This window comes from Enterobacter sp. JUb54, from assembly GCF_014298075.1.
GTDB classification, from domain to species: domain Bacteria; phylum Pseudomonadota; class Gammaproteobacteria; order Enterobacterales; family Enterobacteriaceae; genus Klebsiella; species Klebsiella lignicola.
Genome location: NZ_CP060418.1, coordinates 3391629 through 3506971, shown reverse-complemented (window position 1 = coordinate 3506971; position 115343 = coordinate 3391629). Strand labels below are relative to the sequence as shown.

The 115343-nt window shown below is 55.6% G+C and carries 97 protein-coding genes, 1 tRNA gene and 1 pseudogene (2 of these 99 cut by a window edge); 52 read left to right on the top strand and 47 right to left on the bottom strand.

All coding sequences use genetic code 11. The annotated features are described in order from the left end of the window. A protein-coding gene (locus HF679_RS16135; protein ID WP_123757869.1) for a bifunctional 2',3'-cyclic-nucleotide 2'-phosphodiesterase/3'-nucleotidase crosses the window boundary here: on the bottom strand, positions 1-210 show its start. It extends 1743 nt beyond the left edge of the window; the window shows 210 of its 1953 coding nt (coding positions 1-210); the start codon lies at positions 208-210; its stop codon lies off the left edge, out of view. 189 nt (positions 211-399) lie between these two features. On the opposite strand from HF679_RS16135, the gene cysQ reads away from it, so the two are divergent. Then, entirely contained in the window at positions 400-1143 is a 744-nt protein-coding gene (gene cysQ, locus HF679_RS16130; protein WP_123757870.1) for a 3'(2'),5'-bisphosphate nucleotidase CysQ, read from the top strand. Here cysQ and HF679_RS16125 read toward each other — a convergent pair. Further along, on the bottom strand, positions 1133-1690 hold the full coding sequence (locus HF679_RS16125; RefSeq protein ID WP_187042222.1) for a YtfJ family protein: 558 nt from the start codon (positions 1688-1690) through the stop codon (positions 1133-1135). The genes cysQ and HF679_RS16125 overlap by 11 nt on opposite strands. Before the next feature lie 318 nt (positions 1691-2008). Here HF679_RS16125 and HF679_RS16120 point away from each other — a divergent pair, with 318 nt between their 5' ends. Beyond that, positions 2009-2215 carry a DUF1107 domain-containing protein gene (locus HF679_RS16120; protein ID WP_004857160.1) on the top strand — a complete coding sequence of 69 codons (207 nt, stop codon included), beginning with the start codon at positions 2009-2011 and terminating at the stop codon, positions 2213-2215. Positions 2216-2278: 63 nt separating this feature from the next. Here the strand turns inward: HF679_RS16120 and araC are convergent, their stop codons facing one another. The 5 genes from araC to msrA all read right to left on the bottom strand — a co-directional run bounded on the left by araC (position 2279) and on the right by msrA (position 8793). Then, on the bottom strand, positions 2279-3151 hold the full coding sequence (gene araC / locus HF679_RS16115) for an arabinose operon transcriptional regulator AraC (protein WP_187042221.1): 873 nt from the start codon (positions 3149-3151) through the stop codon (positions 2279-2281). A 29-nt stretch (positions 3152-3180) separates the two neighbouring features. Further along, positions 3181-5190 (bottom strand): beta-galactosidase, encoded by a 2010-nt coding sequence (locus tag HF679_RS16110; protein ID WP_154145057.1) that lies wholly within the window; start codon positions 5188-5190, stop codon positions 3181-3183. Positions 5191-5208: 18 nt separating this feature from the next. Further along, positions 5209-6441, bottom strand: coding sequence for an oligosaccharide MFS transporter (locus tag HF679_RS16105; RefSeq protein ID WP_187042220.1), 1233 nt, complete (start codon positions 6439-6441; stop codon positions 5209-5211). A gap of 197 nt (positions 6442-6638) precedes the next feature. Then, entirely contained in the window at positions 6639-7982 is a 1344-nt protein-coding gene (locus HF679_RS16100) for a hemolysin family protein (RefSeq protein WP_123757875.1), read from the bottom strand. 172 nt (positions 7983-8154) lie between these two features. Further along, entirely contained in the window at positions 8155-8793 is a 639-nt protein-coding gene (gene msrA / locus HF679_RS16095) for a peptide-methionine (S)-S-oxide reductase MsrA (protein WP_123757876.1), read from the bottom strand. A 210-nt stretch (positions 8794-9003) separates the two neighbouring features. On the opposite strand from msrA, the gene tamA reads away from it, so the two are divergent. Genes tamA through HF679_RS16080 form a run of 3 tightly spaced genes read left to right on the top strand, consistent with a single transcriptional unit; the run spans position 9004 to position 14857 of the window. Next, on the top strand, positions 9004-10737 hold the full coding sequence (tamA, locus tag HF679_RS16090) for an autotransporter assembly complex protein TamA (protein WP_123757877.1): 1734 nt from the start codon (positions 9004-9006) through the stop codon (positions 10735-10737). After that, a complete protein-coding gene (gene tamB, locus HF679_RS16085) occupies positions 10734-14510 on the top strand; it encodes an autotransporter assembly complex protein TamB (protein WP_187042219.1) in 3777 nt (1258 codons plus the stop codon). Before tamA ends, tamB begins: the two co-directional genes overlap by 4 nt. A gap of 2 nt (positions 14511-14512) precedes the next feature. Further along, on the top strand, positions 14513-14857 hold the full coding sequence (locus tag HF679_RS16080) for a gamma-glutamylcyclotransferase (RefSeq protein ID WP_123757879.1): 345 nt from the start codon (positions 14513-14515) through the stop codon (positions 14855-14857). A gap of 128 nt (positions 14858-14985) precedes the next feature. Here the strand turns inward: HF679_RS16080 and ppa are convergent, their stop codons facing one another. After that, positions 14986-15513, bottom strand: a complete 528-nt coding sequence (ppa, locus tag HF679_RS16075; protein WP_123757880.1) for an inorganic diphosphatase — start codon at positions 15511-15513, stop codon at positions 14986-14988. A gap of 403 nt (positions 15514-15916) precedes the next feature. Between ppa and ytfQ the strand changes: the two genes are divergently transcribed. From ytfQ to yjfF, 4 genes are all read left to right on the top strand, one after another. After that, the gene (gene ytfQ / locus HF679_RS16070; RefSeq protein ID WP_123757881.1) at positions 15917-16873 is read left to right on the top strand and encodes a galactofuranose ABC transporter, galactofuranose-binding protein YtfQ; all 957 of its coding nucleotides are present in this window, start codon (positions 15917-15919) and stop codon (positions 16871-16873) included. A 182-nt stretch (positions 16874-17055) separates the two neighbouring features. Then, entirely contained in the window at positions 17056-18558 is a 1503-nt protein-coding gene (gene ytfR, locus HF679_RS16065; protein ID WP_123757882.1) for a galactofuranose ABC transporter, ATP-binding protein YtfR, read from the top strand. 10 nt (positions 18559-18568) lie between these two features. Then, positions 18569-19594 (top strand): galactofuranose ABC transporter, ATP-binding protein YtfT, encoded by a 1026-nt coding sequence (ytfT, locus tag HF679_RS16060; RefSeq protein ID WP_123757883.1) that lies wholly within the window; start codon positions 18569-18571, stop codon positions 19592-19594. Next, positions 19581-20579 carry a galactofuranose ABC transporter, permease protein YjfF gene (gene yjfF / locus HF679_RS16055; RefSeq protein WP_123757884.1) on the top strand — a complete coding sequence of 333 codons (999 nt, stop codon included), beginning with the start codon at positions 19581-19583 and terminating at the stop codon, positions 20577-20579. Before ytfT ends, yjfF begins: the two co-directional genes overlap by 14 nt. A gap of 39 nt (positions 20580-20618) precedes the next feature. Here yjfF and fbp read toward each other — a convergent pair whose 3' ends face one another. Continuing rightward, a complete protein-coding gene (fbp, locus tag HF679_RS16050; protein ID WP_123757885.1) occupies positions 20619-21617 on the bottom strand; it encodes a class 1 fructose-bisphosphatase in 999 nt (332 codons plus the stop codon). A 175-nt stretch (positions 21618-21792) separates the two neighbouring features. On the opposite strand from fbp, the gene mpl reads away from it, so the two are divergent. Both mpl and HF679_RS16040 read left to right on the top strand, forming a co-directional pair. Further along, positions 21793-23166: a UDP-N-acetylmuramate:L-alanyl-gamma-D-glutamyl-meso-diaminopimelate ligase gene (gene mpl / locus HF679_RS16045; RefSeq protein ID WP_123757886.1), complete on the top strand. Its 1374-nt coding sequence runs from the start codon at positions 21793-21795 to the stop codon at positions 23164-23166. A 73-nt stretch (positions 23167-23239) separates the two neighbouring features. Beyond that, complete coding sequence (locus HF679_RS16040; RefSeq protein ID WP_123757887.1) at positions 23240-23782, top strand: GNAT family N-acetyltransferase; 543 nt, start codon at positions 23240-23242, stop codon at positions 23780-23782. A gap of 295 nt (positions 23783-24077) precedes the next feature. Here the strand turns inward: HF679_RS16040 and yjgA are convergent, their stop codons facing one another. After that, entirely contained in the window at positions 24078-24629 is a 552-nt protein-coding gene (yjgA, locus tag HF679_RS16035) for a ribosome biogenesis factor YjgA (RefSeq protein WP_123757888.1), read from the bottom strand. Between the two features lie 95 nt (positions 24630-24724). Here yjgA and pmbA point away from each other — a divergent pair, with 95 nt between their 5' ends. From pmbA to HF679_RS15975, 12 genes are all read left to right on the top strand, one after another. Next, on the top strand, positions 24725-26077 hold the full coding sequence (gene pmbA / locus HF679_RS16030) for a metalloprotease PmbA (protein ID WP_123757889.1): 1353 nt from the start codon (positions 24725-24727) through the stop codon (positions 26075-26077). Between the two features lie 111 nt (positions 26078-26188). After that, on the top strand, positions 26189-26578 hold the full coding sequence (cybC, locus tag HF679_RS16025; RefSeq protein WP_123757890.1) for a cytochrome b562: 390 nt from the start codon (positions 26189-26191) through the stop codon (positions 26576-26578). Between the two features lie 300 nt (positions 26579-26878). Beyond that, positions 26879-27217: a glycine dehydrogenase gene (locus HF679_RS16020; RefSeq protein ID WP_123757891.1), complete on the top strand. Its 339-nt coding sequence runs from the start codon at positions 26879-26881 to the stop codon at positions 27215-27217. A 10-nt stretch (positions 27218-27227) separates the two neighbouring features. Then, a complete protein-coding gene (locus HF679_RS16015) occupies positions 27228-27590 on the top strand; it encodes an SFCGS family glycine-rich protein (protein WP_123757892.1) in 363 nt (120 codons plus the stop codon). A 2-nt stretch (positions 27591-27592) separates the two neighbouring features. Continuing rightward, complete coding sequence (locus tag HF679_RS16010) at positions 27593-27892, top strand: DUF4312 family protein (protein WP_123757893.1); 300 nt, start codon at positions 27593-27595, stop codon at positions 27890-27892. A 21-nt stretch (positions 27893-27913) separates the two neighbouring features. Beyond that, positions 27914-28690 carry a DUF4311 domain-containing protein gene (locus HF679_RS16005; RefSeq protein WP_123757894.1) on the top strand — a complete coding sequence of 259 codons (777 nt, stop codon included), beginning with the start codon at positions 27914-27916 and terminating at the stop codon, positions 28688-28690. A gap of 11 nt (positions 28691-28701) precedes the next feature. Further along, positions 28702-29343 (top strand): DUF4310 family protein, encoded by a 642-nt coding sequence (locus HF679_RS16000; RefSeq protein WP_123757895.1) that lies wholly within the window; start codon positions 28702-28704, stop codon positions 29341-29343. A 42-nt stretch (positions 29344-29385) separates the two neighbouring features. Beyond that, complete coding sequence (locus tag HF679_RS15995; protein WP_123757896.1) at positions 29386-30519, top strand: amidohydrolase/deacetylase family metallohydrolase; 1134 nt, start codon at positions 29386-29388, stop codon at positions 30517-30519. Further along, positions 30503-31621, top strand: a complete 1119-nt coding sequence (locus HF679_RS15990; RefSeq protein WP_154145051.1) for a DgaE family pyridoxal phosphate-dependent ammonia lyase — start codon at positions 30503-30505, stop codon at positions 31619-31621. Before HF679_RS15995 ends, HF679_RS15990 begins: the two co-directional genes overlap by 17 nt. Next, positions 31618-32358: a 2-dehydro-3-deoxy-phosphogluconate aldolase gene (dagF, locus tag HF679_RS15985; protein WP_123757898.1), complete on the top strand. Its 741-nt coding sequence runs from the start codon at positions 31618-31620 to the stop codon at positions 32356-32358. The genes HF679_RS15990 and dagF overlap by 4 nt, the downstream gene beginning before the upstream one ends. A gap of 81 nt (positions 32359-32439) precedes the next feature. After that, positions 32440-33591 carry a lactonase family protein gene (locus tag HF679_RS15980; protein ID WP_123757899.1) on the top strand — a complete coding sequence of 384 codons (1152 nt, stop codon included), beginning with the start codon at positions 32440-32442 and terminating at the stop codon, positions 33589-33591. 22 nt (positions 33592-33613) lie between these two features. Next, positions 33614-35524, top strand: a complete 1911-nt coding sequence (locus HF679_RS15975) for a BglG family transcription antiterminator (protein WP_154145050.1) — start codon at positions 33614-33616, stop codon at positions 35522-35524. A gap of 1 nt (position 35525) precedes the next feature. Here the strand turns inward: HF679_RS15975 and nrdG are convergent, their stop codons facing one another. The 5 genes from nrdG to treR all read right to left on the bottom strand — a co-directional run bounded on the left by nrdG (position 35526) and on the right by treR (position 43100). Beyond that, positions 35526-35990 carry an anaerobic ribonucleoside-triphosphate reductase-activating protein gene (gene nrdG / locus HF679_RS15970; RefSeq protein ID WP_123757901.1) on the bottom strand — a complete coding sequence of 155 codons (465 nt, stop codon included), beginning with the start codon at positions 35988-35990 and terminating at the stop codon, positions 35526-35528. Positions 35991-36317: 327 nt separating this feature from the next. After that, positions 36318-38456 carry an anaerobic ribonucleoside-triphosphate reductase gene (nrdD, locus tag HF679_RS15965; RefSeq protein ID WP_123757902.1) on the bottom strand — a complete coding sequence of 713 codons (2139 nt, stop codon included), beginning with the start codon at positions 38454-38456 and terminating at the stop codon, positions 36318-36320. Positions 38457-38897: 441 nt separating this feature from the next. Further along, on the bottom strand, positions 38898-40553 hold the full coding sequence (gene treC, locus HF679_RS15960; RefSeq protein ID WP_187042218.1) for an alpha,alpha-phosphotrehalase: 1656 nt from the start codon (positions 40551-40553) through the stop codon (positions 38898-38900). A 51-nt stretch (positions 40554-40604) separates the two neighbouring features. Further along, positions 40605-42023: a PTS trehalose transporter subunit IIBC gene (gene treB / locus HF679_RS15955; RefSeq protein ID WP_123757904.1), complete on the bottom strand. Its 1419-nt coding sequence runs from the start codon at positions 42021-42023 to the stop codon at positions 40605-40607. A 129-nt stretch (positions 42024-42152) separates the two neighbouring features. Further along, on the bottom strand, positions 42153-43100 hold the full coding sequence (gene treR, locus HF679_RS15950; protein ID WP_123757905.1) for a trehalose operon repressor TreR: 948 nt from the start codon (positions 43098-43100) through the stop codon (positions 42153-42155). 36 nt (positions 43101-43136) lie between these two features. On the opposite strand from treR, the gene mgtL reads away from it, so the two are divergent. From mgtL to HF679_RS15930, 5 genes are all read left to right on the top strand, one after another. Next, positions 43137-43334 carry a mgtA regulatory leader peptide MgtL gene (mgtL, locus tag HF679_RS25030; protein ID WP_410003347.1) on the top strand — a complete coding sequence of 66 codons (198 nt, stop codon included), beginning with the start codon at positions 43137-43139 and terminating at the stop codon, positions 43332-43334. A gap of 145 nt (positions 43335-43479) precedes the next feature. After that, positions 43480-46188, top strand: coding sequence for a magnesium-translocating P-type ATPase (mgtA, locus tag HF679_RS15945; RefSeq protein ID WP_154145048.1), 2709 nt, complete (start codon positions 43480-43482; stop codon positions 46186-46188). A 360-nt stretch (positions 46189-46548) separates the two neighbouring features. Further along, positions 46549-47526, top strand: a complete 978-nt coding sequence (locus HF679_RS15940) for a TRAP transporter substrate-binding protein (RefSeq protein ID WP_123757907.1) — start codon at positions 46549-46551, stop codon at positions 47524-47526. 62 nt (positions 47527-47588) lie between these two features. After that, positions 47589-48098 (top strand): TRAP transporter small permease, encoded by a 510-nt coding sequence (locus tag HF679_RS15935; protein ID WP_123757908.1) that lies wholly within the window; start codon positions 47589-47591, stop codon positions 48096-48098. A gap of 30 nt (positions 48099-48128) precedes the next feature. Continuing rightward, positions 48129-49415 (top strand): TRAP transporter large permease, encoded by a 1287-nt coding sequence (locus HF679_RS15930; RefSeq protein ID WP_123757909.1) that lies wholly within the window; start codon positions 48129-48131, stop codon positions 49413-49415. Positions 49416-49500: 85 nt separating this feature from the next. Here HF679_RS15930 and ridA read toward each other — a convergent pair whose 3' ends face one another. From ridA to HF679_RS15910, 5 genes are all read right to left on the bottom strand, one after another. After that, positions 49501-49887 carry a 2-iminobutanoate/2-iminopropanoate deaminase gene (ridA, locus tag HF679_RS15925; RefSeq protein ID WP_154145047.1) on the bottom strand — a complete coding sequence of 129 codons (387 nt, stop codon included), beginning with the start codon at positions 49885-49887 and terminating at the stop codon, positions 49501-49503. Between the two features lie 161 nt (positions 49888-50048). Continuing rightward, the gene (gene pyrI, locus HF679_RS15920; protein WP_123757911.1) at positions 50049-50510 is read right to left on the bottom strand and encodes an aspartate carbamoyltransferase regulatory subunit; all 462 of its coding nucleotides are present in this window, start codon (positions 50508-50510) and stop codon (positions 50049-50051) included. 12 nt (positions 50511-50522) lie between these two features. After that, positions 50523-51458, bottom strand: coding sequence for an aspartate carbamoyltransferase (pyrB, locus tag HF679_RS15915; RefSeq protein WP_187042217.1), 936 nt, complete (start codon positions 51456-51458; stop codon positions 50523-50525). A gap of 2 nt (positions 51459-51460) precedes the next feature. Continuing rightward, positions 51461-51520, bottom strand: coding sequence for a pyrBI operon leader peptide (locus HF679_RS24895; RefSeq protein WP_112150686.1), 60 nt, complete (start codon positions 51518-51520; stop codon positions 51461-51463). Further along, positions 51495-51599 (bottom strand): pyrBI operon leader peptide, encoded by a 105-nt coding sequence (locus HF679_RS15910; RefSeq protein ID WP_123757913.1) that lies wholly within the window; start codon positions 51597-51599, stop codon positions 51495-51497. Before HF679_RS15910 ends, HF679_RS24895 begins: the two co-directional genes overlap by 26 nt. Before the next feature lie 194 nt (positions 51600-51793). On the opposite strand from HF679_RS15910, the gene HF679_RS15905 reads away from it, so the two are divergent. Continuing rightward, positions 51794-52246: a YhcH/YjgK/YiaL family protein gene (locus HF679_RS15905; RefSeq protein ID WP_123757982.1), complete on the top strand. Its 453-nt coding sequence runs from the start codon at positions 51794-51796 to the stop codon at positions 52244-52246. A gap of 59 nt (positions 52247-52305) precedes the next feature. Here HF679_RS15905 and argF read toward each other — a convergent pair whose 3' ends face one another. After that, complete coding sequence (argF, locus tag HF679_RS15900) at positions 52306-53310, bottom strand: ornithine carbamoyltransferase (protein WP_123757914.1); 1005 nt, start codon at positions 53308-53310, stop codon at positions 52306-52308. A gap of 162 nt (positions 53311-53472) precedes the next feature. Between argF and rraB the strand changes: the two genes are divergently transcribed. Together rraB and miaE are read left to right on the top strand one after the other, a co-directional pair. After that, positions 53473-53898 carry a ribonuclease E inhibitor RraB gene (gene rraB / locus HF679_RS15895; protein WP_123757915.1) on the top strand — a complete coding sequence of 142 codons (426 nt, stop codon included), beginning with the start codon at positions 53473-53475 and terminating at the stop codon, positions 53896-53898. Between the two features lie 170 nt (positions 53899-54068). After that, a complete protein-coding gene (gene miaE, locus HF679_RS15890) occupies positions 54069-54833 on the top strand; it encodes a tRNA isopentenyl-2-thiomethyl-A-37 hydroxylase MiaE (RefSeq protein ID WP_187042216.1) in 765 nt (254 codons plus the stop codon). Between the two features lie 276 nt (positions 54834-55109). Here miaE and HF679_RS15885 read toward each other — a convergent pair whose 3' ends face one another. From HF679_RS15885 to pepA, 4 genes are all read right to left on the bottom strand, one after another. Then, positions 55110-55613, bottom strand: a complete 504-nt coding sequence (locus HF679_RS15885) for a GNAT family N-acetyltransferase (RefSeq protein WP_123757983.1) — start codon at positions 55611-55613, stop codon at positions 55110-55112. Between the two features lie 123 nt (positions 55614-55736). Next, positions 55737-58592, bottom strand: a complete 2856-nt coding sequence (locus HF679_RS15880) for a valine--tRNA ligase (RefSeq protein WP_123757917.1) — start codon at positions 58590-58592, stop codon at positions 55737-55739. Further along, a complete protein-coding gene (holC, locus tag HF679_RS15875; protein ID WP_123757918.1) occupies positions 58592-59035 on the bottom strand; it encodes a DNA polymerase III subunit chi in 444 nt (147 codons plus the stop codon). The genes HF679_RS15880 and holC overlap by 1 nt, the downstream gene beginning before the upstream one ends. Before the next feature lie 186 nt (positions 59036-59221). After that, on the bottom strand, positions 59222-60733 hold the full coding sequence (gene pepA, locus HF679_RS15870; protein ID WP_123757919.1) for a leucyl aminopeptidase: 1512 nt from the start codon (positions 60731-60733) through the stop codon (positions 59222-59224). 268 nt (positions 60734-61001) lie between these two features. Here pepA and lptF point away from each other — a divergent pair, with 268 nt between their 5' ends. Then, the gene (gene lptF / locus HF679_RS15865; RefSeq protein ID WP_187042215.1) at positions 61002-62099 is read left to right on the top strand and encodes an LPS export ABC transporter permease LptF; all 1098 of its coding nucleotides are present in this window, start codon (positions 61002-61004) and stop codon (positions 62097-62099) included. Further along, a complete protein-coding gene (gene lptG / locus HF679_RS15860) occupies positions 62099-63181 on the top strand; it encodes an LPS export ABC transporter permease LptG (protein ID WP_123757921.1) in 1083 nt (360 codons plus the stop codon). The genes lptF and lptG overlap by 1 nt, the downstream gene beginning before the upstream one ends. A gap of 39 nt (positions 63182-63220) precedes the next feature. Here the strand turns inward: lptG and HF679_RS15855 are convergent, their stop codons facing one another. Beyond that, positions 63221-64723 carry a helicase HerA-like C-terminal domain-containing protein gene (locus HF679_RS15855; RefSeq protein ID WP_123757922.1) on the bottom strand — a complete coding sequence of 501 codons (1503 nt, stop codon included), beginning with the start codon at positions 64721-64723 and terminating at the stop codon, positions 63221-63223. Positions 64724-64820: 97 nt separating this feature from the next. Beyond that, complete coding sequence (locus HF679_RS15850) at positions 64821-65642, bottom strand: TIM barrel protein (protein WP_154145046.1); 822 nt, start codon at positions 65640-65642, stop codon at positions 64821-64823. Positions 65643-65993: 351 nt separating this feature from the next. On the opposite strand from HF679_RS15850, the gene HF679_RS15845 reads away from it, so the two are divergent. Both HF679_RS15845 and iolB read left to right on the top strand, forming a co-directional pair. Then, positions 65994-67499, top strand: a complete 1506-nt coding sequence (locus HF679_RS15845; protein WP_123757924.1) for a CoA-acylating methylmalonate-semialdehyde dehydrogenase — start codon at positions 65994-65996, stop codon at positions 67497-67499. A gap of 18 nt (positions 67500-67517) precedes the next feature. Beyond that, positions 67518-68327, top strand: a complete 810-nt coding sequence (gene iolB, locus HF679_RS15840; protein WP_187042214.1) for a 5-deoxy-glucuronate isomerase — start codon at positions 67518-67520, stop codon at positions 68325-68327. A gap of 127 nt (positions 68328-68454) precedes the next feature. Here iolB and HF679_RS15835 read toward each other — a convergent pair whose 3' ends face one another. Further along, positions 68455-69315: a MurR/RpiR family transcriptional regulator gene (locus tag HF679_RS15835; RefSeq protein ID WP_123757926.1), complete on the bottom strand. Its 861-nt coding sequence runs from the start codon at positions 69313-69315 to the stop codon at positions 68455-68457. Between the two features lie 148 nt (positions 69316-69463). After that, positions 69464-71377 carry a bifunctional 5-dehydro-2-deoxygluconokinase/5-dehydro-2-deoxyphosphogluconate aldolase gene (iolC, locus tag HF679_RS15830; RefSeq protein WP_174509849.1) on the bottom strand — a complete coding sequence of 638 codons (1914 nt, stop codon included), beginning with the start codon at positions 71375-71377 and terminating at the stop codon, positions 69464-69466. Positions 71378-71904: 527 nt separating this feature from the next. On the opposite strand from iolC, the gene iolD reads away from it, so the two are divergent. The 8 genes from iolD (at position 71905) to HF679_RS15790 (ending at position 83727) form a co-directional block, all read left to right on the top strand. Then, positions 71905-73845: a 3D-(3,5/4)-trihydroxycyclohexane-1,2-dione acylhydrolase (decyclizing) gene (gene iolD, locus HF679_RS15825; RefSeq protein WP_123757928.1), complete on the top strand. Its 1941-nt coding sequence runs from the start codon at positions 71905-71907 to the stop codon at positions 73843-73845. A 47-nt stretch (positions 73846-73892) separates the two neighbouring features. Further along, positions 73893-74906, top strand: coding sequence for a Gfo/Idh/MocA family protein (locus HF679_RS15820; RefSeq protein WP_187042213.1), 1014 nt, complete (start codon positions 73893-73895; stop codon positions 74904-74906). A 42-nt stretch (positions 74907-74948) separates the two neighbouring features. Beyond that, a complete protein-coding gene (locus HF679_RS15815; RefSeq protein ID WP_123757930.1) occupies positions 74949-75833 on the top strand; it encodes a sugar phosphate isomerase/epimerase family protein in 885 nt (294 codons plus the stop codon). 23 nt (positions 75834-75856) lie between these two features. Then, positions 75857-76756, top strand: a complete 900-nt coding sequence (gene iolE / locus HF679_RS15810; protein WP_123757931.1) for a myo-inosose-2 dehydratase — start codon at positions 75857-75859, stop codon at positions 76754-76756. A gap of 708 nt (positions 76757-77464) precedes the next feature. After that, positions 77465-78373 carry a dihydrodipicolinate synthase family protein gene (locus HF679_RS15805; protein WP_187042212.1) on the top strand — a complete coding sequence of 303 codons (909 nt, stop codon included), beginning with the start codon at positions 77465-77467 and terminating at the stop codon, positions 78371-78373. A 14-nt stretch (positions 78374-78387) separates the two neighbouring features. Further along, positions 78388-80355 (top strand): YjhG/YagF family D-xylonate dehydratase, encoded by a 1968-nt coding sequence (locus tag HF679_RS15800; protein ID WP_187042211.1) that lies wholly within the window; start codon positions 78388-78390, stop codon positions 80353-80355. Between the two features lie 357 nt (positions 80356-80712). Then, entirely contained in the window at positions 80713-82095 is a 1383-nt protein-coding gene (locus HF679_RS15795) for a glycoside-pentoside-hexuronide (GPH):cation symporter (protein ID WP_123757934.1), read from the top strand. Positions 82096-82107: 12 nt separating this feature from the next. Beyond that, positions 82108-83727, top strand: a complete 1620-nt coding sequence (locus HF679_RS15790; protein WP_187042210.1) for a glycoside hydrolase family 43 protein — start codon at positions 82108-82110, stop codon at positions 83725-83727. A 4-nt stretch (positions 83728-83731) separates the two neighbouring features. On the opposite strand, the gene HF679_RS15785 is transcribed toward HF679_RS15790, so the two are convergent. The 7 genes from HF679_RS15785 to HF679_RS15755 all read right to left on the bottom strand — a co-directional run bounded on the left by HF679_RS15785 (position 83732) and on the right by HF679_RS15755 (position 91411). After that, a complete protein-coding gene (locus HF679_RS15785) occupies positions 83732-84490 on the bottom strand; it encodes an IclR family transcriptional regulator (protein WP_187042209.1) in 759 nt (252 codons plus the stop codon). A gap of 773 nt (positions 84491-85263) precedes the next feature. Next, positions 85264-86568, bottom strand: coding sequence for an ABC transporter substrate-binding protein (locus HF679_RS15780; protein WP_187042208.1), 1305 nt, complete (start codon positions 86566-86568; stop codon positions 85264-85266). Positions 86569-86596: 28 nt separating this feature from the next. Next, positions 86597-87658: an ABC transporter ATP-binding protein gene (locus tag HF679_RS15775; RefSeq protein WP_187042207.1), complete on the bottom strand. Its 1062-nt coding sequence runs from the start codon at positions 87656-87658 to the stop codon at positions 86597-86599. A gap of 5 nt (positions 87659-87663) precedes the next feature. Further along, entirely contained in the window at positions 87664-88488 is an 825-nt protein-coding gene (locus HF679_RS15770; RefSeq protein WP_187042206.1) for a phosphodiesterase, read from the bottom strand. A gap of 10 nt (positions 88489-88498) precedes the next feature. Next, a complete protein-coding gene (locus HF679_RS15765; protein WP_123757940.1) occupies positions 88499-89386 on the bottom strand; it encodes a carbohydrate ABC transporter permease in 888 nt (295 codons plus the stop codon). Further along, positions 89376-90248: a carbohydrate ABC transporter permease gene (locus HF679_RS15760; RefSeq protein WP_123757941.1), complete on the bottom strand. Its 873-nt coding sequence runs from the start codon at positions 90246-90248 to the stop codon at positions 89376-89378. Before HF679_RS15760 ends, HF679_RS15765 begins: the two co-directional genes overlap by 11 nt. Positions 90249-90391: 143 nt before the next feature. Continuing rightward, entirely contained in the window at positions 90392-91411 is a 1020-nt protein-coding gene (locus tag HF679_RS15755) for an NAD(P)-dependent alcohol dehydrogenase (protein ID WP_154145359.1), read from the bottom strand. 260 nt (positions 91412-91671) lie between these two features. Here HF679_RS15755 and HF679_RS15750 point away from each other — a divergent pair. The 7 genes from HF679_RS15750 (at position 91672) to HF679_RS15720 (ending at position 103192) form a co-directional block, all read left to right on the top strand. After that, positions 91672-91756 (top strand) — tRNA-Leu (locus HF679_RS15750). A 199-nt stretch (positions 91757-91955) separates the two neighbouring features. After that, positions 91956-93221, top strand: coding sequence for a tyrosine-type recombinase/integrase (locus HF679_RS15745; protein WP_187042205.1), 1266 nt, complete (start codon positions 91956-91958; stop codon positions 93219-93221). A 217-nt stretch (positions 93222-93438) separates the two neighbouring features. After that, positions 93439-95088, top strand: coding sequence for a DNA phosphorothioation-dependent restriction protein DptF (gene dptF / locus HF679_RS15740; RefSeq protein WP_187042204.1), 1650 nt, complete (start codon positions 93439-93441; stop codon positions 95086-95088). A 4-nt stretch (positions 95089-95092) separates the two neighbouring features. Continuing rightward, positions 95093-96418, top strand: coding sequence for a DNA phosphorothioation-dependent restriction protein DptG (gene dptG, locus HF679_RS15735; protein WP_187042203.1), 1326 nt, complete (start codon positions 95093-95095; stop codon positions 96416-96418). Further along, positions 96399-101480, top strand: coding sequence for a DNA phosphorothioation-dependent restriction protein DptH (dptH, locus tag HF679_RS15730; RefSeq protein WP_187042202.1), 5082 nt, complete (start codon positions 96399-96401; stop codon positions 101478-101480). The genes dptG and dptH overlap by 20 nt, the downstream gene beginning before the upstream one ends. A gap of 31 nt (positions 101481-101511) precedes the next feature. Continuing rightward, positions 101512-102036 carry a hypothetical protein gene (locus HF679_RS15725; protein ID WP_187042201.1) on the top strand — a complete coding sequence of 175 codons (525 nt, stop codon included), beginning with the start codon at positions 101512-101514 and terminating at the stop codon, positions 102034-102036. Position 102037: 1 nt separating this feature from the next. Beyond that, positions 102038-103192, top strand: a complete 1155-nt coding sequence (locus HF679_RS15720) for a DNA phosphorothioation-associated DGQHR protein 1 (protein WP_187042200.1) — start codon at positions 102038-102040, stop codon at positions 103190-103192. A 48-nt stretch (positions 103193-103240) separates the two neighbouring features. Here the strand turns inward: HF679_RS15720 and dndE are convergent, their stop codons facing one another. From dndE to HF679_RS15680, 7 genes and pseudogenes are all read right to left on the bottom strand, one after another. Next, positions 103241-103594 carry a DNA sulfur modification protein DndE gene (gene dndE, locus HF679_RS15715; RefSeq protein WP_187042199.1) on the bottom strand — a complete coding sequence of 118 codons (354 nt, stop codon included), beginning with the start codon at positions 103592-103594 and terminating at the stop codon, positions 103241-103243. After that, a complete protein-coding gene (gene dndD, locus HF679_RS15710; protein WP_187043063.1) occupies positions 103594-105603 on the bottom strand; it encodes a DNA sulfur modification protein DndD in 2010 nt (669 codons plus the stop codon). The genes dndE and dndD overlap by 1 nt, the downstream gene beginning before the upstream one ends. Then, on the bottom strand, positions 105593-107227 hold the full coding sequence (gene dndC / locus HF679_RS15705) for a DNA phosphorothioation system sulfurtransferase DndC (protein ID WP_187042198.1): 1635 nt from the start codon (positions 107225-107227) through the stop codon (positions 105593-105595). Before dndC ends, dndD begins: the two co-directional genes overlap by 11 nt. After that, the gene (dndB, locus tag HF679_RS15700; RefSeq protein ID WP_187042197.1) at positions 107224-108309 is read right to left on the bottom strand and encodes a DNA sulfur modification protein DndB; all 1086 of its coding nucleotides are present in this window, start codon (positions 108307-108309) and stop codon (positions 107224-107226) included. The genes dndC and dndB overlap by 4 nt, the downstream gene beginning before the upstream one ends. 550 nt (positions 108310-108859) lie before the next feature. Further along, positions 108860-109435 carry a hypothetical protein gene (locus HF679_RS15695; protein WP_187042196.1) on the bottom strand — a complete coding sequence of 192 codons (576 nt, stop codon included), beginning with the start codon at positions 109433-109435 and terminating at the stop codon, positions 108860-108862. A gap of 102 nt (positions 109436-109537) precedes the next feature. Then, the gene (locus HF679_RS15690) at positions 109538-109744 is read right to left on the bottom strand and encodes a helix-turn-helix transcriptional regulator (protein WP_039055622.1); all 207 of its coding nucleotides are present in this window, start codon (positions 109742-109744) and stop codon (positions 109538-109540) included. Between the two features lie 742 nt (positions 109745-110486). Further along, a pseudogene (locus tag HF679_RS15680) lies at positions 110487-111077 on the bottom strand (phosphorothioated DNA-binding restriction endonuclease); the annotation flags it as partial. 179 nt (positions 111078-111256) lie between these two features. On the opposite strand from HF679_RS15680, the gene HF679_RS15675 reads away from it, so the two are divergent. Further along, positions 111257-111907 carry an HNH endonuclease gene (locus HF679_RS15675; RefSeq protein ID WP_187042195.1) on the top strand — a complete coding sequence of 217 codons (651 nt, stop codon included), beginning with the start codon at positions 111257-111259 and terminating at the stop codon, positions 111905-111907. 20 nt (positions 111908-111927) lie between these two features. Here the strand turns inward: HF679_RS15675 and symE are convergent, their stop codons facing one another. Continuing rightward, complete coding sequence (gene symE / locus HF679_RS15670; protein WP_123757953.1) at positions 111928-112260, bottom strand: endoribonuclease SymE; 333 nt, start codon at positions 112258-112260, stop codon at positions 111928-111930. 287 nt (positions 112261-112547) lie between these two features. Beyond that, complete coding sequence (locus tag HF679_RS15665) at positions 112548-112706, bottom strand: YqaE/Pmp3 family membrane protein (RefSeq protein ID WP_015585265.1); 159 nt, start codon at positions 112704-112706, stop codon at positions 112548-112550. Positions 112707-113017: 311 nt separating this feature from the next. Between HF679_RS15665 and pspE the strand changes: the two genes are divergently transcribed. Beyond that, positions 113018-113323, top strand: a complete 306-nt coding sequence (gene pspE / locus HF679_RS15660; protein ID WP_410003359.1) for a thiosulfate sulfurtransferase PspE — start codon at positions 113018-113020, stop codon at positions 113321-113323. A 116-nt stretch (positions 113324-113439) separates the two neighbouring features. Here pspE and HF679_RS15655 read toward each other — a convergent pair whose 3' ends face one another. Beyond that, positions 113440-114984 (bottom strand): MFS transporter, encoded by a 1545-nt coding sequence (locus HF679_RS15655; protein ID WP_123757955.1) that lies wholly within the window; start codon positions 114982-114984, stop codon positions 113440-113442. A gap of 22 nt (positions 114985-115006) precedes the next feature. Continuing rightward, positions 115007-115343: the 3' portion of a glucuronate isomerase gene (uxaC, locus tag HF679_RS15650; RefSeq protein ID WP_187042193.1), read on the bottom strand. Its footprint extends 1070 nt past the window's final position; only the last 337 of its 1407 coding nucleotides appear in the window; its start codon lies beyond the right edge, outside the window — the gene reads right to left on this strand; the stop codon is at positions 115007-115009.

The following is a 115343-nucleotide window of genomic DNA, read 5'->3' as shown; positions in this document are numbered from 1 at the left end:
CACGCTGTTTTTGACCTCCTGGCGGGCTTTTTCGATAAGCGTGGCGGTGCGAACCAGACCAAACTTTTCGGTGGCGGCGTCTTTGTAATAATCGAAATCCATCATATTGCTGTGCAGATCGGTGGTTTCCATGATCCGCAGATCGACGGTGGCGGCGTTCACGCTGGCCGCGACCAGCGTGGCCAGTAACGTTACGCTAAACTTCATCATCAGAGGCATCCTTTTCATGAGCAATGGCACAGTAGAAAATGTATGTACATTCTGTTGCTTACAGAAGTGTGAATCATGCCGAAATTTGCACGATGAAACCGCCATTACTATCACAGATAGCGGAACTCGCACCGATGCGATATAACTAAAACAACGAGTTAACGCCACTGTAACCAGACGAGGTGGAGAATGTTAGAACAAGTATGTGAGCTTGCACGGCGTGCAGGTGATGCCATCATGGATGTCTATGATGGGAAGCAACCGATGGACGTAGCCAGCAAGAAAGATGATTCTCCGGTTACCGCGGCGGATCTCGCGGCTCACAGCGTGATTATGAGCGGCCTGCTGGCGTTGACGCCGGACATCCCGGTGCTGTCTGAGGAAGACCCGCCCGGCTGGGACATCCGCCAACACTGGCAGCGTTACTGGCTGGTGGATCCGCTGGATGGCACCAAAGAATTTATCAAACGTAACGGTGAGTTCACCGTCAATATTGCGCTGATTGAGAACGGTAAACCGGTGCTTGGCGTGGTCTATGCCCCGGTGATGAAGGTGCTGTACTGCGCGGAAAACGGCAAGGCCTGGAAAGATGAGTGCGGCCGGCGCAAGCAAATTCAGGTGCGTGATGGCCGACCGCCGCTGGTGGTCATCAGCCGCTCTCACGGCAACGACCCGGAACTGCAGGAGTATCTGGAGCAGCTCGGCGAACATCAAACCACGTCCATCGGCTCATCCCTGAAGTTTTGCCTGGTGGCGGAGGGTCAGGCCCAGCTTTATCCGCGCTTCGGGCCGACCAGCACCTGGGATACCGCGGCTGGTCATGCGGTTGCGGTTGCTGCCGGGGCGCACGTTCACGACTGGCAGGGGCGTACTCTGGACTACACGCCGCGTGAGTCGTTCCTCAACCCCGGCTTCCGGGTCTCTATTTACTAAGCAGTTTGTGCAGCAGCGCGACCACCTGCTGCACTTCCTCCTGGGTGAGTGCGCCATCTTTGGCCCACTGCACGCGGCCCTCGCTATCCAGCACGACAATGGCTGAACTATCTTCCTGCAGCTGCCAGGCTTTGCGGGCCAGGCCGTTGCTGTCGACAATAAACTGCGACCAGGGGTAGAGCTGTTTGTTGCTCTCAATGCTGCTGCGCACGAACATACCGGAGCCTGGGATGGCATCATCGGTATTGACGATGGTGGTGGTCTGGTAGCGATCGTGCGGGAATTTCGCCGCCTTGATCGCCTCGATCAATGTGGCGTTTTTCTCTTTTGCCGAGGTGCGCCCGGCGATGTGTTGCACCACGCGAACTTTTCCTGCCAGCTGCGAGCTATTCCAGTTTTTGTAGCTAAACTTATCATTATCCAGCATTAATTCTCCCCGGTCGGCTATGCCAACCGGCGCGACGCGCTGGCCATCAACAAAGTTATGCGCTGACGCTATCAGCGGGAACAGGAGGCAGGAAGCCGCCAGAAATGTACGTAGGGTCATGATGGGTCCTTATTATATGCAGGTGATCCGACCACTTGGTCTGGCTTTAAGCATAAGTGCGATTTACCGGTGTGACACGCAATCAGAAGGCCAGTTTGCGTGTTAACGCACATATTCGAAGAAAATCGGCCACTTATACTCATTTCTACGTATGTTTGAAACGATAGTTCTTAATTATTGTCATCAAAAGGTAAATAAACTTATGCATGCTGGGTATTACAAAGGTTCTGAACTATAGTTTTAGGGCATTAAATTTGCGCTCCAGAATCGTGGGCTAAGTGTGGCACCACAAGAGCGTAACCCTGGCAGGAGACAACAATGAAAATTTTCCAACGCTACAATCCGCTGCAAGTGGCGAAGTACGTGAAGATCCTGTTCCGCGGACGGTTATACATCAAGGATGTTGGCGCTTTTGAGTTTGATAAGGGAAAAATCCTTATCCCGAAGGTCAAGGACAAGCAGCATTTGTCTGTGATGTCTGAGGTTAATCGTCAGGTCCTGCGTTTGCAGACCGAGATGGCGTAACCTGAAGAACGATGTAGCTATGCGGTAAAAAAAGACGGCTCCCCACGGGAGCCGTTGATGTTTCTAGTCCTTCATCATCGCATAACGTTTACGGTATTCGCCCGGCGGAATGCCGTTATGTTTGCGGAAAATCCGGGTGAAATAGACCGGGTCAGCGTAGCCGACCGACAGCGCAATTTTGTTTAACGGCAGCGAAGTACTCTGAATCAGCCATTTTGACCGGTTGATGCGCTGCGCCTCGCGCCAGGCGTACACCGTCTGCCCGAGTTCATTTTTGAACAAGTGGGCCAGCCTTGACGGCGAGATGAAGACCATCGCTGCCAGGGTCTCAATTTTTACTTCCTGAGCAATGTGCTCGTTGAGATATGCACAGACGGCGTTAATCCTCGGGTCGTGAGCGTGGCGATTGCTGATGGGCTGAAGCTGAAAACAGTTGAGGATCAGGCGTTCCAGCGCATTCATGGCCAACGCTTCCGACAGCGGGGCGCTAGCAGAATGGTGGCGAATGACCTCATAGAACAGATCGTGCAGATTTTGCTGTTGTTCGGGGTCGGTAATCGTGGTTTTGCCAATATTATGGGTCGTCTGATCCCATTTCAGCCAGTCTATCCAGTAGGGGCGAGGGATAAAGTAGATCCACAGATGGTCCCAGTGATCGCTGTGTTCATCCCGCCCGTAATGATGCGGAACGCCGGGCGGAAAGAGCAGCATATCGTTCTCGCGACACAGCAGGGAGCCGTCACCGGCTTTGGCGCGGGCCTGGCCACGCAGGGTGAAATTAATAATGTAGCCTTTCATCCCCTGCGGGCGGTTAATGTAGTAATCCAGCGTTGAACCGCGAGTGATGGGCGTAAAGCCCGCGACAACCCAGGCGTTGAAGGTAAAGGTCTTCATCAACGGCGAGAAATTCAATAGCTCATTGATATCCAGTTCCATTGTTTCCTCGTCTGAGCGCCGCGATGCGTTTAACTTTCGATGATACTAAATTCCCAGGCCTTGAGACGCAACGGCTGGCCGACGTGAACGCTCTCGCCGCTCAGGACATTTTCCCCGGCGGTCTCGCTGATGACATCCAGCGGGTCGGCAGAGTAGTTGAACAGAAAATTCACGATGTTGCCGTCGCGATTGCGCATCTTTCTGACCACCAGCGGATAGCGGTATGCCGACGTACGCGAACGCAGCGTCTGGTCGGCGGTGAGTAAATCAAACAGCTGGCTGATGAGCCTCTTGTGCGGCAGGAAGCCCACGTAGATGGCGCGGCCCTGACCATAGTCCGCATCAGTGGCGGCGGCATACTCGCCCCACGCGGGGTGCTGATAGCGCAGCAGAGTGCGGGTGTTGGCCTCCGGGGTCAGCAGCTCCATCCACAGTTCTGCCTGATTATTCTCGCTGCAATCAAGCTGCGCGCAGCACGACGCCACGGTGGTCTCTTCCGAGAGGGTGAACTGGCTGTAGCTGACGCCGCAGGCCTGGTGCAAAATCCCCGGCTGCGTGCTGTGACGCACCTTGACGTTTTCATCGCTAAAGCCTGATTTAAAGCCAATCAACGCTCTACCGCCCTGGGCAATATAGCGATTGATACGGTTTAACAGGCCATCATCGGCAGCGTAAAGACCAGGAATAATCAACGTGCGGTAGCGCGAGGTCTCCTCGTTGACATCGTGGATGATGTCGAGACTAACGTTATGGTCGTACAGCGCATCATGGAAGCGGCGGAAAATATCGTTATAGACATTGCCCTGGGCATCACCGGGCCGGAACTGATTCAGCGCGTCCATCGCGTCGTTGCTGACCAGCAGGGCGACGTCGTTTTCTGCCCGCAGGTCGGCCAACTGCGGGGCCAGACGGGCAAAGTCAGCGCCGATAGTAGTGGCTTCCTGCCAGGTAGGGTTACGTGAAAAATCGTGGCTTAACAAGCCCTTCCAGTAGGTCTCAAACGAATTGTGGATCGAATGCCAGTGCCAGTAGGAGACCATGGTTGCGCCGGAGGCAATATGGCTGAAGGCCTGCAGCCGGAGCTGGCCCGGGAACGGCGTCCACTGGGCAAATCCCTGTGCCTGCGTCTCCAGTACGAAGTAATTCTGCCCTTGCTTCAGCGAACGGGTGATGGCGCCGCCAAAGGCGATTTCCCGCCCGGTGAGGTGTTGCTGGCTGGGGTGATAGATATCGACCCCGGCAATATCCAGCGCCTGCGCGGCGGCGAAGTGATCGACCCGCGGCTGAACGCCATAAGAGTAGCCCCGCCATTCAAAATCGAAGTTATGGGTGACAAACTGCTGCGGCTGCGCATACTCGCGCACGATCTCCGCCTGCCAGGCCAGGTACTCCGTCACCTGCTGACGCTGATAACGCGAGAATGCGCAGGCGAGGCTGGCGTTAATGGTGTTCTCAACCGGCGGGAAATCCTGCCAGCTGTCGATACGGTTGCTCCAGTAGTTCAGGCCAAAATCGTGATTCAACTGGTCGAGGTCCGGGTACTGTTCCTGCAGGCTGCGTACGAACCCTTCCTGCATATGGCGGCCGATATTATCGTAATGCTTGGTTTCGTTATCCAGCTGCCAGCCGATAATCGCCGGGTGATGCTGAACATGCGCCATCAGGGTACGGATAATGTTTTCGGCATAGCGTCGGAAGGTTGGGTTGACGATATCCATAATTTGCCGCGGGCCATATTTCTGCTGCCCCTCGACGGTGGTAACCATAATGTCCGGATGTTTAGCCGCCAGCCACGCCGGGACCGCATAGGTGGGCGTGCCGATAATCACCGCAATGCCGGCCTGGTGCATCGCGTCCAGCACCCGGTCGATATGGTAGAAGTTGTAAACACCTTCCTGAGGCTCCAGGGTGCTCCAGGTGGACTCGGCAATGCGCACGACGTTAATCCCCGTTTCACGCATTAAGGCGATATCTTTCGCCAGACGATCCTCCGGCATATATTCGTCGTAATAGGCCACGCCATAAAATAATGTCGACATGCAGGTTACCTCCTTGAATTAATGAGCGGGCGCCGGTTGCGGAGCAAAAATGCGCGCGTTGTTCAGCGTAATGGCCGAGATAAGGGTGAAGCACAGGGCAATGCTGCCCAGTACGATATAGCTGCTGGTAAACCCCATGCTCTGGTACATATGGCCGATACCGGTGGAAAGAAAAATAGAACTAAAGCTTTTCGAAAACTGGAATCCGATTAAATAAACCGAGGCGGAAAGCAGTGGGTTGAAGTTGGCGGTGATATATTTTAATGCGGCAACCAGTAATACCGAACTTTCAAAGCCGTGGAGCAGTTTAATCAGACTGATGGAGACCGGGCCAACGGCCCAGGCCGAACCAATGATGCGCAGGCTCATGATCATCCCGCAATACAGCAGGGCGTTTTTCGGGCCAATTTTATTGACAAACCACGGTGCAAAAAACATCACCACCGCATCAAGGAAAATCTGCCCGGTGGTTAAATAGCCAAAGACTTCCGCACCGCGTGCTTTACTCTCAAAGAAGTGGCTGTAATAGATAGCGAACTGCTGGTCGTAGGTTTCATACACCGCACCGACCCCAATCATGTAGATGGCGAAGAACCAGAACTTCTTCATCTTCAGCAACGAGGTGGCGTCCTGCAGGGTAACCGGCGTGGCTTTTCCTGATGACATTGCGCCTTGTGCACGGGGGCTGATCTGCATTTTCCAGACAATCACCAGCAGGCACACCCCGGCGCCGCTCGCCAGCCAGAAAATCATATTCTGATCGATACCGTAGAGCTTACCGGCGGCAAAGGTGCCGATAGCGGCGCCAATGCCACCAAACATCCTGGCACGGCCAAATTCAAAGCCTGAGGCGCGACTGACCTTATCAATATAGGCTTCGCAAATGCCGCAGCCGGCACCGTAGGCCATACCGATATAGATACCGCCAGCCAGTGCTCCGAGAAAGACGTTAACTTTTAATAATGGCGCGAAGACGTAAATCCAGTAAGGGGCGAACAAGGTAATAATAATAGCCAGCATCCACATCAGGTTCTTCCGATAGACTAATTTATCGGAAACAAACCCAAATAACGGCTGGACGCAAACGGCAATAATAGCGGTAAAGGAATATACGAGACCGACGTCGGTGTAATTGATGCCGATGGTTTCTGTCAGCCATAATGATAAATAGGGATAACAGCATCCCCAGCCAATAAAGAAAAAGAGAAAGAACAGACAGCTGATATAGTAATTTTTATTTGCTTCTATCATGGTAACCCTCGTTTCCTGAGAACCGGAATATGATTGTAGAGACGCGAGCAAAGTTACCTTTTTGCGTAAAGGGGAGTCATGAACGTTTCGCTATGGAGTAGTAAAAATCTGCTATCGGTTGAGTGGCGTGAGCCGCTTCACATTCGGCAAATAAAAAAGGCAGAGAGAGTCTCTGCCTTTGGTGTTGGGGATGGGGGTTATGCGGGTTCTTTTTCGCTATCCGTGGATTCGGTCTGCTTCGGGACCAGCACCGTCGGTTTGTTGTCGATCCGCGTCACCAGCAGCTGGTCGATTCGGTAGTTGTCGATATCCACCACCTCGAACTTATAGCCGGAGAACTTCACCGCATCGGTGCGTTTTGGGATCTTGCGCAGCATATACATCATAAAGCCGCCGATGGTTTCATAATTACCGGACTGCGGGAACTCGTCGATATCCAGTACGCGCATCACGTCGTCGATCGGCGTGCCGCCGTCAATCAGCCATGAGTTCTCGTCGCGCGCGACAATCTGCTCTTCCAGCCCCTGGCCGACCAGATCGCCCATCAGGGTGGTCATGACGTCATTCAGGGTGATAATCCCCACCACTAACGCGTACTCGTTCATGATCACCGCGAAGTCTTCACCCGCCGTTTTAAAGCTTTCCAGCGCCTCTGACAGCGTCAGGGTATCCGGAACAATCAGCGTATTGCGGATCTGCACGCCGCCGGTCAGCACCAGGCTCTGGTTTGCCAGCACGCGGTTGAGCAGGTCTTTTGAGTCAACGTAGCCGATGATATGGTCGATATCTTCGTTACAGACCAGAAACTTGGAGTGCGGATGTTCCGCCACCTTGCTCTTCAGGCTCTGCTCATCTTCGTGCAGATCGAACCAGATAATATTTTCGCGCGAGGTCATGGAGGACGGAACGGTACGGGATTCCAGCTCGAACACGTTCTCAATCAGTTCATGCTCCTGCTTACGCAGCACGCCGGCCAGCGCGCCGGCTTCGACCACCGCGTAAATATCGTCGGAAGTAATATCGTCCTTGCGCACCATCGGTATTTTAAACAGGCGGAAGATATTGTTGGCCATGCCGTTGAACATCCACACTAGCGGACGGAACACCATCAGGCAGAAGCGCATCGGGTTGATGATGCGCAAAGCTACCGCTTCTGGCGCAATCATACCGATGCGTTTCGGAGTCAGGTCAGCAAACAGGATGAACAGGCTGGTGACCAGAGTAAAGGAGATAATAAAGCTGAGCTGATCGGACAGTTCCGGCGACATGTAGCGGCTTAACAGGCTGTTGAAAGCCGGTGAAAATGCTGCATCGCCGACGATACCGCCGAGAATGGCCACCGCGTTCAGGCCAATTTGCACGACGGTGAAAAACATCCCAGGGTTTTCCTGCATTTTGAGAACGCGCTGCGCGTTCACATTGCCATCATCGGCCAGCAGTTTGAGTTTGATTTTACGTGAGGCGGCCAGCGAGATTTCCGATATCGAAAAAAATGCACTGACGGCAATCAGACAAAGTATTACTAAAATACTGTTTAACATAGTTTATCTAGCCGTTGGGGCCAGATCCTCGGAAGGGAAGTTGATAACGCTAATGTGGCATACATAAAAAACCGGTCCGAAGGCGCTGGACCGGCTATAACACAGGGTAGTATAGCGTAAGCTACTGTAAAGCCGCCAGAGCGTTAATTACTCACCTTAGCGATTCACCGTTTCAGGCCTGCGGAGGCAGACAAACGCCAATCCCGCCAAGGCCGCAGTAGCCGTACGGATTTTTGTGCAGGTACTGCTGGTGGTCATCCTCGGCATAGTAAAACGGCTTCGCTGAGGCAATTTCGGTGGTGATGGTACGAGTATCGTTGGCGTCGCGCATCGCCGCCTGGAAGCTGGCCAGACTGGCCCTGGCCGCCTGATCCTGCTCCGGAGTCAGCGTATAGATCGCCGAGCGGTACTGGGTGCCATGGTCGTTACCCTGCTGCATCCCTTGCGCCGGGTCGTGATTTTCCCAGAACACCTGCAACAGCTGCGCGTAGCTGATGACCTGCGGATCGTAAACGATACGTACCGCTTCGGCATGGCCGGTGTCACCCGAACAGACTTCACGATAGGTTGGATTCGGCGTGTAGCCGCCGGTATAGCCTGCGGCGGTGCTGTAAACGCCTGGCTGCTGCCAGAACAAGCGTTCAACGCCCCAGAAACAGCCCATCGCGAACAGCGCAACGTCCATCCCGTCAGGGACATTGGTCATCGAGTGGCCATTAACGGCGTGGAGTGTTGCCACCGGCATGGGCGTGTTGCGTCCTGGCAGCGCATCCGCCTGGGCGACAAGATGCGTTTTATCAAATAGACTCACGGTTGGCCTCTCAAAAACATAAGTTGTGGTTAAGGTTGTAACGAAGCGTGTCTTTTTACACAATAAACGCGCTCGATACGTCTAGATTTATATATAAGAATTATTTGGGTTCGCGTCACTTTTTCAACCCTAAGTTGTTGGGGTTTTGTTAAGCCGTGGAACGGCGCTTTCGTTTCCTGCGGGGGGAAACAAGGAAATTCAGGAGAAAACGTGCTACAAATCCGCCAGTTATGTGTCACCAGCCTTTTGCTGGTCAGCGGGGTCGCTAGCGCCGCGAGCGTGCGTTTGCAGGTTGAGGGGTTGTCCGGAGAGCTGGAAAAAAACGTCCGAGCTCAACTTTCTACGATCCAGAGCGATGAAGTTACGCCGGATCGTCGATTCCGCGCGCGCGTGGATGATGCCATTCGCGAAGGGTTGAAAGCCCTGGGCTACTACGAACCAACCATCGACTTCGATCTCCGTCCGCCACCGAAAAGTGGCCGGCAGGTGCTGATTGCGAAGGTCACACCCGGTGAACCCGTGCGCATTGGCGGCACGGAGGTGATTCTGCGCGGCGGAGCGCGTACTGACCGTGACTATCTGGATTTGCTAAAAACGCGTCCGGCGATTGGCACCGTGCTTAACCAGGGCGATTATGACGGTTTCAAAAGCTCCCTGACCCGCGTTGCGCTGCGTAAAGGCTACTTCGACAGCGAATTCAATAAAAGCCAGCTTGGCATCGCGCTCGGTCGTCACCAGGCGTTCTGGGATATCGACTACAACAGCGGCGAGCGCTATCGTTTTGGCGACGTGACGTTCAGCGGGTCGCAAATTCGCGATGAATATCTGCAAAACCTGGTGCCCTTCAAGGAAGGGGATTACTACACCTCTGAAGATCTGGCGGAGCTAAACCGCCGTCTGGCGGCTACCGGCTGGTTCAGCTCGGTGGTGGTGGCGCCGGAGTTTGATAAATCACGTAAGACCAAAGTGCTGCCGTTGCACGGCGTGGTCTCGCCGCGCAAAGAGAACACCGTTGAAACCGGGGTCGGTTATTCGACGGACGTCGGGCCGCGGATCAAAGCGACCTGGAAAAAGCCATGGATGAACTCCTACGGCCATAGCCTGACCTCCAGCCTCAGCCTCTCCGCACCGGAACAGCAGCTCGATTTTAGCTACAAAGTCCCTCTGTTAAAAAACCCGCTTGAACAGTATTACCTGATGCAGGGCGGCTTTAAGCGCACGGACCTCAACGACACCAAAGCTGACTCCTCAACGCTGGCGGTATCGCGTTACTGGGAGCTCTCCAGCGGCTGGCAGCGCGCCATCAACCTGCGCTGGAGCCTCGACCACTTTACCCAGGCCAACGTCACCAACACCACGATGCTGATCTATCCTGGGGTGTCGGTAAACCGTACCCGCTCGCGCGGCGGCCTGATGCCGACCTGGGGCGACTCTCAGCGCTATTCGGTGGATTACTCCAACACCATGTGGGGCTCGGATATTAACTTCATCGTCGCGCAGGCGCAGGATGTGTGGATCCGTACGCTCTACGACCGCCACCGTTTTGTGGTGCGTGGCAACCTCGGCTGGATTGAAGCCGATGATTTCAACAAAGTCCCGCCGGACCTGCGCTTCTTCGCCGGGGGCGATCGCAGCATCCGCGGCTACAAATACAAATCGATCTCGCCAAAAGATGACGATGGCAAGTTAATCGGTGCTTCCAAGCTGGCCACCGGCTCGCTGGAGTATCAATACAACGTCAGCGGAAAATGGTGGGGCGCCGTGTTCGTCGACAGCGGCGAAGCGGTGAGCGATATCCGTAAGAGTGATTTTAAAACCGGCGCCGGCGTCGGCGTGCGCTGGCAGTCGCCGGTTGGCCCGATCAAGCTGGATATTGCCGCGCCGGTCGGCGACAAAGAAGAGCACGGTTTACAGTTTTACATCGGTCTGGGGCCTGAATTATGAGTTTATGGAAGAAGATAAGCCTCGGAGTACTGATCTTTGTGGTCCTGCTGCTGGGGACGGTGGCGTTCCTGGTGGGGACGACCAGCGGGTTGCATCTGGTGCTGAAGGCGGCGGACCGCTGGGTTCCTGGCCTGGAGATCGGCAAGGTCACCGGCGGCTGGCGTGATTTGACGCTGCAAAACGTACGCTTTGAACAACCGGGCGTGGCGGTCACCGCCGGGCAGTTCCATCTGGCGGTCAAGGTCCGGTGCCTGTGGGATAGCAGCCTGTGTGTGAATGACCTGTCGCTGCGCGATATCTATGTGGCGATCGATACCAGCAAAATGCCACCTGCTGCGCCGGTGGAAGAAGAAGACACGGGGCCGCTGAATCTCTCGACGCCGTATCCCATCACCCTGAGCCGCATTGCGCTGCAAAACGTTAACGTCAAAATTGATAACACTGCCGTGTCGGTGCGGGACTTCTCCACCGGCCTGAACTGGCAGGAGAAGAACCTGACCCTGACCCCGACCTCGTTACAGGGACTGCTGATTGCGCTGCCGAAGGTGGCGAAAGTGGCGCAGGAGCAGGTGGTTGAACCGAAGATTGAAAACCCTAAACCGGAAGAAAAACCGCTCGGCGAGACGATGAAAGATCTCTTCTCGAAGCCGGTGCTGCCGGAAATGACCGACGTACATCTGCCGCTGAACCTTAATATTCAGGAGTTCCGCGGCGAGCAGCTGCGGGTCACCGGCGATACCGACATGACCGTCTACAGCCTGCTGCTGAAAGTCAGCAGCATCGACGGGCACATGAAGCTGGACGCGCTGGATATCGACTCCGATCAGGGCAAAGTCAACGCCTCGGGCAGCGCGCAGCTGCAGGATAACTGGCCGGTCGATATCACCCTCGACAGCACGCTGAACATCGACCCGCTGAAAGGCGAGAAGGTGAAGCTGAAAGTCGGCGGCGAGGTGCGTAAAAAGCTGGACGTAGCCGTGGATTTAGCCGGCTCTGTCGCCATGACGCTGCGTGCCGACGCACAGCTGGCGGAAGCCGGGCTGCCGCTGAATATGGAGCTGAAGAGCAAGCAGCTGTACTGGCCGTTTAGCGGCGAGAAGCAGTTCCAGGCCGACGACGTCCTGCTGAAATTTAACGGCAAGATGACCGACTACACCATGGCGTTCAGCACCGCGGTGAAGGGGCAATCGCTGCCGCCGGCGAAGATCACCCTCAACGCCAAAGGGAACGAACAGCAGCTGAACCTCGATAAGCTGACGGTGGCGGCGCTGGAAGGGAAAACCGAGCTGAAAGCGCTGCTGGACTGGCAGCAGGCGATCAGCTGGCGCGGCGAGCTGAAGCTTGACGGCATTAACACCGCCAAAGAGGTGCCGGACTGGCCGTCAAAACTGAACGGGATGATCAAAACCCAGGGCAGCCTGTACGGCGGTAGCTGGCAGATGTCGGTTCCGGAGCTGAAAATCACCGGTAACGTGAAGCAGAATAAGGTCGATGTCAGCGGTTCCCTGCAGGGCAACAGCTACATGCAGTGGAAAATCCCCGGTCTGCATCTGGCGCTCGGTAAGAACAGCGCCGACGTGAAGGGCGAGCTGGGGGTCAAAGATCTGGACCTCGACGCCACCATTGATGCACCGAATCTGGATAATGCGCTGCCGGGCCTTGGCGGCACGGCGAAAGGGCTGCTGAAAGTTCGCGGTACCGTCGACGCGCCGCAGCTGCTGGCGGATATCACCGCCCGTGCGCTGCGCTGGCAGGAGCTGACGATAGCGCAGGTCAATGTGAAAGGCGATGTGAAGTCCAGCGACCAGATTGGCGGCAATCTGGATGTGCGGGTGGACCGTATCAGCCAGCCAGGAGTCAATATCAGCCTGGTGCAGCTGAACGCCAAAGGTAACGAGAAGCAACATGACCTGCAGCTGAAAGTCCAGGGTGAGCCGGTTTCCGGGCAGCTGTCGCTGGCGGGAAGTTTCGACCGCAAAGCGGAGCGCTGGAAGGGGACGCTGAGTAATACCCGCTTCCAGACCCCGGTCGGGCCGGTTTCGCTGACGCGTAACATCGCGCTGGATTATCGCAACCTTGAGCAAAAAATCAGAATCGGGCCGCACTGCTGGAGCAACCCGAATGCCGAGCTGTGCGTACCGCAAACCATCGACGCGGGAGCCAGCGGGCGGGCGGTTGTTAATCTGAACCGCTTTGACCTGGCGATGCTGAAGCCGTTTATGCCGGAGGCGACCCAGGCCAGCGGCGTGTTTAGCGGCAATGCCGATGTCAGCTGGGACACCACCAAAGAGGGGCTGCCGCAGGGCAAGATAACGCTCAACGGCCGCAACGTAAAAGTGACGCAGGTGGTCAACGACGCGCCGCTGCCGGTGGCCTTTGATACCCTGAACCTCACCGCCGACCTGCATAACAACCGCGCCGAGCTCGGCTGGCTGATTCGCCTGACCAACAACGGTCAGCTGGATGGCCAGGTCCAGATCAGCGATCCGCAGGGGCGGCGTAACCTCGGCGGGAATGTGAACATCAACAACTTCTCGCTGGCGATGATTAACCCGATCTTCTCCCGGGGAGAGAAAGCGGAAGGTAAGCTTAACGCGCACCTGCGCCTTGGTGGTAACCTGCAAAGCCCGCAGCTGTTCGGTCAGATGCAGCTGGGCGGTATCGATGTCGACGGTAACTTTATGCCGTTTGATATGCAGCCGAGCCAGCTGGCGATGAACTTCAACGGCACCAGCTCCACGCTGCAGGGCACCGTGAATACCAGACAGGGCCAGATTAGCCTGAGCGGGAATGCTGACTGGACCCAGATTGACAACTGGCGAGCGCAGATTGCGGCGAAGGGCAGCCGGGTCCGCATTACCGTGCCGCCGATGGTGCGCCTTGACGTGTCGCCTGACGTGGTCTTTACCGCCACGCCAAGCTTGTTTAGTCTGGATGGCAGCGTGGATGTACCGTGGGCGCGTATCGTCGTCAACGAGGTGCCGGAAAGCGCTGTTGGGGTCTCTTCGGACGAAGTGATGCTGAATAACGATCTGCAGCCGATTAAGCCGCAGAGCGCCGGGATCCCGATCAACAGCAATCTGACGATTCATGTTGGCAACAACGTACGCCTGGATGCCTTTGGCTTGAAAGCGCGCTTGACCGGCGATCTGAAAGTCGCTCAGGATAAACAAGGTCTGGGCCTGAACGGGCAGATCAATATTCCGGAAGGGCGCTTCCACGCCTACGGCCAGGACTTGATCGTGCGTAAAGGCGAGCTGCTGTTCTCCGGGCCGCCGGATCAGCCGTTGCTGAACATCGAAGCGATTCGTAACCCGGATGCGACGGAAGATGATGTCATAGCCGGGGTGCGGGTAACCGGTTCTGCCGATCAGCCGAAGGCAGAAATCTTCTCTGACCCGGCCATGTCGCAGCAAGAAGCGCTGTCTTACCTGCTGCGTGGCCAGGGATTGAGCAGCGATCAGGGTGACGGAGCAGCGATGACATCAATGCTTGTTGGCCTGGGGGTTGCACAAAGTGGTCAGGTTGTGGGTAAAATCGGCGAGACGTTTGGCGTAAGCAATTTGGCGTTGGATACCCAGGGGGTAGGTGACTCCTCCCAGGTCGTAGTCAGCGGCTATGTACTGCCAGGTCTGCAGGTAAAATATGGAGTCGGTATCTTTGACTCCCTGGCGACGTTGACTCTACGTTACCGTCTGATGCCTAAGCTATATATGGAAGCGGTGTCTGGCGTAGACCAGGCTCTCGATTTGCTCTATCAGTTTGAGTTTTAGCAATGCGAATATTTGTTTACGGCAGTTTACGACGCAAACAAGGCAACAGCCACTGGATGACTAACGCTCAGTGGCTGGGCGATCATAGTGTCAACGATTATCAGCTGTACAGTCTGGGCCACTATCCAGGCGCGGTGCCGGGCGAAGGCACAGTACATGGTGAAGTGTATCGTATTGACGCATCAACGCTGGCCGAACTGGACGCGCTACGCACCAAAGGCGGTGAGTACGCACGTCACTTGATCCAGACGCCTTATGGCAGTGCGTGGATGTATGTCTATCAGCGGCCCGTAGAGGGCTTTACGTTGATAGAGAGCGGTAACTGGTTAGACAGAGACCAGTATTAACAACGGCAACGCCACCTTCGGGTGGCGTTGTTTTTTTGTCGCCCGCCGCCACCCGGGAAAGCGGCCCGCGGCAGAAACAAAAACACCGCCCTGAGGCGGTGTTTTTCGCTAACCTGAGTGCGGCAGAATTACTTCTTAGCGCGCTCGAAGGAAGCAATGATTTCAGCTTTCGCTGCTTCAGCATTGTCCCAACCGTCAACCTTAACCCATTTGCCCGCTTCGAGGTCTTTGTAGTGCTCGAAGAAGTGGGTGATCTGGGCTTTCAGCAGTTCTGGCAGGTCGTTCACATCTTTGATGTGATCGTACTCTTTGCTCAGCTTGGTGTGCGGTACAGCAACCAGTTTCGCATCTTCACCAGATTCGTCGGTCATCTTCAGCACGCCAACCGGACGGCAGCGGATCACAGAGCCTGGCTCCAGCGGATACGGCGTCGGGACCAGCACGTCTACCGGGTCACCGTCCAGGGACAGGGTGTGGTTGATGTAGCCGTAGTTGCACGGATAGAACATCGCGGTGGACATGAAACGGTCAACGAACAGTGCACCGCTCTCTTTGTCGACTTCGTATTTGATAGGATCTGCATTCGCCGGGATTTCGATCACGACGTAGATATCTTCCGGCAGATCTTTACCCGCAGGTACGTTGAGTAAGCTCATGTCTGTTTCCTTTAAAATGTATGGCAAACAAGTGCCGGGTATTATAGCCAACTCACATCGAATGTCTTCGCTTCTTTTTGTTCCGCGCACCCTCCGGTTGTCTGAATTTTCCCGCAAAAAACAACCTTAAAATCCATAAACATAGCCGCATCCTGAATAAATTAATGTAACCGCTTACATTGCATCTGTTTGATTTCTCAAGATGGGAAAAATTTCTCCGCGTACGTCGGTGGCGGCGCTTTGCGCGAAGCCTTATCCGCTCTCAGCTGCCATAAACCCCGCTCTTTAACATTTAATTTACTTTTTCGAAGTGTGATGTAACGCATTCAGTTACATCACGGGTTGTCTATAGTTTGTCCGCAGATGACGATTTCACTCAACGTTACCCTACGAGGATCTTTTTATGTGGAAGCGCTTACTTCTTGTCACAGCAGTTTCCGCAGCTATGTCGTCTATGGCGATGGCTGCCCCTCTGACCGTAGGATTTTCACAGGTCGGGTCTGAATCCGGCTGGCGTGCCGCTGAAACCAACGTGGCGAAAGAGGAAGCCGCGAAACGCGGTATCACTCTGAAGATTGCCGACGGCCAGCAAAAACAGGAAAACCAGATTAAAGCCGTCCGCTCCTTTATTGCTCAGGGCGTCGACGCGATCTTTATCGCTCCGGTGGTTGCGACCGGCTGGGAGCCGGTGTTGAAAGAAGCCAAACAGGCCAAAATCCCGGTGTTCCTGCTCGACCGCTCGATTGATGTTAAAGACAAAGATCTCTACATGACCACCGTTACCGCCAATAACGTGCTGGAAGGTCAGCTGATTGGCGACTGGCTGGTGAAAACGGTCGACGGCAAACCGTGTAACGTCGTCGAGCTGCAGGGCACCGTGGGCGCGAGCGTGGCGATTGACCGTAAGAAAGGCTTTGCCGAGGCGATAGCGAAGGCGTCGAACATCAAGATTATCCGCTCGCAGTCCGGTGACTTTACCCGCAGTAAAGGTAAAGAGGTCATGGAGAGCTTTATTAAAGCGGAGAACAACGGCAAGAACATCTGCATGGTCTACGCGCACAACGATGACATGGTGATTGGCGCCATCCAGGCCATTAAAGAAGCGGGTCTGAAACCGGGCAAAGATATTCTGACCGGCTCCATCGACGGCGTACCGGATATTTATAAAGCGATGATGGCGGGCGAAGCGAATGCCAGCGTCGAGCTGACGCCAAATATGGCCGGGCCGGCGTTTGATGCACTGGAGAAATATAAAAAAGACGGCACGCTGCCTGAGAAGCTGACCATTACCAAATCGACGCTGTATCTGCCGGACACGGCGAAAGAAGAGTTAGAGAAGAAGAAAAACATGGGCTACTGAGTAGCGAAAAACAGGCCACGTTCCCGGTGACGCTCCGCTTACCGGGCGACAGGTTCACCGCCGTCGACGGATCGGGTAGCCCGGACAGGCTCGTCGCGCCGCCTCCGGGATTATCCCGATTGCTAAAGTACGGCTGAGCTCCCTCTCCTCCCAACAGGAGAGGGCAAAGGTGAGGGGAGATCATGAACGGCGAATCACATCAGGAAATCCTTCGCACGGAAGGGCTCAGCAAGTTTTTCCCCGGCGTCAAAGCGCTGGATAACGTCAATTTTAACCTACGACGCGGCGAAATCATGGCCCTGCTCGGTGAAAACGGGGCCGGTAAGTCGACGCTGATTAAAGCCCTCACCGGCGTCTACCACGCCGATCGTGGGGCGATCTGGCTGGAAGGGCAGGAAATATCGCCAAAGAATACCGCTCATGCCCAGCAGTTGGGGATCGGCACGGTCTATCAGGAAGTGAACCTGCTGCCGAACATGTCGGTGGCGGATAACCTGTTTATCGGCCGTGAACCGCGTCGTTTTGGCCTGCTGCGGCGCAAAGAGATGGAAAGGCGCGCCACCGCGCTGATGGAATCCTACGGTTTTTCCCTCGACGTGCGCGAACCCCTGAACCGCTTTTCGGTCGCGATGCAGCAAATTGTCGCCATCTGCCGGGCGATTGACCTGTCGGCGAAAGTGCTGATCCTTGATGAACCCACCGCCAGTCTGGATACCCAGGAGGTGGAGATGCTCTTCACCCTGATGCGCCAGCTGCGTGACGACGGCGTCAGCCTGATTTTCGTCACCCATTTCCTCGACCAGGTATATGCCGTCAGTGACCGGATCACCGTCCTGCGCAACGGCGGGTTTGTCGGCTGTCGGGAAACCCGCGAGCTGCCGCAGATTGAGCTGGTGAAGATGATGCTTGGCCGCGAGCTGGAGCATGATGCGTTGCACCGCGCGGGCCGCACTCTGCTTAGCGATAAGCCGGTTGCCGCCTTTGCCGGCTACGGCAAGAAGGGGGTCATCGCGCCGTTTGACCTCGAAGTTCGCCCCGGCGAAATCGTCGGCCTGGCGGGGCTGCTGGGATCCGGGCGCACCGAAACTGCCGAAGTGATCTTCGGGATTAAACCGGCGGACAGCGGGAACGCGTGGATCAAAGGTAAACCGCAGGGGCTGCGTTCGCCGCATCAGGCCTCGTGCCTGGGGATTGGTTTCTGCCCCGAAGATCGTAAAACCGACGGCATTATTGCTGCGGCTTCGGTGCGGGAAAATATCGTGCTGGCGCTGCAGGCTCAGCGCGGCTGGTTACGGCCGATCCCACGGCGTGAACAAAATGACATTGCCGAACGCTTTATTCGCCAGCTGGGGATCCGCACTCCCAGCGCGGAACAGCCGATCGAGTTTCTCTCCGGCGGCAACCAGCAGAAGGTGCTGCTTTCCCGCTGGCTGCTGACCAAACCGCAGTTCCTGATCCTCGATGAACCGACGCGCGGCATTGATGTCGGCGCGCATGCGGAGATTATTCGCCTGATTGAAACCCTGTGCGCCGATGGCCTGGCGCTGCTGGTGATCTCCTCGGAGCTGGAAGAGCTGGTGGGCTATGCCGATCGGGTGATTATTATGCGCGATCGCAAGCAGGTCGCGGAGATCCCGCTGGCGGAGCTCTCCGTCCCGGCGATCATGAACGCTATTGCGGCATAAGGAGTAACCCATGATGCCAGGATCTCTTCCCCAAACCGGCCAGCCAAAACGGCGCTTCAACTGGCCGAAAGGCATGCCACAAATTATCGCCCTGGTGCTGGTACTGGTGGTGGATAGCCTTGTGGCACCGCACTTCTTTCAGATTGTGCTGCAGGACGGGCGTCTGTTCGGCAGCCCCATTGATATTCTCAACCGCGCGGCGCCGGTGGCACTGCTGGCGATCGGCATGACGCTGGTTATCGCGACCGGCGGGATTGACCTGTCGGTGGGGGCGGTGATGGCGATTGCCGGCGCCACGGCAGCCTCGATGACCGTCGCCGGGCATGCCCTGCCGGTGGTGCTGTTGACCGCGCTGGCGGCAGGGGCGCTGGCGGGGCTATGGAACGGCATTCTGGTAGCGATCCTCAAGATCCAGCCCTTCGTGGCGACGCTGATCCTGATGGTGGCCGGGCGCGGGGTCGCGCAGTTGATCACCGCCGGGCAGATCGTCACCTTCGATTCGCCGCATCTGGCGTGGCTCGGCAGCGGCTCGCTGTTTCTGCTACCAACGCCGGTGCTGATCGCCGCCGCCACGCTGCTGCTGTTCTGGTTGTTCACCCGCAAAACGGCGCTGGGCATGTTTATCGAAGCGGTGGGGATCAACATTCGGGCAGCGAAAAACGCCGGGGTGAATACGCGGATCGTCGTGATGCTGGCCTATGTGCTGAGCGGCATCTGTGCGGCGATCGCCGGGGTGATCGTGGCGGCGGATATTCGTGGCGCCGATGCTAATAACGCCGGACTGTGGCTGGAGCTGGACGCGATCCTTGCGGTGGTGATCGGCGGCGGATCGCTGATGGGCGGGCGCTTTAACCTGCTGCTGTCGGTGGTGGGCGCGTTGATCATCCAGGGAATGAATACCGGGATCCTGCTGTCGGGCTTCCCGCCGGAGATGAATCAGGTCGTCAAAGCGGTGGTGGTACTGTGCGTGTTGATCGTCCAGTCGCCGCGCTTTATCGGTTTACTTAAAGGGGTGCGCGGCCATGATAAAACGTAATTTACCGTTGATGATCACCCTGGCCGTGTTCGTGCTGGGCTACCTGTATTGCCTGACCCAGTTTCCGGGGTTTGCCTCGACGCGGGTTATCTGCAACATCCTGACCGATAACGCCTTTCTTGGCATCATTGCCGTCGGGATGACCTTTGTGATCCTCTCTGGCGGGATCGATCTCTCGGTCGGGTCGGTGATCGCATTCACCGGCGTGTTCCTGGCAAAAGCCATTGGTAGCTGGGGGATCAACCCGCTGCTGGCTTTTCCGCTGGTGCTGATGATGGGCTGCGCGTTTGGTGCCTTTATGGGGCTGCTGATCGACGCGCTAAAAATTCCGGCCTTTATCATTACCCTCGCCGGCATGTTCTTTCTGCGTGGCGTCAGCTATCTGGTGTCTGAGGAGTCGATCCCGATTAACCATCCGGTCTACGACACGCTGTCCGATCTGGCGTGGATGATCCCCGGCGGCGGGCGCCTGAGCGCGATGGGGCTGCTGATGTTGCTGGTGGTGGTGGCGGGGATATTTATGGCGCACCGTACCCGTTTCGGCAACGAGGTTTATGCCATTGGCGGCAGCGCCACCTCGGCCAATCTGATGGGCATTTCGACCCGGAGCACCACCATTCGTATTTATATGCTCTCCACCGGGCTGGCGACGCTGGCGGGGATCGTGTTCTCGGTCTACACCCAGGCCGGCTATGCGCTCGCCGGGGTCGGCGTGGAGCTGGATGCTATTGCCTCGGTGGTGATTGGCGGTACGCTGCTGAGCGGCGGCGTGGGAACGGTGCTGGGGACGTTGTTCGGGGTGGCGATTCAGGGGCTGATTCAGACCTACATTAACTTCGACGGCACGCTGAGCTCGTGGTGGACGAAAATTGCCATCGGCATTCTGCTGTTTATTTTCATCGCGCTGCAGCGCGGATTGACGGTGCTGTGGGAAAACCGCCAGAACTCTCCGGTCACGCGGGTGAGCGGGACGGCACATCGTTAGCGGAATATTCCCCTCCCGGACGGGAGGGGAAGGGATAGCTTAGGCGTCCGGGAACGCTTTGATGAGGTTCTCGACGTCTTCAACCATATGGTCGTTACCGACGAAGAAAGAACGGCGCTGGTGCAGGCTGGTCGGGACGATATCCAGAATGCGCTCTTTACCGTCGCTGGCTTTACCGCCCGCTTGCTCCGCGAGGAACGCCATCGGGTTGCATTCGTACAGCAGACGCAGCTTGCCTTCCGGGTGGCTGGCGGTGCTTGGGTACAGGTAGATGCCGCCTTTCAGCAGGTTGCGGTGGAAATCCGCTACCAGTGAACCGATATAGCGCGAGGTGTACGGACGCTGGGTGCCGGTGTCTTCTTCCTGGCAGAACTTGATGTACTTCTTCACGCCCATCGGGAACTTGATGTAGTTCCCTTCGTTAATGGAGTAAGTATTGCCTTTTTCCGGGAAGCGCATGCGCTCCTGGGAGAGGCAGAACACGCCGAGGGAAGGGTCGTAGGTGAAGGCGTGGACGCCGCAGCCGGTCGTATAGACCAGCATGGTCGAGGAGCCGTACACCACATAGCCGGCAGCGACCTGCTGGCTGCCCGGCTGCAGGAAATCTTCAACGGTGACCGGCGTACCTACCGGGGTTATGCGACGATAGATGGAGAAGATCGTCCCCACAGAGACGTTAACGTCGATGTTAGAGGAGCCATCCAGAGGGTCCATGAGCACCACGTATTTCGCGTGTTCACAACCTTCAAAGACCACGATTTCATCTTCTTCTTCGGAGGCGATCCCCGCCACGATATCGCGTGCTCGCAGTGCGGCCTTTAATTTTTCATTGGCGAACAGGTCGAGTTTTTGCTGAACCTCACCCTGGACGTTTTCAGCACCGCTGGCACCCAGGATATCGACCAGACCGGCCTTGTTGATATCGCGGTGGATGATCTTGGCGCCTAACTTTATCGCCGACAACAAAGCAGTAAGCTCGCCGGTTGCGTGGGAGAACTCGTGTTGCTTTTCGACAATAAATTCACCTAACGTTTTCATAACCCGTTCCCTGCATGTTTATGTGAAGTAAAACGAACGCAACAATCTTAACAAAGAATAAAAAAAGTTCGCACTGGTGAATCGCGCCAGCAAAAAACGGAATCGCCTGAAATGCATTTCTCTGATGCCATACATATGGGTAAAATGTGCGCCAGATGAAAAAGGGAAACGACGAATGCGCATTCATATTTTAGGTATCTGTGGCACGTTTATGGGGGGACTGGCCATGCTGGCTCGCTCCCTCGGTCATGAGGTAACGGGGTCGGATGCTAACGTCTATCCGCCAATGAGTACCCTGCTGGAAAACCAGGGGATCAATTTAATTCAAGGATATGATGCCAGCCAGCTGGAGCCTCGGCCGGATCTGGTGATCATTGGTAACGCGATGACGCGCGGTAATCCGTGCGTGGAAGCGGTGCTGGAAACCAACATTCCGTACATGTCCGGCCCGCAGTGGCTGCATGATTTCGTCCTGCGCGATCGCTGGGTTGTGGCGGTTGCCGGCACCCACGGTAAAACCACCACCGCCGGAATGGCAACGTGGATCCTCGAAGCCTGTGGCTATAAGCCAGGTTTCGTGATTGGCGGCGTACCGGGTAACTTTGACGTTTCCGCCCGTCTGGGCGACAGCCCGTTCTTTGTTATCGAAGCGGATGAGTACGACTGCGCCTTCTTCGATAAACGCTCCAAATTCGTTCATTACTGCCCGCGCACGCTGATCCTCAATAACCTTGAGTTCGATCACGCGGATATCTTTGACGACCTGAAGGCTATCCAGAAGCAGTTCCACCATCTGGTGCGCATCGTGCCGGGTCAGGGCAAAATTATCCTGCCGGAAAACGACATCAATCTGAAACAGACTATGGCGATGGGCTGCTGGAGCGAGCAAGAGCTGGTGGGCGAACAGGGCCACTGGCAGGCGAAGAAGCTGAATGCCGATGCGTCACAGTGGGAAGTCTGGCTCGACGGTGAGAAAGCCGGGGAAGTGAAGTGGGATCTGGTGGGCGAACACAACATGCATAACGGTCTGATGGCGATTGCCGCGGCTCGTCATGTTGGCGTGTTGCCGGCCGATGCGGCCCAGGCGCTGGGCGGCTTTATCAACGCCCGCCGTCGTCTTGAACTGCGCGGTGAAGCCAACGGCGTCACCGTGTATGACGATTTTGCCCATCACCCGACGGCGATTCTGGCTACCCTGCAGGCGCTGCGCGGTAAAGTCGGTGGCACCGCGCGGATCCTCGCCGTGCTGGAACCGCGCTCCAACACCATGAAAATGGGCGTCTGCAAAGACGATCTGGCGCCGTCCCTGGGGCGCGCCGATGAAGTGTTCCTGCTGCAGCCTCAGCATATTCCGTGGCAGGTTGCGGAAGTGGCGGAAGCCTGCGTCCAGCCGGCGCACTGGAGCGCCGATGTCGATGTGCTGGCCGATATGGTGGTCAAAACCGCACATCCGGGCGACCACATTCTGGTGATGAGCAACGGCGGCTTCGGCGGCATTCATCAGAAGCTGCTGGATAAGCTGGCAAGCAAGGCTGCGGCGGCAGAATAACCGCCACACGCGCCTCTCTCTGCCCTCCTTGTGAGGGCAGATTTCTTTTTGTGCCTCAGGAATGGATGCCCTTATGCTCATATCGCGACACATCACCGCGACCGACTCGCCGCACTTTCCTGCTGTGGATGCCCTGTATGCCAGGGCGTTTCCGTGGCATGAGCAGCGGGAACCGGCGGCCAGGCAGCAGGCGCTGTGCGATCCGCACTACGCGCTGGAAGCATGGTTTGATGGGGACGTGTTTATCGGCCTGAGCGGCTGCTGGCAGTTTGCTGGCTACTGCTATATTGAACATCTGGCGATTGACGCTACGCTGCGCTCTCGTGGCTACGGCAAGCGCTTGTTGGCTGACATTCTCAAGCGTGCGCCGCTGACCATTCTGGAAATCGATCCGTTAACCACGGAGATTGCCCGTCGGCGTCTGCGTTTTTATGAAACGATGGGTTTTCATGCTAACCGCTGGCCGCATTGTCATCCGACCTATCATGCGGGGCTGGCCGATCATGAATTGCTGGTGCTGAGCTACCCGCAGGCGATCGATGCCGGGCAATATCAGCGTTTCGCGCAGGATTTACACCAGCAGGTGATGGCCGGAGTGGGCATACAGAAACCGTAGCCCCGATAAGGCGCAGGGCGTCGCTATCCAGGGCATTCCCCCGGTGGCGCTGCGCTGACCGGGCTACAGGTACTACGGGTACGGTGCGGGAGGTTCCCCGGTGGCGCTGCGCTGACCGGGCTACAGGTACTACAGGTACGGTGCGGGATGTTCCCCGATGGCGCTACGCTGACCGGGCTACAGATACTCCAGGTACTACCGGTATGGTGCGGGATGGTAGCCCGGATAAGGCGCAGGGCGCCGCCATCCGGGGCATTCCCCGGCCGCACGATGTGACCGGGGTGGCGGAAAGGGATTAGTTTTCGCCTTCGGCCAGCTCACGCAGATACTGGAAGATCAGGCGCGCGGATTTTGGCGGCTTGTTGCCTTCTTTCTCTTTCTTCGCGTTACGGATCAGCGAGCGCAGCTGCTGACGGTCGGCGTCAGGCCACAGATTCAATACTTCCGGTACCGCGTCATCGCCTTCGGCAATCAGACGGTCGCGAATCATCTCCAGCTTATGGAACAGCGCAACCTGTTGGTTGTGGCGGTTCTTCAGCTTATCTAACGCCTGGCGAATCGGATCGACATCGCGGCTGCGCAGCATTTTACCAATCAGCTGCATCTGGCGGCGGCGACCTTCTTTCTTGATACGTTGGGCGAGTTCAATGGCGTCACGCAGGTCGGTATCGAGCGGGATCTTATCCAGCGCGTTCTTCCCAAGCTCTACCATTTCGGCGCCAAGACGCTTTAGTTCTTCCGCGTCACGTTTAATTTCACTTTTACTGACCCAGATAATTTCATCGTCTTCATCTTCGACGTCATCACCGGGAACGTCGTCGAGCCAGTCATCGGGCTGCTTTGTCATCTCAGGCTCCTTAAAAAAAGAGGCTAATGTTACCAGTTAAGGCGCGCACTGAAAAACGGTTCTCTGTTAGACTTCAATTAACTCCTTCCTACATTATGGCATTAGCGATGAAAGTCATCTCTCAAGTTGCACAACAGCGCAAGGCGCTGGAAGAGGCCGTGACCACGGCGCTGGAACTGGCGGCAGGCAAATCAGACGGCGCGGAAGTCTCCGTCAGCAAAACCACCGGCATCAGTGTCAGCACCCGCTACGGCGAGGTGGAGAACGTCGAATTTAACAGCGATGGTGCGTTAGGCATCACCGTTTATCATCAGAACCGCAAGGGCAGCGCCTCCTCCACCGACCTCAGCCCGCAGGCCATTGCCCGCACGGTGCAGGCGGCACTGGATATCGCCCGCTACACCTCACCGGATCCGTTTGCAGGTGTGGCAGATAAAGCCCTGCTGGCCTTTGACGCCCCGGATCTCGACCTGTTCCACCCGGCGGAAGTGACCCCGGATCAGGCGATTGAGCTGGCCTCTCGTGCTGAACAAGTGGCGCTGCAGGCCGACAAACGCATCACCAATACCGAAGGCGGCAGCTTCAACAGCCACTACGGCATTAAGGTATTCGGCAACAGCCACGGCATGTTGCAGAGCTACTGCTCAACCCGTCATTCGCTCTCCAGCTGCGTGATCGCCGAAGAGAACGGTGACATGGAGCGCGATTACGCCTACACCATCGGCCGCGCGATTGAAGATTTGCAGACGCCGGAGTGGGTCGGTGACGAGTGCGCCCGTCGGACGTTGTCGCGCCTGGCGCCGCGCAAGCTTTCGACCATGAAAGCACCGGTGATTTTTGCCAACGAAGTGGCTACCGGGCTGTTTGGTCACCTCGTCGGCGCAATTGCCGGCGGCGCGGTCTATCGCAAATCGACCTTCCTGCTGGACTCTCTCGGTCAGCAGATCCTGCCGGAGTGGCTGACCATTGAAGAGCACCCACATCTGCTGAAAGGCCTGGCCTCCACGCCGTTTGACAGCGAAGGCGTGCGAACGGAACGCCGCGACATCATTAAAGATGGCGTGCTGACCCAGTGGCTGCTGACCAACTACTCGGCGCGTAAGCTGGGCATGACCAGCACCGGACACGCGGGCGGCATCCACAACTGGCGGATCAACGGCCGCGGCCTGAGTTTTGAAAAGTTGCTTAAAGAGATGGGCACCGGACTTGTCGTTACCGAATTGATGGGGCAGGGTGTCAGTGGCGTGACCGGTGATTATTCACGCGGCGCATCCGGTTTCTGGGTTGAGAACGGTGAAATTCAGTATCCGGTCAGTGAAATCACCATTGCAGGAAATCTGAAAGATATGTGGCGTAATATCGTGACCGTCGGTGACGATATCGAAACCCGCAGCAATATCCAGTGTGGTTCCGTGCTGCTGCCAGAGATGAAAATCGCCGGGCAGTAACGGTGTGATATACCGGATCATTCAAGATGCAGCTTGAAGTAGAACGGGTATAGAAGGGCGCCCATGAGGCGCCTTTTCCTTGTGCTTAAATAATAAAAAAGGAAGTGAGCAATGCGTAAAAAACTGTTAGCAATGCTGGCTGTCTCAGCGCTGGCGATGAGCTCCGTGTCGGCGTTCGCGGCGGACCTGGGCGAAGATATGGATACCCTTGCAGAAAACCTGCAGGTGGTGCAGAAAACCTCCGATGCTGGCGAACTGAAAGCCGCGCTGACCAAAATGCGCACTGCTGCCGTCGATGCGAAGCAAGACACGCCGCCGAAGCTGGAAGGTAAAGCCGCGGACAGCGCCGAAATGAACGATTACCGCCACGGTCTGGATATCCTGATTGGCCAGATCGACGGTGCGCTGAAGCTGGCGAACGAAGGGAAGGTGAAAGAGGCGCAGGCCGCCGCGGAAGAGTTTAAAACGACCCGCAACACCTACCATAAGAAGTACCGCTAAGTTCTGTTTCAGGAGGCATCCATCGATGTCTCCTGCACCTCTCTCGCTGTAAAACCCCATCGACCTCACACTTTTCCCTTTTTCTTTTATGGTTATCCCGGCCGCCGCTGCTTGTCGCGCTGGAATTTTCTTGTGATAGCCATCACGTGATTTCGCCGAAAACGCGCCGATAAGGGCAATTTTGTGCAATCGATCACGCTCTCCGTCCGCCTTTCCACTTCGAAGTGGAAAACAACTCGCTACAAACTCCAGCCCCTCGGCGCTAGTTTTATCCCCAGAGACATCAACGGGGTAACACAAGTGAATAACGGAGCGGTAATAAACGACGTAGGGGAGCAGGCGACGCAAACTGAGCTGCTGGCTGAGAAGATGCTGCAGCAGGTTTATGCACTGTTAAGTCGTCGCAATATCATCCCCAACGCCGTCCAGGAGCAGATGCTGACTTCCCACGTCCGGGCAATGGCCCACCGGTCGATTAGCGGCGAGCCGCTGCCGGAAGTGGATGCCAGTCTGTTTGAAGAGATTTCAGAAGATTCAATGATGCTTGCTCGCGAAGTGGTCGCGGAATTTGGCAACCTGCCAGAAGAAGAGTCCTGGCTGCTGTCAGTCCACTTCGAAGTCGCAAAAGACAACCTGTAAGGAGTAAAAAATGGAACAAATTACTATCGTAATCGGCGATCGTCTGGGAAAAGGACAAAAAGTCGCTGCAGGTGCAGAAAAAGCCGGCGCACGTGCCGTGGTGGTTCCGGGCGTTGCTGCGGATATGAAGCTGGGTGACGTGATGAAAGCCGAGAATGCCACCTTTGGCATCTCCTTCTGCGGCAGCGGTGGCGCAGGGGCGATTACCGCGCAAAACAAGCATGGCTATAAAGCGAAATATGGCATGCGTTCCGTGGATGAAGGCGTGACCGCCATCAACGAAGGCTACAACGTACTGGGTTTCGGCTTTATGGATAAAGAAGAGCTGGGCGAGCGCCTGGTAGAAGCCTGGAAAAAGAAATACGGCGCGTGAGCATGAAAGAACAATTCACCACCACGGTGAGCGTCAAGGGCAAAGGCGAAAGCAAAACGCGCGCCTTTGCCGATGCCCTGAACCATGTACAAGCAGCGGTGATGGGCACCTCACCGCAGATCTTACTGCGTATTGAGCCACAGGATGTGAAGGTTGTTCATGCGCGTGAAGCGGTGCGTAAAGAAGCATTTCTGTTCTTCTTTTTGCGCCGTGAACGACGGACCTACAGCGTGGAGCTGGAGGTCACCGTCACCGTGACGGCCATTAATGTTGATCAAGTGGATTTTGTCACGCAAACCTGAAACTCATCATAGGGTTAAACTATGTTCCTGATAATTTTAATAAAATCGCTCATTATCGGCGGCCTGGTCGGCGTCGGTGTGGGCGCCGGAGCGGCACGCATGTTTCATGCGCCTACCACGCAGGGGATGGGGGCGTTTCGTACCTTGGGCGAGCTGAATTCCTGTGAGGGCGATCCGGCTTCCCATTTCTCCTTTGGTCTGGGCTTCTTCTTTAACGCCTGGGCATCGTCCGTCGCAGCGGGTGCTTTCACCCAGGACGTTGACCACCGCATTATCCCGCACTGGGGCGCCTCAGCCCTGATGCTCAAAAATCGCAACGTGGCAGAAACTCTGCACGATCCGAAGAAAATGGCCATTGCCTGCGGCTTTATCGGCATGGTGGTGGTGGCATTCCTTAACTCCACGGCCTCCGCAGTACCGGAAGCGTTACAGGTTACGGCGGTAAAAGTGCTGGTGCCTGCGGCCAACCTGCTGGTGAACATCATCATGCCGGTTATCTTCTGGTTAGCCGCAATCGATGCCGGTAAGAAATCAGGCTTCTGGGCCACTATTTTCGGCGGCGCCGCGCAACTGATTATGGGTAACGCCGTACCGGGTCTGGTACTGGGCATTCTGATCGGTAAAGGCGTTGAAGACGCCGGCTGGAACCGCGTCACCAAAATCATGATGACGGCCATTATCGCCCTGTTCGTGCTGAGTGGCTTCTTCCGTGGATTCGACATGAAGATGATTGAGTCCTTCCACATGACCGTGCCGAACTGGCTGGATCTGCTGCATAGCGCGCTGAGCGGCAAATAAGGGGATAACGCATGGAACAGAATAAAGGTTTTTGGTACGCGGACTGGTCATTCCCGATCTTTGTCGGCCTGCTCTCTTCCGGCGTGTTCGCCGGGACCCACATGTACTACCTCTACGGTATCGGCGCGTTTAACGAAGTCGCCTTCGTGGCGATGCTGAAATCCGGGATCGACACCGGCGTGTACGGTGCGGTGGCGGCGTTTGGCGCGAGCTTCCTGTTCGCTCGTATCATCGAAGGTTCGCTGGTCGGTATTCTTGATATCGGCGGGGCGATCCAGACCGGGGTCGGCCTCGGCGTGCCGGCGCTGCTGCTGGGCGCGGGTATTATTTTCCCGGTAGCGAACTTCGCCGCTTCCCTGGCAACCGGCCTGATTATCGGCCTGGCGATTGGCTACATCATCATCCTGGCGCGTAAGTTCACGGTTAACCAGAGCAACTCGACCTACGGCGCCGACGTCATGATGGGCGCGGGTAACGCCTCTGGCCGCTTCCTCGGGCCGTTGATTATCCTCAGCGCGATGACCGCCTCTATTCCTATCGGCATCGGTTCTCTGCTCGGGGCGCTGCTGTTTTACATCTGGCAGAAGCCGATTACCGGCGGCGCGATCCTCGGGGCGATGATTTTAGGTTCCATCTTCCCGGTTGCGCTTTGATATTCACGGGCGCTCAGGCGCCCGCCTTAACAGGAGATACGTATGTTTGATTTACTCCTGCGCCGTGCGCGCCTCGTCGACGATACCCTGACCGATATTGCCATCCAGGACGGAAAAATTGCCGCGCTGGGCGAGATTAACGCGCCATCGCACAAAACCATCGAGCTGCAGGGGCGTTACTATGTCAGCGCCGGCTGGATTGATTCCCACGTCCACTGCTACCCGAACTCACCGATTTATCACGACCAGCCGGATAGCGTCGGCGTGGCCTGCGGCGTCACCACCGTGATCGATGCCGGCAGCACCGGCGCGGACGATGTTGATGACTTTTATCAGCTGACCCGCGAGGCGGCGACCGAGGTCTATGCGCTGCTCAATATCTCCCGTGTCGGACTGATTGCCCAGAATGAACTGGCCAACATGGCCAACATCGATGCCGAGGCGGTACAGCAGGCGGTCAAACGCCATCCGGATTTTATCGTTGGCCTGAAAGCGCGCATGAGCAGCAGCGTGGTCGGCGAAAACGGCATTACCCCGCTTGAGCGGGCGAAAACTATTCAGCAGGAAAACGGCGATCTGCCGCTGATGGTGCATATCGGCAATAACCCACCGAACCTCGATGAGATTGCCGACCTGCTGAGCGCAGGCGACATCATTACCCACTGCTATAACGGCAAACCGAACCGCATCCTGGCGCCTTCCGGCGAGCTGCGCGCTTCGATCACCCGCGCGCTACAGCGCGGCGTACGACTGGATGTCGGCCACGGTACCGCCAGCTTCAGCTTCGAGGTGGCGCGTCGGGCCATTGCGATGGGGATCCTGCCGCATACCATCAGTTCCGATATTTACTGTCGTAACCGCATCGACGGCCCGGTCCGCTCGCTGGCGCTGGTGATGTCGAAGTTTCTCGCCATCGGCATGTCGCTGCCGCAGGTCATTGACTGCGTGACCGCCGGGGCCGCAGACGGGCTGCGCCTGAAGCACAAAGGGCGGCTGGCAGTCGGTTTTGATGCCGATTTAACGCTGTTTACCGTCGAGCATGCGCCAACGCTGCTGGTCGACGCGGAAAAAGAGAGCCTGCAGGCTGACAATATTCTGGTGCCGCTTGCCGCGATTCGCGCAGGCAAGGGCTATCTGACCGAACAAGGGAGCGCGGAAAATGCCTTCAATTTTTGAGAAATACAATTTAAAACAAGTCATTAATACATCCGGTCGCATGACGGCGCTGGGCGTTTCCACGCCGCGCCCTGAGGTGGTGGATGCGGTGATGAGCGGCATGAATCACTACTTCGAAATGAAAGACCTGGTGAACAAGACCGGCGAATACATTGCGAATCTGCTGGAAGTGGAAGGCGCTACCGTCGTCTCCTGCGCCTCAGCGGGGATTGCCCAGTCGGTTGCGGCGGTGCTGGTGAAAGACAGCGCCTGGCTGCTGGAAAACCTGCACGTCACGCCGATCGAAAACAATGAAATCGTGCTGCCGAAAGGCCACAACGTTAACTTCGGCGCGCCGGTCGGCTCGATGGTGGCGCTGGGGGGCGGCAAGCTGGTGGAAGCGGGCTACGCCAACGAATGTTCCGCCGACCAGCTGGCGGCGGCGATCACTCCGCGCACGGCGGCGATTCTGTACATTAAATCGCACCACTGCGTACAGAAAAGCATGCTCAGCGTCGAACAGGCGGTAGTGGTGGCGCGTAAACATAACCTGCCGTTGATCGTCGATGCAGCCGCGGAAGAAGATCTGCAATGCTACTACCGCGCCGGCGCTGACCTGGTGATTTACAGCGGCGCGAAAGCGATTGAAGGGCCGACCAGCGGTCTGGTGGTCGGCAAAACCCAGTACGTCGAGTGGGTGAAACGCCAGTCGGCGGGCATTGGCCGGGCGATGAAAGTGGGTAAAGAGGGGATCCTCGGCCTGACCTGCGCCATCGAACACTACCTGACGGCGCGTAAAGAGAGCGGTGATGAGATGGTGGCCAAGATGACGCCGTTTATTAACCAGCTCAATACCCTTGAGGGGGTGACCGGCTGCGTGGTCTGGGACAGCGCCGGGCGTGACATCGCCCGTACCGAAATTAAATTTGATGAGGCCGTCACCGGCATCGCTACCGGCGAACTGGTGGAGGCATTAAAGCAGGGTGAATACGCTATCTACTTCCGTGGCTACAAAGCTAACGAAGGGATTATTGAAGCCGATGTCCGCAGCGTGAACGCGCAGCAGCTGGAGATTGTCGCTCGTCGCATCGCCGAGGTTCTGAACAAGGAGAAAAAAGCATGAAACTGACCCCAAATTTTTACCGTGACCGCGTCTGCCTGAACGTCCTGGCGGGCAGCAAAGAGAACGCACGTGAGATTTACGAGGCGGCAGAAGGTCACGTCCTGGTGGGGGTGCTCTCCAAGAACTATCCTGACGTGGCGAGTGCGGTGGCGGATATGCGCGAATATGCGCAGCTTATCGATAACGCGCTGTCGGTCGGTCTGGGGGCGGGAGATCCGAACCAGTCGGCGATGGTCAGTGAAATTTCACGCCAGGTGCAGCCGCAGCACGTGAACCAGGTCTTTACCGGGGTCGCAACCAGCCGTGCGCTGCTGGGGCAGAATGATACCGTGGTCAACGGTCTGGTCTCGCCGACCGGCACGCCGGGTATGGTTAAGATCTCAACCGGCCCGCTGAGCAGCAAGGCGCCAGACGGTATCGTGCCGCTGGAAACCGCCATCGCGCTGTTGAAAGATATGGGCGGCAGCTCGATCAAATACTTCCCGATGGGCGGCCTGAAGCATCGCGATGAGTTTCTGGCAGTGGCGCAGGCCTGTGCCCGCCATGATTTCTGGCTGGAGCCGACCGGCGGGATCGACCTGGAGAACTACAGCGAAATTCTGCAGATTGCGCTGGACGCCGGGGTCAGTAAAATTATCCCGCACATTTATAGCTCTATTATTGATAAAGAAAGCGGTCATACCCGCCCGGCGGACGTTCGCCAGCTGCTGGAGATGACTAAAGCGCTCGTTAAGTAGGATTGTCATCCTCGCCGCGCGCACGTACCGATCGCAAAACGTGCGCGTGGAAACAGCTTATTGCACCCTCAAGGAGTCGTTATGCCAACCGCTCGTCACCTGCTTGCTGCATCACTTTCCCTGCTGGCTACCACCGCCTGTGCGCAAACCCATTATGCCTGGGTAGGTACCTATAATCCCAACGGGGAGGGGCTGTACCGGTTTACCGTCGACAGTAAAACCGGCGCGCTCCGTGATAAAGCGCTGGTCAGTTCGTTGCAGAACGTCGCGCAGCTCGCCGTGTCGCGGGATGGTAAAACCCTGTATGCCGCCAGTGAAGTCGAAAAGGGCGTGGTGCAGGCGTGGCGAGTTGAATCCAATGGCGAACTGACCGATCTCAATCAGGTCTCTTCGGCGGGGGCCGGGCCGGTGTATCTGTCGCTGACGCCGGACGGTCGCCATCTGCTGGTGGCGAACTACGTTAGCGGCTCGGTTGCGGTGTTGCCGGTGAAAGACGATGGCAGCCTGGGCGAGGCGGTGGATAGCCACCAGGACGAAGGTCCGGCCGGAGCAGAAAGCCCGGCGGCGGCCGTTGAGGGCAGCTTCGCCATTAGCGATCATAACGGTCCTCACGCTCATATGATCGCCGCCGATCCGAGTGGGCAGTATGTGTTTTCCACCGATCTGGGGCTGGATCGTATCTATCAGTACCGGCTGGATAACCGCAGCGGCACTCTGACGCCGAACGATCCGCCGTTTATTGCCGCATCGTCGGAAGGCGCCGGACCACGTCACTTTGTCTTTACACCGAAGGGCGACGGCCTGTGGCTGATTAACGAAGAAGCCTCGACGCTGACCTTCTATCATCTTGATAAGAAAAGCGGGCTGCTGCGTGAGGGCAAAACCATCTCCGCGCTGCCGAAGGAGTACAAAGGCACCAGTTTCGCCGCGGGCCTGGTACTCAGCCCTGACGGTAAGCAGCTGTATGTCGCCAACCGTCTGCATAACAGTATTGCCCACTTTAGCGTGCTGGCCGACGGCAGCCTGAGCCATCAGGAAGATATCTGGACCCGTGGCGACTACCCCCGCACGTTGACGCTGGATAATCAGGGGCAATGGCTGTACGTCATGAACCAACGCAGTGATAATATTACCCGTTTTAGCGTTGCGGCCAGGAGCGGCAAACTGACTTTTGCCCCGGAATACACCCCGGTAGGCAGCCCGTCACAGATGGTGATATCCGCTCAACCGTGAGCCGTAAAGAGAAGGAACTGACATGCGATTTCCCAACCAACGTTTAGCGCAACTGTTTACCTTGCTGCAAAACGAAACGCTGCCCCAGGATGAACTGGCGCAGCGGCTGTCGGTTTCTACCCGTACCGTTCGCGCCGATATCACCGCGCTGAACGCGCTATTAGAGCATTACGGCGCGCAATTTATTTTGACCCGCGGCAGCGGCTATCAACTGAAAATCGACGATCCGTCGCGCTACCAGACCCTGGAGGCGAGCGCGCCAAAGCCGCAGCATATCCCGCGCACCGCCCAGGATCGCATCAACTTTCTGCTGGTGCGCTTTTTGACCTCGGCGTTCTCTATCAAGCTTGAAGACCTGGCGGACGAGTGGTTCGTCAGTCGCGCGACCCTGCAAAACGACATGGTCGAGGTGCGCGAGCGTTTTCAGCGCTATCAGCTGGCCCTGGAGACGCGCCCGCGTCACGGCATGCGCTTGTTCGGCAGCGAAGTGTCGATTCGCGCCTGCCTGACCGATCTGCTGTGGCAGCAGGTGCAGCAGGGCGGGTTGAATCCGCTGATGGGGGAAGAGGCGTTAAATTCGGATGTCCAGGAACAGCTGGGGGGCGTGTTGCAGGAGATCCTGACCCGCCACCATGTTCGTCTGACCGATGAAGGGGAGCGCTTTATCCGGCTGTACAGCGCGGTGGTAGTCCATCGCGTGAGCCAGGGCTATCCGTTGGCCGAGTTTAGCGCCGAAGACGTGGCGCAGAACGTGCGGGATGCCGCACGGGATCTGGCTGCGGTCCTGCAGCAGCAGGCGGGGAAAACCCTCTCGCTGGCGGAAGAAGAGTGGCTGTGCGTCCACCTCGCCGCCCGTCAGGTCCAGGACGTCGATCCGGGCACCATCAGCGCCGACGATGGCGAAGCGCTGGTGAACTACATCCTGAACTACATCAACAGCCAGTATAACTACAACCTGCTGGACGACGCCCAGCTGCATGCCGACCTGCTGACCCACATTAAGACCATGATCACCCGGGTGCGCTACCAGATAATGATCCCCAACCCGCTGCTCGATAACATTAAGCAGCACTATCCGATGTCGTGGGATATGACCCTCGCGGCGGTGAGCAGCTGGGGCAAATATACCCCCTATACCATTAGCGAAAACGAAATTGGCTTCCTGGTGCTGCACGTCGGCGTCGGGCTGGAGCGTCATTACAACATCGGTTATCAGCGCCAGCCGCGGGTGCTGCTGGTGTGTGATACCAGCAATGCGATGGTGCGGATGATCGAGGCGATTTTGCAGCGTAAGTATCCGCAGCTTGAGATTGCCGCCACGCTGTCGCAGCGGGAATATGAGCAGCTGGAGAGCATCGCGGAAGATTTCGTGGTCTCTACCGTGTGGATTGGCGAAAAAGATAAGCCGGTAGTGACGATTGCGCCGTTCCCGACGGATTATCAACTGGACCAAATCGGCAAGCTGGTGCTGGTGGACCGGACTCGCCCCTGGGTGCTGAATAAGTATTTCGATGAGGCTCATTTTCGGGTGATCGACGCGCCTGTCGACCAGCAGACGCTGTTTGCCGAACTGTGCCAGCAGCTACAGCAGGAAGGTTTTGTCGATGCCGGGTTCCATGATTCGGTGGTGGAGCGTGAAGCGATCGTCAGCACCATGCTGGGGGACGGCATTGCGCTGCCTCACGCCCTTGGTCTGCTGGCGCAAAAAACCGTGGTCTATACCGTGATTGCGCCGAACGGCATCGCCTGGGGCGATGAAACCGCGCATATCGTCTTTTTGCTGGCGATCAGCAAGAGCGAGTATGAAGAGGCGATGGCGATCTATGATATTTTCGTGACCTTCCTGCGCGAACGCGCCATGGCCCGTCTTGCCACCACCCGCAGTTTTGACGAGTTTAAAACGGTGGCGATGGAGTGCGTCAGCCGCTTTTAACTCAGCGCAGGTGGTGAACCACCTGATTGCTGCTGCCGCGCCAGATCAGCGCCGGGTCTTTTAAATCCTGCACAAACTTGCCGTCGATCAGCACGTTAATTAAATCCACTACCGCCATCTGCGCGTCGTCCAGCTCCGCCAGTTTGTAGCCGGTCCAGATCCAGATATCTTTCCCTTTGCACTCCGCGTGAATGCGCTTCACCAGTTTCAGAATGTGCGGCACGTTCTGCGGGTGCAGCGGATCGCCGCCGGAGAGCGACAGGCCCTGGCGGGTGATACGAGTGTCGTTGAGGTCGGCGATGATTCGGTCTTCCATTTCCTGGGTGAAAGGCTGTCCGGAGTTCAGCCGCCAGGTGCTTTTGTTGTAGCAGCCGGGGCATTCATGGACGCAGCCGGAGACAAACAGGGTGCAGCGTGTTCCAGGCCCGTTGACGATATCTACGGGGTAGTACTGGTGATAATTCATTTTCGCTTCTCAATTAACGCCATTACTGCGTTGGCTGCGCTCACTCACCCGGGTCACTTACTACAGTAAGCTCCCCGGGACTCTTTCGTTTGCCGCCTTGTTCTGACGCCAATTGCTTTGCGAAAAACGTAGGCCTGTTCGTTTCTCATTTGACGCTGCAGCGGCGTTGGCTGCGCTCGCTCGCCCGGGTCACTTACTACAGTAAGCTCCCGGGACTGACTCGTTTGCCGCCTTGCTACAACGCCAACTGATTTGAGGAAACCTGTGCTGGTGCGTTGTAGCCCGGACAGGCCGCTGGCGGCGCTATCCGGGGGGACGGTGGCGAGATTAGCCGAGTTGACCGTTGCCGAGGTGTTTGACGCGGCGTTTCACCTCTTCCTGCTTACCGGCGTTGAACGGACGGGCGTCCGGGCTGCCGAGGTAACCGCACACGCGACGGGTTACCGACACGCGGGCGGCGTCGTGGTTGCCGCATTTCGGGCAGGTAAAGCCTTTACTGGTACATTCGAACTCACCGGTAAAACCGCACTCGTAGCATTCGTCGATCGGCGTGTTGGTGCCGTAATACGGCACGTGTTGATAGCTGTAATCCCACACGTCTTCCAGCGCTTTCAGGTTGTGCTGAATGTTCGGGTACTCGCCGTAGCAGATGAAGCCGCCGTTGGCGATTGGCGGGTAGGCCGCTTCGAAGTCGATCTTATCGTACGGGTTCACCTTCTTCTCGACGTCGAGGTGGAAGCTGTTGGTGTAGTAGCCTTTGTCCGTTACGCCCGGGATCACGCCAAATTCGGCGGTATCCAGACGACAGAAGCGATCGCAGAGGTTTTCGCTCGGCGTGCTGTAGAGGCTGAAACCATACCCGGTTTCGTCTTTCCATTGGTCCACGGCATCACGCAGACGCTGTACGATGGCAACGCCTTTGGCACGCAGCGCTTCGCTGTCGTACATGTGGGTGTCGCCCGCCAGCGCGTTAATGGTTTCGTGAATGCCGATGTAGCCCAGAGAGATCGACGCGCGGCCGTTTTTGAAGATTTCAGAGACGTCGTCATCGGCCTTCAGGCGCACGCCGCAGGCCCCTTCCATATACAGAATCGGTGCTACGCGCGCTTTGACGCCTTCGAGGCGCGCAATACGCGTCATCAGCGCTTTACGCGCCAGCTGCAGGCGCTCGTCCAGCAGCGTCCAGAATGCTGCTTCATCGCCTTTGGCTTCCAGGGCAATGCGCGGCAGGTTGAGGCTGATTACCCCGATGTTGTTACGCCCATCGTGAACTTCTTCGCCGTTTTCGTTTTCCCACACGCCGAGGAAGCTGCGGCAGCCCATCGGGGTTTTAAACGAACCGGTTACCTTCACCACCTGATCGTAGTTGAGGATATCCGGGTACATGCGCTTGCTTGCGCACTCCAGCGCCAGCTGCTTGATGTCATAGTTGGCATCGCCGAACTTGTGGTTCAGGCCGTCGCGAATCGCAAAGACCAGTTTCGGGAACACCGCCGTTTTGCGGTTTTTACCGAGGCCGGCGATACGATTACGCAGAATCGACTGCTGAATCAGGCGGGATTCCCAACTGGTGCCCAGACCAAAGCCAAAGGTGACGAACGGCGTCTGCCCATTGGCGGTATGCAGGGTATTCACTTCGTATTCCAGCGACTGGAAGGCGTCGTAACACTCTTTTTCGGTGCGAGAATGGGCGTAACCTTCGGCATCCGGGATCTGCCACTCTTCGGCAATTTTACGATGCTTATTGAAGCTCTCGGCGACGAACGGCGCGAGCACTTCATCAATACGGTTAATGGTGGTGCCGCCATAAATATGGCTGGCGACCTGGGCAATAATCTGCGCCGTGACGGCGGTGGCGGTAGAGATAGACTTCGGCGGTTCGATCTCGGCGTTACCCATCTTAAAGCCGTGGGTCAGCATGCCTTTCAGGTCGATCAGCATACAGTTGAACATCGGGAAGAACGGCGAATAGTCGAGATCGTGATAGTGAATCACGCCACGCTCGTGAGCCATGACTACGTCGTGCGGCAGCAGGTGCTGACGGGCGTAATGTTTGGCGACGATACCGGCCAGCAGGTCGCGCTGGGTCGGGATGACTTTACTGTCTTTGTTGGCGTTTTCGTTGAGTAACGCCGAGTTGGTCTGCTCAACCAGTCCACGAATCTCCTGGTTCAGACGGCCGCGCTTTTCACGTTGGCTATCGCGGTCATGGCGATATTCAATGTAGGCGCGCGCCAGCTGCTTGTACGGACCGGCCATCAGCTGGTTCTCAACGGCGGTCTGGATCTCGTTGATATCAACCTGGGCGCGGCCCTGCATTTGCTGGCTAACGACTTCTGCGACGGTGGCGCAATAGTCTGCGTCATCGACTCCCGCTGCTTTAGCTGCACGCAGAATTGCTTCATTAATGCGCTCTGACTTGAACGGCACTTTACAGCCATCGCGTTTCATCACATGCGGTGTCATGATCACTCCATACTTTATAGAACAGGTTATCCACAGAGGCGGAAAGTTTGCCGAAGTCACTGGGGCTATACCTGCCGCCGTGTTGCTCCGGTTCCGGCCCTTTTTATCCACATCCCATCACCGCCAGAGTTCGATGGGCTATGGTGACATAATAGACGATTGATACCATATGTAGGGCCGGCACGCATTTTAAGTTCTATATGTAGTGATTTGCATCAAAGATGTTTGCTATTTTATTGATGCAGGACAAAGTAAAAAGACGAGAGTACGCAGGCTGGGCACCCGCGCGGAATGTAAATTTATCTGACTAAAAAATAAGCGGAAATTGGCGGGAAGAAGGCAAAAACGCTGGCACCGGCCAGCGTCATGTGATTCGCCCCTGTCCGGGCTGCGGGAACGGCCCCCGTAGCCCGGTTGAGCGCAGTGCAAGCCGGGGAAAGGTTACTCCTGCAACCACCAGATGGCTTCAAACGGACGTAGCGTCATGGCTGCAGGGCGGTTGGCTGCCTCCGGGTAGTTGCTCATCAGCACCTGCCAGTCGCCCTCCATCTCGCGGTGATGCCAGCTCTGGAATTCGCGACTCAGGTTGGCGGCGACGACCAGGGTTTTGCCCTGCCACTGGCGGCGATAGCACCACAGCGCAGGATGTTCCGCCAGGAGATCCTGATAATCTCCCCAGATCAGCACCGGCGTGGTCTTGCGTAACGTAATCAGCTGCTGGTAGGTGTAAAACACGGAGTCCGGGTCTGCCAGCGCCGCTTCGGCATTGATGGTCTGATAGTTATCGCACAGGGAAATCCACGGCTCGCCGGTGGTAAAGCCGCCCTGGGCGCGGCGATCCCACTGCATCGGCGTGCGGCTGTTATCGCGCGATTTACTGGCGAGGATCGCCAGCAGCTCGTCCGGCGCCTGTCCCTGCGCCGAGCGTTCAATAAACATGTTGTGGCTTTCCACGTCGCGATACGCGTTGATGTCCGAGAAGTGGGGGTTGGTCATGCCAATCTCTTCACCCTGATAGATATACGGGGTGCCCTGCATGCCGTGTAGTACCATCGCCAGCATTTTCGCCGCCGGAACCCGGTATTCACCTTCATCGCCGAAGCGCGACACGATGCGCGGCTGATCGTGGTTACACCAGAACAGCGCATTCCATGCCCGGTTGTGCATCCCCTGTTGCCAGTGGCTGAACAGCGCTTTGAGTGCCACGTAGTCAGGACGTGCCAGGGACCACTTTTCGCCGCCGGGATAATCGACCTTCAGGTGGTGGAAGTTAAAGGTCATCGACAGCTCGCGGCCGTCCTGCGCCGCATACTGCTGGCAATGTTCCAGCGAAGTGGAGGACATCTCGCCCACCGTCATCAACTGACGCGGGGTGAAGACATCGCGGCTCATCTCCTGCAGGAACTCATGAACCCGTGGGCCGTCGGTATAAAAACGGCGTCCGTCGCCCTGGTCATCCGTCGGGAAGGTCTGATCTTTTGAAATCAGGTTAACCACATCAAGGCGCAGGCCGTCGACGCCGCGGTCGGCCCAGAATTCGCACACCTTTTTGAGCTCTTCCCGTACCGCCGGGTTTTCCCAGTTGAGATCGGCCTGCTCCGTGGCGAACAGATGCAGATAGTACTGCCCGCTCTCGGCGTGCCACTGCCAGGCGTTGCCGCCAAATTTCGAACGCCAGTTGTTCGGTGGGGCGGTGGGCTCGCCATCGCGCCAGATGTAAAACTGGCGGTAGGGGCTCTCTTTGTTTAACGACTCGCGAAACCAGGCGTGTGCGGTTGAGGTATGGTTGAGGACCATATCCAGCACGATGCGGATCCCGCGCGCTTTGGCCTCGGCCACCAGTTCGTCGAAATCATCCAGGGTGCCGTAGGTGGGATCGATGGCGGTATAGTTCGCGACATCGTAGCCGTTATCCACCTGCGGTGAGACGTAGAATGGCGTCAGCCAGATAGCGTCCACGCCGAGGGTTTGCAGATAGTCGAGGCGCGAGGTGACCCCGCGCAGATCGCCGGTGCCGCTGCCGGTCGTGTCCTGGAAACTCTTCGGATAAATTTGGTAAATAACGCCGTTTTGCCACCAGTGGGGAAGGGTATTCATATCGCTTTCCTGCTACAACGAAGGGGCGCTAGCGCGCCCCGAAAGATAAAATCAGACAATCTGTAAGGTGCCCTGACGGAATTTACGCTGGTACACGATCGTGGTGAGCGTAATCGGCACCACCACCGCGATGACCATCGCTAACCCGAAGACCTGCCAGTAAGTTGGCTGGATGGAGAGGATCCCCGGCAGCCCGCCGACGCCGATACCGTTCGCCATCACGCCGTTCAGGCCACACAGCAGCCCGGCAAGGCCGGAGCCGATCATCGCGCAGAGCATCGGGAAGCGGTATTTCAGGTTGATCCCGTACATGGCCGGTTCCGTGACCCCAAGGTAGGCCGAGATAGCGGCCGGCACCGAAATTTCACGCTCGTTCTGTTTGCGGCTGGCGATGATAATGCCGACGACCGCCGATGCCTGGGCGATGTTAGACAGGGCAATCAACGGCCACACCGGGGTGCCGCCCATGCTCTGAATCATCTGCATATCGATAGCCAGCGTCGTCTGATGGACCCCGGTAATCACCAGCGGGGCATACAGGAAGCCGAACAGGGCGGCGCCAATCGGCGCAAAGCTGCCGGTCATCAGGTGACGCACCGCGAAGGCCACGCCGTCGCCGATCATGCGGCCAAACGGGCCGATAAAGGCATGGGCAAGGAAGACCGCCAGAATCAGCGAACATACCGGCACCACCACCAGATAGAGGTAGTCAGGGACGATACGTTTGAGGCGAGTTTCGATGAAGCCCAGCGCCAGGCCAGCCAGCAGCGCCGGGATAACCTGCGCCTGGTAGCCGACTTTCGCAATGGTAAACAGACCGAAGTTCCACACTTCCGGCACCTGCTGACCCAGCATATAGGCGTTCATCAACTGCGGAGAAACAAGGGTTACGCCGAGCACGATGCCGAGGATCGGCGTTCCGCCCATTTTCTTCACCGCTGACCAGCAGATACCGACCGGCAGGTAGAAGAAGATGGCTTCGCCAATCAGCCACAGGAAGTCATAAATGGTTTGCAGCGACGGGTGCATTTGCGCCAGCGTCTGCCCGTTGCTCATCGGCAGATCGCCGATCACGTTACGGAAGCCGAGGATCAGGCCGCCGCTGATCAGCGCCGGCAGCAGCGGGAAGAAGATCTCGGCAAAATGCGAGATCAGCTGCTCGTGCCACTTCATATTTTGTCGCGCAGCCTGTTTAGCCTGCTCTTTATCAGCAGATGCCTGGCCGGTGGTCGCCAGCAGCGCCTTGTAGTAATCGTCCACTTCCGTGCCAATCACCACCTGGAACTGCCCGGCGTTGGTGAAGCAGCCCTTCACCATGCGCAGCTGTTCGATCTCTTTGGGTTTGGCAATGGCCGGATTGTTCAGCACAAAGCGCAGACGGGTAATGCAGTGGCTGACGGTAGCAATGTTATCGCGCCCGCCCACCAGTTCGATCAATTTATCGATGTCCTGCTGATTTACTTTACTCATTATGAGGCCTCAAAACAGAGGGAAGAGATTGCGTAATGACCTGAGACGAATCCTAACGGGTCCGTGGGAATTTCAAAATGGGAACGTTCCCGAAACGCAGCAAGGATCACATAAATCCATCCTCAGGGCTTAAATAAGCGCGGCGGGAATCACGATCTGGCGGGGTTCTGTCTGGCCGGCGATCTGCGCGATCAACTGCTGGGCAGCCTGGCGCCCGGCTTCGGCGTAGCCTGGGTTGACGGTGACAATCTCCGGGTGAAGAAACTTCATCAGCGGCGTGCTGCCGACGCTGGCAACCTGCAGGTGGGCAATCTGCTGCTCCTGTAAATACTTACTGGCGCCAAGGGCGAGGGTGTCGGTGGCGCACAGCAGCGCGCTGGTCTCCGGCGTCAGCACGCTGGAGACATTGTCGTAGCCCTGTTTCATCGCCAGGCCCGGCAGGGCGGCGGACGGGGTGAGCTGGTGCTGCGCGCAGAAATCGAGATAAGCCTGATGGCGGCGCTGCCCGGTGGTGACGTCACTATGGGGCACCCCGAGAAAACTGATGTGGCGATGCCCGCTGTCGTACAGGCGCTGCATCAGCAGGTTGACCGCGCCGTTATCGTCGTAGCAGACCGAGGCGAAACCCGGCGCGTCGCGCGCCAGCAGCACCATCGATTCGCGCCAGGGCGTCAGCATCTCTTCGGTGATGCCGGTAAAACCAAACAGCACCACGCCATCGATATTGCGGCGGGCGAGGATCCTCAGATGCTCCCCGACCAGCGCCGGAGAAAACTGGCTTTCCATCATAATCGGATCGAAACCCTGCTCGTAGAAGGCCGGCAGCATGGTCTGTACGGCCAGGTTTTCCGACAGCGAATCAAGACGGGTGACGATAATGGCCACCACTTTGTCGCTTTGACCACGCATCGCCCGGGCGGAACGGGAAGGCGAGAAACCGTGCTGCAGCATCACCGCTTCGACCCGTTCACGGGTGCGTTCGTTTACGCCGCTTTCATTGTTGAGCACTCGGGATACCGTCGATTTCCCGACGCCGCTTAAGCGCGCGATATCTTTAATGGTCAGCCGGTTTTGCATGCAGGGTTCTCGTGGTCATCCGATTTAGTGAGCCTAATGCTACTCAACCAAACCGCAATGAGCAAAGTCTGGTTTACGTCTGGTTTAGTTCCGCGGGGTTATTATTGGCGACAGCGGGTTCAACTTGCCCGCTGGTTGCGCTATAGTCTGCGCCGTTTTTCCTCACTTACCGGAGATTTTATGGACCCCGATCCCACTCCTCATCCTCGATGGAGTAACTCTCTTTTCCGGTAAGCCTGCTTAGCACTGCTTTACCGGAAGCGTAAAGCAGTGACGTCCTTGATGTCCCTGCCATAAAAAAATAATACCTGACAGGTAGCGTTTTGTTGCGCCTGTCAGTTGTGCTGCGTTCGCTTGTGCGAGCGCGGAGGGACTGTTTATGTTGAAAAATATGACCCGGCAGCTGTTTACTCAGCTCAGCCGCCATTTGCCACGCCGACTGGTTCAGCGTGACCCGTTACCGGACGCTCGCCATCTGGCCAGTACGCCGATTCCTGACTCGCTAGGCAAGCACTGCCTGAACGTGGCGGCGATGGACGACAATGAACTCTGGCGCGCCTTCGACAGCCACCCGGAAGGGCTGAACGCTAGCGAAGTTGCAGAGAAAATAGCTCGCTTCGGCGACAACCAGATCCCGGCGCAGAAGCCGTCGCCATGGTGGGTGCATCTGTGGACCTGCTATCGCAACCCCTTCAACCTGCTGCTCACCGTGTTGGGGATCGTCTCTTATGCAACGGAAGATCTGTTTGCCGCCGGCGTGATTGCGCTGATGGTGGGGATCTCCACGTTACTCAACTTTGTTCAGGAAGCCCGCTCGACTAAAGCGGCGGATGCCCTCAAGGCGATGGTCAGCAATACCGCGACGGTGCTGCGGGTGGTCAACGAGCAGGGGGAAAGCCGCTGGTGCGAGCTGCCTATCGACCAGCTGGTGCCGGGCGATATCGTCAAGCTGTCGGCGGGAGATATGATCCCCGCGGACCTGCGTATCCTCCAGGCGCGGGATCTGTTCGTCGCCCAGGCCTCGCTGACCGGTGAATCGCTGCCGGTCGAAAAAGTGGTGCACAGCCGCGACCCACAGCAAAGCAACCCGCTGGAGTGCGACACCCTGTGCTTTATGGGCACCAACGTGGTGAGCGGCACGGCGCAGGCGATCGTCTTTGCGACCGGCGGCAACACCTGGTTTGGTCAGCTGGCCGGACGGGTCAGCGAGCAGGAGAGCGAGCCGAATGCCTTCCAGAAAGGCATCAGCCGCGTCAGCATGCTGCTGATCCGCTTTATGCTGGTGATGGCGCCGGTGGTGTTGCTGATTAACGGCTTTACCAAGGGCGACTGGTGGGAAGCTGCGCTGTTTGCGCTGTCGGTGGCGGTCGGCCTGACGCCGGAAATGCTGCCGATGATTGTCACCTCGACCCTGGCGCGCGGGGCGGTGAAGCTCTCGAAACAGAAAGTCATCGTCAAGCACCTCGATGCTATCCAGAATTTCGGCGCGATGGACATCCTGTGTACCGATAAAACCGGCACCCTGACGCAGGACAAAATCGTGCTGGAGAACCACACCGACGTCTCCGGCAAAGTCAGCGAGCGGGTACTGCACAGCGCCTGGCTGAATAGCCACTATCAGACCGGGTTGAAAAATCTGCTCGATACGGCGGTGCTGGAAGGGGTTGAACTCGACGCGGCGCGTCAGCTTTCCGAACGCTGGCAGAAAGTGGATGAGATCCCGTTCGACTTTGAGCGTCGCCGCATGTCGGTGGTCGTGAGTGAGCAGGAAGGGGTACATCAGCTGATTTGCAAAGGCGCGCTGCAGGAGATCCTTAATGTGTCGACCCAGGTGCGCTACAACGGCGATATCGTGCCGCTGGACGACACCATGCTGCGCCGCATCAAACGCGTGACCGATACGCTCAACCGCCAGGGGCTGCGAGTGGTGGCGGTAGCGACCCGCTATCTGCCGGCCCGCGAAGGCGACTACCAGCGGGCCGATGAGTCTGACCTGATTCTCGAAGGCTACATCGCCTTCCTCGATCCGCCGAAAGAGACCACCGCGCCGGCTCTGAAAGCGCTGAAGGCCAGCGGGATTACCGTCAAAATCCTCACCGGGGATAGCGAACTGGTCGCGGCGAAAGTGTGCCATGAAGTGGGGCTGGACCCCGGCGAAGTGGTCATCGGCAGCCAGATTGAAGCGCTGAGCGATGACGAGCTGGCCCAACTGGCAAAACGCACCACGCTGTTCGCCCGTCTTGCGCCATTGCATAAAGAGCGCATCGTGACGCTGTTGAAGCGCGAAGGGCATGTGGTCGGCTTTATGGGCGATGGCATCAACGATGCTCCGGCGCTGCGCGCGGCGGATATCGGCATCTCCGTGGATGGCGCGGTGGATATTGCCCGGGAAGCGGCGGATATTATTCTGCTGGAAAAAAGCCTGATGGTATTGGAAGAGGGGGTGATCGAAGGCCGCCGTACTTTCGCCAACATGCTGAAATACATCAAAATGACCGCCAGTTCGAACTTCGGTAACGTCTTCAGCGTGCTGGTGGCGAGCGCCTTTCTGCCGTTCCTGCCGATGCTGCCGCTGCACTTACTGATCCAGAACCTGCTGTACGATGTATCCCAGGTGGCGATCCCGTTTGATAACGTCGATGATGAGCAGATCCGCAAGCCGCAGCGCTGGAACCCTGCGGAACTGGGGCGCTTCATGGTCTTCTTCGGCCCGATCAGCTCGATTTTCGATATTCTGACCTTCTGCCTGATGTGGTGGGTGTTCCACGCCAACGTGCCGGAAGCGCAGACGCTGTTCCAGTCCGGCTGGTTTATTGAAGGGCTGCTGTCGCAAACGCTGATTGTGCATATGATCCGTACGCGGCGAATCCCGTTTATCCAGAGCCGCGCCGCGTGGCCGCTGTTTGCCATGACCCTGGTAGTGATGGTGGTGGGCATCGCGCTGCCGTTCTCACCGCTGGCGGGCTATTTACAGCTGCAGGCGCTGCCGCTGAGCTACTTCCCGTGGCTGATTGCTATTCTGGTTGGCTATATGACGTTGACCCAGATGGTGAAAGGTTTCTATAGCCGACGCTACGGCTGGCAATAATCTCAAATAATGGCTGCTGCGGCAGCCATTTCTCTTTTCGCTCCTGCAAAAATAATCTCCGCAACGCGTTGTGTTTTATTTTTTTTGAAATGATAAAGGTGTGAGAGATCACAACTATTGTTCTCTTTCAGACATTATTTTTTCCGTAAAATGACCTTCGTTGCAAAAATGAAACAGCGTGCTGAAAATCTCACGGTTATTCCTTCTTTTGTGAACATAATCATCGTAATAATTTGTTACAGGGGCTAACCTGCCCTGGCATCACCAATAACAAGATTCTTCCTGCTGCTTTTCATTCAGACCGTCATTGTTCCTGTAAACCGTTTGCTATTAGCGTTTATATATCTCTGGAGAAGGTAAATGAAACTGAGAAAAACTCTTTTAAGTCTGGGCGTGGGGTGTGGACTCCTGCTGACCTCGCAGATAACCGCGGCACAAACGCTGCGTGCGGCCGACGTTCATCCTGCTGATTATCCTAACGTCGTGGCGGTAAAACACATGGGGGAAAAACTCAGTGCCGCCACCGACGGACGGCTGGATATTAAAACGTTCCCCGGCGGCGTACTGGGCGATGAAAAGCAGATGATTGAGCAGGCGCAGCTCGGCGCGATCGATATTATTCGCGTGTCGATGGCGCCAGTAGCGGCGATTTTACCGGAAATCAACGTCTTCACCTTGCCGTATGTCTTCCGCGATGAAGACCATATGCACCACGTGCTGGACGGCATGATCGGCCAGGAAATTGGCGACCGACTGACCGCGAACAGCAAGTCACGGCTGGTGTTCCTTGGCTGGATGGACGCCGGGACGCGCAACCTGATTACCAAAGATCCGGTCGCCAAACCGGAAGATTTAAAAGGGATGAAAATCCGCGTACAGACCAGCCCGGTGGCGCTGGATACCTTAAAAGCGATGGGGGCCAACGCGGTGGCGATGGGGACCAGCGAGGTCTTCAGCGGCATGCAAACCGGGGTGATTGACGGCACGGAAAATAACCCGCCAACCTTTGTGGCGCATAACTACCTGCCGGTAGCCAAGAATTATACCTGGAGTAAGCATTTCATTATTCCTGAGCTTTTTCTGTTCTCTAAACCAAAGTGGGACAAGCTGAAGAAAGAGGATCAGGAATTAATTATCAAACTGGCGAAAGAAGCCCAGGCCGAGCAACGCAAGCTGTGGGAAGCCTATAACACCAAATCGCTGGAAACCATGAAACAGCAGGGCGTTAAGTTTTATGACATTGACACCGACTATTTCTATAAAGCAACACAATCAGTGCGGGATAAATACGGTAAAGACCATCAGGATTTGATCAAGCAAATTCAGGATGTGCAGTAATTAATCAGGCGGATGGATTATTCCATCCGCCCTGAACTGATTATTAAGTCGAGGTAATGGTGATGGGTGAATATTATTCATCGGTAATGGACATACTTTATCGAATTTCTATGTGGATTGCCGGGCTGGCGCTGCTGGTGATGGTGGCGGTGATCCCGGTTGGCATATTTGCGCGCTACGTGATGAACAGCGCGCTGTCATGGCCTGAACCGATAGCCATATTGTGCATGGTGACGTTCACCTTTATCGGTGCGGCTGTGAGCTACCGCGCCGGTTCACATATCGCCGTCAGCATGGTGACCGACCGCCTGGGCGATAGCGCCCGTCGTTTCTGCTCTGTCGTGGCCGATCTTATCCTGATGGCCATCTGTATTTTCATCCTCTGGTACGGCTCCTCACTGTGTATCGAACTGTGGGAACAACCGGTCGCGGAATTCCCGCTGCTCACCGCCGGAGAAAACTACCTGCCGCTCCCGATTGGCTCGGCGATCACGCTGCTGTTCATCATCGAAAAGATCTGCCGCGGCGACCAGTATCAACGTCCCATCGTCATGCTGGGTTCAACCAGTTGATCGTCGATCCGACTGCATAGAGGAATACAGATGGATGCCTTTATTCTCGTTTTTACGCTGGCGATCATGCTGGCGATTGGGGTGCCGGTAGCGTACGCCGTGGGGATCAGCGCGATCGTTGGCGCCTGGTATATTGATATCCCGCTGGAGGCGGTGATGATCCAGCTGACCAACGGCGTGAACAAGTTCTCGCTGCTGGCGATCCCGTTCTTTATCCTCGCCGGGGCGATCATGGCCGAAGGGGGGATTGCGCGGCGGCTGGTGAACTTTGCCTACATTTTTGTCGGGTTTATTCGCGGCGGCCTGTCGCTGGTGAATATTGTTGCCTCGACCTTTTTTGGCGCGATTTCCGGGTCATCGGTGGCGGATACCGCCTCTATCGGTTCGGTGATGATCCCGGAGATGGATAAAAAAGGCTACCCGCGCGACTTTGCGGCGGCGGTGACCGCCAGCGGTTCGGTCCAGGCGATCCTGACGCCGCCGAGCCATAACTCGGTGATTTACTCGCTGGCTACCGGGGGGACGGTGTCGATTGCCGCACTGTTTATCGCCGGGATCCTGCCGGGACTGTTGCTCAGTTTTGCCCTGATGGTGATGTGCGTCGGCTTTGCCCACAAGCGCGGCTACCCGAAAGGCGAGCGGGTGCCGTTTCGCCAGGCGTTGACGATCTTTGTCGATACGCTATGGGGCCTGATGACGGTAGTGATCATCATGGGCGGGATCCTCTCCGGTATTTTCACCGCCACGGAATCGGCGGCGATTGCCTGCCTGTGGGCCTTCTTTGTCACCATGTTTATATACCGTGACTACAAATGGTCCGAGCTGCCAAAGCTGATGTATCGCACGGTGAAGACCGTCACGATCGTGATGATCCTGATCGGTTTTGCCGCCGCCTTTGGCGCCATCATGACTTACATGCAGCTGCCGATGCGCATCACCGAAGCCTTTACCAGCATCTCGGATAACAAGTACGTCATTCTGATGTGCATTAACATTATGCTGCTGCTGGTCGGTACGCTGATGGACATGGCTCCGCTGATTCTGATCCTGACGCCGGTGCTGCTGCCGGTGACCAATGCGCTGGGTATCGACCCGGTCCACTTCGGGATGATCATGCTGGTCAACCTTGGGATTGGCCTGATCACGCCGCCGGTCGGTTCGGTGCTGTTTGTGGCCAGTGCGGTGAGTAAGCAGAAGATAGAGCAGGTGGTGAAGGCGATGCTGCCGTTTTATGCGGTGCTGTTCCTGGTGCTGCTGCTGGTGACCTATGTTCCGGCGATCTCGCTGTTCCTGCCGAAACTGTTTGGCGTGATGTAATGCGTGAGAAGGGGTGAATGTATCCGGCCTGAGCAAACAATGCAGGCCGGATAAGCCAGCAGACTATCCGGCTGTGATGCAGAGATTAGCGGCGAATAGCGATCGCTTCGATCTCGATTTTCACGTCTTTCGGCAGACGAGCAACTTCAACGCATGAACGGGCCGGGAAGGTGGCCTGGTGTTCGGTGAAGAACGCTTCATACGCAGCATTCACGGTGGCAAAGTCGTTCAGATCTTTAACGAAGACGGTAGTTTTCACAATATCGCCCACTTTCAGGCCCGCGGCTTCAACGATAGCCTTCACGTTGTCCAGAGACTGACGCGCCTGAGCGGCGATATCTTCCGGCACGCTACCGGTTTTCGGGTCGACGGGGATCTGGCCGGAAGTGATGATCATGCTCCCCAGATCAACACCCTGAACGTATGGGCCGATTGCTGCTGGTGCATTTTCCGTCGCGATAGTTTTAGACATGAGTTCTCCTTAATAACAGCATTATATACCCTTCATCCTGCGAGTTGCCTCGTCGCGGCAGGGGGCGAATGGTCCGTGCTGCCGGCAAAGACGCAGCTTGCAGCATTGCGCGTATGGAACCCGGCCATTATAGGGAGCCGGGTAGCCAATACCAACCTCAATTAGTTGGCCAGAACCACATAATGTGAAAACTCTTTTTCACAATATTTGCACTTCAGCGCGATATCATTTTCACGTTTTTTGACCGCGAAGCTCGAGGAAACCGGCTCGGCGTGGCTGATGCAGTTGCTGTTCGGGCAGACCAGCACGTTGTTAATCCGGTCCGGCAGGTTAGGGCGTAATTTGCCTACCACTTCATAATCATCGATACGGTTAACCGTGGCATGCGGGGCATACAGCGCCAGCTGGTTTACCTGTTCTTCGGTCAGGAAGGTATTCTCGATTTTCACCAGGTCTTTGCGGCCCATTTCGCCTGACGGCAGATTCAGGCCGATGGTGATGCGCTGATCCGTTTCGGTCAGCTTAAACAGCGTCAGCAGCTTAAAACCAACCTGCGCAGGGATGTGGTCGATAACGGTGCCACGTTTGATGGCTTCTACTTGCAGTTTATTATCGTGTGTCATGGTCGTTTCCCCTTACAGAGCCAGCTCGCTATTGAGTACCAGTGCCAGTAATGCCTGGCGGGCGAAGATGCCATTCCCGGCCTGCTGGAAGTACCAGGCGTGCGGCGTTTTATCAACATCGGTGGTGATTTCATCAATGCGCGGCAGCGGGTGCAGCACTTTCATATTATCGCGGGCGCCTTCGAGGTCGGCGGCGCGCAGGACAAACTGCGCCTTCACGTTGGCGTATTCGGACGGGTCGAGACGCTCTTTCTGTACGCGGGTCATGTAGAGAATATCCACGTCCTCCATTACTTCATCAATGGCGCTATGCACGCTCCAGGCAATCCCTTTCTCATCCAGCATATCGAGGATGTACTGCGGCATGGCTAACGCATCCGGAGCGATAAAGTAGAAGCGGTTGCCGTTAAACTTCGCCAGCGCCTGGGTCAGGGAGTGGACGGTGCGGCCATATTTGAGGTCGCCGACCATCGCGACGTTGAGATTTTCCAGGCGGCCCTGGGTTTCCTGAATGGTGAACAGATCGAGCAGGGTTTGCGTCGGGTGCTGGTTGGCGCCATCGCCGGCGTTGAGGACCGGAATGCCGCCGGAAAACTCGGTCGCCAGCCGTGAGGCCCCTTCCTGCGGATGTCGCATCACGATGGCGTCGACATAGGTGCTGATGACCGAAATGGTGTCGGCCAGGGTTTCCCCTTTTTTGCCCAGCGAGGTGTTGCTGCTGTCAGAGAACCCTACCACGCTGGCGCCCAGGCGGTGCATCGAGGTTTCAAACGACAGGCGGGTACGGGTGGAGGCTTCAAAGAAGCAGCTGGCGATAACCTTATGCTTCAGCAGTTCCGGCTGTGGGTTTGCTTTGAGTTTTGCAGCGGTCGCCAGCACCAGTTCGAGGTCTTCTCGGCTGAGATCGTTTATGGAAATGATATGTTTTTGATATAGCGGGTTAGCCATGTTTATCTCCTGACGCCTGGGCAAAAAAAAAGCCCCTTAAATAAGGGGCTTCGAGAATTCATTGAGCAACGGAAAGAAAAACGCTACGCCAGCGCCTGTGTACAGACGCGGTAAGACAGAATGTCGTACGCAGTAGACCATGCTTCCTCCCGGCAAATCGACCGACATTATATGCAGCTCAAATTTCGGATCAAGTGATTAGTCCACAAACAAGAAAACGATTGCCTCAGGAAGCCTGCGCCAGCGCAAAAAACCATAAAAAATAAGTGGTATGGCAGTGCGAAGGGGCGTATAAAAACAAAAATGAAAAGCTGTTTTATATTTTGGGGAATATTATGATCGTTGGTCACATCCATCATTTGCAAACCTGGCTGCCGGACGCGCTGCGTCAGGCGATTGAGCATGTTAAAGCGCACGTCAGCGAGGAGACGCTGCCGGGAAAATACGATATTGACGGCAACAATGTGTTTTACCTGGTCTCGGAAGACACCACCGAGCCATTTGCTGCCCGCCGCGCGGAGTACCATGCTCGCTATCTGGATATCCAGATTGTCCTGCGTGGTCAGGAGGCGATGACCTTCAGCACGCAGCCTGCCGGCACGCCGGACACCGACTGGCTGGAAGGGAAAGACATTGCGTTTCTCGCCGCCGGCGAGCAGGAGAAAACCGTGATTCTCAGCGAGGGTGACTTTGTGGTGTTTTACCCGGGCGAAGTTCACAAACCGCTGTGCGCCGCGGGCGAACCGGCCAAAGTGCGTAAAGTGGTTGTGAAGGTGCGGATGGCGTAACGGCGCAGTCCGGGATCTCCCCGGTGGCGCTTCGCGCCGCCATCCGGGGATATGTTTCGTTATTTACTCAGCGTTGCCACCATCACCGCTTTAATGGTGTGCATGCGGTTTTCCGCCTGATCGAAGACGATACTGGCGGGCGATTCAAAGACCTCGTCGGTCACTTCCATGCCGCCGTGCAGGCCGTACTCTTCGGCCATTTGTTGGCCCAGGGTGGTTTGATCGTCATGGAATGCCGGCAGACAATGCAGGAACTTAACCTGCGGGTTACCGGTCAGTGCCATCATTTCGCTATTCACCTGATAGGCACGCAGCAGCGCGATGCGCTCCGCCCACTTCTCTTTGGCTTCACCCATAGAAACCCAGACGTCGGTATAAATAAAGTCCGCGCCCTTCACGCCAGCGGCGATATCTTCGGTCAGGGTGATGTTACCGCCGTGCTTCTGCGCCAGCGCCGTGCACTCTGCCACCAGATTCTCTTCCGGCCAGCAGTCCGCCGGGGCCACCAGGCGCAGATCCAACCCGGTCAGCGCGGCGGCTTCAAGCATGGAGTTCCCCATGTTGTTGCGGGCATCACCGGCATACACCAGCGTCATTTCGTTAAAGGCTTTGCCCGGAAGATGCTCCTGCATGGTCAGCAAATCGGCCAGCAGCTGGGTTGGGTGGAACTCGTTAGTCAGGCCATTCCACACCGGGACGCCGGCATAGCTGGCTAGCGTCTCGACGATCTCCTGACCATGACCGCGATACTGAATACCGTCATACATCCGTCCCAGCACGCGAGCCGTATCTTTAATCGATTCTTTATGGCCAATCTGGCTGCCGCTTGGCCCGAGATAGGTCACGCGGGCGCCCTGGTCAAATGCGGCAACTTCGAAAGAGCATCGTGTACGGGTAGAGTCTTTTTCGAAGATGAGCGCGATGTTTTTTCCAGCAAGGTGTTGGATTTCAATGCCGTTTTTTTTATCGGTTTTCAGTCTGGCGGCCAGCGCCAGTAGGGCAGTGATTTCTGCAGGGGTAAAATCGAGCAACTTTAGAAAATGTTTGTGATAAAACGCGGACATGGTTCCCTCGCTGGCTTAAGCCACTTATTGAATTAAAATTCAATTTATATGTATGAATATTCATTTGCAACCCCGTTTCACAAATCTTTTGCACAAAGGTGGAGGCAATCACGGCGGTATGTGACAATAGAAGTATCTGTCGCACATTATGAGGAACAAGCCATGGCAAACCCGGAACTACTGGAAGAACAGCGCGAAGAAACGCGTCTGATTATTGAAGAACTGCTCGAAGACGGCAGCGACCCTGATGCGCTGTACACCATCGAGCATCATCTCTCCGCCGACGACTTTGAAACTCTGGAGAAAGTGGCAGTAGAAGCTTTCAAAATGGGCTACGAAGTGACCGAGCCGGAAGAGCTGGAAGTCGAAGAAGGCGAAGTGGTTATCTGCTGCGATATCCTGAGCGAAAGTGCCTTAAAAGTAGAACTGATTGATGCCCAGGTGGAGCAGCTGCTGAACCTGGCAGAGAAATTCGGCGTTGAATATGACGGTTGGGGAACCTACTACGAAGACCCTAACGGCGAAGACGGTGACGAAGAAGACGACGAAGATCTCGTCGATGAAGACGACGACGGCGTTCGTCACTAAGCAAGCCTGCACGTCATCCTTCAGGCACTTCTCTGTTGGCGATACTCAGAAACCCCGGCGACATAGCGACTATGCCGTCGGGGTTTTTCGCCTTAATGCACCTGATCGATCCTGTGCATTGTTGGATACGGTGACGACCGATGACCGTTGGCGTATAGCAAGGAACTTTAATGGACTACCCGCAAATACTCGCCCCTGTACTCAATTTTCTCCACTGCCCGACGCCGCAGGCATGGATTGATGAAGCCCGTAAGCCGGAAAATCTGCCGCTGCTGCTGACCGACCACATGGTCTGCGAGCTTAAAGCGGCGCAGAACGCGCTGCTGCTGGTGCGCAAATATGTCGCCGATAAAAGCGGGGCCGACGAACTGCTGGCCTGCCTGAAGCCGTATGAAGACTTTACCTACCGCTGGGGGCCCGAGCCGGATTTCGCTGCGCTGCATAAACAGATCAACAAAAGCACGATGCCGCAGACCGACGACCCCTGGGGGCGTCAGCTGGTGGACAGTATGGTGCTGCTGATTAAAGAGGAGCTGCATCACTTCTGGCAGGTGCGGGAGATGATGCTGGCCCACGATATCCCCTACGTCAAAATGACCGCCAGTAACTACGCGCGCGGATTACGCAGGGAGGTGCGTTCCCACGAACCGGTGATGCTTATCGATAAGCTGATTTGCGGAGCCTATATCGAGGCGCGCTCCTGTGAGCGCTTTGCGGCACTGGCGCCGTGGCTGAATGACGATCTGCAGAAGTTCTATCTGTCGCTGCTGCGCTCCGAAGCGCGGCATTATCAGGATTACCTGGATCTAGCGCAGCAGATTGCCGATGAGGATATCAGCGAGCGGATCCGCCAGCTTGGCGAAGCTGAGGCGGCGCTTATTCTCGCGCCAGAAGCCGAGTTGCGTTTCCACAGCGGCGTCCCGGTTAACGTTTGAGAGAGGATAATCCCGGAGGCGGTGCTCCGCACCTGTCCGGGCTACCAAACCGCACGCACCTGTAGCCCGGTCAGCGAAGCGCCACCGGGGAGATGCCGGAGGCGGAGCTCGGCATCAGTCCGGGTTACCAAATCGCACGAACCTGTAGCCCGGTCAGCGAAGCACCACCGGGGAAATGCTGGAGGCGGCGCTCGGTACCAGTCCGGGTTACCAAATTGCACGCACCTGTAGCCCGGTCAGCGAAGCGCCACCGGGGAGGATCACGGCGCTGAGAAGCTACAGCGCTTTGAGCATCCGGACTTCGCAGTCCACATGGCCGGTACGGCCCAGCGGCGCGTCGATATGCAGGAAGCCGAGGTGTTCATACAACCCGACGGCTTCTTTCAAAAAGGCGGTGGTTTCCAGATAGCAGCGTTTGAAACCCTGCTCGCGGGCGTGTTCCAGCGCCAGCAGCGCCAGTTTCTTTGCCAGCCCCTGGCCACGGGCGGAGGTCATGAAATACATTTTCTGCAGCTCGCAGATATCCGCTTCACTATGGGCCAGCGGCGCTACGCCGCCACCGCCAACCACCCGGCCATCCTGTTCAACCACCCAATAGGCCGATCCCGGCTGGCTGTAAAGCTCAAACAGCTCATCCAGATTCGGATCGGCTACCGTATAGCCTTTATCTGCCGTCAGCCCATACTCCGCAGAAACCTGGCGGATAACCTGAGCAATAGCGGCATTATCTTCAGCGGTGATGCGGCGCAGCGACAATGTGGTGGTCGCGATCGTATTCATACGATGACTCATAGCAAAAAAATAGCGGATGGTGTTGTTAATAACACCCTGTACGGGGAAAGTGCAAGCGGGGAACGCGGATAAAAAAACGCCCCTTGCCGGATTGCGCAAGGGGCGGATGGATTACAGCGCGGCGATGACCGCCTGCTGTTCAATCAGTTTGCTTTTCGCTTCCGCGTAGCCTTCCAGTTTCTCGCGCTCTTTGGCGATAACCGCTTCCGGGGCACGGGCTACGAAACCTTCGTTGGAGAGCTTGCTTTCGATGCGGCTGATTTCACCTTCGATTTTCGCCACTTCCTTCGCCAGACGCGCCAGCTCATCTTCTTTGTTGATGAGACCCGCCATCGGGATCAGCAGCTCGGCGCCGTCGATAATCTTAGTGACCGAAACCGGACCTTTATCATCGGCAGACAGCACGGTGATGCTTTCCAGACGCGCCATCGACTGCAGGAAGCTCTGGTTGTCAGTCACGCGACGCTGAGCGTCAGCGCTACAGCCGCGCAGCAGCAGTTCCAGCGGTTTACCCGGAGCGATGTTCATTTCCGCACGGATATTACGCACGGCGACGATCGCCTGCTTCAGCCATTCGGTATCGGCCAGCGCCGCTTCATCGACCTGAGACGCATCGTACTGCGGGAACGGCTGCAGCATGATGGTGTCGGCGGTCACGCCGCAAATGACCTTCACGCGCTGCCAGATGGTTTCGGTGATGAACGGAATGATCGGGTGCGCCAGGCGCAGCAGTCCTTCCAGCACGGTCACCAGCGTGTTGCGGGTGCCGCGCAGTTCAGCGTCTGAACCACCGGTCATAACCGGCTTGGTCAGCTCCAGGTACCAGTCACAGAACTGGTTCCAGGTGAATTCATACAGAATGCCCGCGGCGATATCGAAGCGGTAGCTGTCCAGCGCCTCGCGGTAGTTCTTGATGGTCTGGTTGAATTCCGCAAGGATCCAGCGATCGGCCAGAGACAGCACCATGTCGCCGCCGTTAAAGCCGCAATCCTGATCTTCGGTGTTCATCAGCACGAAGCGGCTGGCGTTCCACAGCTTGTTACAGAAGTTGCGGTAACCTTCCAGGCGTTTCATGTCCCAGTTGATGTCACGGCCGGTAGAGGCCAGCGCCGCCAGGGTGAAGCGCAGGGCGTCGGTGCCGTGCGGCTCGATGCCGTTCGGGAACTGTTTCTCAGTGCGTTTGGCGATTTTCTCTGCCAGCTGCGGCTGCATCATGTTGCCGGTACGTTTTTCCAGCAGATCCGGCAGGGAGATACCGTCGACCATATCCAGCGGGTCAATGACGTTGCCCTTGGATTTGGACATCTTCTGGCCTTCGTCGTCACGAATCAGACCGGTCATGTAGACGGTATGGAACGGAACCTGCGGCTTGCCGTTTTCATCTTTGATGAAGTGCATGGTCATCATGATCATGCGGGCAATCCAGAAGAAGATGATGTCAAAGCCAGAGACCATCACGCTGGTCGGGTGGAACTGACGCAGAGCATCGGTGTTTTCCGGCCAGCCGAGGGTTGAGAACGTCCACAGCGCGGAGGAGAACCAGGTGTCGAGCACGTCTTCGTCCTGGCGCAGCGCGACGTCAGCGGACAGGTTGTTTTCCTGACGCACTTCGTCTTCGGTGCGGCCCACGTAGACGTTGCCTTCGTTGTCATACCACGCCGGGATGCGGTGACCCCACCACAGCTGACGGGAGATACACCAGTCCTGAATATCGCGCATCCAGGAGAAGTACATGTTTTCGTACTGCTTCGGCACGAACTGGATGTCGCCGTTCTCAACCGCTTCCACGGCCGGTTTAGCCAGCACGTCGGCACGCACGTACCACTGGTCGGTGAGCATCGGTTCGATAACCACGCCGCCACGGTCGCCGTACGGTACGGTCAGGTCGTGCGGTTTAATCTCTTCCAGCAGGCCCAGCGCGTCGATAGCGGCAACAACGGCTTTACGCGCGGCAAAGCGTTCCATTTTCTGGAACTCCGCCGGGATGGCGTTCGAGTAAACGTCGGACTCTTCGCCTTTGGTGTCATACACTTCCGCGCTTTCACGGATATCGCCGTCAAAGGTCAGAATGTTGATCATCGGAAGCTGATGACGACGACCGACTTCGTAGTCGTTAAAGTCATGCGCCGGGGTGATTTTTACGCAGCCGGTGCCTTTTTCCATATCGGCGTGTTCGTCGCCGACGATCGGAATGCGGCGGTCAACCAGCGGCAGCACGATGAATTTGCCAATCAGGTCTTTGTAACGCGGGTCTTCCGGGTTAACGGCCACGCCGGTATCACCCAGCAGGGTTTCCGGACGGGTGGTCGCCACCACCAGGTAATCTTTACCGTCTGCGGTTTTCGCGCCGTCGGCCAGCGGGTAGCGGATGTGCCACATTGAGCCTTTGGACTCACGGTTTTCCACTTCGAGGTCGGAAATCGCGGTGCGCAGTTTCGGGTCCCAGTTGACCAGGCGCTTGCCGCGGTAAATCAGGTCTTCTTTGTACAGGCGCACAAAGACTTCTTTCACCGCATTGGAGAGGCCTTCGTCCATGGTGAAGCGCTCGCGCTCCCAGTCCACGGAGTTGCCAAGGCGGCGCATCTGACGGGTAATGGTGCCGCCGGATTCGGCTTTCCACTGCCAGATTTTATCGATAAAGGCATCGCGACCGTAATCGTGGCGGGTTTTACCTTCTTCAGCAGCAATCTTACGCTCCACCACCATCTGGGTAGCGATACCCGCGTGGTCGGTACCTGCCTGCCACAGGGTATTTTTACCCTGCATGCGCTGGTAGCGAATCATGGTATCCATGATGGTTTGCTGGAAAGCATGACCCATATGCAAACTGCCGGTGACGTTCGGCGGCGGGATCATGATGCAGAAGCTTTCCTGGCTTTCATTACCATTCGGTTTGAAATAGCCCTGCTTTTCCCAGTGCTCGTAAAGCGGCTGTTCGATATCTTGTGGGTTGTATGTCTTTTCCATTATTTCCAGGTTGCCGTATTCAGGTTGAAACCAGCCATGCGGTACGCTTTGTAGCGTTCGCGCGCCAGTTGTTTCAGAGAATCTTCGTAAGGGACAAAGTCTACCACTTCTGTGAAAGCGGTGGCAAAATCTGCAAAATTAACCCGCAGACTGATCAGAATATCCCGCGGGCTGCTGTTGCGCTTTTGCGGCCAGGCAATTTCCACCGGTGCGCCGCCTCTGGGGCCTTCTCCCGCCAGATTATGCGGGACGAAGCTTTCCGGGGGACGCGCCCACAGCGCTTCATCGAGGCGAATGGCCTGCTGCTCATCTTCGCAGGCAATCAGCACACGTTTGCCGCTGCGCCAACGTTCTGCGGCAACGTCACACACCAGTTGTTCAACGGCGCTTAAGCCATCCTGTTGCGTATCATTGTCGAGCAGATAGAACGTTGCATTCTTCATAATCTATACCCATTGTCTTTCTGGCGGCCTCGTTGTTGGCTGCCCTCGCTCATCCCAGTCACCCCGTTATCTATGCTCCTGGGGATTCGTGCGGTTGCCGCCGTGACGTAACCCGAAATCCAGAGGGTATAGAATGTAATGGGGGCACTGAACCCGGCAAGCAAGGCCTGCCGGGTACGCTTGATTTTACTCTTCGCCAGTAAACCCGGCGCGGTTGAGCAGGAACTGCGACAGCAGGGCGACCGGACGACCGGTGGCGCCTTTGGCTTTACCGGAACGCCATGCGGTACCGGCGATATCCAGGTGCGCCCAGTTGTACTTACGGGCGAAGCGCGACAGGAAGCAGCCGGCGGTGATGGCACCGCCAGGACGCCCGCCGATATTCGCCATATCCGCGAAGTTCGACTCCAGCTGATCGTGGAACTCGTCGCTCAGCGGCAGACGCCACGCGCGGTCACCCGCCAGTTCAGAGGCGCCAATCAGTTCGTGGGCCAGCGGATTGTGGTTCGACATCAGGCCGGTGATGTGATGGCCCAGCGCAATCACGCAGGCGCCGGTCAGCGTTGCCACGTCGACTACCGCTTCCGGTTCGAAACGTTCAACGTAGGTCAGCACGTCGCACAGCACCAGGCGGCCTTCTGCATCGGTGTTTAACACTTCAACCGTCTGGCCGGACATGGTGGTCAGGACGTCGCCCGGACGATAGGCGCGTCCACCAGGCATGTTTTCACAGCCGGCCAGCACCCCAATCACGTTCAGCGGCAGCTGCAGCTCAGCGACCATGCGCATCACGCCGTAAACCGCTGCGGCGCCGCACATGTCGTACTTCATCTCATCCATGCCTTCGGCAGGCTTGATGGAGATGCCGCCGGAGTCAAAGGTCAACCCTTTGCCGACCAGCACGATTGGCCGCGCATCTTCCGACGGGTTGCCTTTGTATTCGATAACCGACATCAGCGACTCGTTCTGCGAACCGTTGCCGACCGCCAGATAGGAGTTCATGCCCAGCTCGCGCATCTGCTGTTCGCCAATCACGCGGGTGACGACATTTTTACTGTAGGTATCGGCCAACTGACGAGCCTGAGAAGCCAGGTAAGCTGCGTTACAGATGTTCGGCGGCATATTGCCGAGATCTTTCGCCGCTTTGATGCCGGCGGCAATTGCCAGGCCGTGCTGGATAGCGCGCTCGCCGCTGGTCAGCTCGCGACGGGTCGGAACGTTGAAGACCATTTTACGCAGCGGGCGACGTGGCTCGCTTTTGTTGGTTTTCAGCTGATCGAAGCTGTACAGCGTCTCTTTGGCGGTCTCAACGGCCTGGCGTACTTTCCAGTAGTTGTTGCGGCCTTTGACGTGCAGCTCGGTCAGGAAACAGACCGCTTCCATCGAACCGGTATCATTCAGCGTATTTATCGTTTTCTGAATGACTTGTTTATACTGACGTTCATCCAGCTCACGTTCTTTGCCACAGCCAATCAACAGAATGCGCTCTGACAGAATGTTGGGCACATGGTGCAGCAGCAGCGTCTGGCCAGGTTTACCCTCCAGTTCACCGCGACGCAGCAGCGCGCTGATATAACCGTCACTGATTTTATCGAGTTGTTCGGCAATCGGGGAGAGGCGGCGCGGCTCAAAAACGCCGACTACGATACAGGCACTCCGCTGTTTCTCCGGGCTACCGCTTTTTACACTGAACTCCATGCACTACGCTCCTGAATCTTAAAGACAACGACGGTGGCTACGGATAGAATTGAAAGCTTTCGTAACTCATGTCCGCTGTTGCGGTGACTTCGTGTTAATCTTAACGTTATTACGGCTTTGGTTCGTCAGAAAAAAAACCTGATACGCGGAACCAATGAGTCATTTAATCTTAGCGATGATTTCGAAGACCAAAGAGAATAAATGACGTTTAAGCCATGAAACAAGCAATTTTCCTGCAATAAGACGGGTTTTTACGGGCGTATTTATAGTGATAATCATAAGATATCTGGTTCGTGAGACGCTGAAAAGCCAGTTGGCGATCCTGTTCATCCTGCTACTCATTTTCTTTTGCCAGAAACTGGTCAGGATCCTCGGCGCGGCGGTAGATGGCGACATCCCGACAAATCTGGTGCTCTCCCTGTTAGGGCTGGGCGTACCGGAAATGGCGCAGCTTATTCTGCCCCTGAGTCTGTTCCTCGGGCTGCTAATGACGCTGGGCAAACTGTATACCGAAAGTGAAATCACGGTGATGCACGCCTGCGGCCTGAGCAAGGCCGTGCTGGTCAAAGCGGCGATGATCCTCGCGCTGTTTACCGGTGCCGTGGCGGCCGTCAACGTGATGTGGGCCGGCCCCTGGTCGTCCCGCCATCAGGATGAAGTACTGGCAGAAGCCAAAGCCAACCCCGGCATGGCCGCGCTGGCCCAGGGCCAGTTCCAGCAGGCCAGCGATGGCAGCGCCGTGCTGTTTATTGAAAGTGTGAACGGCAATCGCTTCCAGGATGTATTCCTTGCGCAGCTGAAGCCGAAAGGCAATGCGCGTCCTTCCGTCGTCGTGGCGGACACCGGCGAACTGTCGCAGAAGAAAGACGGTTCGCAGGTGGTGACCATGAATCAGGGTACCCGCTTTGAAGGCACGGCGATGCTGCGTGACTTCCGCATTACCGACTTTAAAAATTACCAGGCAATTATCGGCCATCAGGCGGTCTCCTCGGACCCCAGCGATACTGAACAGATGGACATGCTGACGCTGTGGAAAACCGATACTGACCGCGCCCGCGCGGAGCTGCACTGGCGCTTCACGCTGGTGGCGACGGTGTTCATTATGGCGCTGATGGTGGTCCCGCTGAGCGTGGTGAATCCACGTCAGGGACGGGTGCTGTCAATGCTGCCGGCGATGCTGCTGTACCTGGTCTTCTTCCTGCTGCAAACCTCGATTAAGTCCAACGGCGGTAAAGGTAAAATCGACCCGATGATCTGGATGTGGGGTATCAACCTGCTCTATTTCGCGCTGGCCGTGCTGCTGAACCTGTGGGATACGGTGCCGATGCGCCGCTTCCGTGCCCGTTTTAACAAAGGAGCGGCGTGATGCAGGCGTTTGGCGTACTCGACCGTTATATCGGTAGGACGATTTTCAACACCATCATGATGACGCTGTTCATGCTGGTGTCGCTGTCGGGCATTATCAAATTTGTCGATCAGCTGAAAAAGGCCGGCCAGGGCAGCTATGACGCGCTCGGTGCCGGGCTGTATACCATTCTTAGCGTACCGAAAGACGTGCAGATTTTCTTCCCGATGGCGGCGCTGCTTGGCGCACTGTTGGGGCTCGGGATGCTGGCACAGCGTAGCGAACTGGTGGTGATGCAGGCCTCCGGTTTCACCCGTTTACAGGTGGCGCTGGCGGTGATGAAAACCGCAATTCCGCTGGTATTGCTGACGATGGCGATCGGTGAATGGGTCGCGCCGCAGGGCGAACAGATGGCGCGTAACTACCGTGCGCAGCAGATGTACGGTGGGTCGTTGCTGTCCACCCAGCAGGGGCTGTGGGCGAAAGACGGTCATAACTTCGTTTATATTGAGCGGGTGAAAGGCAACGATGAGCTGGGCGGCGTGAGTATTTACGCGTTTAACGATCAGCGTCGTTTGCAGACCGTCCGCTATGCGGCCTCGGCGAAATTCGATAACGACAATAAAGTCTGGCGCCTGTCGCAGGTCGATGAGTCAAACCTCACCGACCCGAAACAGATAACCGGATCGCAGATGGTTAGCGGAACCTGGAAAACCAAGCTGACGCCCGACAAGCTGGGCGTGGTGGCACTGGATCCGGATGCGCTGTCGATCAGCGGCCTGCACAACTACGTGACCTATCTGAAATCCAGCGGCCAGGACCCGGGGCGTTATCAGCTCAATATGTGGAGCAAAATCTTCCAGCCGCTGTCGGTAGCGGTGATGATGCTGATGGCCCTGTCGTTTATCTTCGGCCCGCTGCGTAGCGTGGCGATGGGGGTGAGGGTGGTCACCGGGATCAGCTTTGGCTTTATCTTCTACGTGCTGGACCAGATTTTTGGCCCACTGACGCTGGTTTACGGCATCCCGCCGATTATCGGTGCGCTGCTGCCAAGCGCCAGCTTCTTCCTGATCAGCCTCTGGCTGATGATGAAAAAGAGCTAGCACGACGTCCCCCGCGCGGTCATCGCGCGGGGGGCGATACTACCGTTTTCGCCCGCCCAGTAAACTTCCCAGCATACCTCTGACAATCTGATTGGTTACCTGCCGCACCGCGCTTTTCGCCGCGGTCTGCACGATGCCGTCCCGCTTGCCGCCTCGTGGCCCGGTGGTGCCGAACAGAATATCTTTCAGCCCGCCGAGCAGACCGTCGTCATCGCTGGCCGTCTGGCCTTTGGCCGGGGGCGCCGCCTGTTGATCCACGGTGGCCTGAACCCCTTTTTGCAGCATTTCAAACGCCGATTCACGGTCGATCTCTTCTTCGTATTTACCGTACAGCGCGGAGTGGTTAATCAGGCCGTTGCGCTCGTCGTCGGTCACCGGCCCCATTCGTGAGCACGGGGCGATAACCATGGCGCGTTCGACCACCGACGGGCTGCCTTTCTCATCGAGGAAGGAGATCAGCGCTTCGCCGGTGCCCAACTCCTGAATCGCCTGCTCGGTGCTGAAGGCCGGGTTGGCGCGCATGGTCTGCGCCGCGGTTTTCACCGCTTTCTGATCTTTCGGCGTAAAGGCGCGCAGGGCGTGCTGAACGCGGTTACCCAGCTGACCCAGGACCGCGTCGGGAATATCTGACGGGTTCTGCGAGACGAAGTAGACCCCCACGGCTTTGGAGCGAATCAGGCGGATCACCTGTTCGATTTTATCCAGCAGCACCTGCGGGGCATCGTTAAACAGCAGATGCGCTTCATCGAAGAAAAAGACCAGTTTGGGCTTATCGAGATCGCCGGCTTCCGGCAGACGCTCGTAGAGTTCAGAGAGCATCCACAGCAGGCTGGCGGCGTAGAGCTTAGGCATCTGATACAGCTTCTCGGCGCTGAGGATATTTATCACCCCTTTGCCATTTTCATCGAGGCGCATCCAGTCCTGGATATCGAGCATTGGCTCACCGAAAAAGTGTTCCGCCCCCTGCTGTTCCAGGGTCAGCAGGCCGCGCTGAATGGCGCCGACCGAGGCGCTGCTGATGTTGCCGTACTGGTTCTGAAAAGCTTTGGCGTTATCGCCGATATACTGGGTAATGGCGCGTAAATCTTTGAAATCGAGCAGCAACAGGCCGCGATCGTCGGCGATGCGGAAGATGATATTCAGCACCCCGGACTGGACTTCGTTGAGGTTCAGCAGGCGCGCCAGCAGCAGCGGCCCGAGATCCGACACCGTGGCCCGTACCGGGTGGCCTTTCTCGCCGAAAATATCCCATACCACCACCGGGTTGGCGTGCGGCTGCCAGTCGCTGACGCCGATTTTCTCCAGCCGCGCCTGCAGCTTCTCCGACGCCTGGCCGGCTTCGGCAATCCCGGTCAGGTCGCCTTTAACATCGGCCATAAAGACCGGGACGCCAATCTCTGAGAAGGATTCCGCCAGCTTTTGCAACGTGACGGTTTTACCGGTGCCGGTGGCGCCGGTAATCAGGCCGTGACGGTTGGCCATTCCTGGTAACAGATGCAGCTGGGTTTCCCGGGTGCGGGCAATCAGCAGGGGTGAGCTCATGTTCGATTCCTCCATTTATCCTGCGTCGATTATAGGCAACCTGGCCGCAAACCGACGTGAGAAATCTCCCCTCTGACAGAATACGCCGCGCTTTTCCTCAGCCGCAGTGCTGTTGGATCAGGGCGATGCTGCGATCCGTTTCGCGGCGGATATCCGCGTCGTTCCACGAGGCCAGCTCCGGCGCAAAAGGCTCGAACGCGTACACGCCCTGGTAGCCGCGCGCTTCCAGCTGCTTGATTTGCTCGCAGGTCTGCAGCTTGTCGTGGGTCGTCAGCATGATCCGCTGATCGTCGGTAAGGTTCTCCCGCGGGCGAGAGTCCTCCACGCCGGAAAGGTGCACCAGGCCAATTTCCGCGACATCCAGTTGGGCAAACTCAGCCTCCGCCTGCGGGTAAAGATGGTGATGGAAGGTATCGATCAGCAGCTTAAACGGCACCTGCGCGTCGCGGATCAGCGCCTGTGCCTGGGCGGCGGAACGCAGCGAGCTTTGCGGGAAGCCCAGAGGCTCCACCAGCCCCTGCACACCGTAAAAAGCAAACAGGGGGGACAGCTGGTGCAGCGCGTTCAGCGTCTCGCTGGCGGACACCTCGCGGCCATCATTCAGCGGACACAGCACCAGCGATTTTGCGCCGATGGCGCGGGCCTCTTGCAGCAAGGATTCGGTGAGGTTGCGCACCTGTTCCGTGCAGCAGTTGAAAGGATAAACGGCGTTGATGGTCAGGATCTCAATATGGTAACGCTCGGCCAGCTCGCGCACCTGCTGATGGCTCAGATCGTCGGTCACGCGGCCTGAGGGCAAATCATTGCGTAGCTCGACCTTATTCAGTCCAAGGCTGTTCACCAGACGGAAAAACGCCTCGATGCTCAGGGAAGGGGCGATCTTACGATTCAGACAAAAACGCTGCAGTGCGATAGCCATGTGGCTCTCCTGGAAACGGTAGGGTGGGTTCGTTCGATTGCCTCTAAGTCAAAACATTTATTTCAAAATTATCAATAACTGAAATGGTGATTCTTTGAGCTGCTTCGCAATTAATCGTGCTTTCAGCCTCCGCCGGCCCTCCGGCACAGCTGGCGCGCCGCCTGAATCGCATCGATCGCGCTTTCCGCTGAAAACTGAAGCCCTGAGGATGGGAAATGCGACAGTCATCACCAAAATAGAATTTCATTTCACATCATCATTGAAATATACATTTCATTTTACTACGGTTATATCACTGCAAAATCGGAGACGGGCCGCAACGTTGGCCTACCAACACCATGAGGCGAGAACATGACGATCACAGGAAACTTTATTGGCGGGAAAACCGTCACCAGCAGCAGCAATGAAACGATGCCGGTTTACGATCCGGCGACGGGGAAAGTGGTTCGCGAAGTCACGCTGTCGACCGCGCAGGAAGTTTCTGACGCCATTCAGGTGGCCCGTGAGGCGTTTGAAAGCTGGTCGCGCACCACGCCGCTGCGCCGCGCCCGGGTTTTGTTCAACTTTAAAATGCTGCTGGAACAACATGCGGAAGAGCTGGCGGGGATCATCGTCAGCGAGCACGGTAAAGTGTGGTCGGACGCGCTGGGTGAACTGACGCGCGGCCTGGAAGTGGTCGAATTTGCCTGCGGGATCCCGCATCTGATTAAGGGCGAGTACTCCTCGGACGTTGGCACCGGGGTCGACAGCTATTCGCTGATGCAGCCGCTGGGCGTGGTGGCGGGCATTACGCCATTTAACTTCCCGGCGATGGTGCCGATGTGGATGTTCCCGCTGGCGCTGGCCTGCGGCAACAGCTTCGTATTGAAGCCACCGGCGCTGGCGCCAACCGCAGCGGTACGCATGGCGGAACTGCTGAAAGAGGCCGGTCTGCCGGACGGCGTCTTTAACGTGGTGCACTGCAGCAACGATGACGCCGAACAGCTGTATACCGATCCGCGCATTGCGGCGGTGAGCTTCGTTGGCTCTTCCGGCGTGGCCGAATATATCTATAAAACCGCCAGCGCGCACGGCAAGCGGGTGCAGGCGTTTGGCGCGGCGAAAAACCACGCCATCGTGATGCCGGATGCGGACCTGGATGCCACGGTCAACGCTATCATGGGCGGCGCGTTTGGCTCTGCGGGCGAGCGCTGCATGGCGCTGCCGGTTGTCGTCGCGGTGGGCGATGAAACGGCAGACAAACTGATTGCGCGCCTGAAACCGCTGGTGGAAGCGCTGAAGGTCGGGCCGGGCTGCCTGCGCGGTAAAGACGAGAATGAAATGGGGCCGGTGGTTTCCGACACCCATCAGAAAAAAGTGCTGGGCTATATCGATAAAGGCGCCAGTGAAGGGGCTAAACTGGTGGTCGACGGGCGTAAGCTGCGGGTGGCCGGTCATGAAGACGGTTACTATGTCGGCGGGACGCTGTTCGATAACGTCACGCCGGAAATGACCATCTGGCGCGAAGAGATTTTCGGGCCGGTGTTGGGCATAGTCCGGGTCGCGGACTACCACAGCGCGCTGGCGCTGGTGAACAGCCACGAATTTGGCAACGGCAGCGCCGTTTTCACCAGCAACGGCCACACCGCGCGGGAATTCGTGCATGATGTGCAGGCCGGGATGGTCGGCGTCAACGTGCCGGTGCCGGTACCGATGGCGTTCCACAGCTTTGGCGGCTGGAAACGCTCGGTGTTTGGCGCCCTGAACGTCCACGGGCCTGACGGCGTGCGCTTCTACACCCGTATGAAAACTGCCACCGTGCGTTGGCCGGAAGGGCAGCAGACCGTATCTGAATTCAGCATGCCGACGTTAGGCTAATCGGCGAAGGAGAGCGCCATGTCGTTACTGGCTAAATCACGCAAAGAGGGGCAGATCCAGCACATTACGCCGCAAAGCGCCGGTTGGCGCTATATCGGGTTCGATGTGTGGATGCTGAAAAAAGGGGAAACCATCCAGCTGGAGAGCGGCGATCGCGAGCTGTGCCTGGTGCTGGTGGCCGGGCTGGCCTCGGTCAAAACGACGAAGGCCGATTTCCCCAACCTGGGACAGCGAATGTCGCCGTTTGAGCGCACGCCGCCGTGGTCGGTGTATGTGCCGCCGCAGGACAAGGTAGAGGTGACGGCAGACTCCGATCTCGAGCTGGCGGTCTGCAGCGCCCCGGGTAAAGGGACGCTGCCGGCGCGGGTGATTCTCCCGCAGGATGTCGGCGTCGAGCATCGTGGTAAAGGCCGCAACCAGCGCCGCGTGCACAATATCCTGCCGGATAATGCGCAGGCCGATTGCCTGCTGGTGGTGGAAGTCTACACCGACGAGGGGGCCACCAGTTCGTGGCCGTCCCATAAGCACGATACCGCGCAGCCGGGCAAAGAGACGCAGCTGGAAGAGACCTATTACCACCGTTTCGATCCGCCGCAGGGGTTTGCATTCCAGCGGGTGTATACCGACGATCGTAGCCTGGACGCCTGCATGGCGCCGTCTAACCACGATGTGGTGATGGTACCGCGCGGCTATCATCCGGTCGCCGCGATTGCCGGGTATGACAGCTATTACCTCAACGTCATGGCCGGGCCGGAACGCAAATGGCTGTTCACCTGGGAAGAGGATCACGCGTGGATTAACAGTCCCGATTATCCCCGCCACGACTGACGCAACATAGAAGTAAACATGGATGTAAAAAGGCCGCTAAACCTGGTTTAGCGGCCTTTTTTGTCTGGGGCAACCGGATGTGCTGTAGCCCGGATAAGGCGCGTGCGCCGCCATCCGGGAGGGCAGGTCAGGCGAGGTTCTGCTGAGCCTGAGGCTCTTTGCTGCTGTTCAGCGCCAGCGACACGGCGAGGGTCTGAGCCAGGCACAGGGAAGCGACCTGCGAGCGGAAACCGTCCACCTGCGCTTCACGCACCACGAAACAGACATCGCTGAAGGCCGCGAGCGGGCTGACCTGGCTGTCGGTAATGGCGATTTGCCGGGCTTTACGCTGGGCGCCCAGCTCCACCAGCTCAACCACTTCGCGGGCATACGGCGAGAAGCTGACGGCAATCACAACGTCCTTCGGTCCCACCAGGCTCAGCTGTTCGGTGAACATCCCGCCAAGGCCGTCGATCAGGAAGGCCTTACGATCAAGGTGGCGCAGCGCATAGGTCAGATAGGAAGCGACGCTAAAGGAGCGGCGCAGGCCAATCACATAAATGTTCTCGGCTTCCGCCAGCAGGGCCACCGCCCGCTCAAGATCGTCCCCGGAGGTCTGCATCGCCAGCTGCTGCAGCGCCTGGGTGTTCACCATGGTAAACATATTGAGGATTTCCGTCGGCGTTTCCGGCGGGGAGGTTTCATCGTTGGTGGTCTGACGGAACAGGCGAGCGCGCTCGGTATAGTTGGCGGTCTCTTCCATCAGATGCTGGCGGAACATCTGCTTCATTTCGTTAAAGCCGCTGAAGCCGAACGCATTAGCGAAACGGATCAACGTTGACGGCGGGACATCCGCCTGCTGAGCAATGGACGCGACGGTATCGAACGCGACGCTATTGCTGTTATCCAGAATATAGCGTGCCACCTGCTTTAAGCGTTTGCTTAAGGTATCGTAGCGACGCCGAATTTCATCCTGCAGGATGGTCAGTTGGGTCGGATTATTGGCCATAGATTGCGCTCTGATAAAATGAAAGGAATATAACTTCCAGTGTACCAAATGAAGCGAATTTTTCATTTATTGCGATGAAATACGCGATTCATTTCACGAACAAACAGCAAAAAGCCCGCCCGAAGTGGGCGGGCCGGTGGGATCAGCGTTAGCCGCGGGCTTCGCGCCAGTAGCCGATAAGCGTCAGATAGTTACGTTTCACTTCGTCGATCAGCGCCTCATCGCTCAGCTCACCCTGCATCCAGCGGCGCGAAGGCTGACCAAAGATGGTGCGGCCGACGGCAAACCCTTTGATGATCGGATGGCTGGCAGCCTCGGCAAAACCGGCGCGCAGGCGGTCCGGTGGCGCATCCAGGCCGAGCAGCAGGATCCCACGACACCAGCTGTCTTCCCGGGCGATCAGCGCGCTGATCTGCTCCCAGCAGGCGCTGGAAAGCGGCGGCAGCTTCCACCAGTCCGGCTGAATGCCGAGCTGATAAAAATGTTCCAGCATGGTGTAGTAATGACGCTCGTCTTTTTCCGGGCCGTTTTCCGGGAGGATCACTTCCAGCAGCAGTTCATGCCCGGACTTGTTGCAGGCCTGCCAGACTTCCAGCAGCAGCGCATCCTGTTCCGCCCGCAGCGAGGCCGGGTCCGCCGGGTGATAGAACACCAGGCATTTCACCACCTGTTCCAGCGGCCAGTCGATCAGCTGAGACCCGATGCTGCCGTGTTCAAGGCGCAGCGGGCGAGATCCCGGCAGTTCGATAGGACGGCCAATCCACCACCCTTTACCGGTAATGGCGTTCAGCGCCCGCTGACCGTAGGTGCCGTCAGCGAGGATCCCGCTGCGCTGGTCAAGCCCGGCTTCCTGCGCCGCGGCTTCGGCGGCGGATAACAGCAGGAGTTTGAGCGGGGAAATACAGGACTCATCTCGTCCGGTTTCCCGGGCCAGATCCGCCAGCTGCTTGCGATGATCAAAGGCAAAAATACACAGTTCCGGCCACGCCTGACGGCGGCTGGTAACCCGGTGCAGGTGGTTCAGACGTGCATCGGTGTCCGGACGCGGCACCGATTCCGCGCGTTGCAGATAGTCATCCAGCTCGACTTTAGTCGGCATCGCCGGCGCGCAACCGTGGCGTGAAACCACCAGCGCACCGCAGGCGTTTGCATAGCGGCAGGCCTGCTCCCAGCCTTCATCATTCAGCCAGCCGCGCAGCAGACCGGACATAAATGCATCCCCGGCGCCCAGCACGTTGAGCACCTCAACCCGCACGCCCTGCTGGAGCGGCACGCTGTCCCAGCTATCGGGAATATCGCCTTCCAGCACCACGCAGCCCATCGGACCGCGTTTGCACACCAGGGTGGCGTTGGTGGCGTGGCGGACGTTTTTCAGCGCCGTCAGGGTATCGGTACTGCCCCCGGCAATATGAAACTCTTCTTCTGTACCGACCACTAAATCGAACAGATGTAGCACTTCCTGCAGCTGACTGGTGACCGGATCGGATTCAATGAAACGCGTTTCACCGTCCCCCAGCGAGGTCAGCCCCCACAGCACCGGGCGGTAATCGATATCCAGCGCGGTGCGCAGACCGTGGCGACGGGCGTATTCCAGCGCTTTCAGCACGGCGGCACGGGTATTGGCGTGCGAAAGATGGGTGCCGGTCACCGCCAGCGCGCGGGAAGAGGCAATGTACTCCTCATGAATATCCTCAGGCGCCAGCGCCATGTCGGCGCAATTATCACGGTAAAAAATGAGCGGGAAGGTCTCCTGGTCTTTAATTCCCAGCATTACCAGCGCGGTAAGGCGCTGTTTATCGGTGATCAGGTATTCGGTATCAACCCCGGCCCGGCTGAGCGTTTCACGCAAAAAACGACCATTGTGCTCATCACCTACGCGCGCCAGCATGGCGGATTTTAACCCCTGAATGGCGGTGCCATAGGCGACATTACCGGAAGACCCGCCCAGATATTTAGAGAAACTGGCAACATCTTCTAGCCTTGCACCAATCTGCTGGGCATAGAGGTCGACAGCCACCCGGCCAATACAGATGACGTCGAGCCGCTTTACTGCTGCATTCATAGCTAGGATTTCCTTTTGCATATCTGCTGTACGGAGGGGTCGGATACCGACAAGGTCTCCACAAACAGCCTGAGGGTGAACGGTTGTTCTTAGTTTGAGAAATAAATATTTCATTTGCAAACTTGTTCGAAATTAAAAAACCAAAAGTGTGAAGGATCTACCACTCTGCCGCGCCAGCCCGCGTTCAGCAACGGATCGCCGGTGGTCACGGCGTCAGCAGGTGGGTGGTCTGATGAGAGAACGCTTTATGTCTGATTTTTAACAGGATATTGGCGTGGCAGGCCGCCTGGCAAGGCCGCTGAAGGGGGAGCGACGGCCGGTGAAACGGCTGAAACGCAGAGAGAGTTTGATCCCTCTCGCAAAATGAAATGTTTTTTCTGTATTCCTATTTAATGAAAAAAATGTTTGCCTATAATCCAAAAGTATTCCAGTGGACGTTAACGATCTCCCAACAACCGTGCAAACCGTGCGGCGCGGGAAACGCGGCGAACCCACAGACAAAAGCTGAACAATAAGGATTGTGCAAGATGGGCAAACTGAGGCTGACAATGGCGCAGGCGCTGGTGAAGTTCCTTGATAACCAGTATCTGGAAGTGGATGGCGTAGAGCATAAATTTGTTAAAGGGATTTTTGCCATCTTTGGTCACGGCAATGTGCTGGGGTTAGGCCAGGCACTGGAACAAGACAGCGGTGAGATGCGGGTTTTCCAGGGGCGTAACGAACAGGGCATGGCGCATGCCGCCACCGGTTTTGCCCGCCAGTCTCTGCGTCGCCAGATTATCGCCTGTACCGCGTCCGTTGGCCCCGGTGCGGCGAATATGCTTACCGCCGCCGCGACGGCAACCGCCAACCGGATCCCGCTGCTGCTGCTGCCCGGCGACGTCTTTGCCACCCGCCAGCCGGACCCGGTTCTGCAACAGGTTGAGCAGAGCTACGACCTGAGCATCAGCACCAATGACGCCTTCCGGGCGGTCAGCAAATACTGGGACCGCATTACGCGCCCGGAACAGCTGATGAGCGCCTGCATTAACGCCATGCGCGTCCTCACCGACCCGGCGGAAACCGGCGCGGTGACGCTGTGCCTGCCGCAGGACGTCCAGGGCGAAGCCTGGGATTACCCGGAAACCTTCTTCGCGCGGCGCGTGCACCGACTCGATCGTCGCCCGGTTAGCGCGGCGCATCTGGCGGACGCCATCGCCGCCATCAAAGCCAGCCGCAAGCCGCTGATTATCTGCGGCGGCGGGGTGAAATACGCTGGTGCCGGTGACGCGCTGTCCCGCTTTGCCGAGCATTACCAGATTCCGTTTGCCGAAACCCAGGCCGGAAAAGGCACGGTGGTGTCATCCCATCCGCTGAACGTCGGCGGCGTCGGGGAGACCGGCTGCCTGGCCGCCAACCTGCTGGCGAAAGAGGCCGATTTAGTCATCGGCATCGGCACCCGCTTTAGTGATTTCACCACCTCTTCAAAATGGCTTTTCCAGCACCCCAACGTGCGTTATCTGAACGTCAACGTCAGCAACTTCGATGCCTGGAAGCTCGACGGTATTCCGCTGCTGGCCGATGCCCGTGAAGCGCTCACCGCGCTGGACGATGCGCTGGCTGACGCCGACTGGCAGGCCGGATGGGGCGCGCAGATCGCCAGCGTTCAGAGCAGCCAGTTGAAAGAGACGCAGCGCGTTTATCAGGCGCAGTGGCAGGAGAGTGGGTTTGTGCCGGAAGTCGACGATCGTCTCGATCGCGAGGCGGTCTATCGCGAATTTCGCCAGATTACCGATTCCACGCTGACCCAGAGCAGCGTGCTGGGAGTGCTCAATGAGACGCTGCCGGCAGAGGCCGTGATTGTGGCGGCGGCGGGCAGCCTGCCCGGCGATTTACAACGAGTGTGGCGCAACCGGGCCACCAACACCTATCACGTGGAGTACGGCTATTCGTGTATGGGTTATGAGGTGAACGCCGCGCTCGGCGTCAAGCTGGCGCAGCCGCAAACGGAAGTGTACTCGCTGGTCGGCGACGGCTCTTTCATGATGCTGCACTCCGAGCTGGTCACCTCCTTACAGGAAGGGGCGAAGATCAACGTGGTGCTGCTCGATAACATGGCCAACGGCTGCATCAATAACCTGCAGATTGGCCACGGTATGGGCAGCTTCGGCACCGAATTCCGCTATCGCTCGGCGCAGACCGGGCAGCTACAGGGCGGGCTGATCCCGATCGATTTCGCCACCATCGCGGCAGGCTACGGCTGCAAAACCTGGCGCGTCACCACGCTGGATGAACTGCGCCACGCGCTGGATGCCGCGCGCCGCGAAACGGTCAGTACCCTGATTGATATTAAAGTGCTGCCGAAAACCATGGTGCACTCGTACGGCAGCTGGTGGAACGTCGGTATCGCCCAGACGGCATTGTCCGAACGTATTCGCAAAGTGGCTGAAATGATTAATGAAAAACGCGCCGAGGCGCGAGATTACTAACCTATAACGCTTACCTTGAACCCTACAGAATCACGGAGAAAACCACTATGTCACTCAAATTAGGTGTCATCGGCGCTGGCGCCATCGGTAAAGAACATATCCGTCGTTGCACCCAGGTCTTACAGGGTGCCACCGTGGTGGCGGTGTCGGACATTAATGCAGAAAGCGCGCGTGCGGCAGTGGCGTTGCCGGGAGTACAGGTGGAGATCTACACCGACGGTCATGACGTGATTAACGCCAGCGATGTCGATGCGATCCTGGTGACCTCCTGGGACCCGACGCACGAAGAGTATACCCTCGCGGCGATCGCCGCCGGCAAACCGGTCTTCTGTGAGAAGCCGCTGGCGATGAGCGCGGAAGGCTGCCGCCGCATCGTTGACGCTGAAATGAAAGCGGGCCGCCGCCTGGTGCAGGTGGGCTTTATGCGTCCTTATGATGAAGGCTATCTGGCGCTGAAAAAAGTCATTGATGATGGCGATATCGGCGCACCGCTGATGCTGCGCTGCGCGCACCGTAACCAGTCGGTGGGCGAGAATTACACCACCGATATGGCGATCACCAACACCCTGATCCACGAGCTGGACGTGCTGCGCTGGCTGCTGGATGACGACTATCTGTCGGTACAGGTGCGCTTCCCGCGCTCCACGTCCCATACCCACCCGCGTCTGAGAGACCCGCAGATTGTCTCGTTCGAAACGCGCAAAGGCACCCTGATCGATGTTGAAGTGTTTGTGAACTGCCAGTACGGCTACGACATCCAGTGTGAAGTGGTTGGTGAAACGGGTATTGCCCGTCTGCCGGAGCCGTCAGCGGTACAGATGCGTAAGAGCGCCAACCTGTCGACCGCCATTCTCGTCGACTGGAAAGACCGCTTTATTAAAGCCTACGACGTGGAACTGCAGGCCTTTATCAATGACGTGAAGGCCGGTCAGCTGCAGGGGCCTTCGGCGTGGGACGGCTATGCGGCCTCGGTGGCGGCCGATGCCTGCATGCAGGCCCAGGAGAACAGCGGGCCGGTAGCGGTCGCGTTGCCTGAGTGCCCGGCGTTCTACCAGCGCTAATCGCTTTCTCGTTTTCGGAACGTCTTTGAACAGGTAACGACGATGAAAATTGCTTTCGACGTTGATGTGATTCGGGATCTCGGGATTACCCGTATGGTCCAGCAGGTCGCGGAGTGGGGCTATCAGTACATTGAGCAGTCGCCCCATCCGCAGATTAACCCGTTCTACAAGCACCCGCGTGCCAGCCGCGAAACCATCGCCGAATATAAGCAGGCGCTGCGCGACAACGGCGTGGAGATCTCCTCGTTTATCTGCGTTTACCGCTGGTCCGGTCCGGACGAACAGCGCCGTCAGGCGGCGGTAAAAAACTGGAAACGGTTGATCGAAGTGGCGGTGGAAATGGGCGTGCAGGTGATCAACACCGAATTTTCCGGCGATCCGAATCAGCCGGAAATCTGTGAAGAGATGTTCTATCGCTCGATGGATGAGCTGCTGCCTGTGATTGAACGCGAAGGTATCCGGCTGGAGATCCAGGCCCATCCGTGGGACTTCTGTGAAGAGCACAATGAAACCGTCGATATTGTGAAATCGTTCCGCAGCGAGAATGTGAAGTACGTTTACAGCGTTCCGCACACTTTCTTTTATGACAAAGGGAAAGGGGAGGTGGAGAAAATGTTGCGTTATGCCGGCAACGATCTCTCCCACGTGCTGATTGCTGACACCCGAAATCATACCCGGCACTGCCGCTATATCGTCAATCCACCGGGCGTGGATGCTGCGGTTCATCAACATGTTGGCGTGGGCGAAGGCGACGTTGATTTTGACGCGCTGTTCCGCACCCTGCGCGAGATGAACTTTGCTGAACAGACCTTCAAAGTCGGCGGCCCGCCGATTGTTGCCGCGTCGCTGTTTGGCTACCCGGAGAAGATGAAATACCAGGCGGTGGAAACCCGTGAACTCATCGAACGTGAATTGCTGCGTCGTTAAGACGCGGCAGCAGGAGCATGGAAATGAACAAAGATAATGTGAAACTGGCGATTGCCCCGATTGGCTGGACTAACGACGATATGCCCGAGCTGGGCAGCGAAAATACCTTCCAGCAGACGGTCAGTGAAATGGCGCTGGCCGGGTTTAGCGGAAGTGAAGTGGGCAGCAAATATCCGCGCGATCCGGCGGTTCTGAAGCCGATGCTCGATCTGCGCGGTATCCAGATCTGCAATGCCTGGTTCAGCACCTTTTTTGCCAACGGGCAGCGGGAAAAGACCATCGACGAGTTTGTGAATCACATGAACTTCCTTCATGCGATGGGGGCGAAGGTGATTGGCTGCTCCGAGCAAAGCGGCAGTATTCAGGGGCTGGAAAAGCCGATTCTGGGAGAGGTTAAACCTTGCTTCAGCGAAGAAGAGTGGCAGCGGGTTGCCGAGGGCTACAACACCCTGGGGCGTCTGGCCGCTGAGAAGGGAATGCAGGTCTGTCTGCACCACCATATGGGAACCGGTATTCAGACCACGGAAGAGATCGACAAGTTTATGTCGCTGGTGGATGACAAGGTGTTCCTGCTGTACGACACCGGTCATGCCTGGTATTCCGAAGGTGGCGAAGCGCCGATGCTGGCGATCCTCGAGAAATACCTGCCGCGCATCAACCACGTGCACCTGAAAGATGTACGCCCGGCGGTGATTGAGCAGGTGCGTCGTGAAGGGCTGTCATTCCTTGATGGGGTGAAAAAAGGCACCTTCACCGTGCCCGGCGACGGGGTGATCGACTTCCGTCCGGTATTTAAACTGCTGGATGATTTTGGCTACCGCGGCTGGATGGTGGTGGAAGCCGAGCAGGACCCGGCGCTGGCGAACCCGTTCGAATATGCGCTGAAGGCACGACAGTACATTCGTGAAACCGCAGGAATCTAATCGTTGATCCATTTTCAGGCCACACCCCGCTGTGGCCTGCTTTTTTTCCCCTTCACGCTTATCACCACAATACCCGCGAATCAGACCGAGCCGATTTCCCCCGGTGGCGCTGCGCTGACCGGGCTACCAGCTCACCGCCGTCTGGGGCCCTGTAGCCCGGACAGGCGCTACGCGCCGCCTCCGGGGCTTACCACGGAACCCGCGAATCAGACCGAGCCGGTTTTCCCCCGGTGGCGCTGCGCTGACCGGGCTACTGGCTCACCGCCGTCTGGGACCTGTAGCCCGGACAGGCGCTACGCACCGCCTCCGGGATGACGCACTCCCCGGTGGCGTTGCGCTGACCGGGCTACTGGCTCACCACCGTCTGGGGGCTTGTAGCCCGGACAGGCGCCACGCGCCGCCTCCGGGGCTAACCACGGAACCCGCGAATCAGACCGAGCCGATTTCCCCCGGTGGCGCTGCGCTGACCGGGCTACTGGCTCACCGCCGTTGGGGCCTGTAGCCCGGACAGGCGCTACGCGCCGCCTCCGGGGCGTTTCTGATGGCTATAAATCATCTACGTTGCAGCATTCTGTGATCCAGCTTGAAAAATGCACACTTCCGGCTTTCAGCCCATTTACCTTCCCTTTGTCGGCGGCATAGTATGAATCTTATATAGAAGAACGATGTTCTATAATGTAGAACAAAATAATTTAGCAAGGAGATCTCATGCAGCAAACCGCGCAGTTCTCGGGGATCATTCCCCCTGTCTCCACCATTTTTAGCGCCGACGGCCAGTTCGATCCCCAGGGCACCGCCGCGCTGATCGACGATATGATCTCCGCCGGCGTGGATGGCCTGTTCTTTCTCGGCAGCGGCGGGGAGTTCTCGCAGCTCAACGCCGAAGAGCGTAAAGCCATCGCGGCATTTGCTATCGGCCACGTGGATCGCCGGGTGCCGGTACTGATTGGAACCGGCGGCACCAACGCCCGGGAGACGATTGAGCTCAGCCAGCACGCGCAGCAGGCGGGCGCCGACGGCATCGTGGTGATCAACCCCTACTACTGGAAAGTCTCTGAGCAGAACCTGATCCACTACTTCCAGCAGGTGGCCGACAGCGTCACCCTGCCGGTGATCCTCTATAACTTCCCGGCATTGAGCGGCCAGGATCTGACGCCGGCGCTGGTCAAAACCCTCGCGGACTCGCGGCGCAATATTGTCGGCATCAAAGACACCATCGACTCCGTGGCGCATCTGCGCAGCATGATCCAGACGGTGAAAGCCGCGCATCCGCACTTCTCGGTGCTGTGCGGCTACGACGATCACCTGTTCAACACCCTGCTGCTTGGCGGGGACGGCGCTATCTCCGCCAGCGGCAACTTTGCCCCGCAGGTGTCGGTGAAGCTGCTGCAGGCGTTCCGCGACGGCGACCTGGCGCAGGCGGCTCAGTATCATCAGACGCTGCTGCAGATCCCCCAGATGTACCAGCTGGATACGCCGTTCGTGAATGTGATTAAAGAGGCGGTGGTGCTGTGCGGCCGGCCGATCTCGACGCATGTGCTGCCGCCGGCCTCGGCGCTGGACGACACCAAAAAAAGGCAGCTTAAAACCTTGCTGCAACAGCTCAGACTCTGCTGAACCGGAAAAATAAGATGGCGATTGAGACGATATTCACGGCGCAGGACGATGCTTTTTACGCGGTTATCACCCATGCCGCCGGTCCACAGGGGGCGCTGCCGCTGACTCCGCAAATGCTGATGGAGTCGCCGAGCGGTAATCTGTTCGGCATGACGCAAAATGCCGGGATGGGCTGGGACGCTAACAAGCTTACCGGCAAAGAGGTGCTGATCATCGGCACTCAGGGCGGTATCCGCGCCGGTGACGGGCGCCCGGTGGCGCTGGGTTACCACACCGGGCACTGGGAGATTGGCCTGCAAATGCAGGCGGCGGCAAAAGAGATCACCCGCAACGGTGGCATCCCGTTCGCCGCCTTCGTCAGCGACCCCTGCGATGGCCGCTCCCAGGGCACCCATGGCATGTTCGACTCGCTGCCGTACCGCAACGACGCGGCCATTGTGTTCCGCCGCCTGATCCGCTCGTTGCCAACGCGCCGGGCGGTGATCGGCGTGGCAACCTGCGACAAAGGCCTGCCGGCGACGATGATTGCCCTGGCGGCGATGCACGATTTGCCGACCATTCTGGTTCCCGGCGGCGCGACGCTGCCGCCAACCTTCGGGGAAGATGCCGGGAAAGTACAAACCATTGGCGCACGCTACGCCAACCACGAACTGTCGCTGCAGGAGGCTGCCGAGTTGGGCTGTCGGGCCTGCGCCTCGCCGGGAGGCGGTTGCCAGTTCTTAGGGACGGCGGGCACCTCGCAGGTGGTGGCGGAAGCCCTCGGGCTGGCGCTGCCGCACTCGGCGCTGGCGCCGTCGGGGCAGGACGTGTGGCTGGAAATCTCCCGCCAGTCCGCCAGAGCGGTGAGCGAACTGGATAACCGCGGCATCACCACCCGCGATATTCTGACCGACAAAGCGATTGAAAACGCGATGGTTATCCACGCGGCGTTTGGCGGCTCCACCAACCTGCTGCTGCATATTCCCGCCATCGCCCACGCGGCGGGCTGCACCATCCCGGACGTGGAGCACTGGACGCGCATCAACCGGAAAGCCCCACGGCTGGTCAGCGTGCTGCCGAACGGCCCGGACTACCACCCGACGGTGCGCGCTTTCCTCGCCGGTGGAGTGCCGGAAGTGATGCTGCATCTGCGCGATCTGGGGCTGCTGCATCTCGATGCGATGACGGTCACCGGGCAGACGGTCGGGGAAAACCTCGACTGGTGGCAGACCTCCGAGCGGCGTGAGAAATTCCGCCAGTGCCTGCGCGAGCAGGATGGCGTCGACCCGGATGATGTGATCCTCCCGCCGGCCCGCGCGCAGGCCCGGGGGCTGACCTCCACGGTGGCTTTCCCGGTCGGCAATATTGCGCCGGAAGGGTCGGTGATCAAAGCCACGGCCATTGACCCGTCGGTGGTGGGCGAAGATGGTGTTTATCGTCATACCGGGCGGGCGCGGGTGTTTGTGTCGGAAGCGCGGGCGATCAAGGCGATTAAAAACGGCGAGATCGAACAGGGCGATATCATGGTGGTGATCGGCGGCGGCCCGTCCGGCACCGGCATGGAAGAGACCTACCAGCTCACCTCGGCGCTGAAGCATGTGTCGTGGGGAAAAACGGTGTCGTTGATTACCGATGCCCGTTTTTCCGGGGTGTCGACCGGCGCCTGCTTTGGTCACGTCGCCCCGGAAGCGCTGGCGGGCGGGCCTATTGGCAAGCTGCGCGATAACGATGTGATTGAGATTGCGGTGGACAGGCTGGCGTTAACCGGCAGCGTGAACTTTATCGGCACCGCGCAGAAGCGGCTGACGCCGCAAGAAGGGGCGCTGGAACTGGCGGCCCGCGCTGCGCATCCCGAACTGCATGCCCACGATTTTTTACCGGACGATACCCGTTTATGGGCGGCGTTACAGTCGGTCAGCGGCGGTACCTGGAAAGGCTGCATATATGATACCGATAAAATTATCGAGGTGATTAACGCCGGGAAAAAAGCCCTCGGCATTTAAATAAAATATCGCCCATTAGTCGTCTGCGGAAATATTCCGCGGGCGGCTTTGTGCTGCCTGAAATAAATATTTTTATGGCTTTTAGTTATTTCATAACTTGTTAAAAATAAAAGCTTAACTATTTTATCCAGCCGCCATTTTATAACGATGGCAATCACAAAAACCAAAAAACATAATTCATAAATTAAAAATGGTCATTGCCGGAAAAATGCGCATCTTCTTACACTCTGTTAACACGAAAACGTGAACCATAAGCACACGAATGATGGGTGAATTCCTGATGTGGCAACAGAATTTTATTCCTGTTTCAGGACTCTGACGTTTGCTCTATTCCACTCTTTAGGGTTGGGGATAAATATGCAATTAACCATGAAAGATAAAATCGGCTACGGCCTGGGCGATACCGCCTGCGGCTTTGTCTGGCAGGCCACGATGTTCCTGCTGGCCTATTTCTATACCGATGTGTTTGGCCTCTCCGCGGGCATTATGGGCACGCTGTTTTTGGTTTCCCGGGTGCTGGATGCCGTGACCGATCCGCTGATGGGCCTGCTGGTGGACCGCACCCGTACCCGCCACGGTCAGTTTCGCCCGTTCCTGCTGTGGGGGGCGATCCCGTTTGGCATCGTCTGCATGCTGACCTTCTACACGCCGGACTTTTCCGCCCAGGGCAAGATTATCTATGCCTGCGTGACCTACATTCTGCTGACGCTGGTATACACCTTCGTCAACGTACCGTATTGCGCGATGCCGGGAGTGATTACCGCCGACCCCAAAGAACGTCATGCCTTGCAGTCGTGGCGCTTCTTCCTCGCCGCGGCGGGCTCGCTGGCGATTAGCGGGATTGCGCTGCCGCTGGTGGGCATCATCGGCAAAGGGGACGAGCAACTGGGCTACTTTGGCGCGATGTGCGTGCTGGGGCTGACCGGCGTGGTGCTGCTGTACGTGTGCTTCTTTACCACTAAAGAGCGCTATACCTTCGAGGTGCAGCCTGGTTCGTCGGTGGCGAAAGATCTCCGGTTGCTGTTCGGCAATACCCAGTGGCGCATTATGTGTGCCTTCAAAATGATGGCGACCTGTTCCAACGTGGTTCGCGGCGGGGCGACGCTCTATTTCGTCAAGTATGTGATGGACCATCCGGAACTGGCGATGCAGTTTCTGCTGTACGGCAGCATTGCCACCATGTTCGGCTCGCTGGCCTCGTCGCGCCTGTTAGGCCGCTTCGACCGGGTAAAGGCGTTTAAAGCGATTATCGTGATTTACTCGCTGATCAGCCTGCTGATTTTCGTGGTGCCGGCCGAACATATTGCGCTGATTTTCGCCCTCAACATTGTGTTCCTGTTTGTCTTTAACACCACCACGCCGCTGCAGTGGCTGATGGCCTCCGATGTGGTGGATTACGAAGAGAGCCGCAGCGGGCGACGCCTCGACGGGCTGGTGTTCTCGACCTACCTGTTCAGCCTGAAGATTGGCCTGGCGATCGGCGGCGCGGTGGTGGGCTGGATCCTGGCCTTCGTCAACTACTCCGCCAGCAACAGCGTGCAGCCGGTGGAGGTGCTTTCCACCATCAAAATTCTGTTCTGCGTGGTGCCGGTGGTGCTCTACGTCGGCATGTTCATCATGCTGTCACTCTACAAGCTGACCGATGCCCGCGTGGAGGCCATCAGCCAGCAGTTACGTAAGCATCGCTCGGTGCAGGAAGAGGGTATTCCTGCCAGCGCCGCCGCGACATCCAATTCTTAAGAAGGAGGTACTATGTACACGATTACCAATCCGATTCTGACCGGGTTTAACCCGGACCCGTCGATGTGTCGCCAGGGTGAGGATTACTACATCGCCACCTCTACCTTCGAGTGGTTTCCGGGGGTGCGCATTTATCATTCGCGAGATTTGAAACACTGGTCGCTGGTCAGCACCCCGTTGGATCGCGTGTCGCAGCTGGACATGAAGGGTAATCCGGACTCCGGCGGCATCTGGGCGCCGTGTCTGAGCTACGCCGACGGGCAATTCTGGCTGCTGTATACCGATGTCAAAATCGTGGATTCACCGTGGAAAAATGGCCGTAACTATCTGGTCACCGCTCCGTCCATTGAAGGGCCGTGGAGCGAGCCTGTCGCCATGGGCAACGGCGGTTTCGACCCGTCGCTGTTCCACGATACCGACGGGCGAAAATACTATATCTATCGCCCGTGGGGGCCGCGTCATCACAGCGATCCGCACTGTACCATCGTGATGCAGGAGTTCTTCCCGCAGAGCCAGACGTTGTCGAAAACACGGAAAACCCTGTTTACCGGTACGGCGCTGCGCTACACCGAAGGGGCCCATCTGTACCAGAAAGACGGCTGGTACTATCTGCTGGTCGCCGAGGGCGGCACCAGCTACGAGCATGCGGTGGTGGTGCTGCGGGCTAAAAACATCGACGGCCCGTATGAGCTGCACCCGGACGGCACGATGATGACCAGCTGGCATCTGCCGGAAAACCCGTTGCAGAAAAGCGGCCACGGTTCGCTGCTGGAGACCCACACTGGCGAATGGTATATGGCCTATCTCACCAGCCGTCCGCAGCGTTTGCCCGGCGTGCCGCTGCTGGCTTCCGGCGGGCGTGGCTACTGTTCGCTCGGGCGTGAAACGGGGATCGCGCGTATCGCCTGGCACGACGGCTGGCCGTCGGTGGAAGGGGGCAAACATGCGCAACTGACCGTGCCGGGGCCAAGGATGTCCGAAAGCTGCGCCGTCGCCAGCGAGAACTGGCGGGATGACTTCAGCGGCCCGACCCTCGATCCGCACCTGCAGACCCTGCGTATCCCGTTTGATGACACCTTAGGTTCGCTCAGCGCGCGTTCGGGCTTTTTGCGGCTGTATGGCAACGATTCGCTTAACTCCACCTTTACCCAGTCGACGGTGGCCCGGCGCTGGCAGCACCCGGCCTTCCGCGCCGAAACGCGCATGGAATTTTCCCCGGAGAACTTCCAGCAGAGCGCCGGCCTGACCTGCTATTACAACAGCAAAAACTGGAGCTACTGCTTTGTGGATTTCGAAGAGGGACGGGGGCGGACGATAAAAGTGCTGCAGCTGGACCACAACGTGCCGTCATGGCCGCTGCACGAGCAGCCGATTGCGGTGCCGGAAACGGCGCAAAGCATCTGGCTGCGGGTGGAGGTCGAAGGACTGGTGTATCGCTACCGTTATTCGTTTGACGGTGAGGTGTGGCACACCGTGCCGGTTGACTATGCCGCCTGGAAGCTGTCGGATGATTATATCGGCGGGCGCGGATTCTTTACCGGTGCCTTCGTTGGCCTGCACTGCGAGGATATCAGCGGAGACGGGTGCTACGCCGATTTCGACTACTTCAGCTATGAGCCGGTTGCCGGATAACGCTTCAGGCCGGGTAGCCCAGCGCGACCGATAGCTGGTGCCCGGCGGTTTCCAGCAGGGTACGAAAGCGAGCGAGCTCCTCGTCATCGACGCGGGAGGTGAGCGTTGACAGGCTCAGGGCGGCAATAACGCGCGATTCATGGTTCCATACCGGTACCGCCACGCAGCGCACGCCCTGTTCGTTCTCTTCGCTATCGAGGGCATAGCCGTTGGCGCGGGTTTGCGCCAGCGCCGCCAGCAGGGCCTCGCGGGTGGTGAGGGTTGCGGGAGTGAAGGCCGTGTACTGATAGCCTTCCAGCAGGGGCTGGCGCTCTGCTTCGCTGAGCCAGGCGATCAGCACCTTGCCGATCGCCGTGGCGTGGATCGGCAAACGTCGGCCGATGCGCGAGTAGGCGATGGCGGCGAGTTTGCCTTCGATTTTTTCGATATAGACCCCTTCGCGACCGTCAAGGATACCGAGGTGGGTAGTCTGCCCGGTGTGCTGCGACAGTTCGGTCAGCCAGCTTTTGGCCTTCTGACGAATATCGATGGTCCCCACCACAAAATTACCGCGTTCGACCAGCTTCATGCCCAGGCGGTATTTGCCGTTTTCCGGGTTCTGGTCGATATAGCCGTGCAGCTGCAGCGTTTTGAGCAGCGAATGCAGGGTGCTTTTGCTGAGGCCCATCTGTTTGCTGATGTCGGTGATCTTGAGCTCCGTGGCCTGCTCGTTAAACAGGTCGAGGATCGTCAAGGCACGTTCAACAGACTGAATAATAGGCATAATGCACGACCGCTCACGCTAGGGGGGAAGGTGGAAAACGTACCCTTTTTACGCTGAAAAATCAAACGGCTGGCGGTAGTTTCGGGGGATCGTTTTGTCCCGGAGGCGGCGCGTAGCGCCTGTCCGGGCTACTAACCTCAGACGGTGGTGAGCTGGTAGCCCGGTCAGCGCAGCGCCACCGGGGAGTGCGCCATCCTGGAGGCGGCGCGTGGCGCCTGTCCGGGCTACTAACTTCAGACGGTGGTGAGCTGGTAGCCCGGTCAGCGCAGCGCCACCGGGGAGTGCGTCATCCCGGAGGCGGCGGGTGGCGCCTGTCCGGGCTACTAACTTCAGGCGGTGGTGAGTCGGTAGCCCGGTCAGCGCAGCGCCACCGGGGAGTGCGTCATCCCGGAGGCAGCGGGTGGCGCCTGTCCGGGCTACTAAATCTCAGACGGTGGTGAGCCGGTAGCCCGGTCAGCGTAGCGCCACCGGGGAGTGCGTCATCCCGGAGGCAGCGGGTGGCGCCTGTCCGGGCTACTAAATCTCAGACGGTGGTGAGCCGGTAGCCCGGTCAGCGCAGCGCCACCGGGGAGTGCGTCATCCCGGAGGCAGCGGGTGGCGCCTGTCCGGGCTACTAAATCTCAGACGGTGGTGAGCCGGTAGCCCGGTCAGCGCAGCGCCACCGGGGAGTGCGTCATCCCGGAGGCGGCGCGTGGCGCCTGTCCGGGCTACTAACTTCAGGCAGTGGTGATCCGGTAGCCCGGTCAGCGCAGCGCCACCGGGAAGGGCAAGGGTTACTGCTGCTGCGCCAGGGCGGTTTTATCGACGTAGGGCTTCATCAGCGCATCGGCCTCTTTCTGGGCAGCCTGTACCGCGGCTTCCGGGGTCACTTTGGCATCGTTGACCACTGCGGCCAGTTGGTTTTCCATGGCTTTACGCACGGCGACGGTCTCCCAGGTGGAATACCATGGATGGGCGTACTTCAGCTGCTCCAGCGCAATCGTCGCGCGCGGGTCCTGCTGCAGATAGGCTTTCATTTCCGGGGTATCGTAGGCGGCTTTTCGCGGCGAGAAATAGCCGGTAAAGCAGCTCCAGGCGCCGTTCACCTGCGGGCTGACCAGATAGGTTAAGAACTGATATGCCGCTTTCTTCTGCTCCTCGGAAATGCCTTTAAAGCTCACCAGGCTGGCGCCGCCGATCGGCACCGCCCGCTGCTCTTTTGCCGGCAGCATCGCCACGCCCAGCTCAAAATCCTTGCTGTTTTCGCGCATAAAGCCCAGCGCGCCGGTGCTCAGCATCGCCATGCCCACTTTGCCGGAGAAGAAGCTGGCGCTGATCTGCTTTGAATTCAGCACGCCGGAGGGCATCACTTTGTCTTTGTAGATCAGGTCCTGCCAGAAGCGCAGCGCCCCGATGGTGGTTGGCGCGTTGTAGTACACCTCGCCGGGGTAATCTTCGTTGAAATATTTACCGCCGTTGGCCCGCACCAGCGCCGAGAAAATCCAGCCGCCGTAGTCGTCGTTGGTCGACGGCAGCATGATCCCCCACTGGCCTTTGCTCTCGTCGGTCAGCTTTTTGGCAGCCGTCAGCAGCTCGGCCCAGGTCTGCGGCGGTTGTTTGATCCCGGCCTGATCGAACAGCGTCTTGTTGTAATAGAGGATCGGCGTCGAGTTATGGAACGGGATCGCATAGGTGGTGCCCATCACCTGGGCGTTCTTGTGCATCGCCGGCCAGAAATCCTGCACCAGGAAATCGCCTGCCTTCTGGTCGCCATATTTAAACAGCTCGTCCATCGGCAGGATCTCCTCCTTCAGCGCCAGATCGGTGGTGAAGTTGGCGGACATGATCACCAGCGCCGGCGGCTGCCCGGCCTTCTGCGCCGACTCGGCCTTGATCTTGGTGGTGTCGTAGTTACCGGTGAAGATCCCGCGCACTTCGACATCCTGCTGCGCGTCGTTAAAGGCTTTGATAACCCGGGTCATCTCCATGGTCAGCTTGCCGTCGACCGGCGCCGGGAACATGAAATCGATCTTCTCTTTCGCCAGCGCGCTGCCGCAGAGGGCGAGTGAAAGCCCGACCGCCGTCAGGGTTTTAAGCATGGTCAATCTCCTGGAGTAAACGCCTGATTCACAGGCTCATTAAGTTGTGCTGCTGATCAGCATGAAAGAGATGAATATCGGCAGGCGCGAAGCCGAGGGTCAGCGTGTCGCCTTTCTCCGGCACCGTGCCACGGTGGCGGCGACTAAAGCGCAGGGTGCCGATAGGGGTGCTGACGTGGAGCAGATAATCGGCGCCCATCAGTTCTCGTTGCAGCACGCTGGCGGGCAGGCGCAGGTGGCCTTCCTCCACGCGATCGCTGATATGTTCCGGACGAATGCCCAGCCAGACGCGGGATTCACCGCGCCAGTCTGGCGGCAGCGGATGGCGCAGTTCGCCGAGCTGAACCTGGCCGTCGGCGCAGGGCAGCGACAGCAGATTCATCGCCGGCGAGCCGATAAAACCGGCGACAAACAGGTTCGCCGGATGGGCATAGAGGTGCTCCGGCGGCCCAACCTGCTGCACCTGACCGCCGTTCATCACCACGATACGGTCGGCCATCGACATCGCTTCGGTCTGGTCGTGGGTCACGTAGACGGTGCTGGTTTTCAGCTGCTGGTGGAGATCCATAATGCTGTCGCGCACCTCGCTGCGCAGCCGCGCGTCGAGGTTGGAGAGCGGCTCGTCCATCAGAAACAGACGCGGATTGCGCACGATGGCGCGGGCCATCGCCACCCGCTGACGCTGGCCGCCGGAGAGCTTCGCCGGTTTGCGGTCCAGCAGGTTTTCCAGCTGCAGCATCTGCGCCACGTGGTCGACCCGCGGCTGCCAGCTGGCCTTGTCTTCCTTACGCACCTTCATGCCGAAGGTGATGTTGTCCTGCACCGACAGATGCGGAAACAGCGCGTAGTTCTGGAAGATCATCGCGAAGTTACGCTCGCGCGGCGACAGGGCGGTGATGTTTTCATTGTGCAGCCAGATCTCGCCTTCGCTCACCGGCTCCAGCCCGGCCAGCAGCCGCAGCAGCGTGCTTTTGCCGCAGCCGGAGGGGCCGACCAGTACCACAAACTCGCCGTCGTGAATGTCGAGGGAGAGGGCATCGAGCGCCGGTTTGCCGTCAAAGAGCTTACTGATGTTTTGCAAACTAAGCATGAGGATTAACGCTCTTCCGTTGGGCAGCTAATGTTTTCGTCATACAGCCACGGCCCGGCGTGGTGGGTCAGCGGGTGCTGGTAGCTGACCCACCGCTCGCCGACCTGGCGGTGCATCAGGCACGAGGCTGGCGACAGGTCGTAGTACGGGCGGCTGTCTTCATGAAAATAGGGCACCTGATGGACGGTGCCGGGAATGGTGGAGATGATCGCCTGGCGGTACTGGGTCAGGGTCAGGCTGTGGTTATGGCCGCAGAAGATGCGCGTCAGCGAAGGGAAGCGCTCAACCAGCCCCAGCAGGCGGTAGCCGTTTTCACAGGCGATGGGATCCATCTGTGCATTGCCCAGCGGCAGCGGCGGGTGGTGCATAAAGACGGTGGCCGGTTTGTCGCCGCCGTCGAACAGCTGGGCTTCCAGCCATTTGATGGTTTCGTCGGTCAGCCAGCCTTTGGAGGTGCCGGCGCGGCTGGAGTCGATAAACAGCAGGCGGGTGGCAAAATCGTCCACCGCGTAATGCATGTTCTGCGCATCGTTGCCGAGCTGCGGGCACAGCGGCTGCAGGTATTCCAGAAACAGCGCTTTGTCGTCGTGGTTGCCGGGGATCAGGTACAGCGGATAGTTCAGGCCGCCGAGGATCTGGCGGGCCGCCTCGTACTCCTGCGGGCGGCCGCAGTTGACGATATCACCACTGATCACTACCGCGTCCGGGCGCTCGGGCAGGGCGTTCAGCTGGGAGACCACGTCGGCGTTGGCGGCATTCACATCGATAAAACCATACAGTTTTTGACCGTGGCTGCGAAAGTGGGTATCCGAGATTTGCGCTAACAGCATAGATAACTCCTTATTTGATCCCGGAGAAGCCGAAGCTTCGCAGGAACTGTTTCTGGAAAAGGATGAACGCCAGCATCAGCGGCAGACAGACCATCAAGGTACCGGCGCCGATGGTGCCCCACTGGCCGCCGGATTCGGCGCCCATGGCGAAGGAGACTAGCCCCACGGTGAGCACCTGTTTATCGGGATCGTTGAGCATCATCAGCGGCCACAGATACTCGTTCCAGTGGTAGGTAATGCTGACGGTGGCGAAGGCCAGCACCGACGGCCAGGACATCGGCAGCAGCACGCGGAACAGCACCTGCCACCAACGACAGCCCTCCATCAGGGCAGCTTCTTCCAGCTCTTTGGGGATGGCGAGGAACGCCTGGCGCATCAGGAACACGCCGAACGCCGAGGTGAAGTAGGGCATCATCACCCCGGTGAGGGTGTTGAGCAGGCCGAAGGTTTTCAGGGTCAGCATGTTCGGCACCATCATCACCACCGGCATGATCATCAGCTGCACCAAAAACAGCAGGAACAGCGTCTGTTTGCCGCGGAACTCGTGGCAGGCGAAGACGTACCCGGCGGTGGTGATGGTGAACAGTTGCACGATGAAGGTGCCGAAGGTGAAGATCAGGGTGTTAGCGTACAGGCTCAGCCAGTCGGCGCTGGCCCAGGCGTCGCGGAAGTTATCGAGGGTCAGCGGCGGGCGCGGCAGCAGCGAGGCCATGTCTTCGCCGAAGGTGGTGGCGCTGAAGGCGGTCGCCAGCATCCACAGCAGCGGGCTGACCCACAGCAGCGCCAGGCAGGCCATCAGCACGCTGAGGGTAAACGACTGTGAACGACGCAGGCGCAGCCACAGCGGGTGGGATCGCTGCCGCTCTCGCAGCAGCGGCGGTGAGGCTTCAGCGCTCATAGTGCGCTCCTTTCTCCAGCAGTTTCAGGTTGATCAGCGAGAAGGCGAACAGCCCGGCCAGCGTCAGGAAGGTGGCGGCAGAGGCTTTGCCGAGGTCGTGGGTATCCCACGCCAGATTCTGGATGTAGTAGAGCAGCACGGTGGTGGCGTTGTCCGGCCCGCCGCGGGTCATCACCGCCACGTGGTCAATCTGGGTGATGGAGTAGATAAGCGCGGTGGTGATGACGAAGCTGAGGGTCGGGCGCAGCAGCGGCAGGGTGACCTTAAAGAACACCTGGCTGCGGGTGGCTCCTTCCATTATCGCCGCTTCGCGAGTGGAGGCCGGGATACTCTGCAACCCGGCGAGGAAAAACAGCATGTAGTAGCCGGCGAACTTCCACACGCCAATCAGCGCCAGCGCCAGCAGCGCGCTGTTGCTGTGCCCCAGCCAGTTGGTATTCATCGGGCCGAAGAGCTTTGCCAGATAGTGGTCCAGCAGGCCGAGACCGGGCATAAAGATAAACAGCCACAGCGCGGCGGCGCTGACCATCGGAATGATCATCGGGAAGAAGAAGGCGGTGCGCAGCCAGCGGTTCACGCGGTGGTTTTCGCTGAGGGCCACCGCCAGCAGCAGGGCCAGGGTGACGCCGGGGATCACCGTCAGCAGGATGTAGAGCAGGTTATTGAGCAGCGATTGCCAGAAGACGTTATCGGCAAACAGGCGGGCGAAGTTATCCAGCCCGACAAAGGGCGCGCCGTCGCTGGCCATGCGGGTGTCGAACAGGCTGTCGTATACCGAACGGCCGAGCGGGAACCAGGTAAACAGCAGTAAAAACAGCAGAGAAGGCGACAGTATCAGCCAGGGGAGCCAGGTTTTTCTCATGGTGGCAGACGTCTCGTTCAGGCGTTTGTGGAAGCCCGGATTGTGGGAACGAATGACTGCAAAGGGATGGCGGGGAGATGACGGTTTGATGAAGTGGTAGCAAAATGCCGGGCGCAAGGGCGCCCGGCGGGGGAGCGTCGTGCTTAGAAGTCGGCTTTCAGCACCACGCGATAGCGGGCTTTGCCATCGCGCACGTGCTTCAGGGCATCGTTGATCTGCGACATCGGGAACAGTTCGGTGGTCGGGGCAACTTTACTGCGCCCGGCAAATTTCATCAGCTTGCGCAGTTCAGACGGGTTGCCGGTGGCCGAGCCGGAGATGCTGCGGTCGCCGCCAATCAGGGTAAAGGCCGGGACCTGCAGGGGTTTCATCACCGCGCCGACGGTGTGGAAGTTGCCGCCGTAGGCCAGCGCTTCAAAGTACGGCTGCCATTCGAGGTCCACCGCGACGGTGTTGATGATCAGGTCAAACTGACCGGCCAGCGCTTTTAAGGCTTGCGGATCGCGGCTGTTGACCACACGATCGGCACCCATTGCCAGCACTTCCTGCTCTTTCGCCGGATTCGAGCTAAAGGCAGTAACTTCCGCACCCATGGCGTGCAGCAGTTTGATGGCGATGTGGCCCAGGCCGCCGATACCAATGACGCCGACGCGGCTGGTGGCGGTGACGTGGTGCATCAGCAGGGGTTTAAAGACGGTGATGCCGCCGCAGAGCATAGGGCCTGCGGTTTCGATGTCGATGCTTTCCGGCAGGGGGATCACCCATTGCCAGTCGGCGCGCAGTTTATCGGCGAAGCCGCCACGGTTGATGATGGTCGGTACCGAGCCTTCCAGGCAGTTGATCTGGTTGCCGCTGATACAGGCGTCGCAGTGCCCGCAGCTGCGGGCGGTCCAGCCGATCCCCACCTTCTGGCCGATCTTCAGTCCTTTATTCTGCGCTGAGCTGCCCAGCGCCGAGACGTGGCCGATCACTTCGTGGCCGGCAACCAGCGGATAGCTCGACATGCCCCATTCGTTGTCGATCATCGACAGGTCAGAGTGGCAGATCCCGCAGTATTCAACCTGCACTTCGACGTCCTGGGGCAGCAGTTCGCCCGCGTCGTATTCCCATGGCGACAGGTCGGCGCCCGCTTCTTTGGCGGCGTAGCTTTTAATGGTGCTCATGACGGTTTCCTTGGTTTGGCGTAGTGTGCGTTGTCTGGCCAGGCTCAGATAAACAGAAAGTGTAGAGCATCGGGCGGGTAGGCGCTTGGCAGAAGGAGGCGTGAGGGAAATGGCGGCGCTGAGGCGTTGCGGGGAGCAGCAACGGAGAGTTGAGGGACTAAACGCTGTTTTTTTCAACACTTAGCGAGGCTGGCATACGCTGGCGCTTGCATGGCGGCCATCGACAGGTATAATCCACAACGTTTCCGTATCCCTTCAGTGCCGAAGTGGCGAAATCGGTAGACGCAGTTGATTCAAAATCAACCGTAGAAATACGTGCCGGTTCGAGTCCGGCCTTCGGCACCATCGGAACATCAATAGACGTCAACGGACGTCTTTTTTTGTGCCAGAAATCCAGTATCCGCAAGGCTTTCCTCGCTTTTTCACTCAACCTAAGTCAATCTGAGTCAACCCACATCAAGTCGCTTGTGAGTATAGAACCGAGTATATTTGTTGGTTCGATAATGGTTGTATACTCACTTCGGCACATGGAAGGAGAGCTTTTATGGCTCTGACAGATATCAAAGTGCGCTCAGCAAAACCACAGGAAAAGGAGTATACCCTTGTCGATGGGGATGGCATGTTTTTGCTCATTCACCCTAACGGCTCAAAATACTGGCGGTTCCGCTTTCGCTTTGGTGGTAAGCAGCACCTGATGGCATTTGGGGTTTATCCTGAAACGTCACTGGCAGATGCTCGTCAAAAAAGGGAAGAGGCCAGAAAGCTTGTTGCTGCAGGCATCGATCCCCGTGAACACAAACGTGCAGTGAAAGAAGAGCAGACGAAAGAGGCTATTACCTTTGAGTCAGTTGCCAGAGAGTGGCACGCAGCAAATAAAAAATGGACAGAAGAACATAGCCGACGGGTGCTGAAGAGCTTGGAAGATAATTTGTTCCCAGCAATTGGGAAGCGGAGTATTGATAGTTTTAGTACGCGCGATCTCCTTGTCCCTATCAAAGTAGTTGAGGCTACAGGGCGTCTTGAAGTGGCTTCGCGTCTTCAGCAGCGTACCAATGCGATTATGCGTTATGCAGTGCAAAGCGGTTTGATCGATTACAATCCTGCTCAGGAGATGGCTGGGGCAGTTGCTTCAAGTAATCGTGTCCATCGACCAGCACTTGAACTGAAACGCTTACCTGAACTACTCCAGCGAATTGATAGCTACTCCGGACGACCTTTAACCCGTCTGGCTGTTGAGCTCACGTTATTAATCTTTATTCGTTCCAGTGAGTTGCGCTTTGCTCGTTGGCCCGAGATCGATTTTGAAAGGGCAATGTGGACAATCCCGGCAGAACGAGAAGCTATAGAAGGTGTTAAGCATTCGCAACGAGGTTCTAAAATGCGCACACCTCATTTAGTTCCTCTGTCTCGTCAGGCATTAGTAATCCTTCAACAGGTCCACAAGATCAGTGGTGATCGTGACTTTGTTTTCGTTGGCGATCATAACCCTCATAAGCCCATGAGTGAAAACACGGTGAACAAGGCACTGCGCGTCATGGGATATGACACTAAGGTGGAGGTTTGTGGGCATGGTTTCAGAACAATGGCCTGTAGTTCGTTGATTGAATCAGGGTTGTGGTCGAGGGATGCGGTAGAGCGTCAGATGAGCCATATGGAGCGTAACTTAGTACGTGCGGCTTATATTCATAAAGCAGAGCATCTGGATGAACGCAAACTGATGCTGCAATGGTGGGCTGACTTTCTGGATGGGAATCGGGAGAGTGGGATTACGCCGTTTGACTATGCAAAAGTCAATCGTGGTAATATTTAGTGTATATGTTTAATTAATATACAATCAATCAACCAGCTTCCAAAGTGAAGCTGGTTGATGTATGGACTTGACCCGCCATCTCTGGATGTGTTTCATGGACGGAAAGGAAAATACACAATTTTGAAATTGCTCGTAATGAATGTGTCAAAGAGCCTATAGATATCAGTGGGTAGCTTTTATAGAATAGGTGTATTCCTACTTTAGAGAACATGAAGTTATGAGCGCAATCACATTACGTAAAGCGTTGGGTGTACTTGCGAAGTCATCTTCGTTTTCCGTCACCACCGTGACACACCGTCAGAAGGATGAGTTCGATCAGTTAAAGGAACAACTCTTTGTTAAACAAGAAATTGAAACCGAATTACAACGCTATCTGGATGTTGCTAAACCCGGTGAAATCATTTTTTTGTGCGGCAGTAGCGGGGATGGAAAGTCCGAAATTTTAACCCGCTGTCAGTCAGATCCGCGTTATCAGCGGCGATTTATTTTCCATCTGGATGCCACTCATAGTTTTGCCCCTCGACAATCAGCTATTGATGCTTTGAATGAGTTATTTGCTAATCATCATCAGCAGTCATCTCCATTGCTCATTGGCATCAACACCGGAATGCTTGCCAACTTTGCCCGAGAAGGTGCTGAATGCCATAAGGTGATCCGGTCTGCAATTGACTCATTTTTATCAGGGCATCAGGATGCAAGCCGTCCTTATCGTAACGAGAATTGTTCTTTTTTTGATTTTGAACACTATCCTAAATTCCAGTTTAACGAAAATAAAAACTATTCATCATTTATTAAAGCCTTATTAGATAACTTAACTCGAGACGATGATAACAATTTATTTCAGTTTATCTTTCGGCGCGATGAGTTAATTAATCCAGATCTAAAAGAGGTCGCAAACTTTAAATTGCTTTGCATGCCTGGCGTGCAGAATGTATTAATTACGCAGCTCTTTAAAGCGCGGTTGATTAAAGACCAGTTTGTCACGACCCGAACGCTGTTGGACTTTCTGCATCATCTGTTGATGGGGCCTGGCTACTTATTTGATAATCTCTTCATCGGTGCAGAAAATGATCTGATTAAAAAAGTTTCCGATTTTGATCCCGCCAGATTGCACACCTATGAACTTGATCAGTTTGTTTTGCGCTATGAACTGGGACTGGTTGACGCTGATCTCGATGATTTTTTAGCCGCACTTGAGCCGTTGCACATTAAGTTTGAGCGCCAGAGCGTTAAGCCCGGTGACGCAACCTCCTTGATCCGGCTTTTCTGGCTGTTGCAGCACGAGTCGTTGGGTAATGATTATCATCGGAGATTTTCCGCGTTCTTTAACGAATCGTTGTTTGAACGTTACTCAGAAATCTGGCATTTGCATAGAAATTACACAGCAGATCCGGAGCAAAAAAGATCACTGAATCGCTTCTATGCTTTTGAGCTTATCGCGGGTATCCAGCGCTATGCTAACCGCAAAGCACCTGAATTAAGTATGCAAAAAGAAGAGTTCTTTTTGGGTGAGTTTGGTGGGGTGAAAATAACCGCACCGGTAGAGGTGAAGCCTGATTGGGATGCTATCCGTAATAAACATACGGCTCATCCAACTGGCTTCGATGTCTATTTAAAGGTGGGGCGAAATCCACTGCCGCATATCCATATCGGGCTTAATTTGTTCGAATTACTGGACAAGTTGAATAATGGCTATCGTCCGAATAAATACGATAAAAATGCCATCGTGTTACTGGATGAAATTGTTGAGTTGATCGCGGAGCAGGCTAAATCCAGCAGCGAAATCAAATTTTATGATGGCAGACAACGGGTTTATCGTGCAAAGGCGGATGACGATATGATCACTATTAGCGGTATGGAGGGTTAGCAGAATGTACCCTATCGCAAACGAGTTAAAAGTGGGTAACAATCAACTGGATAGTTACCTGCCTGTGCGCAATAAAAATAACGATATTAGCTGGCAATTCGTCACCGGTCTGGTCCTTAGCTACGCCCTGAAACGCAAAATCGAAGCTTACGATCCCGAACAATTCCGTGAAGATTGTAAAACACATCTGCAGGAGCTGCTTGATGAGCCTGCATTCTGGTCCGTGCTGGAACGGATGTATTTTTCCAGTCAGGATATTTTCCGTGTCTCCCCACTTTTTTTACTGTTCCACGCCCAGTTTAATGGTGAAAAAATAAGTGCCGGTTCAACGGCAGATAAACGACTTGGCACGCTATTTGCCAATTTGATGGGCGATTTCAGCCTTCGTTACCCCATACAGGACAGACTGAACTTCATTGAGCAGCAAATGCTGAATAAGCTCAATGAAAAAATAAAATTGCTGGGGAAAGGACCTTTTGCCGAAGAGCAACCCTATCTTCCGTATATGGTCACGTGTTTTCAGTCCGATCTGGCGTTTTTGGCGGAGCACCCACAATACCTTTTACAAGAATTGACCAACACCCTACGTTTGTACGCCTTTAGCTGGTGCGCTCAACTGGCGCTCAATCTGGACAACTGGCAGGACGGTGAACCACAAAGCAAATCGCTGTTTTTTATTCTTGATAGCGAAAAAGCCAGCTCTGAACGGGAAAAGGTGAAACGTTATGGCTATAAGCTGTTCGCCAGCCAGAGCGAAAAACTGTTCCCGATACTTTCCGCGCTGGAGGTGTTGCAGGTAAAAGGGGCGAAAAAACGCCCTCTCTGGCAGGTATATCAGGATTGTTTGAGTTATTCGGGCACCCCAAATCAAGTGTTAGATGAGCTTAATGATTACATACAAAAATTTATTAGTAAGGAAGAACGAGATCTTCCAGCTCGTGAACGCGCAACAAACCTGGAAAATGCCTTCAAACAGCTCTTATCCGTTGCCGTAGAGCAGTTCCAGGGTAAAAAAACTGACCGCGCGACGGTAAATCGTAAATACGTTAATGAGCTGGAAAACCAGATTTGCACTGACTTCATTCAGGTGCGTGGTCGGGCAGGGAAAGTGCTGGTGCTGAATCAGGATCGTCTTCTGTTGCTGACCAATCTCACTGTGGGCAAAAATGACAAACTCCGCCTGCACGAACTGCTGCGTGGTTTTGAACAGCGCGGTTTTTATCTGGACAACCAGTCGGCGCAAACGCTGGTGGCGTTTTATGAACGCATGGGAAATGTAGAGCGAATGAGTGATAGTGGAGACGCCGTGTATGTCCGTAAAACAGTATGAAACCTATCTGGCCGAAACCTTTATTGAATGGGTAGGTGGCATCATTCAGCCCGGCGAGCGCTACCAGTTCAAATCTCCCGATCCCGATAATGCCCTAAAACTCTGGGAAGCATTCGTCTCTCTGGCGGACGGCAATCAGTTGGAAATTGTGCCAGGGCAATATATTGATTGCCTTCCCTGCAATGGTGTTCAGCTTATTCCTGTACTGCACGGTGCCGAGGCTCCAGCATTCACAGAAAACTACATTTCTCATTTGCGCGATGAAGTTGCAGGGCGCAGCGGCGTTTTTGCCCAAACAGCGCTGTTGATTATTCACAACAGTATGCTCGATACCCTGATTAACAGCACGAAAGACGTGGCAGCGCCGGATGCTATCTGGTATCCGCAAACCTTCAGCCATCAACTGGAAAAGCTAATTACCACCGATAGTAACCGTTCAGAATTGTCCCGCTGTTTGCTGGAGGATCAACTGGCGACGGTACTGGATGAAGGCGCGACTGTCTTTGGTTTTTCGTCGCTGTATCGCTTGCTGGATGATGGCAATCTGGATTTCTCTGAGCTTCATCTGTTTAAAGATGATGAACTACTGAACTATAGCCAAAAACAGCTACGCACCCGGTTGAATGAAAACCGGAAATTATATCGCCAGATAGAAGACAGCGTTGAACGCTACAGCGGACAACTGGAGAATGTACTGCCTGAATTCAGTACAAAATTCATTCAGGAGCATTTTTACGATAAAGGCGACTGGCGTGAGCTCGATTTCTCTGACTACAGGAAAGAGAAAGAGCAGAACAGCGAACAAAAACTGGTGCTGGAGAATGTCTCCGTCGAAAACGGCGAGGTTTGGCAACGGGCGAAAAGCGCCAGTAAGGCAGGCAAACGTGATATCAGCCTGCTGGTGCAGGTGCAGCCAGGGCAATCAAAGGCTGAGCTGGAGTTCAGTTTCCAGGGTAATGATCTTCAGGATAACCAGATAAAAATTGCCCATAATCGCCAGTTAAAGAACATGCCTTTCTGGCGCACTAGCCGGGCAGGCGGCAAGACTTCCCGCATTATTGCATCTGTACCTTTTGACGGGCATCCCTGCTTTTTTAGTCTCGAACTGACCAACCGCAATAATTCAGCCGAAGAGTATAAATTTCGCCTGTTGTTGGTCGAGCAGGGACAATTCTGGCTAAACGATATTCAGCACTGCTACCGCGTTGAGCCAGGTAAAGATCAAATAACCCTGCAACTGGAAGATAACACGCTGCGTATTGCCGAGTCTGGCAACCTTACCTGTACGTTGGATGACGAGAGCGAAGACATCGACTGCCAGCATTATGCTCTGGTGAATTTTGAGACGCTGGCAAATCAAAGCGACCTGGTTCAGTTTGTGCTCGTCTCCGGTGATTCCCGTCTGTCGTTTAACATCGAGGGACCGGGAGCAGAAGAAGGGCTAACGCTGCCGTTGCTTTTTGACCAAAGTCGTTTCAATAAGTTGTTCAAAGAAGAGGGCAATGCAACCTGGAACCGACTAAAAGGGCGCATCATACTCGATAATACTGAACACAAGGTTGTCGGTGTACGCCAGCAGTTGTTGATACTGGAAGCCTCATTAATTGAGCAACGTCTGCTGGGTACGGGAAGTGACGATAGCGTGTTTGCGCTGGATGAACTTCTAGCCAGCTACCCCGATCTCCATAACGCCTATGAGCAGCTATTTGCCTACTATCATCGTCGTAACACCCTGCCGAGTCTGGTGTCGTGGTCAGCAGAATATCGCACACTGGTCAGCTATATTGTTACTACGTTTGAACAGTCACTCCAGCAAATCGGCCTGAGCAGAGCGCTGACAGCGCAGGAGAAACGTCTTCTGCATCTGGGGATCTGCCGCAATGATAGCCATGAGCGCCTCTCACCACTGCACCCATTAGTGCTGGCCTACCATCTACAACTGGCAGAAACTATCGTTGCGGAGTCGGAACAGCACGATTCGGCTTCATTTGCCACACTACCACCGATTACTCTCGATCGCCTGATGGTTTCCGGCTTAATGCCATTTGTTTACCACAGTGAGCATGAATACGCGCAACTACAGCCGGTGGAGGAAAACCGTTTCTGGATTGACGCGGTTCCCCAGCGGCAGGTCAGCCATGACTACGTTAAACGTCTGGTAAAAGACAAACTCAATGAGTTCACGGACGCTTACGCCCGGTTGTTCCAGAGCGCTGAAAACAGTGCGTTGATTATCAATGCCATTAATCAAGGGAACGCCAAAGAACTGTTTCTGGGATTAGTAGAATATTTTAAGCAAGAAAAAGAGCACGCTATTTCGGTGCATGTGAACTGCTACGATGAACGTTTGCTACCCAATATGTTCGATCACTTTGCCGAAAGTGGTAGCTATGAGCAGCTTAAAAACGATCTCGATCTGAACAGCGGCGTATGGCGGGCGGAAGCCGATATGCTGATTGACCTGCTGCGTAGCCGGTTAACGTTCAGCAAGTTTGTCCTGCCGTCAGAAAGCGACAAGTTGGCCTATGCACATCTGGCATTTTTCACCAATACAGCACCTGTGGATTGCCGCCAGATCCGCATTGAAGATGCGTCCAGCGGGGTATTGTGTCATGGGTTGATCGCTGGGGAAGGTGCCGAAACGCAGGGGGATGCTTACTTTACCGCGTTTGGCCTGCGTGATGTGGATACTGAGTCCTACTGCGCTCTGCGTCTTGCCCGACTAATCGGCTGCCTGTGGCAACCTGCACGTCAAAGCAACAGCCAGTATCATGGACAAGGGATCGGCCTGGCTGTGAGCGGCAATTTTAAACAGCTGCTCAATTACTCCTACAACAGCGCGCTTTGGACCACCATCATTGATCCTAAAGTCACCCTCGACTTTTTCACCAGTCAGAAAGATGTGGTGCTTATCCACTATTCTGACCAGTACACCAGTTGTGCAGGCTACGATGCCGTCACCGTCACGAAGCAGGTTGATTTGTTCCTGCGGTTGCTCCAGACCGGAAGCCAGTCAGGGCAACCTGCTGTTGATAGTCAGCATTTGCTGGCTGAATTTAATGCTTTTAATGGCGAATGGCTGCTGAAAATGCTGCGCTCCAGTGAAAGAGAGCGTAAAGAGAAACACGGCATTATAGGCGCATACAAATTTGTGCAATCCATGTTGCACCAGTCCGATATTTGCTGGATTCCGCTATCGGTGGCCGAAATGATCCGCGTGTCCGGCAATGTCGGGCTGAAAATGAAAGAGACTGATTTATCGAGAAATTTACAGGGTTATCGTAAAGGTGCCATCTCTGATGATGTACTCTTTGTGGGATTCAAAGAAGACCGCCTCTATCTGTTGCCGCTGGAAGTTAAAACTGGGGCCCGACCGGACTACAGCTATGCAGGCCAACAGGCTCGTGAGTTGAAACGCTACTTACAGCAGGACATTCTGGAACCACAGACGCTGGCATCACAGCTGTATCGGGCGCTCTTTATACGTCAGGTGCTGATGCAGGTGGAGAAACTGCGCCTGTATGGAGTGCTGGACAGCGACAAACTGGCTCCCTTGCTGGATCGACGCGAATGGTGGTTAACGGGTGACTATCAGTTAGGTGAGTTGACCGAGTATGCGAACGGCTTCGTCGTGGCGCATGTGGACAGCTCAACCTGCTTCGATCTCTCTTATAAAGAGACACCGGAGAATATCTTACAGATTGAAATCCCTTATTCACTGCTGCCTTCGTTAATTGCTGCGCAGGGGAATGAACCACCGCTGGCGGAACGTTATCGGGTGCCGGAAAAATACCGGCTTAAGCCAGAGTGTGATGCCACTCCGTCACAACCCAAAGTTGTGGTAGAAGTCACAACGCCGGCTACTGCACAGTCCATTTCGGAACCGGAGTCGTTACAGCCTGCTGTACCCGTGGCTACTTCTGATAAAAGCGATACTCCATTACGGATCCTGTTTGGTCATGATGCTGCGCGTCAGAGCCCGTTACATTGGGAGCCAACCAACACCGCGAAGTTCATGAATACCAATACCGGCATTATTGGAACGATGGGCACCGGTAAAACCCAGTTTACTAAATCGCTGGTCACACAGTTGATGCGTAATCAGTCCTGTAACGTTGATGGCAAACCTATTGGTTTGCTGATCTTCGACTACAAATCAGACTATGTGGATGAGGCTTTTCTTGATTCTACGGGGGCCAAAAAGTACAAATTATTTAAGCTGCCTTACAACCCCTTATCTCTGTTTGGTGACACGCCAATGCTACCAATCCATACCGCTGGTGGACTATCGGAAACGATGGCGAAAGCTTATGGATTGGGCCATAAGCAGCAGCTCAAATTAGAAAATCTGATTTTAGAATGTTACGAAGCGGCAGGCATTTCGCCGGAAGATCCGACAACATGGTCACGGACTGCGCCGACGATTGAAGATGTATGGCAGCGCTTCCTCGATCAGGAAAAGGTTGAAGAAGATTCGCTTTACGCAGCACTTTCTAAACTGGCGCGTTACAAGATATTCGAGACAATCCCGGAAAAGATGACCAGTTTGTACGAATTGATTGACGGTGTCACTGTGATTGAACTGGCTGGTTACCCGCCAGAAGTGCAAAACCTTGTGGTTGCACTAACGCTGGATCTTTTTTACGCGCAGATGCAAAAGCGCGGTAAACCAGTAGTGCGAGGGGATTATCGTCAGCTCACTAAAATGATTCTGGTGGACGAAGCCGATAACTTTATGCGTCAGGATTTTTCCAGTCTGCGTAAGATCCTTAAAGAAGGCCGTGAGTATGGTGTTGGTGCGATCCTATCAACGCAGGAGATCACTCACTTTAAGACTGGAGAGAATAATTATGCTTCCTATATTTTGACTTGGGTGATCCATCGTGTTTCTGAGATTAGGAACGCGGATATCAAGGCGGTATTTAACGTCGATGATAAAGGTGAGCAGGAGTCTTTGATGGGGCAGATTCGACAGCTTGAGAAGCATTTTAGCCTGTATGTTGATGGAGATAAGCAGGTTAAGAAAATGCGTGACCGGGCGTTTTGGGAACTGAATCTATAGTTTTTATCTATTCATCAATAGGTTATCGGATATGTCAAAGAATGATCTTGCTCATTGGGGTAATTTAGTCTCGGATATTCGTGGGTTATACCCAAGAATTATTCAGCCAAAGTTTATATTTATATCATTTGTAACTTTGTCAGTGTCGACATGTGGCATATGGATTGGCCCTTTCTTTTTAAATGATAATACTCAGTTAGGATTTTCAATTTTCTCTTTTATTATAACTACATTAGGGGTGTTAGCCGCAGAGCGACTATCAAAGAATGATGATAATGATAATTCCATGACATCATCAGAAAAACATCGTAAGCAGGTTATGATGTCCTTCTCTATTTTTTTATGGTTTTTATCATTTGTTTTCTCATTTTATGGACTTAAAAATAATGTAAATTTCATGTTGATTTTATCATTTTCTATAACTTTGTTGTTATGGCTTTCTATTACAGTTGTTAAACCAGACTTTGAAGGGCCTAAACCTGTAACTCCAGATTCGATTGTGACTAGTGAGTTATCAGCTGTGGCAGTTGATGATGAACCTGGTAAGGGGCTTTGATATGACTAACCCTATAAAAATAAATGCTATTAAAGTAACTCAGCCATATGGTGATTTTTTCCAGACTGTAATGTCTGCAGAAGATCTTTTAAAATGCATTTATGTGAATCAAGCTGAGATTGATAATGGAGAGATTTCTGGAGTACAAAGAAAAGAATCGATGCCGCGGGCATTAGATATAGCTAAATTTATTGACTCTGATGAGGCTGCATTTCCTAACTCTATTATATTATCAGTTAATCATAATGAGAGTGATATTCCTGCAACAGAGGATGAAAAATGGAAGTTTGAGCAAGTTAATGGTGATTTATATATCATAACCATTCCTAATATTAACCTTAGATTATGTTCTGTAATTGATGGTCAACATAGGTTGCTGGGCTTTCGTTATGCTGAAAATAAAGAGATAAAATTACCCTGTTCTATTTATGACTCGTTACCTCCATCAAATCAAGCGACTATATTTTCAACTATAAATTTTAATCAACAAAAAGTTCCTAAAAGCTTAGCCTATAGATTGTTTGGATATTCATTAGATGATATATCGAGAGAGTATTGGCCTCCTGATTTACTTGCGGTCTATTTCAGCGAGAAATTTAACAAAGCTAATGACTATCCTTTTTACCAAAGATTGAAAAATAGGGTATTACAAGAGGTTACTGCTGACGATTGGTCTATTTCTTCATCAGTATTTATCGATGGCGTTTTATCACTTATATCTAAAAACCCTAGATCTGATAGATATATAATTAACGCCATAAGTTCAAGTGACGATAATAAAGGGCGTGAGAGGCTTTTAGGTACAAAGTCTAAAGACAATAGTCCGTTGCGTGGATTCTATATAAATAATAATGATAAAGCTATCGAGCAGATATTGTTGATGTTTTTCGGTGCGGTTAAGGAACATTTTTGGACTGAAAGATGTATTAGTGAGAGGACTGTTCTTGTTCGAACAATCGGTATTTCTGCATTGTTTAGATTTCTTCGTACAAGGTTAATGTCTATGTCTGAAATAAACATGGATAGTGTTAGTCGGTTATGCGCTGCTATAAAGGAAGTTAATCCGATAGAGTTTACTAACAATACTGAATATACATCTACAACTGTAGGTCAGGGGAAAGTATATAATTATTTAAATGAGAAGGTGCCATCATAATTTTTTCCAATCCACCTTCATTTTGAAGGTGGATTGAGTTTTTTTATACTAGATTGCTTTTGCCAAGCTTAATATGTTTTTATGATTTCTTAGAGGGGCAATTCCATCTTCAATATGCGCAGCCCATGCTTTAATTATCATTTTTTGGTCCAGTCCAGGGTACAGCATCCTCAAAATTAATTCAGTCGCTTCTAAGGTATCCCCCAACCACGTAATTTTATCCAGTACCAACGAGCCATCCAGCTTCTTACTATCCCGTTCAGGCGAATAGCGAAACTCACTCTCCACCGAGCGGAAAAATGCTAGTCGAGCCGCGACATTTGGCGTAATTCCAGTATATCCTCTTAACTTCTTGAGCTGGTCTTCAGTCTGACGACTAAGCACCATTCGATTCGGGAGCATCAAACAGCCTCCTTAGTTAGTTCCCAGAAATAACCGGGTTTCAGCGCAGATGATTTGGTATGCGCATTAAACACAATCTCATAAGCATGAGAAATATCATCACGCAGTCGGTCGACGAAATAACGCTCGTCCACTTCAGTATCGGTGGATAGCAGCACAACCTGATGGCTGGCCTCCGGGAAATAATGATTAATCAACTTATCCCGGTGCTGAGAATCCAGACGCCCTAACGGCGTATCAATAATCACTGGGAAATCACGCCCAGAGGTTTTTGCAAGCGCCTCAAGAATCGCAATCGCATAAATCTGCTTTTCACCCGCAGAAAGCAGCTTACGATTAATCACCGAACCCTTTTCATCCACCAGTTCAACATCAAATGTCTGTGGATTTATGTGCGCATTAAGCTGTAAATCCTCTTTACGAGCAAGTTTGCGGTAGGCTATTTCAAAGTTAGCAGATAACTTCTTCACTCGAGCCTGTGTTAACACATCACTGTAGTAATCGAGCAGGTTAATGGTTTCCTGCGCATTTTTAAATGCGCTGCTCAAACCATGTTGGCTACGGGTTATGTCATGTGCTTTCTGTACCTGACGAACACATTCCAGTTGCTGCTGTTTCGTTCGTTTAGCCTCTTCCAGCAATGAGCGATATTTTTGCCGCTGTTTTTCACGCTTATGATCGAGATCGCGTAATGCTGCAAAGAGATCCATTAACTGCTCGTCTTCCGGGGCGCGAGCAATATTAGCAGCGGCTTGCTCCAGTTGTTGTTCAATATCCGCTAATTGATGGCGGTACATATCAAAACGCTGCCATGCTTTTTTGCTGTCCTGCTCAATGGACTGCTGGAGCATCCCGGCTTCACGTTCAGAAATATCAAACAGCAAATCACCTTTTGGTTTGGCTGCCATATATGCGTCCAAATTATTGGTAATCGCTTCGGTAGCAATGGCTCTGGTACTACTCTCACTGCTGGAACGGAACGCGATATCATTTTTGAGTTGAGTTAAAAATTGATTTAACTCCGTCTCAAAATTTTTCGCCTGCTTGATCTGTGCTTCATTGGCAATTTTTTCCAGCAACCGCGACAACGTATTAGGCGCTAACGCATAGGGCAACGATCCATCGCATTCCTGTCGTAACGCTTTTTCCAGACGCTCTTTTTCTTTTAACAGCGTTTCAACTTTCTGTTTTTCCTGTGCTTTAGTCTGGGCAAATGCGCCGCCCTGCGCATTTAACAATCCCTCATGGCGAATAATGTCCTGGGATAAAAATTCAATCCGCGAGTTGACGAAATCGGCCTCTTCCAGCAATTTCTCTGCCTGACCGGCAAGCGTTTTAATCTTTGCTTCAAGCGCTTCAACCTGCTGTTGCTGGGAGCCAGCCAACTGCGCGGTTTGCTGGCGTTTGACAAAAATCATCAGGTCATTTTGTAGTCTGGCGATCAGATCCAGTCCCAACAAACGACGCACCGCTGTACGCAGAATATTGCCAGATTCATCTTCCGCCAACTCTGCAATCTTCTCTCCATCAAAAAAGAAAAGATCGGCGACACCGTGGGGAATTAATTCATTCAAAAACCCTTGGCACTGGTCATAACTGAGTTCACTACGCGGTTGTCCATCCTGTTGCAAAGAGAGACGATCTTTCTTTCCTTTCTTCCAGCTTCGCGTGACGGTGAATTCAGTCTCATGGCCGTTTTGGTTGTAGGTAAAGGTCAGTTCTACTGCGGCCTCATCCGGACGCTCTGCTGTATACGTCCCGTTGTGCACCAGTGCTCCGAGTTGTTCAACATACTCCTGCTGCTGCATTGCCGGGCCAAACGCTAAACGCCCATACAGTGCCAGTCGAATTGCCGACAAAATAGATGTTTTCCCTGCACCATTTAAACCACCAAATAGCACAATCGGGCGAGGGTTTACTTCATGTGGACGCTTTCTGGGAGCCAGATCGATGGTGTGTGTGCCGCAAAATACGCGGAAATTATGTAATACTAGTTGCTTAATGAGCACGTTCATTTTCCTCATCGATAAGCACAGACGATTCGCCTGCATCGATAATTCTGCGCTGTAAAGTCTGGAGTTCAGCTTCTAGCTTATTCACTTCGTCCTGATGAATATCCCGGTCGTTGCGTTTTTGCAGCGTTGCCTGTTGCTGCTGGATTTCTTCCAGGCTGCCCCAGTCCTGCTTTAAAATTGTGCCGAGCTTGTCAAAAATCCCCTGGCGACGACTTAACCCTTCCATCGAGGTTTCCAGCTCAATCAGTTTCATCACCATTTCAGGTACTACGTCAAACCCTTGCGTTATCTGCACCAGCAAATCAGCATCGCTGGCATCAAAGCGCGACTGATCGTCAACCACCCAATTCAGATCCTGCTGATATACCTCGCGGTAAATCCCCGGTAATGTGTCGTACCAGTCTGGCTCGTTAGGATCTTTCAACCACTCCTGGCGGATAGCGTGTAGCTCCGGCTGGGTAATTAACGTAATCGTGTGGCCTTGGGCGTTTAAATCACGCTCAATTTCCAGTAAGTCTTTTAACCACTGCTGGCGGTATTTGAGCCAGTAGGGGCCAGGAACATGCTTACGCTCTGCACTACGATCTTCACCGTCTTTAGCGTACTGGTAGCTCACCTTACCGGTGCGGCGTTTATAGTTGCGATAGGTGTCTTTATTCGCCGGATCGGTGGTAAACGCCAGCAGATCACGATATTTCAGCAATGGTGACATCCACTCTTCGCCATTTTTGATCAGACTTTCCATCGCTTTATCTTTGGTGACTACGGTACAGGTCCAGCAGCCAAAGCGAGAGTTCCCGCAAGAGGGGGTACTTTCGTCGATCACCAGGGGACACTCACCCTGTGCGGACGAGTCCATATATAGCGTCCACAGAGGACGGTTGTTTCCACCCCAAGGGCTTTCCCATTCGTCGATATCTTCAGGAGCATAGCGGAACGCGCCGCGCAGCAGTTTCCAGACGTCTTCTACATCCCAGGTATCAATAGGGGTATAGATAAATGCATTTGCCAGCGTGGTATGCCGTGCCAAGCGTGAACCATCAATTTTATGCTTTGCGATGACCTGCGCACGGGAGGCACTCTCGCTACTACGTGAGCCGAGGACAACAATCACTTCATCAAACTGGCTAACCTTATCTTTAATAAAGTCGCTCACCGGATTGATTTTCATACGCTCGGTACACCAGCGAAAACTACGGGTTGGGGCTGGATAACCTTTCCCCAGTAAATTGACCCAGAAGGTTTCATTAGTTTTAGGCGTTACCGCATGTTGAGTGATCGGCAGGCTATTACGCTTTGCGCCTGCCTCAATCTGCAACATCGTTTTCTTAATTAAATCTACTACCACTGGTGTTTCCACCAGCGTATCGGATGACACTACAAAAACATCTTTGTTGCGCATTTCCGGGGGTAGGCCAAGCAGGGCCAGATACACCAGCGTGATCACGGCGGAAGAATCTTTCCCGCCGCTATAGCCAATTACCCACGGACGCTTATCTGCACAATAAATTCTTTGAACCTCAGCAACATATTCGGCCAGAGGGCGTCCAGCGAACTGCTCCTGATTAATAAAATCTTCGTATTCGGCCAAATCGTAGGCCTGAACTAATTTACTCATGAGACAACCATTTGAGCTTCAAGCTCCTGTTCTTCAGGAGTGAGGGGGATTGAGAGCGCAGTTTTTAGCGCATTACAGGTGAGCTGGATCGCGGTACTGGTTTTACTAAGTTTGCCATGCTGCATCGCACGTTTGACGAGATCCGGGTTGTTTCTGCGCCAGTTAAAAGTTTTAAGTGCAGTTATTTTCTCCGGCCATTGCTCAGGATAATCCGTTAGCAGGGTATATCCCAGTTGTCCAAGTGCCTGCAATCCAATGCCATGAGCGTGAATATAATCTTGTCGTAACTGAACCGGTGAAACCTCTTTTTTAGCCGCTAGCTGCCAATCCGGCATCACGCTAAAAATAGCTTGCCAATATTGGGTAGCAATTTGGGTGCATTCCTCAAAGTTGTTCTCTTTGGGATCTTTACCCAACAATGCGCGGGTAGCCTGCTTGATGCTGCTCAACGTAAATAACTTATTCGACCGCTGACTGATGCCAGATTTTTCCAGTTCTGTCATTCCAACAAACGGCTCTATGGACATCGCCAGGTAACGTGCCAGATTTGAACTGGCATCGCGATGATCGTACAAAGACGCCAGCGACGGGCTGGGGCGAATGGCGTATTTATTCAGATCGGCGAACATCTGCTGGCTACGTTTTAAGCCTTCATCAACAAAGAACAACACCGGAATATTATCCTGGCCCAGCTCCGGGCGAGCATCCAAAGCGTCTTCAATCGCTTTACGGCGATGCTGACCGTCGTTGATTAGAATTTGTGCATCCATTGGCACGCATAATGTCCCCAGGTTGTTAGAGTTGGGAAACTCATCAAACTGAACGTCAACGGCAATGGACGCTGTTAGAGCTGAAAACACATAATCTTTTGGATTTTCGAGCAGATAACGCACCATTTCGGGGATACGTGATTTATTCAGAGTGCGTTGCGCGCGTAGCTCAGGGGGGACGTCATTTTCATCAAAGCTGAATATTTTGGGTATGATGCGCATCGGGCATGTGGCAATGTAGAAAGGACGACCAGCCTGAATGCCACGTATAGCTGGAAAAGAGTAGCAGTAATCTGCATCAACACTAGCCATGCTGTAATCCATAAAAGCATAAGGTGAATTTAGTTACGTGATATTTTACGTAACTCAGGACAAAAATTACAGTTTTTCCACGTGAAAAATTGCGTACCTCATTCCGATATGTGCCGAAATTTAGTTCTATAAACCAAATTTACACGGGGGTGAACTATTCTGTATGGGTTATTTTTACTTTTTATTCAATAAGATATAAAAATATTTTCATCCATCAGTCTTGTAAGCACGTCATTTTCCTCCTCTCGTTGCCCCAGCCAAAAGTAAATCTCCTCATGATTCATCCGCTTCAGGATTTCCATTCAGTTAATCATTGATGTTCCTGGCTCCAAGTCGTAGCAGCATAGCAAGATCAGCTAATGACGAATCTCACGCACCTTAAATCGTGGGGGAAGGCTGGCTATACGATGTTTGCTTCAATCTTGCACAACTGAACCCAGTAACCCCCTTCCTTTTCGACATAGGTGGCGTCATTGAGAAAAGGGCGCGGAGTGAGGAGTTCTGCTTTTTCTGAGGTATCAAAGCGGTTAGGCACAGATCGGAACTGATATCAGTGGCCGGTAAATAGCAGATATTCATCCATCATTTGCGTGAGGGATATGTTTTCCTCCTGCCGTCCAACCAGCCACAAGCCTAGATCTTCAGGTGCCTTACGTTTCAGGTTATCCAACCAGTCTTCCAGCGTTGCACCTATCATCAAATCGTACCAACATAGCCAGACCAGTTTGTGGCGATACTCCGGTGAACTGAATTGTTGTAGCAGGCTAATCAGCTTATTCGCCAGCGGACGCTGCTTCAGGCGGATACATTCACTCAGTAATATCCCTTCCAACATTGGGTAGTGCAGTAAAGTTTTTTGCCTTGTCTCAAGGCTGATTTGCATATCAGTCAATACCGACACTGGCTCTGGATGCTGACTTCCGTAAATCAGTCGGTAAAGGCACTGTGGTACCACGGCAGTCATGTGCCCCGCGCCGGGAAAGTACAGACTGCCCACCATCAGATGGTGGCTGGCCTGGATATTGGGGTGACACATGCCATTCATGATGGCCAGTTTTGTGAACCCGTTTAGCCAACGTTGATAGCTGATTAACAAACTGTCATATCGCGTCTTTGTCTCTTTCATGGTGAATTATCCCTGAATACTGAATGACAGGCAGCCGCAAACCTCCGCAATCAACGGATAAAGAGTCTGCCTGACAGGAAGGTGATATATAACGAGAGGTATCTAGCTGCGTGATTCGTCGATTCTCGCCTGTAGCCAGGCTTCCACTTCACTTTTCCGCCAGCGGGAGCTGCGACCAAATTTGGTTGGTTTTGGAAACTTACCGTCTTTAATAAGCTTGTAAAACCATTTATCGGTCAACTGGGTGAGTTGCGTAATGAATGCCATATCGATGAACTGGTCCTCGAGCAGGGAAATTTGAATAGTCATGATTTTATTCTCCGGTATCTGAATGGAAACCGGAGAAGGTCTTATTATTGTTACTGCCCCGCTCCGGCATAGGTACCGGTGGTGCCGTAAAAAATTAGTATTAGCCTAGTATATATTTTCTGGGTCTTCCCTGTCGTGCAGGAGGTGGAACCTCATTACATCCCCAGATTGGGTAATCATATTTCTGGTCTTCTTTTGTCAGATAACTGGCTATACGTCTTAAGCTGTTTGAGGCTTCATTATTGTGATATTCAACAACGTTGTTAATGTTGTCCCGATGATATTCATTTGGCTTGCATCTCTGAGACTTGCCTTCACCATGGGTAATCTCTAGCCACATTTCCTCCGCCTGTAAAATGAATGGGAATGACTTCTGATGTTCTTGAGCATTAAGATAGAAAATCGCATGGGCATGAACTACTCCTTCTGATGTCCATTCCAGTACCCAGAAAATACCAGTGACACCAGGAAGGTTCGTCATCGCCTGAGTGAGGTCTCTGAGATCATCCTGTATCTCAAATGAGGAATTACGAATAAATCTTTTAGTGCCTCGCTGGTAATCAAAATCCATTCGAAACGCCAGTATTTTGGAGTGACATGCCAGGATCTGATTAAGATGGTGGTTAATCATATTTAGCAGGAAGTCATTCGGGGTAATTTTCTTTAGATGTGGGTAATGTTTTTGCATTGCTCTGTTCCTTTGGATGAGTTCAAAGGAATTGGCACATCTGTTTTTTTGTATCAGCGCAACGGAAGTATTATCGTGGCGCATATTGAAGCCGCAGATGGCGCACTCGTAGTTATAGGCCCTAAGGACCTGCTGGCGGAACTGCGGATCGCGTTCCCTACGGATTTGCTGGAGACTAAAACCCATCTCGTCGGCGATCTCTTCCTGGATACTCTCCGGGAAATGGGTGTCGAGGATCTGATGTGCAAGGGTGTTAATCAGCTTGTTGTTGGCGGCGAGTAGCGAGTAATGCGCTTCGTCAAAACCTCCCGCCACGTGACAGGATTCCAGCTCTTTAGGCGGGGGCTGGTCGCTTCCTGTTGTCGAGCACAGCTCGGCGTTGTGAAGTTCCCAGAAGCCGTCGCCTTTTAAACGCCAGAAAGGCATATCCGGGCGGTATTGTGCACGCTGCGGGCCAAAGCGTTCCAGCAGACTACGCAGTTGATCGCGAATCTCAGACGTGTAATCAAACATCCGCGGGTGTCCACGCTGATATTGAGACAGCACGTGGAGTAACAACAGCGGCTTATGCGGTGCACGCTGCTCGCCTTTACGCCAGATTGTGATATTGGCAATCGCGTGTTGTAGGGTTTTACTGGATGCCATCGCGTCAGATCGTGAGCTAAATAATTGCGATGATGCTCGCAAAACACCACCTGTTCAAGCTTCTAAGCCCTGAGACCTAACATCGGTCTCGTTTAATTCATAATTTGAATGCATGTATTAGAAAGTGACTCGCCGCTTTACGTATAATAAAGCCTCTTTCGACAACATTAATTCACTCTATGAAAACGCTGCCTGACCATCTGCCACGCAAATATATCCTCGAAGCCATCCACGCTTACGATGCCGGTATCGCGCATCAATTCAAACCGGCGCGGTTGTATGAAGTGGAATTTGAAGGGCGTCGCTATCCCTCAAAAGCCATCGTGGGTATCGCCGCGACCCTGATGACGGGCGTGGAATTTACGCCGGCGGACTTTAGCGGTGGGGTTAAATCGAAGTGCGTCAGACTGCTGACCGAGCAAGGGTTTCGGATCATTCATGGTCCTGAAGAAAATGACCCGCCTGAGGAATATGTCTTCCCGGAGGAATGGCGGTCGGCGGCTGATTTTGTCGAAGGGGCGGCTACTCAGGTCCTGGTTAACCGCTACGAAAGGGATCGTCGCGCCCGGGAGGCCGCAATTCGCTACCATGGTTGTACGTGCAAAGTGTGCGGCCTTGATATGGAAAAACAATACGGGAATATTGGCAAAGGCTTTATTCACGTTCACCATCTGGTGCCGCTGTCGGCGATCAAACAGGATTACCAGCTGAACCCTAACACCGATCTCATTCCGGTATGTCCTAATTGCCACGCGATGCTGCACCGAACTCATCCGCCGTTAACACCGCAAGCATTACAACGCCTGCTGCAAGAAAATAAACGCTCCTGACCCATCAGGAGCAATGCTGATTACGCCCGCGCGCCTTTCCCCGCAATCACCCCAATAAACTCCTGAACCTGCTTTTGCTTTCTCGCCGACAGCTTCTCAACCCGGCGCATTGCCGCTTCCAGTTCCGGCTCGGGGTCAATTGCCGTCAGCACAATGCAGCCGTCCATCACGCGCACATCCACTTTAGTGCCCGTCGTAAACCCGGCGGCCTCCAGCCACTTGCCGCTCATGGTCAACGCCGCAAGGCGGCTGTGGTCGGCAAAACGACGCACATAACCCACGGTTAACTGGCGCTTATTTTTTGGCAATACTTCTGGTTCACCTGAATCTGAAATACAATCCACATCAGTCATAATGGCTATTCTCTATAAATAGTGATGGTGATGAGCGATGTGGGCGTGCAGTCACACGTTCATATCGCGACTAAATAACACCTGTGAATTTATCCAGTAATAAAAATAAAGTCCAGCTGAAAACAAAACATAATAAGAACCTTCTGCCTTGTTTTCAGAGTTAAATAAAAATGATAATGCGGCTGGATATATTTTGAAGAATAAATGAAGTGAATATAAACCGCGGGCAGGCCAGGTATCACCGAACAAATAAAAACGGCGCTGCTGCGCCGTACAGGTAACGTGGATCAATCGCGCGTTTGTACCCAGAAAGCATGAATCAGGCCGGGGATGTAGCCCAGCAGGGTCAGCACAATATTCAGAATAAATGCCCAGCCGAAGCCTTTACCTAACAGCACGCCGAGTGGTGGCAGAATAATCGTCAATACAATTCTCCAGAACCCCATATCTACTCCCTGGAAATAAAATCAATGAATTACAACGTGACGTTATCTTTAAGCATAGCCATTTTATCCCCGGCTTCCACTCTCCCTGCTTTTTTTACTCGCTTTTACACATGCATATAATCCATGAATGAATTATGGCTATTTGCTCTGAAATGCAACCCGTGCGAGGTTCCTGAACAGTTTCTCGTCATTTTCCAGATGAGGTCAAAGAACTGCAGGAATAATTTCACCTACTATGGCTGCCGATGTCAGGAAAAACAAAAAAGGAGAACTACCGTGATGTTTACTCTGGGTCAGACAGTCAAAAAACGATCGTAACGGGCGCTCTGCTCATGGCCTCCACGTCATTGTGGGCCGCTGAACACTGGATTGATGTCCGCACTCCCGACCAGTATCAGGAAACACATGTGGAAGGGGCGACAAACATTCCCCTGAAGCAGCTGGAAGCACGCATTGGCGAAGTCACCAAAGATAAAGACGACACGCTGCATCTGTACTGCAATACCGGCAACCAGTCCGGTAAAGCGGAAAAAATGCTGCAGGAGCTGGGGTATAAGCACGCCATCAATGAAGGCGGTCTGAAAGACGTCGAAAAAACACAGAAGATGGTGCAGTAGCTCGCGTTTCCCCCGGTGGGCTCACGCTCCGGGGCAGTAAAAAGCCGGTGTTCGCGAGAGGGCGATACACCGGCTTTTTTGCTTGTAGTACTGAGCCGTGCGGCAGCAGGCGCTTGTCAGTTGAGAACGGTGGTGGGTTCTCCCGCCTTTGCCCGCTCCGGCGGCGTGTCGCACCACAGCGTGTCATAGCGATAACCCGTCAGGTCTTCAACCACATGGCGTGCTTCAGGCGTCACTTCCTGCTTAAGACCGTTGGCCTTCAGGCGCTCAATCTCATCGACAAAAATCTTGTGCGTGCGCTTGTTCAGATGGAAGGTCAGCGCCTGCCACAACGCAATCAGCAGCAGCACGGCGGTTCCGGCAAACAGCAGCGTGGCGATGGTGTTGATGGCTTCCTGCGGCTGCGTCAGGCTGCCTTTCACGAAGCCGCCGCTTTGCAACAGCAGGCCCACGGCAAAGGTGGCGATGGCGACCGTCGTTTTCCGCGAGAAGGTCATCACGGCGGCAAACAGCCCTTCACGACGCTGGCGGGTGATCATCTCGTCAATATCGGGAATAAACGGGAAGACATTCCACGGTGTAAATTCCAGCACGCAGCGGCCAACCTGGTACACGCCGGCGAGGATCACCAACAGCATGACCTTGTTGTCGGTCGGGAACTGATACACCAGGAAGAAGCCGCCGAGGCACAGCAGCATCAGGCAGTAGGCGAAAACATACAGCCGGGAAGGGCCATACTTAATGATTGCCACGCCCGCCGCCAGGGTCACCGGCAGCCCGACAATACTCATCGACAGCAGCGAACCCGCCAGTGAAGAGGAGACCTGCAGGCAGTAGACGCAGAAGAAGACGAACACGGTGTTGTAGACATCTTTCGCCGTAAAGGAGAACAGATAAATTGCCAGGTGCTTACGGAACGCACGGACTTTCAGGGTTGAAGCATACTCCTTGAACAGGTTGCCAAAGGCCGCCAGTTTTTCAGCGCCGCTCGTCGGCTTCTGCTCTTTTTCCAGTTCCGCCAGCATCTCCGGCGTCAGCTCGCGTTCCCAGGTCACTTTCCACGAAATAAATACGCAGATCATAAACATCACGGCAAACACCACGCCGTTGATCAGATACGCATCGGCGTTGTTTTCCCCCAGCGCGGCAATCAGCAGGCCAGGAATAAAGGTCGCCAGAAAGGTCCCGGAGGCCGACAGGAACATGCGGCAGGTGGACAGCTTGGTCCGGCCATTAAAATCTTTGGTCATCTCTGAAGGCAGCGTCTCCCACGGGATCAGCACCATGGCGGCGATGATCTCAAAGGCCAGATACACCGCCAGATAGAACCAGTAATTCATGCCGTCCAGCCACAGCAGGGTGTAAACCAGCATCAGCGGGGCGCCGATCAGCAGGAAGAACCGGCGACGGCCAAATTTCTTACCGAGATAGTTTTTATAAAAGTGGTCCGTGAAGCTGCCCATAAACAGGCTCACGACCGCATCGACGATCCGCGCGATAGCCACAATCGACGCCGCTTCAATCGGCGACAGGCCGACAAACGTGGTGTAGAAGAACAGCAGCCAGGCGCCGATAACGGTAAATGCGCCGCCGCCCATGATGTCCGTCAGGCCGTAGCCGATACTGACGGGGATGGTTACCTTTCTGTTTTTACGGGTCATGCTTTATCCCTGTCTCTGGCGATCAAAAACGAAAATAACGGCGGGCGTTGTCCACGCAAATTCCGCGGATCATGGTGTCGAGGATGTCGCGATCGTCCGGGACTTCGCCGCGCTCGACCCAGCCACCCACCAGGTCGCAGAGGATCCGGCGGAAATAGTCATGGCGGGTATAGGAGACAAAGCTGCGGGAGTCGGTGAGCATGCCGATAAAGTTGGCCAGCAAGCCCTGATCGGCCAGCGCGTTCAGCTGGTTGACCATGCCGCGTCGCGTATCGTTAAACCACCACCCGGAGCCGAACTGCAGCGGCGATTTCATGCCGTCTTCACCGCTCTGGAAGTTGGCGATGGTGGAGGCCACC

What these genes read in the sequence shown, in the direction of transcription:
- HF679_RS15835 (WP_123757926.1), bottom strand. Translation starts at nt 69,315, where the DNA reads ATGGCCAATAATCCGACCCAACTGACCATCCTGCAGGATGAAATTCGG.
- HF679_RS15745 (WP_187042205.1), top strand. Translation starts at nt 91,956, where the DNA reads ATGGCTCTGACAGATATCAAAGTGCGCTCAGCAAAACCACAGGAAAAG.
- dndE (WP_187042199.1), bottom strand. Translation starts at nt 103,594, where the DNA reads ATGCTCCCGAATCGAATGGTGCTTAGTCGTCAGACTGAAGACCAGCTC.
- pmbA (WP_123757889.1), top strand. Translation starts at nt 24,725, where the DNA reads ATGGCATTAGCGATGAAAGTCATCTCTCAAGTTGCACAACAGCGCAAG.
- mgtL (WP_410003347.1), top strand. Translation starts at nt 43,137, where the DNA reads ATGCTACTCAACCAAACCGCAATGAGCAAAGTCTGGTTTACGTCTGGT.
- HF679_RS15655 (WP_123757955.1), bottom strand. Translation starts at nt 114,984, where the DNA reads ATGACCCGTAAAAACAGAAAGGTAACCATCCCCGTCAGTATCGGCTAC.
- HF679_RS15995 (WP_123757896.1), top strand. Translation starts at nt 29,386, where the DNA reads ATGTTTGATTTACTCCTGCGCCGTGCGCGCCTCGTCGACGATACCCTG.
- HF679_RS16015 (WP_123757892.1), top strand. Translation starts at nt 27,228, where the DNA reads ATGGAACAAATTACTATCGTAATCGGCGATCGTCTGGGAAAAGGACAA.
- HF679_RS16100 (WP_123757875.1), bottom strand. Translation starts at nt 7,982, where the DNA reads ATGTTAAACAGTATTTTAGTAATACTTTGTCTGATTGCCGTCAGTGCA.
- HF679_RS15975 (WP_154145050.1), top strand. Translation starts at nt 33,614, where the DNA reads ATGCGATTTCCCAACCAACGTTTAGCGCAACTGTTTACCTTGCTGCAA.
- HF679_RS15720 (WP_187042200.1), top strand. Translation starts at nt 102,038, where the DNA reads ATGACTAACCCTATAAAAATAAATGCTATTAAAGTAACTCAGCCATAT.
- nrdD (WP_123757902.1), bottom strand. Translation starts at nt 38,456, where the DNA reads ATGACACCGCATGTGATGAAACGCGATGGCTGTAAAGTGCCGTTCAAG.
- HF679_RS15765 (WP_123757940.1), bottom strand. Translation starts at nt 89,386, where the DNA reads ATGAGCGCTGAAGCCTCACCGCCGCTGCTGCGAGAGCGGCAGCGATCC.
- HF679_RS15905 (WP_123757982.1), top strand. Translation starts at nt 51,794, where the DNA reads ATGATCGTTGGTCACATCCATCATTTGCAAACCTGGCTGCCGGACGCG.
- araC (WP_187042221.1), bottom strand. Translation starts at nt 3,151, where the DNA reads ATGGAACTGGATATCAATGAGCTATTGAATTTCTCGCCGTTGATGAAG.
- HF679_RS15940 (WP_123757907.1), top strand. Translation starts at nt 46,549, where the DNA reads ATGAAACTGAGAAAAACTCTTTTAAGTCTGGGCGTGGGGTGTGGACTC.
- HF679_RS15755 (WP_154145359.1), bottom strand. Translation starts at nt 91,411, where the DNA reads ATGAGCACCATTAAAAGCTACGCCGCCAAAGAAGCGGGCGCCGACCTG.
- treC (WP_187042218.1), bottom strand. Translation starts at nt 40,553, where the DNA reads ATGAATACCCTTCCCCACTGGTGGCAAAACGGCGTTATTTACCAAATT.
- HF679_RS15795 (WP_123757934.1), top strand. Translation starts at nt 80,713, where the DNA reads ATGCAATTAACCATGAAAGATAAAATCGGCTACGGCCTGGGCGATACC.
- tamB (WP_187042219.1), top strand. Translation starts at nt 10,734, where the DNA reads ATGAGTTTATGGAAGAAGATAAGCCTCGGAGTACTGATCTTTGTGGTC.
- treB (WP_123757904.1), bottom strand. Translation starts at nt 42,023, where the DNA reads ATGAGTAAAGTAAATCAGCAGGACATCGATAAATTGATCGAACTGGTG.
- dptF (WP_187042204.1), top strand. Translation starts at nt 93,439, where the DNA reads ATGAGCGCAATCACATTACGTAAAGCGTTGGGTGTACTTGCGAAGTCA.
- HF679_RS16000 (WP_123757895.1), top strand. Translation starts at nt 28,702, where the DNA reads ATGGAACAGAATAAAGGTTTTTGGTACGCGGACTGGTCATTCCCGATC.
- HF679_RS15910 (WP_123757913.1), bottom strand. Translation starts at nt 51,599, where the DNA reads ATGGTCTACTGCGTACGACATTCTGTCTTACCGCGTCTGTACACAGGC.
- HF679_RS15805 (WP_187042212.1), top strand. Translation starts at nt 77,465, where the DNA reads ATGCAGCAAACCGCGCAGTTCTCGGGGATCATTCCCCCTGTCTCCACC.
- HF679_RS16120 (WP_004857160.1), top strand. Translation starts at nt 2,009, where the DNA reads ATGAAAATTTTCCAACGCTACAATCCGCTGCAAGTGGCGAAGTACGTG.
- mpl (WP_123757886.1), top strand. Translation starts at nt 21,793, where the DNA reads ATGCGCATTCATATTTTAGGTATCTGTGGCACGTTTATGGGGGGACTG.
- dndC (WP_187042198.1), bottom strand. Translation starts at nt 107,227, where the DNA reads ATGAGTAAATTAGTTCAGGCCTACGATTTGGCCGAATACGAAGATTTT.
- HF679_RS16105 (WP_187042220.1), bottom strand. Translation starts at nt 6,441, where the DNA reads ATGATAGAAGCAAATAAAAATTACTATATCAGCTGTCTGTTCTTTCTC.
- symE (WP_123757953.1), bottom strand. Translation starts at nt 112,260, where the DNA reads ATGACTGATGTGGATTGTATTTCAGATTCAGGTGAACCAGAAGTATTG.
- dagF (WP_123757898.1), top strand. Translation starts at nt 31,618, where the DNA reads ATGAAACTGACCCCAAATTTTTACCGTGACCGCGTCTGCCTGAACGTC.
- HF679_RS15770 (WP_187042206.1), bottom strand. Translation starts at nt 88,488, where the DNA reads ATGCTGTTAGCGCAAATCTCGGATACCCACTTTCGCAGCCACGGTCAA.
- argF (WP_123757914.1), bottom strand. Translation starts at nt 53,310, where the DNA reads ATGTCCGCGTTTTATCACAAACATTTTCTAAAGTTGCTCGATTTTACC.
- cysQ (WP_123757870.1), top strand. Translation starts at nt 400, where the DNA reads ATGTTAGAACAAGTATGTGAGCTTGCACGGCGTGCAGGTGATGCCATC.
- pyrI (WP_123757911.1), bottom strand. Translation starts at nt 50,510, where the DNA reads ATGACACACGATAATAAACTGCAAGTAGAAGCCATCAAACGTGGCACC.
- nrdG (WP_123757901.1), bottom strand. Translation starts at nt 35,990, where the DNA reads ATGAATTATCACCAGTACTACCCCGTAGATATCGTCAACGGGCCTGGA.
- HF679_RS15990 (WP_154145051.1), top strand. Translation starts at nt 30,503, where the DNA reads ATGCCTTCAATTTTTGAGAAATACAATTTAAAACAAGTCATTAATACA.
- dndB (WP_187042197.1), bottom strand. Translation starts at nt 108,309, where the DNA reads ATGGCTAGTGTTGATGCAGATTACTGCTACTCTTTTCCAGCTATACGT.
- iolB (WP_187042214.1), top strand. Translation starts at nt 67,518, where the DNA reads ATGTCGTTACTGGCTAAATCACGCAAAGAGGGGCAGATCCAGCACATT.
- iolE (WP_123757931.1), top strand. Translation starts at nt 75,857, where the DNA reads ATGAACAAAGATAATGTGAAACTGGCGATTGCCCCGATTGGCTGGACT.
- HF679_RS15880 (WP_123757917.1), bottom strand. Translation starts at nt 58,592, where the DNA reads ATGGAAAAGACATACAACCCACAAGATATCGAACAGCCGCTTTACGAG.
- iolD (WP_123757928.1), top strand. Translation starts at nt 71,905, where the DNA reads ATGGGCAAACTGAGGCTGACAATGGCGCAGGCGCTGGTGAAGTTCCTT.
- HF679_RS15850 (WP_154145046.1), bottom strand. Translation starts at nt 65,642, where the DNA reads ATGGCTATCGCACTGCAGCGTTTTTGTCTGAATCGTAAGATCGCCCCT.
- HF679_RS15800 (WP_187042211.1), top strand. Translation starts at nt 78,388, where the DNA reads ATGGCGATTGAGACGATATTCACGGCGCAGGACGATGCTTTTTACGCG.
- HF679_RS16040 (WP_123757887.1), top strand. Translation starts at nt 23,240, where the DNA reads ATGCTCATATCGCGACACATCACCGCGACCGACTCGCCGCACTTTCCT.
- yjgA (WP_123757888.1), bottom strand. Translation starts at nt 24,629, where the DNA reads ATGACAAAGCAGCCCGATGACTGGCTCGACGACGTTCCCGGTGATGAC.
- ppa (WP_123757880.1), bottom strand. Translation starts at nt 15,513, where the DNA reads ATGAGCTTACTCAACGTACCTGCGGGTAAAGATCTGCCGGAAGATATC.
- ytfQ (WP_123757881.1), top strand. Translation starts at nt 15,917, where the DNA reads ATGTGGAAGCGCTTACTTCTTGTCACAGCAGTTTCCGCAGCTATGTCG.
- HF679_RS15790 (WP_187042210.1), top strand. Translation starts at nt 82,108, where the DNA reads ATGTACACGATTACCAATCCGATTCTGACCGGGTTTAACCCGGACCCG.
- pyrB (WP_187042217.1), bottom strand. Translation starts at nt 51,458, where the DNA reads ATGGCTAACCCGCTATATCAAAAACATATCATTTCCATAAACGATCTC.
- HF679_RS16005 (WP_123757894.1), top strand. Translation starts at nt 27,914, where the DNA reads ATGTTCCTGATAATTTTAATAAAATCGCTCATTATCGGCGGCCTGGTC.
- HF679_RS15815 (WP_123757930.1), top strand. Translation starts at nt 74,949, where the DNA reads ATGAAAATTGCTTTCGACGTTGATGTGATTCGGGATCTCGGGATTACC.
- HF679_RS16125 (WP_187042222.1), bottom strand. Translation starts at nt 1,690, where the DNA reads ATGACCCTACGTACATTTCTGGCGGCTTCCTGCCTCCTGTTCCCGCTG.
- HF679_RS15725 (WP_187042201.1), top strand. Translation starts at nt 101,512, where the DNA reads ATGTCAAAGAATGATCTTGCTCATTGGGGTAATTTAGTCTCGGATATT.
- dptG (WP_187042203.1), top strand. Translation starts at nt 95,093, where the DNA reads ATGTACCCTATCGCAAACGAGTTAAAAGTGGGTAACAATCAACTGGAT.
- HF679_RS15855 (WP_123757922.1), bottom strand. Translation starts at nt 64,723, where the DNA reads ATGAGCTCACCCCTGCTGATTGCCCGCACCCGGGAAACCCAGCTGCAT.
- HF679_RS16110 (WP_154145057.1), bottom strand. Translation starts at nt 5,190, where the DNA reads ATGTCGACATTATTTTATGGCGTGGCCTATTACGACGAATATATGCCG.
- mgtA (WP_154145048.1), top strand. Translation starts at nt 43,480, where the DNA reads ATGTTGAAAAATATGACCCGGCAGCTGTTTACTCAGCTCAGCCGCCAT.
- ridA (WP_154145047.1), bottom strand. Translation starts at nt 49,887, where the DNA reads ATGTCTAAAACTATCGCGACGGAAAATGCACCAGCAGCAATCGGCCCA.
- HF679_RS15845 (WP_123757924.1), top strand. Translation starts at nt 65,994, where the DNA reads ATGACGATCACAGGAAACTTTATTGGCGGGAAAACCGTCACCAGCAGC.
- HF679_RS15760 (WP_123757941.1), bottom strand. Translation starts at nt 90,248, where the DNA reads ATGAGAAAAACCTGGCTCCCCTGGCTGATACTGTCGCCTTCTCTGCTG.
- HF679_RS15690 (WP_039055622.1), bottom strand. Translation starts at nt 109,744, where the DNA reads ATGACTATTCAAATTTCCCTGCTCGAGGACCAGTTCATCGATATGGCA.
- HF679_RS15980 (WP_123757899.1), top strand. Translation starts at nt 32,440, where the DNA reads ATGCCAACCGCTCGTCACCTGCTTGCTGCATCACTTTCCCTGCTGGCT.
- HF679_RS15780 (WP_187042208.1), bottom strand. Translation starts at nt 86,568, where the DNA reads ATGCTTAAAACCCTGACGGCGGTCGGGCTTTCACTCGCCCTCTGCGGC.
- cybC (WP_123757890.1), top strand. Translation starts at nt 26,189, where the DNA reads ATGCGTAAAAAACTGTTAGCAATGCTGGCTGTCTCAGCGCTGGCGATG.
- HF679_RS16010 (WP_123757893.1), top strand. Translation starts at nt 27,593, where the DNA reads ATGAAAGAACAATTCACCACCACGGTGAGCGTCAAGGGCAAAGGCGAA.
- dptH (WP_187042202.1), top strand. Translation starts at nt 96,399, where the DNA reads ATGTCCGTAAAACAGTATGAAACCTATCTGGCCGAAACCTTTATTGAA.
- miaE (WP_187042216.1), top strand. Translation starts at nt 54,069, where the DNA reads ATGGACTACCCGCAAATACTCGCCCCTGTACTCAATTTTCTCCACTGC.
- HF679_RS15675 (WP_187042195.1), top strand. Translation starts at nt 111,257, where the DNA reads ATGAAAACGCTGCCTGACCATCTGCCACGCAAATATATCCTCGAAGCC.
- ytfT (WP_123757883.1), top strand. Translation starts at nt 18,569, where the DNA reads ATGATGCCAGGATCTCTTCCCCAAACCGGCCAGCCAAAACGGCGCTTC.
- iolC (WP_174509849.1), bottom strand. Translation starts at nt 71,377, where the DNA reads ATGAATGCAGCAGTAAAGCGGCTCGACGTCATCTGTATTGGCCGGGTG.
- HF679_RS15785 (WP_187042209.1), bottom strand. Translation starts at nt 84,490, where the DNA reads ATGCCTATTATTCAGTCTGTTGAACGTGCCTTGACGATCCTCGACCTG.
- treR (WP_123757905.1), bottom strand. Translation starts at nt 43,100, where the DNA reads ATGCAAAACCGGCTGACCATTAAAGATATCGCGCGCTTAAGCGGCGTC.
- lptG (WP_123757921.1), top strand. Translation starts at nt 62,099, where the DNA reads ATGCAGGCGTTTGGCGTACTCGACCGTTATATCGGTAGGACGATTTTC.
- HF679_RS15820 (WP_187042213.1), top strand. Translation starts at nt 73,893, where the DNA reads ATGTCACTCAAATTAGGTGTCATCGGCGCTGGCGCCATCGGTAAAGAA.
- HF679_RS15935 (WP_123757908.1), top strand. Translation starts at nt 47,589, where the DNA reads ATGGGTGAATATTATTCATCGGTAATGGACATACTTTATCGAATTTCT.
- HF679_RS15695 (WP_187042196.1), bottom strand. Translation starts at nt 109,435, where the DNA reads ATGAAAGAGACAAAGACGCGATATGACAGTTTGTTAATCAGCTATCAA.
- HF679_RS15775 (WP_187042207.1), bottom strand. Translation starts at nt 87,658, where the DNA reads ATGCTTAGTTTGCAAAACATCAGTAAGCTCTTTGACGGCAAACCGGCG.
- HF679_RS16080 (WP_123757879.1), top strand. Translation starts at nt 14,513, where the DNA reads ATGCGAATATTTGTTTACGGCAGTTTACGACGCAAACAAGGCAACAGC.
- fbp (WP_123757885.1), bottom strand. Translation starts at nt 21,617, where the DNA reads ATGAAAACGTTAGGTGAATTTATTGTCGAAAAGCAACACGAGTTCTCC.
- HF679_RS15885 (WP_123757983.1), bottom strand. Translation starts at nt 55,613, where the DNA reads ATGAATACGATCGCGACCACCACATTGTCGCTGCGCCGCATCACCGCT.
- rraB (WP_123757915.1), top strand. Translation starts at nt 53,473, where the DNA reads ATGGCAAACCCGGAACTACTGGAAGAACAGCGCGAAGAAACGCGTCTG.
- yjfF (WP_123757884.1), top strand. Translation starts at nt 19,581, where the DNA reads ATGATAAAACGTAATTTACCGTTGATGATCACCCTGGCCGTGTTCGTG.
- pepA (WP_123757919.1), bottom strand. Translation starts at nt 60,733, where the DNA reads ATGGAGTTCAGTGTAAAAAGCGGTAGCCCGGAGAAACAGCGGAGTGCC.
- ytfR (WP_123757882.1), top strand. Translation starts at nt 17,056, where the DNA reads ATGAACGGCGAATCACATCAGGAAATCCTTCGCACGGAAGGGCTCAGC.
- HF679_RS15665 (WP_015585265.1), bottom strand. Translation starts at nt 112,706, where the DNA reads ATGGGGTTCTGGAGAATTGTATTGACGATTATTCTGCCACCACTCGGC.
- holC (WP_123757918.1), bottom strand. Translation starts at nt 59,035, where the DNA reads ATGAAGAATGCAACGTTCTATCTGCTCGACAATGATACGCAACAGGAT.
- HF679_RS15930 (WP_123757909.1), top strand. Translation starts at nt 48,129, where the DNA reads ATGGATGCCTTTATTCTCGTTTTTACGCTGGCGATCATGCTGGCGATT.